Consider the following 114051-nt stretch of genomic DNA (forward strand, 5'->3'; position numbering starts at 1 on the left):
CGAGGACATGCCGCTCGGCTACAGCGCCGCGGGTGTCGTCGTCACCGCCGGCGCCGCCACCGACGGCATCCGACCCGGGATGCGGGTGGCCACCGCGTCGGTGGGGCACGCCGAGTACCAGGCGGTGCCGGGTCTGCTCGCGGTACCCGTACCGGAGTCGGTGTCCGACCAGGCGGCCGCCTTCGGCGCGGTGGCGGCGATCGCCATGCAGGGCCTGCGGCAGGCCGAGGTGGGCCTCGGGGGTTCGGTCGCGGTCGTCGGTCTCGGCCTGGTCGGGCAACTGACGGTACGACTGGCGCTCGCCTCGGGGCTGCACGTCATCGGCATCGACCTGCGCGACTGGACCGCGCAGTTGGCCGGCGAGTGCGGTGCGGTCGGCCTGGTCGAGGCGGGTGCGGCGACCACCGAGCAGATCATGGAGCTGACCCGTGGCCGAGGCGTCGACGCGGTCCTGATCACGGCGGCGACGACCTCGTCGGAGCCGGTCGCGCGCAGCACCGAGATCGCCCGCGACCGTGCCCGACTGGTCGTGGTCGGCGACGTCGGCCTGGACCTCGACCGTCGACGCTTCTACGAGCGGGAGCTGGATCTCCGGTTCGCGCGCAGCTACGGCCCCGGCCGCCACGATCGGTCCTACGAGGAGTGGGGCATCGACTATCCGATCGGGCACGTGCGCTGGACGGCGCGGCGCAACGTCGAGGCCTACCTCGACCTGGTGGCCAGCGGCCGGGTCGCGGTCGACGACCTGGTGACGCATGTCTACGAGGTGGAGCGCGCGACGGCGGCCTACGAGGTGCTGGCCTCCGACCCGCGCTCGCTCGCGGTGCAGCTCAGCTACTCGGCGCCCGCGCAGCCGTCCCGACAGACGATCACCATGCGGCCGCGCCGCACCTCGACGTCGCCACGGGGTGGCCTGATCGGCGCCGGCACCTACGCCAAGGCGACGTTCCTGCCCGCGCTCAAGGCGGCGGGCTGGGGAGACGACCTCGTCGCCATCACGTCGGCCAAGGGCCTGTCCGCGCGGCACGCGGCCGAGCGCAACGGCATCGCCGTGGTGGCGCCGACAGTCGAGGACCTCCTGGTCCGCGACGACATCGACGTGGTGTTCATCCTCAGCCGCCACGACTCGCACGCCCGCCTGGTGGCGCAGGCGCTCGACGCCGGCAAACACGTCTTCGTGGAGAAGCCGCTCGCGCTGACCCAGGACGAGCTCGACGAGGTTCGGGCCGCCTACGACCGCAACTCCGGTCACCTGTTCGTCGGGTTCAACCGTCGGCACGCGCCCATGGTCGTGCACGCCAAGCAGGCCCTGGCGGCCGGGTCCGGGCCGATAACCGTCGCCTACCGGGTCAACGCCGGGCAACTGCCCGCCGCCCACTGGTACCACGACCGACGCCAGGGTGGCCGGATCCGGGGCGAGGTGTGCCACTTCATGGACCTCGCGTCGTGGCTGGTGGGCGACCAGCCGCGGGTCGTGCACGCGTACGGCAGCGGTCGCGGCGAGCCGGGCCTGGAGGAGGACGTGAGTGTCCTGCTCGGATACCCGGACGGGTCCACGGCGACGATCACCTACTCCACCCGGGGGCACCGGCGTACGCCGAAGGAGCGCCTGGAGGTTCTCGGTCGCGGGCACACCGTGGTGATCGACGACTTTCGACGCCTGGAGATCGACGGCCGGGAGGTGAAGCGCGTACCCGGTGGCAAGGGACACCAGGAGCTGCTCGCCCACACCCGAGCAGTGATCGCCGGCAACGCGCCCGACGACCGGGAGCTGGACGCGTCCTTCGGCACGACGAGGGCCGCCCTGTCCGCGATCGCCGCCCTGGCGGGCATCCAGGAGGATCACCCGTCGCGGCTGCCCACCCAGGCCGACGTGGAGAGCGTGCGAGCCGGCGCCACCTCGTGACGCGCCGCGCCGCCTCGTGACGCGCCGCGCCGCCTCGTGACGCGCCGCGCCGCCTCGTGACGCGCCGCGCCGGCGTCCGCGCGCCGCGCCCGACGCCGGCGCTGCCGAGAAGGCCGAGAACGCCGGGAGCGCCGGTCAGCGGGGTGTGTCGTCGTCGACGAGCGGGGCGAGCAGCCGCCCGAGGGCGTGGGCCATCGCCGTACGTGACTGGTTCGCCCGGATCCAACTCCGGCCGGCCGCGCCCATCTTGGCCAGCTCGTCCGGGCTCGCCTGGGTGATCTGGGCGAGGCCGTGGGCGAGGTGACCCGGCGGGGTCACGTACCCCGAGTCCGCGCCCAGCACGAGGTCGCCGACGGTCCCCGGGCTGTTGGTGACGATCGGCAGCCCGGCGGCCATGTAGTCGAACACCTTGTTGGGGCTGACCCCGGCCCGGAACAGCTCGACGTCGGCGAGCACGTGCACGCCGACGTCCGCGGCGTGCAGGAGATCGGGGATCTCCGACTTCGGCACCGGGTCGAGGAAGCGGACGTTGGGCACGCCGAGGGCCCCGGCCTGCAGGCGTGACTTCTCCACCCCCGCGCCCACCAGCACGACGTCGATCTCGGGTACCGCCTCGGCGGCGGCCAGCAGCAGGTCGAGCCCGTTGGCCGGGCCGTGTGCGCCGGCGTAGACGGCGGTCCGGCGGGTGAACCGGTAACGCCGCCGCAACTCGGCACGGGGCCGGCTGGGTACGAAGTCCTCGGGGTCCGCCGCGTTGGGAATGAAGGCGATCTTCTCGGGCGCCACGCCCTTGCCCTCGATGGCGGCCCGTACGCCGGGCGCCATGATCACCACGCGGTCGGCGCGCTGGTACAGGAATCGTTCGAGGCGCTCCAACGCCCGGTACGCCACCGACGTCTCCGACAGCGTGCCCATCTCGACGAGCACGCGGGGCCACAGGTCCCGGACCTCCAGGACGAACGGCGTGCGCCGGAGTGTGGCCACGACACAGCCGGAGAGGCCGGCCAGGAGGTGTGGCGACGAGGCGTAGACCACGTCCGGTCGGGGCTGCCGCAGGCTGGCCACCGTTGCCGTCACCGCGTAGCTGGCCCAGTTGACCACCCGGCCCAGGCCGTTGCCCCGGTACGGCGTGACGGCGACCAGGTGGAAGCCCGGCTCCGCGCGTTGCCGTCGACCGGTGATCATGTTGCGGCGGCCCGCGATGATCACGTGCGTCCAGCCGGGCAGCCGGCTGAACAACTCGACGTGCCGGGTGCCGCCCGGATGGCCCGGCGGTACGGCGAAGTGGTTGAGGACGAGGACTCTGCGTGGGGTCATCGCGGTGCTCGCACGTGGTGGACGTCCCCTGATCCGAGGTGGGTGACGGTGAGGGAGGCGCCCGCGTCGCTCCAGGTCACCTGATAGCTGAAGCCGTCGAACGCGTCCGGCTCGGGTGGCGGCCCGGGGATCGCGCCGAGCCCCCACACCGTGGTGTCGGCCCGGCTCTCGGCCGTCAGCCACGTCGCCGGCTCCCAGCGCCCGTACGTCCGGCTGTGCCAGCCCGCGAAGGGCGCCGACCGTCCGCGGACCGCCTGGTGTCCGTCCAGCCCGACGAGGCCGAGCTTGGTCCCGCCGACGACGAGCGTGTCGGCGTCCACGACGACGTCGGGGTGCAGCGGCACGGTCAGCGACCAGGACCGGGCGGTCGCCGGCGGGTCGGCGAACTCGACGATCGCCACGTACTGCTCCGCCACCACGACCGCGCGGCCGACGCGCACCGGGTGGTCGCCGCGCGCGTACGCGTCGTGCCAACCGAAGACGATCGTGCGACCCGGCAGGACGAGTGGTGCGCCCAGGTGGCCACGGCCGGTGTTGAGCCAGCGGAACGCCCGGTGCGGGACGAGCTGGTCCTGTCCGTCCGGACGGCGTACCGGGTGGGCGGCGGAGGTGCGCAACCCGTTGCGGACCTCCAGCGGGCCGTTGTAGGTGCCCGTGCCGGGGTCGGCGATCAGCCACCTGTCGTCGTGCGTGATCCAGACCGAGGTCAGGTCGGCGTGGCCGTGCGAGGGGCCGCCGTCCACCTTGAACCACACGCGCCACGGCCCCCGGTCGACACGTGCGATGCCCCCGGAGGTCGTCGCCGCCGACCGGGGGCGCATCGTCGCGGCGAACGTCTCCGAGGTGGCCCCCGGGTCGGGCGGGGGCGCGTACCACGCCAACTCGTCGAAGTCGGCGTACCACCGCGCGGGCAGCCGTTCGCCGCACAGCGCGAGCCCGAGCGCGGCGGAGCCGGCCACGTCGAGCGGGTCACCGGAGGACGCGAGCACCCGTCCCTCGTCCCAGTCGCCGTACTGCGGGACGTCCCCGTCGAACACCCCGAGCCGGGCCAGGTGCAGGCTCGCGGCGTGCAGGTCACGGCGGACGCGCGGCGGCGCGCCGCCGAGCAGCACCCGCACGATGAGCATTTCGAGGACGAACCTGTGGTACGACACCGAATCCTCGATCATCCGGCCGTCGGCGCCGAAGTGTCGGCGGTGCTGAGCCGCGAACATCCTCTCGCCGGTACGCGCCCACCAGCGGGCCCGCCGGGCCGTGGGGAACATCCGGGCGAGCAGCAGCAGCCCGAGCGCGTCGCCGAGCAGGTGGTTGTTGCGCATGCTGCTCAACGTGTAGGGCAGCTCGACCATCAGGTGCCGGGCGCTGGCCAGCAGCAGCCGCTCCATGGCGGTCGCTACGTCGCCGGGTAGTCGGTCGCCGACGAGCGCGAGGATCTGGTTCCAGGCGATGGCGCGCAGGGCGAGTTCGAGGCTGGAGTACCAGTTGACGCCCCGTTCCGGCGGGGACTGCGTACACCAGGCCCGCAGCAGCTCGTCGAGGCCGCCCTGCCACGGGCCGGTCGGGTCGAGGCGGGCCGCGCGGGCCAGGACGACCAGGTCGCGGTGGCGTGCCGCCTCCCAGGTGTGCTTCACGTCCGACAGCCGAGCCTCGGAGCGGATGTCGATGCGCCACCACGGGTCGTCGGCAGGCCACTGCCGCCCGGTCAGCGGGTCGGTGCCCCACGGTGCCGACACGCCCGTCGCGACCCGGGCGCCGAAGACCCGGAGCCCGTCGTTCAGCACGCGGTCGGCGTCGTCCAGGCACCGCTGCCGCGCTCCGTCGCCGATCGGCAGCACGCGTGTCAGCGGCACCGGCGCGGACGCGTGGTGCCGGTGCGCCTGCCCGCGGAACAGGACGGCGTGGAATCCGCTGCGCTTGGACGCCTCGTACGCCGCGCGCAGCGGCGCCGACAGGCCCAGCGCGCGCATGTCCACGGCGATCGCGCGGAGATCGGGTTTCACCTTCGACTTCCCCCTGGGAAATGGCGATTCCGTCGTTTCGTCCCGACCAGGACCGTGGGTGTAGGAAGCTGCAAGCGCATCGAATCGGGCATTTAGGACGCGCTCGGTGGTGCGCGAGCCGCGTGGGCGCGCGCCGGTCGGGGCGGGTCGTCGGTCTGACGTCTGTCCAACGCCGCCGGTGCCGCTTCAGTGACGACACGGCCGGTGCTGACATCACCGGTGACGACATGGCCGGTGGCGACATCACCGGTGACGACACGGCCGGTGGCGACATCACCGGTGACGACATGGCCACTCGCGACACGGCGGGTGCCACCGCGGGGACGAGGAGGAGTGGTCGTGACAGCGCAAACCCGGGTGCCGCTCGGATTCCGCTCGCCGATGCCGCCCCCGGCCGGTGTCGGTGCCGGACCCGGCTTCCGAGGCGCGGCCGGTCGCGGGGTTGGTGCCGTGGCCGGCGCCGGACCGGGCGGCTGGCGGACGATGATGACGACTCTCGCCGTCGCGCTGCTGTGTGTCGCGGCTTTCCAGGCGTCCACGGCGAACGCCTGGCTGGCGGTCCTGCAGGCCTCCGCCGGGGCGATCCTGCTCCGTTGCCGCCTTCCGCGCCCTCGGCTGCCCGATGTGCTGGCGGTCGCGGTCGCGGCGTGGGCGCAGCTCACCGTCCTCTGGTCCAGCGACGTCGCGCAGACGCGGAGCGTGGCCTTCGCGTACACCTCGGCCGCTCTTCTGTTCGTCGCGGTCCGCCACGTCGCCACCACGCCGTGGCACCTGCTCGCGGTCGGGGGTTCGTACATCGTGGGGTGTGCCATCGCCGCGTGGCGCCTGATCATCGAGGCGCGCGGGGTCGGCGGATCGACCGGCGCGATGGACATGGCGGTGCGCTTCGGCATCGAGGGCACCAACATCAACTTCACGGCCTACTCCAGCGTCACCGCGTTCGTCCTGGTGTTGGGCCTGTTGAAGATCCGCGGTCAACGGCGGCTCGTCACCATTGCTCTGACCACCGCGTTGCCGGTGCTGGCGTCCGGGATCTTCCTGAACCGGACCAAGGGCGCCCTGGTCGCCCTGCTGCTCGTGGTGGCGTACGCGCTGCTCAGCGAACTCAACCCCCGGGTGACCTGGGTGGCCGCGGTCGCCGTGGTGCCGACGCTGCTGGTGACGGTGCCGCTCGGTCTGGGGCAGAGCGTGTTGGTGTGGACCGACGACGTCATCGGCTCGGCGGCGACCGGCGACGTGCTGAGCCGTATCGAGCTGTGGCGGTACGCGTCCTCGTACTGGTGGGACTCCCTCTGGGTGGGCGGCGGCGCGGGAACCTTCGAGCTGTGGAACCCGTTGGGCATCCGAGCGCACAACGCCGTGCTCGCCGTCGCCGTGGACCTGGGGCTTGTGGGCTTGGTGGGCGTGGCCGTCCTGTTCGGGGCGGTGCTCGCCCGGCGGGCGGCGCGGTGCCCGGTCGGGCTCCGGGTCGCCGGGCTCTTCCTGGTGGGCGGCTTTCCGCTCTGGCTGACCGGGGTGTGGGAGTTCGAGCGGGGGTCGTGGCTGGCCCTCGCCCTGCTGTCGATGCTGCCGGTCCACGCCTCCGGCCGGCAGAAGGCGGACGACCCGGGACGACGCGCGACCGGCCCGCCCGGTCCGGTCCGGGCTCGCGCCACCGCACCCCCGGCCCGGCCGACAGCCCTGGACTGGGGCGCGCCCATCACCCGGTGACTACCCGGTCGTTGGCTCGTTCAGTGACTACTGACAGCCAACCGATTGGCCCGCAGCGTGGCGGAGCGCCGTCCGCGCCGACGGAGCGTGCCGTGCCGCGCCCTTCGTACCGCGGGTCGGCGGGTGCTCAACAGTGTGGAGGGCCGGCGAGTGCCATCTCGGAATCCCGTCCGGGTCGACTCGCGGCCACCCAGGGTCGGCCGTTGCGCCGGGAGTGGTCCTCGGTGACCGCCGTCGACAGAGTCAGTGACGGCCGACACCGCTCGCCGGTCGGCGGCTGGCAGCTCCCGGCCGCCGCACCGCGACCCGAGCAGCGCGTACGCCCGCCGATGGCCCGCCCGGCACCTGCCGGGCACACGGTCACCTGGCTGCCGTTGGCGCTGGCGCTGGCGTGGATGCTCGGCACGTTCGGCGTGTTCTGGACGACGAGACTTGCCCACGACGTCAGGAACCCCTACCAGCTCTCCGCCTTCGTGCTCGTGGCGACGGCGCTGTTCGCCGGGGGGTACGTGGCGCAGATGGCCCGACGTCCGCCCACGGTAGCCGCAGCGACACACTCCGTCGGCCGCGTCCGGCTGGTGCGTCAACTGGTCCTGGCCAGTGCGGTCTACTACGTCGTCGTGAGCCTGACGCGGCTGACCCAGTTCGGCGCCACCGGCCCCAGCAGCGTGTGGGCGAACATCCAGGCCCCCGCCACCGGCTACGTGAACAAGTTCGACGTCTATCAGCAGGGGGTCGGCAGCACGAGCCCGTGGATGACCGCGCTGTTTCCCCTCGGCGTCCTCAGCGTGGCCCTCGTACCGTTGCTCGTGGTGCACTGGCGCGCTCTGCCCGGCTGGCTGCGCCTCGCCGGCGTGGCCGCGACGTCGACGCACATCGCGTTCTACCTGTTCATCGGCACGATGAAGGGGCTCGGCGACGTCGTCATCATGCTCGCGGCCGGGATGTTGATCGCGTGGGCGTCGGTCCGGCACCGGCCGCGGACCTACTCGCGCCGGCGTCGGGCGCTCCTGCTCGTCGTCGGGGCGTTCGTGCTCCTGGCCACCTACATGATCCACAATCACGCGACGCGGGCGGCCGAGTTCGGCACCACAGGCGACGTGGTCCACGTGAACCCCTCGGTGGAACGTGTCCTGGGTAAAACGATGGCCGAGGGCATCGCCGCGATGATCGGCTATCCGACGCACGGCTACCTCGGGTTGTCCTACAACCTCCAGGTGCCCTTCGAGTGGTCCCGTGGTCTCGGCAGCGCGCCGTCCGCAGCGATCTTCGCCGAGCAGACCCTCGACGTGGACCTCAGCGAACATCCCAGCTTCCCCGACCGAACGGAGAACGAGACGGGATGGCCGGCGCGCATGTACTGGGCCACCATCTATCCCTGGCTCGCCTCGGACCTCACCTTCCCCGGCGCGGCGCTGTTCATGGGGTTGGTCGGGTGGCTCTTCGCCGGCTCGTGGCGCGCGGCGGCGTCGTCCCGTCGGGTGGTCCCGTCGTTGATCTTCGCGCAGCTGTGCATTCTCATCATCTACGTGCCGGCGAACAACCAGCTCGGGATGGCACCGGAGTCCATCGTCGGGATGGCCACGCTCCTGGCCCTGCACGTCATGCAGTCGCTCTTCGGCGAACGTCAGCCCCACTGCCGGAAGAACCTGCCGAGCGGCTCCGCGTACGCCCGGTAGTCGAACGATTCGAGCGCCTGGCTGCGCGCGGCCTGGCGCATGTCGCTGCGCTGCGCGGGGCTGAGCCCCGCCGCAGCGCGGAACGCCGCGGTGACCTCGGCGACCGAGTGGTCCCGGCAGACCAGGCCCTCACGGTGGGGGCGCAGGTATCTGCCCAGGTCGCTGGTGAGGTTGGCGATCACCGGCGTGCCGCTGGCGAGACTCTCGCAGAACTTCGTCGAGAAGCCCGCGTCCGCCGCCCGCTCCGGTCTGCGGACGAGGACTGTGAAATCCGCGCCCTGGAGGGCGGTCGACACCTCGGCCTGCGGTAGCCGACCCAGGCACCGCACACCGTCCGGCAGCGGCCGACCGCCGAAGAGGCGGCCCACCTCGTCCCGCGTCGGGCCGTAGACGCGTAGCTCGACACTCGCGCCGTCGCGCTGGACGTTGCCCACCGCCTCGATGACGGTGCCCAGGAGATCCTTCTTGTTCCCGTGCGGATTGCCCGCGTAGGCGAGCGTGAGCGGAGGTGAGTCGCCCGCGGTCTGCCGGGCCTCCGGCGTCAGGCTCTTGACGTCGAGAGTGGGCGGCACCCGCAGGATGGGTCGACCGCTGCCACGGTAGTGGTCTTCCAGGTAGGAGCTGATCACGATGATGCCGTCGCACCGCGGGTAGTAGTGGCGCAGGGCCAACTTCATGCTGACGTGCAGGGGGCCGAGGTAGCCGCCGCGGACGTGGCGGCCGTTGAACCAGTCGACGACGTCGACGATCAGCGGCACCCGGTGCCGGCGACACCAACGCTGGAGGTGGAACATGTACTGGGCCTGACCACCGTGCACCAGCACGTGGGACGGCTTGGTGGGCTGGGCGTCGAGCCACCGGGCCGTCCGCTGACCCCAACGCACCAGCGTCTGCACCGAACTGCCCAGCGGCCCCGCCTCCGGCGACGGCCGCTCCGCGAGACCGAGGTGGGAGACCGAGCCCGGTCCGTCGACGCCCGGCAGCGCCGTGCTGCTGGGCGGCTCCGGACCACCGCTGGCGACCACCACGTCGTAGCCGGCGGCGGCCAACGACGCCACCAGGCCGTAGACCCGTCGGGACCCCGCCTCACCCCACGGGAACAGGAACGGACCCACACAGGCGACCCATCCGGTACGTCTCATCGCAGCACCTCGACTCGCTCCTAGGTCAGTTGGCGGCCGGCGGCCCCGGCCGTGGAGGATCCGGTGCGCGCCGCCGAGCCCAGCGTGGCGGCGAACCGCGCGGCCACGTTCTCCTTGGCGTGCTCCCGCCGTGCGAAGGCGGTCCCGTTGCGGGCGAGCCGCTCCCGCAGGGCCGCGTCCCGGCAGAGGTCGGTCAGGCCCCGGACCAGCGCCGCGGTGTCGTCGGTGCCGACGATCACGCCCGCGTCGGCCTCCTGGATGTGGTGCATCGACGCCACCTCGGCCGGCCCGTAGCCGAGGATCGGACGGCCCGAGGCGAGGTACTGGGGGATCTTCGTCGAGACCGAGTAGCGGGTGTAGCGGCGGATCTCCTCGTCGAAGGACTCGATGTGGACGAGGACGTCCGCGCCGTGCAGCGCGGCGGGCACCTCGTCGCTGTTCAGCGACGGCCCGAGCCGCACCCGCGCCAGGGGGGCGAAGTGGCCCGCGTACCGGGTGAGGTCCGGCTCCGGTGCGTGGATGGTCAGCCGGACGGGCAGACCGGCCGCGGCCAGGCCGTCCAGCGCGGCGCCGATGTCGCGCAGCGACTCCCAGCGGTTGAGGTGCAGGGCGCCGACGTAGACCAGCTCGGTCGTCTCCCGCTGCTCCGCCTCGCCGCGGGGCGGGGCGAAGAAGGTCTCGTCGACGCAGTTGGCGAACGGGCTGAACGGGACGCCGTATCGCCGGGCGTACTCCTGGGCCATCGGCTGACTGATGACCATGCCCAGCGGGGCCAGGCGGATGAGCCTCGCGATCGTCTCCTGGACGGAGCGGTCGGCCCGCCCGAACAGCTCACCGTTGTCGTACAGGGTCGCCGGCCAGTCGTCGGTGAAGTGCGGCACGACCGGGACGCCACAGGTACGCGCGGCGAGCGCGGTGATCCTCGTCAGCCGCACGCTGCCGAGCATCGAGTAGACGACGTCCGGCCGGAAACCGCGCATCCACTCGATCAGCGTCGGGGGGACGCGGATCGGGCTGAGATCGGCCGTCGCGCGCAGTTGTGCGTAGATCTTGGCCATGGTGGGACGGCTCTCCGCCGCGGCGTGTACGGCGGCGATCGGCCGGCTCTGTTGCAGGGGCGTGCGACCGTTCCAGCCCGACATCCGCATGGCGTAGTACTGGATCGGCAGGTAGTGGTCTCGCGGCGGGAAGTGGAAGAAGTTCTCGCACACCTCGGTGGTCGGCGGAATGTTTCCGGTGTGCACCTGGGCGAGGCGGTCCTTGGGCCAGCCGGAGAAGAGGTTCGACAGGGTCATGGCGGTGCCGCTGACCCGGCTGAAGGGCGTGTGGCTCACCACCAGCACCCGCGGGAATTCCTCGTCCAACACCATCGGTGCGTCCACCTCTCTCATGTGGTCCGTATTCTCAGCGCCCGCCGGTAGCCGACGATGGCCGCCGGGACAACAGTCACGGTGTAGACGACAACGGCGACGTAGGGCGCCGCGGCCACTCCCCACCAGTGCACTCCGAGCAGTTTTCCGACGATCGACAGTGGTAGGTACAGCAGATAGCCGCACAACTGGGGGCGGACGACGCCGGCCGCGTTCTGCACCATGAACCGGGGCGAGATCGCGGCCAGCACGATCCACCAGCAGGCGAGGCCCAGCAGGAGTGACCGGTTTCCGATCGAGATCGGCAGCCAGGCGGCCAGGAGTTGCTCGCCGAACAGCACCAGGATCGTCGACGGCCCGACGGCGATGAGCGTCGACACGATCGTCATCCGGCGCACGGTTCGGCGGATCCAGTCGAGGTCGCCACGCGCCAGGGCCTCACCGTGCATCGGCCACAAGGGTTGGTTGACAAGTGTCACGAGCGCGCCGAGCTGGTTGAACAGTCGGGCCGGCACCGCGTACGCGGTGACGCTGGCGAGACCCAGCACGTGTGCGATGAGCAGTGGGTCGGCGTTGTCCGCCAGGACCATGATCAGCGTGACCAGGAAGAAGAGGCCGCCCAGGCCGAACAGCTCCCGGACCCCCCGGCCGTCGACGTATCTCGGCCGGGGCCTCAGCTGCGGCAGGCGCCAGCCGAACGTCCACACCGTGTTGACGATGTTGACGAGCAACGGGCCGATCGCGATGCTGGCGATCACCGCGATCGGGGGCAGCTTCGCGTACACCGCGCCGAGCGCGAGTGGGAGGGAGAGCGCGCTCGCCGTCGCCTGCCAGACATTGCTGGCCGCCACCTGCTGATACGCGTACTGGACGCGGGCGATGAGCGACAGCGGGATGTTGAGCAGGAACGCGGTCAGGCACACCAGGGCGACGAGGTGGGCGTCACGCGCCGCCGCCCCGGTCGCGTTGAAGAGCAGCGGCCACGGGATGAACCCACCGAACAGCCAGAGCAGGCCACACGTCGGCAGCGCCACCCCGCAGACCGCCGCGTAGGCGCTGGAGACGTACCGCCGGGCCGCGTCCGAGTCGCCGTCGACCCGACACGGCGCGAGCCTCGTCATGAGCCCGAGACCGACGCCCAGGTCCGCGAAGGCCACCATCCCGGTGACGGCCAGCACCGCGGCCCACAGCCCGTACAGGTCGGTGCCCAGGTAGGACAGGGTCACGGGGAGGAGGACGAGTGGCACGAGAGCGCTTACCACCCGGCTCAGCGCGGCGGTGGCGATCCAGGACAGCAGTCGACGACCGCGTTTCGGGCCCGGGGGAGCGGGGGGCGCCGGCGCGGGTGGCGCGACGGTCTGCACCGCGTGCCGCGGCCTGGGCGATGCGGCGTGCAGCGGCTGGTACCGCTGAGACCTGCCGTCCCGGGTCCGCATCTCTCGGTCCTGTCGGTCTGCGGCGAACGCCGGAGGGAGGCGGCTGCCGCGACGCGGCCTCGCGTTGGGGTTCCTCACGGTCATAACTGCCGGTGCGGGGATTTGGGTGCGGCTCCCGGCCACCGTCCGCGCCCGCCGGTCACCGGGACTGCAGGGGTACGCCCACCGGGCCGCCCACCGTCGGGTCGATCGGTTGGGCGCAGAGCAGCGCCAGGTGCTCGGCGATCTTCGCCGCGTCGTCGTACGGGTCGAGCCCGCTCACCTCCATCGGGTCGAGACCCGGCACGGCCACGTGGGACACCAGCGGGTGGAACGGCCGGGTGTCGACCTCGCCGGCGCCGAACAGATCCTCGTGCAGCTTCTCGCCGGGACGCAGGCCGGTGTAGACGATCGGTACCTGGCTGGACGCCTGCTCGGCCATCTGCCGGGCCAGGTCGGCGATGCGGACCGGCTCACCCATGTCCAGCACCAGCGCCTCCCCGTCCCGGCCGATCTCGGCGGCCTGGAGCACCAGGTGGACCGCCTCCTGGACGGTCATCAGGTAGCGGGTGACGTCCGGGTGGGTGACGGTCAGCGGCTTGGCGTCCTCGATCTGTCGCTGGAAGGCCGTCACCACCGAACCGCGACTGCTGAGCACGTTGCCGAACCGGACGCTGAGGAAGGTCCCCGGGAACCGGGACGCGGCGTGCGCGGTCAGTCGCTCGGTGATCCGCTTGGAGTACCCCAGCACGCTGATCGGGTCGGCCGCCTTGTCGGTGGAGATGTTGACGAACTTGGCCACGTCCTGGCAGGCGTCCAGCACCGACAGGGTGCCCCACACGTTCGTCTTGACCGCCTCGCCGGGGTACCGCTGCAACAGGGTCAGGTGCTTGAGCGCCGCCGCGTGCAGGATGATCTCCGGACGGCGATCCCGGATGATCCGGCGGAGACCCTCGTCGTCGCGCAGGTCGGCGAGGATCAGCTCGGGGCTGTCCAGCAGGGCTCGGCCGGCGAGCGACATCTGCAGGCCGTGCAGGGCCGACTCGTCGCGGTCCAGCATCATCAGCTCACCCGGGTCGGCCTTCATCACCTGCCGGCAGAGCTCCGAGCCGATCGATCCGCCGGCGCCGGTGACCAGGACCCGCCGCCCGGTCAGGCTGTTCGTGTTCAGCGGGAGGTCACCGATCACCTGGCGGCGGCCGAGCAGATCGCCGATCTGCACGTCCCGGACGTCGGTGACGGTGATCCGGTGGTCGACCAGGTCCCGCACGGGGGGCAGCACCTTGAACACCGCTCCCGCGGTGAGCGTGGCCTCGCGGATCTGGCGGATCAGCGCCGCGTCGGCGTTGGCCACCGAGAAGATGACCGCCTTCGCGCCGGTGCGGCGGACCGCGGCGTCGACGTCGTCCCGCCCGCCGAGCACCCGTACCCGCCGGATGCGCAGGTCGCGTTTGTCGGGATCGTCGTCGAGGGCGCCCACCGGCAGGTACCGGCCGCGCGGGTCGCCGACCATCGCCCGCAGCAGCTCCTGCCCGGCGTCGCCCATCCCGAACAGCAGCACGGGTGTCGACGACCGCACGTCGGGGCGCATGGAGAGGTCCCGGCGGTGCCGGTACGCGAACCGGGCGCCGAGCATCAGCAACAGGGCGAGGGCGCCGCCGACCAGCGGGGTGCTCGCCGGTACCGGCCGTTCACCGGAGGACAGCAGGCCGAGCAGCACGATGGCCGCCGTCGAGATGGCGGTGCCGGCGACGCCCTGGACCTCCTGCAGGCTGCCCAGCGGGTGTCGTCCGGAGTAGAGCCGGCGGACCGCCGCCACGCCCACGTGCACGACCGCGGCGAGCAGGCCGATCGCCGCGGCCCGGCCCAGTTGGCCCGCCGGGAGGTCGAACTCGAACCGGGCCCAGACGGCCGCGGCGAAGCCGCTGACCCAGGCGGTGGTGTCGGTGGCGAGGAAGCCCGCGGTGCGGCGGCGGGCCCGGGCCCGCCGTGTCGAGCGGTCCGCGTGCTCCGTGTGCTCGGTCTCCTGCGACATGTGCTGGCTCCCTGACCCGTCTGCGACCGCTTCCGCCGCGTACGGCAGAAGGGACTTAACGCCCTTTGTCCTTGTTACAGGCAGTCTCGTGCTTTTAGGTGGTTTCTGGGGGATTGGCGCACGATCACCTCCCGCGCCACCCGCTCGTCACACCGGGCCGGCTCCCGTCCGGCGGCTCAGGAACTCCTCGATCGCGCCGGACACCCGGGCGATCTGCGGCTCGGTGAGGGCGCTTCCGCTGGGCAGCGTGAGCCCGTCGGTGAACAGGCGCTCCGCCGCGCCGGTGAGCAGGCTCTCCGCGCCGTCGTGCATGGGCTGCAGGTGCATGGGCTTCCACACCGGCCGGGTCTCGATGTCGCGCTCGGCCAGGTGGTCCGCCAGGTCGTCCGCCCGCCAGCCGCACCGCTCCGGCTCGACGGTGAGGACGGTGAGCCAACAGTTGGACTCGCCGTCCTCCGCGCCGAGCAGCCGGACGCCCGGCACCGGGGCGAAGAGCTTGGCGTAGTGGTCGCGCAGGTGTCGGCGGCGGGCGATCATCGCGTCCAGCCGCAGCAACTGGGCCCGGCCCAGCGCCGCGAGCAGGTTGCTGAGCCGGTAGTTGTATCCCGTCTCGCGGTGCTCGTAGTGCCGCGCGGGTTCGCGGGCCTGGGTCGCGAGGTGGCGGGCCCGGGTGAGGAGCGCGGCGTCGTCGGACACCAGCATCCCGCCGCCGGAGGTGGTCATGATCTTGTTGCCGTTGAAGGAGAGCACGCCGACTCGCCCGAAGGAGCCGGCGGCCTGTCCGCCGTGGCGGGCGCCGAGGGCCTCCGCGGCGTCCTCCACCACCGGGACGTCGGCGTCGGCACAGACCGGGATCAGTGCTCGGTAGTCGGCGCAGCTGCCGAACATGTCGACGGGAACGACCGCGCCGACCCGCTCGCCGCGCGCGCGCAGCCGTCGCAGCGCCTCGTCGACGAGGGCGACGTCCACGTTGCCGGTGCGGGGATCACAGTCGACGAAGACCGGCCGCGCCCCGATGTAGCGGGCCGCGTTCGCGGTGGCGACGAAGGTGAGCGTGGGCACGATGACCACGTCGCCGGGGCCGACGCCGACACCGAGCAGGGCGAGGTGCAGAGCCGCCGTCCCCGAGTTGACGGCCACGGCGCCCTCGGTGCCGACCCGGGCGGCGACGTCCCGCTCGAACGCCTCCAGGTCCGGGCCGACAGGCGCGACCCAGCCCGAGCGCAGGGCGGCGATCAGGTACGACTCCTCGAGTGGCCCGATGTCGGGTGGCGACAGGTACACCGTGTCGCTCATCGGGCACCGCCGGTCGAGGGACCACCAGGCATCGGCACGATCTGACCTCCAACGGCGTCGGGGACAACGCCGGGTGAGTGGCCCATCGGGGCAGAAATCGGATGACGACCCTGATTGGTGACACTCAACCCGCATTCCCCCGATCAACCCCAAAACCCGCAGTCGGACACGGCCAGCTCGGCTGCCTTCTGCGACCCCGTGGTCGGCGACGCGAGCCGCGAGCGTCGCAACGGCCGGTCGGGCGAGGGGAAGACTGGCCGGTCGGGCGAGGGGAGGGGTGGCCCCTTCGGCGGGGGGTTGTGCCGCCGCTCAGGTCGCCGAGTGGGCGCGCTCGACGTCAGTGGGTCGACGGCCGCGAGGTGGCCGATCGGGTCGGCTGCGCCGGCAGTGCGGGCCCGGGGCGTCGAAGGTGGCCGACGATGGCCGCGCAGAACACCGCCTCGATGTCGCACTCCTCGTCGACGTGCTGCCACGTCTCGCCCGCCCGGACGTGGTAGCCGGTCGATCTCTCCGCGGTGACGGTGCCGAAGTGCAGGCACTGGAACTCGATCAGGTGGAAGCGGTCGCCGCTGTGGCCGATGTCCAGCGACGCGAGCGGGGTGCCGAGGACGTCGCAGACCTGCTCGGCGTAGTCCAGCAGCGCGTCGCGGTCGACGCCCGCCATGTCCTGGAAGTCGAAGTCGCCGCTGCCGCTGGCCCGGAAGTCGCCGGGCCGGTTACGGCGGTAGAGGGTGTAGTAGCGCGCGCCCATCTTCAGCACCTTGAAGTCGCCGGTCAGTCCCGGAATCAGCGCCTGCACCAGGAACTTCTGTCGGTGCAGCGAGCGCGGGTGGTGGGCGCGGCGAAGCAGCCGTCTGCCGTGCTCGCGAACGGACTCCGCGTGGTCGTGGGTGCGGCTGAGGGTGCGGGCGGCGCGCAGCAGTTCCGTTCGGTTGGCGGCGCGGGCCACGAACTGGGAGCCGGCGCCGTAGGCGGACTTGAGCACCTTCGGCCATGGCCCGTCCAGGGTCGCCTCGGCGAGTTCCTCGTAGGTGCCGAAGGAGCGGGTGTCCAGGCGCCGGGCGTCCGCGGGGAAGAGGTGGGTGCGCAGCGCCTCCATCATCACCTTGTTGTGGTGCGCGCGCAGGTAGCGGTAGCCCGGAAGGACCTGGGCGCCGCGGGTCTCCAACGCCAGCACCAGGTCCTCGATCCAACTCTTGTAGGACAGCCCGCGATCCTCCGAGGAGGTGTAGAGCACCGGGACACCGCGCAGATCGTCGCTCAGGTCCAGGTCCGCGAGGCGGATGACCTCCGGCGCGAGGCCGGCGCCGGCGAGGTACGCGGTGATCCGGTCGACGTCCATCGTGCACAGCCCGTGCTGGGTGCGGGCGGTGGAGTAGAACGTGCCGCGGTAGTCGGTCAGGATCAGGATTCTGGTCATCTCGGACTCTCTGCGCCTACGCAGCTTTCGAGCGTTACGCACCTATTGTGGAGGTTGATGAGGCTACCATCGGCCCCGGTACCGACCTGGACAAACGGCGGAGATGCGGGGGCGACATGCGTGTGGTGCCCGAGCGGGTGGGGGTCTGATGCGCGTCCGCCGCGACCAACCTGGAACGCTGCTCGGCCCGGTGATCGGGGCACTCGACCGTCTCCTGTGCACGGGGGCGCGGGCCCGTCGGGCGATCCGGGGTCTTGCGCTCGCCGGCCGGTTCGCGGCCCGTGGAGACAACTTCACGTTCGACCCGGACGGTGTGTACACCTGCGAGTCGATCGAGGTCGGCGACAACGTGGACCTCGGATACCGGCCGATCCTGGTGGCGGCCCGGAGTCGGATCCGCATCGGTGACAACGTGATGTTCGGCCCCGAGGTGACGATCCGGGGTGGCAACCACCGCATCGAGCAGGTCGGCGTACCGATGATCGCGGTCGAGAAGGAGGCCGGCGACGACAGCCACGACCGGGGCGTGACCATCGGCGACGACGTGTGGGTGGGCACCCGGGCGGTGATCCTGCACGGGGTGACCATCGGCCGGGGCGCCGTGATCGGCGCCGGCGCGGTGGTCACGCGGTCGGTGCCGCCGTACGCGGTGACCGCCGGCAACCCGGCCCGGGTGATCCGGCTGCGGTGGCCGGTGGAGACCATCCAGGCCCACGAGCGGCAGCTCTACCCGGTCGACCGTCGGCTGACCGCCGCCGAGATGGCCGGCCTCGCCGAGCTGCCGGCGCCCGAGCCGCGTCCGACGCCCGTGACGAAGTCGCTGACCACAGGCGTCCAGCCGCGATAGTCGAAACAGTGGGCCCGCTCCCGGGCCGCGCGGCTCATCGTCCGCCAGGCCGCGTCGTCGAGACGCAGCGCCCGCTCGATGCCGCGCCGGACATCCTCGGCTGCCGAGCCGTCGAGCAGGATGCCCTCGCGACCGTCCACGAGGTAGCGCCGCAGATCGCTCGTGAGGTTGAGCAGCACCGGGCAGCCGGCGGCGAGACTCTCCGGCACCTTGGAGGGGAAGCCCGCCTGCGCGTACCCGGCCGACGGGCGGACCAGCACGGAGAAGTGCGCCCGGCGCAACTCGGCGAGCACTGCCTCGCGCGGCACCCGGCCGAGGAAGCTCACCTGGTCGTCGAGGTCGGCCGACCAGGCCTCTCCCAGGTCGGAGAGCCTGCCGGCCTGCTCCCGGCTGATCCCGGCGATCACCAGGCGTACCCGGGACCGCTCGGCGGGCGCGAGGAGGCGGATGCCCTCCAGCACCACGGCCAACTGGTCCTTCGCGCCGGCCGACCCGGCGTAGAGCAGTCGGAGCCCGTCGCCGAGCGAGGCCGGTGCGGGGTCGGCGTAGTCGGCGGGGTCGACCTGGGGCGGCACCACGAGGGTCGGCCGGCCCAGGCGCACGAAGTGCCGCTCCAGCAGCTCGGAGATGACGATGAGCTGGTCGGCGAGTCGTCCGGCCCAGAAGGACGCCCAGCGGTGCCGGAGGAAGTACGGCGTCCGCCAGCCTCGGGGAAACTGTGCCCGGTCGTGCTGCTCCAGCACGTCCACCGTCACCGGGCACCGCACCGCCACTCGCAGCACCGCCCAGGTCGTGAGGTCCCACAGCCCGAGCGGCAGGTGGACGCCCGCCAGCTCGCCCGGACGGACGCCCGCGCGGCGCAGCGCGGCCAGCACCCGCAGCGGGCGGGCGCGTCTGTGCGACCAGCGGCCCAGCACCCCGCCGCCGAGGCGGCGTCGGGGCAGCGTGATCAGGCGGACGTCGGGGGGCAGGTCCACCGCGCTCGGTGGGCGCGACCCGTCGTCCGGCCAGTCGTTGACCACGAGTGTCACTCCGCCCGGCGGGGTGGCCGACCGGGCCAGGTGCAGAAGCCGGTTGGACATCGCGTCACCGTGCGGAAACCGGTACGCGGCCAGCGCCAACACCGCTGGCCCCGCGCTGGGCCGTAGGGCGGGGATCAGGTCCGTGCCGGTGGTGGGCTCGCCCACGGTCTACCCCTCCGGAAGCTTAGGTGTTTTATGCCATTATGACTGCTTAGTCTAGGTGGCCGTCGAAATGGGGAGACATGCAGCGTGCAGCCGTGCGCGACACCGGGCGTCGCCAGGCGTCGGCCGGAGTCCCGTCGTGAGCCGACCGGTGGTGGTGCAGCACTCGGCGGGCGCTCCCGGCGCCAACGGCCCGCTGACCGCCGTGCGGCGGGTGCTCGCCTCGCCCCTGGCCGACACCTACGAGTTCGTCCGGATGCACCAGCACGCCGGCAACGGCAGTCTGAACGTGCCGCTGCTGCGGGAGTGGGTGCGGCTGCTGCGACGGGTCCGCCCGGATCTGGTGCACGTCCGGGGCTTGCAGAACGAGGGCTTGCACGGCGTCCTCGCCGCCCGCCTCGCCGGCTGCCCGCGGGTCCTGGTCACCGTGCACGGCACCGTACGGGACCTGCGTCAGCCGGGTCGCCCCTGGCGGCGACGACTGCTCGTGCACGGGGCCGAGCCCGTGACGCTGCGGCTGGCCACCCACGTCGGCACCGTCTGCGCGTACGCCGCCGGCCGGGACTTCCTGGGCGGCCTGGGCGCGAAGTTCGTCGGGGTGATCCCCAACGGCGTTCCGCTGCCGGCCCGTCCGCGCGCCGCCCGGGACCGGGTCCGCGCCGAGCTGGGCCTGCGCCCCGACGACGTGGCGATGATCGCGGTGTCCCGGCTGACCTGGGAGAAGGGGTACGACGTCCTCGCCGACGCGCTGCGCCGGCTGCCGCCGTCGGCCACCCGCCGGGTGGTGCTGGTCGCCGGCGACGGGCCCGACCGGGACGGGATCGCCGCCGCGCTGGCCGACGCCGGTCAGGTCGAGGTGCGCCTGCTCGGCAACCGTCTCGACGTCCCCGACCTGCTCGCCGCGGCGGATCTCTTCGTCTTCCCGACCCGGCACGAGAACCTCTCCAACGCGCTGCTGGAGGCGATGGCGTACGGGCTGCCGGTGGTCGCCTCGGCGGTGGGCGGCAACGTCGAGGTGCTGCGCTCCGGCGGCGGCCGGCTGGTGCCGGCCGGTGATCCGGATGCCCTGGCCGCGGCCCTGACGCCGCTGCTGGACGACCCCTCCGAGCGGCGTCACCTGGGGGAGTTGGGTCGCAAGGTGGTGGCCGAGGACTACAGCCTCGACGTCATGCTCGGTCGCCTCGACCGGGTCTACCGGCAGATCCTCGGGGAGTGACGGTGGCGCAGCGACGCGGTCCGCGAGTCACCCTGCTGGGCTTCACGGTGCCGGACGACCTGCTCGCCGAGATCATCGCCCGGGACACCATCATGCCCACCCAGACGCACACCTTCGCGTGGGGCCTGGTGCGGAGCCTGCGGGCCGCCGACTGTCCGGTGCACCTGCTCTCCGCGGCGCCGGTGTCCACCTGGCCGGGCAACAGGCAGGTCCGCTTCCGTGCGGGGCGGTTCCGACAGGACGACGTGGACGGGCAGCTGCTGGCGTTCGTGAACCTGCTCGGCCTCAAGCACCTCACCCGGTTCGTGTCCGCCTGGCGTACCGGCGGTCGGGCGCTGCGCCAGCGGGACGCCGAGGTGCTGCTGGTGCACGGCGTGCACTCGCCGTTCCTCTGGTTCGGTGTGCTGCGGGCCCGCCGCCGCGGCGTCCACGTGGTGCCGGTGCTCACCGACCCGCCGGGTGTCGCGCTGCCCACCGACGGTCGGCTGGTCCGGCTGCTGCGCGGGCTCGACGTCGCGCTGGTCCGGGCCGCCCTCGCCCGCTGCTCGGGGGTGATCGCGCTGACCGCCGCGCTCGCCGAGGACTTCGCGCCCGGCCGGCCCCGGTTGGTGCTGGAGGGCATCTGTTCCGCCGACCCGCCGGAGCTACCGGTGGTGCCGCCGCCGGGTCCGCCCGGTCCGACCAGGGACATCGTGTACGCGGGGGGCCTGAGCCGGGCCTACGGCGTCGACCGGCTGGTCGAGGCGTTCCGCGGTCTGCCCGGTGACGACCTGCGGCTGTGCGTGTACGGCCGGGGTGAGCTGGCGGGTTGGCTGCGCGACCAGGCCGCCCTGGACCGGCGCATCGTGCCTCCGGCGCTGCTGCCCCGGGCGGAGTTGCTGCCCCGGCTGGCCCGAGCGGCCGTGCTGGTGAACCCGCGCCCGGTGGAGCAGGACTTCGTCCGCTGGTCCTTCCCGTCGAAGATCATCGAGTACCTCGCGGCCGGGGTGCCGGTGGTGAGCACCCGGCTGCCCGGCATTCCCGGGGACTACGCGCCGTGGCTGTCCTTCGCCGAGCCGGACACCGCCGACGGGCTGCGTACCGCCGTGGGTGGGGTGTTGGCCCTGCCCACGGACGAGGCCCGGGCGCTGGGCGCCGGCGGGGCCCGCTTCGTGCGGGAGACGCGCAACCCGGCCGCACAGGGTCGCCGCGTGCGCGACTTTCTCGCCGGCCTGGTCGGGCTGCCCGACGAGCGCGCCCCTCAACCCCGGCCGCGCGCCGCGGCCTTGCTGAGCAGGTCCTCGATCTGGTCGACGCCGACCCGCAACGACATCCGGTCCAGGTAGAGCTGACGACCCCGCCGGCCCATCGCCGTCCGCTGCTCGGGCGGCACCTGGGCCGCTGCCGTGAACTGGTCGGCCAACGCCCGCCAGTCGTCCGGCGGGCAGACCAGGCCCGCCTCGCCCGCGCTGACCAACCGGGCGGCGTCGCCGTCGGCCGACATCAGCACCGGGGCGCCGCAGGCCAGCGCGGCCTGCAACTTCGAGGGCACCGTCCCACGCAGCCAGGGCAGGTCGCGCAGCATGACCAACTGGTAGTCGGCGGCGGCGTACAGCTCGGCCATCTCGGCGGCCGGGCGGCGACCGACGAACCGCACGTTGTCCGCGCCCAGCTCGTCGGCGAGCCGACGGGCCTGTTCCGCGCCCAGCCCGGTGCCGACGAAGACCAGGTCCACCGCGTCCGGCGCCGCCGCGGCCGCGCGGATGGCGACGTCGACGCCCTGCAACACACCCAGGTTGCCGGCGAACATCACCGTCACCCGCCCCCGGTGCCCGATCGTCGCCCGCGCCGCGTCGGTGCCGGGCACCGGCCGGAACAGCGCCTCGTCGGTCCAGTTGAACACCGTCCGCACCGCGTCCGGGTCGACACCCCGCTCGATCACCTGTTCCGCCATCGCGGGCGCGATCACCGCGATGCCGGCGCAGGCGCGGTAGATCCGGCGCATCGTGCCGACCAGGACCCGCTCCATGGCCCGCCCGGCCAGCCCCGGTGGGGCCATCCCGGACGCCGTCACCGACTCCGGCCACAGGTCCTGCACGTGCAGCACCGTCGGGACGCCACGCAGCAGCCGCAGCAGACCGGCGGCGGCGTACGCGGTGGGTGGCGGGTGGTAGACGTAGAGCGCGTCGACGCCGCGCAGGTGACGCGGGGCCGCCAGGGTGCTGGTGGTGGCGAAGGAGAGATAGCTCGCCGCCCGGCGCAGGCCGGAACGGTCGTGACTCGGGTACGAGGGCACCCGGCGAACGGTCACCCCGCGATCGGTGGCCCGGTGGTTCCAGCGCTGCCGCCAGCCCGGGTAGGTCCGCCCCAGCGGCAGGCTCGGAAAGGTGGTCAGCACCCGCACCTCGTGGCCGCGTCGGGCCAGCTCCGTGGCCAGTTGACCAGGCACGAAGGCGCTCTCCGGCGGGTACCACTGACTGATCAGTCCGATTCGCATGTGCCCGGCACTCCCGTCGACGTCAACTCGTCCCACCTGGGCAGACAACTGGCGGAGGGGAATGAAGGACACGCGTGGCGGCGTCCGATTCGCGTGACTTGTACGAACAGCGCTCGTTGTCACACACGTGGCCGCGGGACGACCGCTGCCCCTGCCGGGCGGGCATCGCACCGCCGGTCGCCCGGGGCCGAACCGAACGGGGAGACGCGTTGAAGGTAGTCGTGACAGGTGGCGCCGGGTTCATCGGCGCCAACCTGGTACGGGCGCTCGACAAGACACCCCAGGTGACCGACGTCGTGGTCGTCGACGACCTCTCCACCGGCCTTTTGGACAACCTGCACGACCAACCCGTCCGGCTGCACCGGGGCACCGTGCTCGACCCGGACCTGCTGGACGAGACGTTCACCGGCGCGACCACGGTGGTGCACCTGGGCGCCCTCGGCTCCGTGCCGCGCTCCATCGACCGGCCGCTGCCCAGCCACCACGCCAACGCCACCGGGACGTTGATGGTGCTGGAGGCCGCTCGCCGGCACCACGTGCCGCAGGTGATCCTCGCGTCCTCGTCGTCGGTCTACGGCGCGAACCCGGTGCTGCCCCGCCAGGAGGAGCTGCGCCCGATCCCGGTCTCCCCGTACGCGGTCTCCAAGTTGGCCGCCGAGGCGTACGCGGTCGCCTACGCCGCCTGCTACGACATGGGCGTGCTGCCGTTCCGCTTCTTCAACGTCTACGGCCCCCGGCAGGCCGCGCACCACGCGTACGCCGCGGTGCTGCCCCGCTTCGTCACCGCCGCGCTGGCCGGCGAGCCGCTCCGCGTGCACGGCGACGGGCGGCAGGCCCGCGACTTCACGTTCGTCGGCAGTGTCACCTCGGTGATCGTCGACGCCATCGTCCGTCGGGTGTCCACCACCGACGTGGTGAACCTGGCCTTCGGCGCGCGGATCTCCCTACTCGACCTGATCGCCGAGCTGGAGGACGTCATGGGCCGGCCGCTGCCGGTCGTGCACGAGGCGCCGCGCCCGGGCGACGTGCGGGACTCGCAGGCCGACTGCACCCGCCTGCGGGAGCTGTTCCCCGGGGTGCGGCCGGTGCCGCTGCGCGTCGGCCTGGAGCGCACGGTGTCCTGGATGGCGGGTCACGCGCTCGCGAGTCAGTAGGGCCGTCGATGACGTCCGGGGTCGTCGAGCGGACCCGGCGCGCCCGTCGACCGGGCGCGCACCGTCGCCACCCCGACCGGGGCCGCCGGCTCCTCTCCGGGGTCGCGACGGCGCTGCTCAGCCGGGCGGTGGGGCTCGTCGTGCCGATCGTCCTCGTGCCGGTGACGCTGCCCTACTTCGGCAACGACCTGTACGGCCTGTGGATGGCGGTGGCCGCGCTCGCCGGCATGGCGGCCTTCGCCGACCTGGGGCTGGGCAGCGGGCTGATGACGAAGCTCGCCCCCTGCTACGCGCACGGCGACACCGCGCGGGCCCGTCGCTACATCTCCAGCGCGTACCTGACCCTGTCGGGGCTCGCGCTCACCCTCACCGCACTGCTCTGGATCTTCGCCGGAGCCGTGCCCTGGTCGGCGTTGTTCAACGTGACGGGTCAGGTCAGCCCGGAGCAGACCCGGATGATCTCGTTGATCTGTCTCACCGCGTTCGCGCTCAACGTCCCCCTCAGCCTGATCACCCGCGTCCAGTACGCCTACCAGCAGGTCGGCCGGAGCAACGTCTGGCAGACCGCGGGCAGTCTGGCCGCGCTCGGCGCGGTGCTCGGCGTGGTCTGGGCCGACTGGTCACCGATCCTGGTGGTCGCCCTGTCGGTGGCCGCGCCGCTGCTCGTCAACCTGCTCAACACGCTCTGGTTCTTCGGCCGTCAGGAGCCGCGGATCCGGCCCACGCCGAGGGCCGTACAGGCCCGCGCCGCCCGGGAGCTGACCCGGCTCAGTGGGCTGTTCTTCGTGCTGACCGTGGTCATCTCGTTCGCCACGAACGCCGACACGCTGATCATCGCGCACGCGCTCGGCCTGTCCGCCGTCGCCGGATACGTGGTGCCCGCGAAGCTGCTGTCCCAACTCGGCCAGCTCGTCGTCCTGGTCAACGTGCCACTGTGGCCGGCCAACGGCGAGGCGTTGGCCCAGGGCCAGGTGGACTGGGTCCGCCGTACCACCCGCCGGATGACCGTGTTGTCGGTGCTCGCCGCCGGCCTGCCGGCCGCCGTGGTCGTCGCCTTCGGTGAGTGGCTCTTCGCGGCCTGGCTGCCGGTGCCGATGGGCGGCGACAGGTGGCTGCTGGCCGGGCTGGGCGTCTGGTGGCTGCTGCAGTCGGCGCTCTCGCCACGGTTCATGGTGCAGAACGCCGGCGGCGTCCTCGTCCCGCAGTTGCTCGGCTGGGGCGCGTTCCTGGTGCTGTCGGTGCTCGGCAAGTGGTACGCGGCCGACCGGATCGCCGTCGCCGCCGTGCCCTGGGTCGGCGCCGCCGGTTACGCGCTGACCGTCGTGCCGGCGGCGCTGTACGGATATCGCCGGACGCTGCGTCTGCACCGCGGCCCGGCCGTCGAGGGAGAAGTGGTGTCCGAACGTGCGCGCTGACGAGTATCCCCGCGTGCTGGTGGTGAGCGCGGCCGTGTTCGACCGCTCCACCGGCACCGGCATCACCCTGTCGAACCTGTTCACCGGCTGGCCGTCCGAGCGGCTCGCCCAGCTCTACGCCGAGGACCGCGCCCCGGGCCCGGACGCCGTCGGCACGTTCGCCCGGTTCGCGCCGCGCAACGCCCCGGTGGAGTACCACCTGTTCCGGCAGTGGGAACGCGTCCGCGGGCCGGTGCGGGCCGTGGTGCGCGGCGCGGCCGGTTCGCCAGGTGTGCCCGGTTCGGCAGGTGCGCCCGGTGCGACCGGCCCGGCGCGCGATCCCGGGCCCGGCCCGGTGCGTGCCCGGCTGCGCACCCAGCTCCGTGCCTTCGTCGACCTCAGCCCGGTCCGCGTGCCCGAAGACGTCCGCCGGTGGCTGCGGGAGCAGCGGCCGGACGTCATCTACACCACGCTCGGCAGCATCCGGATGATGCGCCTCGCCGTCGCCGCCGCGCAGGAGTGCCGGGTGCCCCTGGTGCCGCACTTCATGGACGACTGGCCGACCACGCTCTACGCCGGCGGTCAGGTGCTGGGGCTGCCCCGGCTCGCCGTCCGTGCCGGCTTCCGGGACGTCCTGCGGCACGCCTCCTACGGCATGGGGATCAGCCCGGCGATGGCGCGGGAGTTCGAACGCCGCTACCGGTTGCCGTTCGCCGCCTTCGGCAACTGCGTGGACGCCGCCGACTTCGCCGACCCCGACCGGCCCGCGCCGGACCGCCCGGCGGGCGCTCCGGTCGAGCTGGTCTACGTGGGCGGGTTGCACCTGGACCGGTGGCGCTCGCTGCGCCGCGTCGGCGAGGCCGTCGTTCGGTTGGCGGCCCAGGGGACGCCCGCCCGGCTGACCGTGCACGCCCCGGCGACCGACCTCGCGCGGTACGCCGGCGCGTTCACCGGGCTGCCCGCGGTGCGCCTGGGTCGATCCTTGGCCAGCGCCGAGGTCGCCGGTGCGCTGCGCCGTGCCGACGTGTTGGTGCACGTCGAGTCGTTCGCCGCCGAGCACCGCCGCTACACCCGCTACTCGCTGTCCACCAAGATCCCGCAGTACCTGGCGTCCGGCCGTCCGATCCTCGGGTTCGGCCCGGCCGAACTGGCCTCGATGGCGCACCTGGCGGCGGCCGACGCCGGCGCGGTGGTCGGCGACGACGACCCGGCGGCGCTGGTGGGCGCGCTCACCCCGCTCTGCGCCGACGCCGGGCTACGGGCTCGGCTCGGCTCTCGCGGGCTGGCGTACGCGGTGCGGCACCACCGCGCCGACCAGGTGGCGGCCCGCTTCGCCGAGGTGCTGCGGGAGGCGGCGACCCGTCCGACGAACCGGCCACCGGCGCCCCGGGCCGGGGCGCTCGCGGACGCGGACGCCGACTGACGCGCGTCAGCGGTAGCGGCTGGCCTGGACCGTGCCGCTGGCGCTGGCTCCGGGCGGCGCGATCGGCCCCGGGCGCTGGCGCCGGGCGCGGGCGTGCCGGGGCGCTGCCGGCGGACCCCAGATCCCCGGCAGGACGGTGACCAGCGCCAGCACCAGCCAGAAGGCGAGCGACGTCTCCCACTGGCCGGTCAGCCAGATCGGCAGCATGACGCCTGTGAACGCGCAGGCCAGCAGCAGCCCGGCTCGGCCGGTACGGGCCGTGCCGACGAGCGCCGCGGCCATCGCGCCGAAGTAGAGCAGCACGCCGACCAGCCCCAGGTCGTTGCCGACGGTGAGCAGCAGGTTGTGCGGCCCGATCTCGTACGGGTTGGTGCTGATGAAGACCCCCGCGCCGGATCCGTTGAGCGGTGACTCCGACCAGGTCGACAGCGCGTAGGGCCAGATCGACAGTCGCCCGGAGATGTCGCCGGTGGGGCGTCCGTACAGGTTGTCGAGCCAGAGCAGCTCGGCCCGGGGTGCCAGCCCGAACGGCACCAGGACGACAAGCGCGGCGGCGAGCCCGGCGACGGTGACCCCGGTCAGTCGGGGCGCCACGCGGGCGGCCAGCGCGCCGCCGAGACCTGCCACGATGCCGATCGCCGCGCCGCGCGAGCCGGTGAGCAGCACGCCGTACCCGAGCAGCACGGCCAGGGCCAGCGGCGCGAGGCGCAGCACCGGCCGGTGCGCGCCGGCCGCCGCGAGCACCAGGGCCAGCACCACCCCGGCCGCCAGGGTGTACGCCGTGCCGTTCACCTCCCTGCCGTCGATGCCGTAGCGCTCGGCGAAGAGCAGCACCTGTCCCTGGGCGCGGGCGCCGGTGGCCACCTCGACGGCGACCACCGCGCAGCCGAGCAGGAAGGTCCAGCCGACCAGCAGCACGTCCCGGCGGCCCCGGACGACGTGTCGGCAGGCCACGAAGAGCAGGCTGACCGAGGCGTAGCGGTAGGCGGCGGGCCCGGTGATGTCGGCGTGGCTGGTCCAGAGCAGGCTGGCGACCGCCCAGCCGGCGGTGAGCAGCGCGACGGTGTCGACCGCCCGTAGCCGGGGCAACCGGCCGGTCAGCACGACGGCCAGCACGGCGAGGATCGCCACGTAGTTGAACGACCACCACGGTGGGCGGGCCACCAGGTAGGCGGCGACACAGAGGACCAGCACGGCGGGCAGGCTGCCGGTGGGCGCGACGGACGAGGAGCCGGGCGGCGCCGCGGGTCGCCGTCCGGGTGGGGCCAACGGGGCGGGCACCAGCCGTGCGCCAGCGGTGTGGTGGTGTCGCAGGGCGTGGGTCGGGTGGTGTCGCGGTGGCGCGTCGGCCAGCGTGTGCGCCTCGCGCCCGTCTGGACAGGCTCGGCGAGGCACGGAACCGTTCTACCAGGTGCAGAGGTACGAAGTGGCCAAATCACTGCATACGCCGACATGTTTTCCGAGTGCCCTATAGCTCGTTTGGCCCGTTTGCCGCCCAAACACGTATCTGCTGCTGGGGCCTCTCGTTGACCCGGGTGCCGCATCCGGCGGGCTTCCGCCTGACCGCCGGAGACCGGCGCCCGCGCCACAGCGCGCAGCGCTGTGCCGCGCCGGGTCGACGGGTGAAACCCGCCCGTCGGGTGACGAACGGGAGAACCAATGAGCGTGAAGACCGCGGGCCGCCGGGTGCTGATCACCGGTGGGACCGGATCCTTCGGACAGACCATGGCCCGACGACTGCTCGACCGGGACGTCGCCGAGGTGCGGATCCTCAGCCGGGACGAGGCCAAGCAGGACGCCATGCGGCGGTCCATCGGGGACGGGCGGGTGCGCTACCACGTCGGCGACGTCCGGGACATCGACACGGTGCTGCGGGCCACCCGGGGCGTCGACTTCGTCTTCCACGCGGCGGCGCTCAAGCAGGTGCCGTCCTGCGAGTTCTTCCCCCTGGAGGCGGTACGCACCAACATCCTCGGCAGCGGCAACGTGGTCGAGGCCGCGGCCCACAACGGCGTCAGCTCGGTCGTCGTGCTCAGCACCGACAAGGCCGTCTACCCGGTCAACGCGATGGGCATGAGCAAGGCGCTGATGGAGAAGGTCGCCCAGGCGTACGCCCGCAACAACCCGAACAGCGCCACCACCGTGTCCTGCGTCCGGTACGGCAACGTGATGTACTCGCGCGGCTCGGTGATCCCGCTCTTCATCGAGCAGATCAAGGCCGGCCGCGCGCCCACCGTCACCGACCCGGCCATGACCCGCTTCCTGATGTCGCTCGCCGACTCGGTCGACCTGGTCGAGCACGCCTTCCACCACGCCCGCCCCGGTGACGTGTTCATCCGCAAGGCCGCGGCCTGCACGATCAGCGACCTCGCCGAAGCCGTCTGCCAGCTGTTCGACGTGCCGTTCAAGCTGGACATCATCGGCGTACGACACAGCGAGAAGTCACACGAGACCCTCGCGAGCCGGGAGGAGCTGGCCCAGGCCGACGACTTCGGGGACTTCTACCGGGTGCCGCTGGACGCGCGGGACCTCAACTACGCGCTCTACGTCTCCGAGGGCGAGCTGGGCGAACGGCCCGGCGAGGACTTCAACTCGGCGAACGCCACCCGTCTCGGCGTACCCGATGTGGTGCGGCTGCTCAGGTCGCTGCCGGAGATTCGGGCGGAGCTGGCGCTGCGGGACCCGGTGCTGGCGTGCTGAGCCTCGCCGTCACCGGCGCGGGCGGTTTCCTCGGCTGGCACGTGCGGGTCCTGCTGCGCGCGCTCGGCTGGCCCGAACCTGTCGTGCTGACCCGTACCGATCTGGCCGACCCGGCGGTGGTCGCCCGCAGGATCGCCGGGGTGGACCGGGTGCTGCACCTGGCTGGGGTCAACCGGGGTGAGCCCGCCGACGTGGCCGCCGGCAACGTCCACCTCGCCGCCCAGCTCGCCAACGGCCTGCGGGCCTGCCCGGACCCGCCCGCCCAGGTGGTCTTCGCCAACTCGGTGCAGGCCGGCAACGGCACCCCCTACGGCGACGCCAAGGCCACCGCCGCCGGCATCCTCGCCGAGACCGGCGTGCCCCTGGACGACCTGCTGCTGCCCAACCTGTACGGCGAGCACGGCCGACCCTGGTACAACTCGGCCGTCGCCACCTTCTGCCGGGTCCTCGCCGAGGGCGGCCAGCCGGAGGTGCACGCCGACCGACAGCTGGACCTGGTGCACGTCACCGACGCCGCCGCCCGACTGGTCGGCGTCGCCGCGGGCGGCTCCTGGGACCCGGCGCTGCCGGCACTGCGGATCGGGGTCCGTGACCTCGCCGACCAACTCGCCTCGTACGCCGGCATCTACCGCACCGGCGAGATCCCGCCGCTGCGCGACAGGCACGACGTGCGGCTGTTCAACACCTACCGGTCACACTGCTTCCCGGCGCACTACCCGTTGGCCCTGCCCAGCCGCGCCGACGCCCGGGGGGCGCTCGTCGAGACGGTCAAGGCGCACGGGGGAGCGGGGCAGACGTTCTGCTCCACCACCCGGCCGGGGATCACCCGGGGCGAGCACTTCCACCTGGCCAAGGTGGAGCGGTTCGTGGTGCTGCGCGGCACCGCGGAGATCAGCCTGCGCCGCGTCGGCGACACCGACGTCGTCCGTTTTCCGGTGCGCGGTGACCAACCCGTGGTCGTCGACATGCCGACCATGTGGGCGCACAACATCACCAACACCGGCCCGGACGAGCTGCTCACCCTCTTCTGGACCAACGAGCTGTTCGACCCGGAACGGCCCGACACGTGGCCGGAGCCGGTCGGCGACGAACACCTGGTGCCGGTGGGCGCCCGGTGAGTGACGTGCGGAGGGAGAGCACATGACCAGGGTGATGACGGTTGTCGGCACCCGTCCCGAGATCATCCGACTGTCCCGGGTGCTCAGCCGGTTGGACGACACCGTCGACCACGTGCTCGTGCACACCGGGCAGAACTGGGACACGACCCTCTCCGACGTGTTCTTCAGCGAGCTGCGCCTGCGCGAACCGGACCGGTTCCTGCGCGTCGACACCACCTCGCTGGGCCGGGTGCTCGGCGGCGTCCTGGTCGGCATGGAGGCGGCGATCGCCGAGCTGCGGCCGGACGCGCTGCTCGTGCTCGGCGACACCAACAGCTGCATCGCGGCACTGATGGCCCGGCGGATGCGGGTGCCGGTCTACCACATGGAGGCCGGCAACCGGTGCTTCGACCTCAACGTGCCGGAGGAGACGAACCGGCGACTCGTCGACCACGTCGCCGACTTCAACCTGGTCTACACCGAACACGCCAGGCGTAACCTGCTCGCCGAGGGCCTGCACCCGCGCCGGATCCTGCACACCGGCTCACCGATGCGGGAGGTGCTGGAGCACTACCGGGCACCGATCGCCAGCTCGACGATCCATCGGCAGCTGGAGCTGGACGAAGGCGGGTACTTCCTGGTCAGCGCACACCGGGAGGAGAACGTGGACCGGCCCGACCGGCTGCGACGGCTGCTGGACTGCCTGGTCGCGGTCCGCGACCGCTGGGGCTACCCGGTGCTGGTCTCCACCCACCCGCGTACCCGCAAGCGGCTGGAGGCGCTCGCCCCGGACGCCACCGCGCTGGACGGCATCGCCTTCCACGACCCGTTCGGTCTGCTCGACTACGTCCACCTGCAGACGAAGGCGTTCTGCACCCTGTCCGACAGCGGGACGATAAGCGAGGAGGCCGCCATCCTCGGCTTCCCCGCGGTGACCCTGCGCGAGTCCATCGAACGCCCCGAGGCGCTCGACGCGGGCGGGATCATCATGACCGGTCTCGACCCGCGGGGAGTGGTCGAGGCGGTCGAGGTGACGGTGGCGCAGGTCGCCGCGGACGGCGTGCCCTGCCCGGCCGACTACCAGGTGCCGGACACCTCACGGCGGGTGGTCGACTTCATCCTCTCCACCGTGCGCCGACACCACGACTGGGCCGGCATCCGGCACTGAGCCGCCACCGTGGGCGGTCGGTGGTCCGGCGGGACCGGCCACCGGCCGCCGGCGGTGTGCTCAACGCCGCCGGCCCGCCACGTCCTCGACGATGTCCGCCACCTCGGCCGCCGCCCGCAGGTCGTCGAAGGACGTCAGGATGTGCCGGCGGGCCAACCGGCCGCACAGGCCGAGCCGGCCCGCGACCCAACCCTGGTACGCCGAGTCGAGCGCCGCCACCAGAGCCGCCGGATCACCGGGCGGGACGATCCAGCCGGAACGTTCGGTCACCGCCTCGGGCAGACCACCGGCCGCGCTGACGATGCTGGGCACACCCATCGCGCCAGCCTGGACCGCCGCGCCCGGCCCGTCGCCGAGTGACGGGGACACGCTGACGTCCGCGGCGGCGTAACAGGGCCGCACGTTTGCGACCGACTCCACCCAGGTGATCCCGGGGTCGCCGGCGACGCCGAAGCGTTCACCGAGCCGCCGCCGGTAGTCCTCACCGGCAGCCGTCCAGCCGCCACCGACGAGCAGCAGGTGCGCGTCCGGGTGCCGGCGACGGAACGTCCGCCAGGCGGCCAGTAGCACCTCGTGTCCCTTGACCCCCCGACCCGCGTGGATGAACCACCTCGGTGGGTAGACGTGCGCGACCATCACCGCCAGGAACGCGCCCTGGTCGATGCCCAACTCGGCGCGCAGCTTGGCCCGCTGGTCCGGGCCCGTGGCGTCCGGGCTGAACGCGTCGGTGTCCACCCCGTACACCGCGACCGGGCGACGCTGCGGCGGACACCCCAACTCGCCGTACCGGGCCGAGGCGTACCGGCAGCCGCAGATCAGCACGTCGTCAAGCCGCCACAGCAACCGCTCCACCGAGCGGACCAACCGGGATTCCAGGTACGCCGGGTTGGCCACCATGTGTACGCGGCGTACCGGCAGGCCCAGCGTGGCCAGTCGCACCGCGTACGCCGAGGCGATCAGGTGGTACTGCACCACGTCCGGGCGCAGCCGGCGTAACAGCGCGCGCAGCAGCAGGAGCCCGATGGGCGCGCGGCCCAGTGTGAAGTCGTACGGGGAGCTGAGCACGTCGACGCCGCGGCGCTCCAACTCGTCGGTGAGCCGGCCGGCCCCCTGCGGCAGCACGACTGTCACCTCGTGCCCCCGGTGCCGCAACTCCTCGACCTGCGGCAGCAGCCACATCCCGCCGGTGTTGGTCTTGACGAGCACCGCGATCCGGAGCTGGCGGACGCCGAGTGGCCGGTGCGCGCGGGGACCGACGCTCACCGGGCCGGAACTCCCTTGACCACCGCGCTGGCGGGTACGTCCCGGACCACGCAGGCGCCGGCGCCGACGGTGGCGCCCGCGCCGACCCGCAACCTCTGCAACACCACGGCACCGGCCCCGATCAGCACCCCGTCACCAAGCTGGCAGTCGCCGGAGACCGCCCCCAACGGGTTGACCGACACGTGGTCGCCAAGCGCGCAGTCGTGCGCCACCGCGCTGTTCTGGTTGAGGTGCACGTGCCGACCGAGCGTGACGTTCGTGGTGACCCGGGCGCCGGGAAACACGATCAGGCCTTCGCCGTAGACGGTGTCCGGGCCGACCGTGGCGTCCGGGTGCACGAGCACCGCCGCCGGCAGCCGGTACGCGGTGAGCCGCTGGTCCACCGATCGCCGGGCGGCCGGATCCCCGATGCCCAGCGCCAGGTGTGTGCCGGCGGGCTGCTCGCCCAGACGGGCGGTGCCGCCGAGGTAGGGCACCTCCAGCCGCCGCACCCGCTTCAGGTTGACCTCGCTGGGCCCGTCGTCGACGAAGCCGAGGACCCGCCACACCGGGCCGCCGGTGGCGGCGGCGTTGACGGCCCGGACGATGCCGAGCACCTCCCGGCCGTGCCCGCCGCAGCCGACGATGACGAGGTCCAGGCTCACCGGCGGCCCTCTACCGGCCCGCGACCGCCGGCGGTGGCCAGCTCGGCCGGGCCGAGGAACTCGTGTGCGGTGGCCGCACCGGCCGCGGTGATCCCCTCCCGGAGCAGGACGGTGCGTACCGTGCGCAGCAGGATCCGCAGGTCCAGGCCGAGCGAGCGGTGCCGCACGTAGCGCACGTCGAGGGCGAAGCGCTCATCCCAGCTCAGCGCGTTGCGCCCGTACACCTGTTGGAGACCTGTGATGCCGGGCCGCACGTCGTGCCGGCGGAGCTGCTCCGGGCTGTAGCGGCTCAGGTACGCGGGCAGCAGCGGACGCGGCCCGACCAGGCTCATCTCGCCGCGCAGCACGTTCCACAGTTGGGGCAACTCGTCGAGGCTTGTCGTCCGCAACCACCTGCCGAACGTGGTGAGTCGGGCGCCGTCGTTGGCGGGCGCCTCGTCCTCGCCGCCGACGGTCATCGAACGGAACTTGACCAGGTGGAACAGCCGGCCGTGCCGACCCGGGCGGGCCTGCCGGAACAGCACGGGCCGGCCCATGGTGACCAGGACCGCCAGCGCCACCACGGCGAGTACCGGGCTCGCCAGCAGCAGGCCGATGGCGGCCAGGGCCACGTCCAGCACTCGTTTGACGACGTCGTAGGGCCGGTTCATCGGTGTCCGTCCAGAAACTCGGTGATCGCGGCGAGCACGCGCTCGACCTGGTCGTCGGTGAGGGCGGAGCCGCTGGGCAGGGACAGGCTGGTGGCGAAGAGGTGGTCGGCGGCGCCGGTCTGGGCGACCTGGCGGTCGGCGTACACCGGTTGGCGGTGCATCGGTTTCCACATCGGGCGGCACTCCACGCCGTGGCCGGCCAGGTGCTCGGCGAGGTGGCCGGGCTGCCAGCCGGTCCGCTCCGGTTCGACCACGACGGAGGTCAGCCAACAGTTCGAGCCGGGGTCACCGGCGCCGAGGATCCGGGTGCCGGGCACGCCGCCGAAGAGCCCGGCGTACCTGTCGCGCAGGACCCGCCGCCGGGCGATCATGTCGTCCAGTCGGGTGAGCTGGGCACGGCCGAGCGCGGCAAGCAACGTGCTGAGCCGGTAGTTGTAGCCCACGTCGCGGTGCTCGTAGTGCGACACCGGCTCGCGGGCCTGGGTGGCCAGGTGCCGGGCTCGGGTGACGAGCGCGGGGTCGTCGGAGACGAGCATCCCGCCACCCGTGGTGGTCATCACCTTGTTGTGACTGAACGAGTAGATCCCGACCCGGCCGAACGTGCCGGCACACCGCCCCCGGTAGGTCGAACCGAGCGCCTGCGCCGCGTCCTCCACCACCGGGACGCCGACGGCCGCGCAGAGTGGCAACAGTCTGTCGTAGTCGGCGCACCGGCCGTTGATGTCCACGCTCAGCACGGCGGCGACCCGTCGGCCCTCGTCGACGAGACGACCCAGCAGGTCGGCGAGCAGGTCGACGTCGAGATTGCCGGTGGACGCGTCGCAGTCCACGAAGACCGGTTCGGCGCCGGTGTAGGTGACCGCGTTGGCGGTGGCGGCGAACGTGAGCGTGGGTACCACCACCACCGTCTCCGGCCCCGCGCCGACGGCGAGCAGCGCCAGGTGCAGGGCGGCGGTGCCGGAGGAGAGCCCCAGCGCGTGGCCGACGCCGACCCGTGCGGCGAGTTCCCGTTCGAACGCGCCCAGCTCCGGCCCGTCCGGGTCGAAGCGCCCGGCCCGGATGGCTCGCAGCAGGTAGGACTCCTCCACCTCACCCACGTCCGGCGGGGACAGGAAGACCGGGTCGGCCACGCCTGGGCCGCCGCTGCGCGCCACGGGCGGACGGTGGTGGATCAGATCCACGGGCGGCGCCTCCGATCGGACGATAGGGAAGACCACAGTGGTTGTATCAGCCGGTATGGCACCTCGCGAGTGTTTTGGCCGACAACGCCGCTATTCCACCCGATCGGTCCTCGCGTCCGGCTCGCCCCGGGCACGGCCCGGCAGAGTGCCGCCGGCCGCGCTGGCGAGATGTCCACACCAGGGAGAACGAGCGCCGCACCCGTGGGTGATTGGCTGGGCTGCTTACCCTCGCGGGGCGGCGGGCCCGCTCGTGGAACCCGTCCCGCCGTCCAGCAGCCGGGTGAGCAACGTCCGCAACGGGATCGACTCGCCGTCGCGGCCTCCCGCGCCGACGACCAACGGCGCCGCGCTGGGCTGCGGGTCGACGCCGAAAAGCCGGGCCCGCACGCCGCCGGGCACCGTCAACAGGTGGAACCGGCCGGCCACGTCCACCGCGCGGGTTTCGGCCCGGTCGACGTACCAGCCGGTCAGCCCTGTCCGGTAGCGTCCCCGCCCGTCGTAACCCCGGGCCACCAGCCGGGTGGTGGGCAGCCCTCGACGGGTCGCCTCGGCCACGAACCAGGCCACCAGCTCGGCCGCCTCCGCCTGCTCGGCGGCCCGTCGCCGCGCGTCCGCGTCGGCGTGTGCCCGCACCGCGTGCCGCTGCCGCTCCCGCCACTCGCGGCCGTCGCCCTCACCCACGAGCCGACGGTACGCGACCCGACTCAGTCGAGTACGGCCAGCAGGGTCTGCCGGGCGATCCCGGCCATCACCGGGTTGGTGTCGACGTAGTACGGCAGCGCGTTGATCGCCTGCTCCAGGGCCCAGCCGCGCCCCCGCTCCCAGGTGGCGTCGTCCACGCCCAACGCCCGCCGGTACGTCTCCCGCGACCCGGCGTCCAACAGGTTCCACGCCGGCATCAGATCCACCGCGGGGTCGCCGATCTTCACCGACTCCAGGTCGATGACCGCGGCCAGCCGGCCGTCGCGAACCAGCAGGTTGCCCGGCATCAGGTCGGCGTGGATCCACACGTCGGCCGGGTCGTCCCGGCGCGCGTCGCGGCACCTGTCCCACACCTCGGCGAGCGCGGCGGTGTCGGTGAGGTCGCCGCTGACGGCGAGGGCGGCCCGGACGTCGGCATCCCGCTCCACGAGCGGTCCGCCCCGACCGAACCCCGGCCAGGACCGTCCGCCGGTGTCGATGCCGCGCAGGGCGACCACGACAGCGGCCAGGTCACGGGCGAAGACGTCCGGGTCGCCGATCCGGTCGGGCTGGGCCGTCTCGCCGGGGATGAACCGGTACGCCGTCCACGACCCGGGGTACCCGTCGCCCGGCGCGCCGAGGGCGAGCGGTTCGGGCACCGCGACCGGCAGATGCGCGGCGAGCAGCACGGCGTGTTCCTGCTCCAGCCGCAGCGTGTCGTGCAGCAGGGGATCGGCGCAGGGCCGCAACGGAAACCGCAGCACGATCTCCGGGCCGAGCCGGAACAGGGTGTTCACGGTGCCGGCCGAACGGAGGGGGCGCACCGGCAACCCTCGCCAGCGCGGAAACTGTTCGGCCACCAACGCGGCAACCACGTCCGCGCTCACGTCCACCTGGTCGGCATGCATCCGCACCGCGAGATCATCACCCAGACCCCGCGGCTGGGCGACCCAATTTCCCGCCCGCCGCCTGCTGCCCGTGCGCCTGCTGCCCGTGCGCCTGCTGCCCGTGCGCCTGCTGCCCGTGCGCCTGCTGCCCGTGCGTCTGCTGCCCGTGCGTCTGCTGCCCGCGCGCCCGCCGCCTGCCTGCCGCCCGCCCCTGGCTGGCTCGGTCACGGATGCCGCGCTCAGACCCCGACCCTCGAATGCGCCCTGTCGAGCTGCCCCAGATCTGGGGCGTGCTCGCCTGGAATCGCCGACAACTCCAGATCTTGGACACTTTCCGTTAGCGCTGAATAGTTAGCGCTGAACGGAAAGTGTCCAAGATCTATACCGAAACCGGCGTCCTTACGGGCGCGCGGGTGGGTGGGTCAGTCGGCGGTCGTTCGAGGAGCGGGTGTCGGACACCAGCCGGGCCGAGGCGGGGAACGCTGCGGTCACCGCGCGCCCCGCCCCGCTGGTGGGGCAGGTCGACAGTGTCCGCCGGTGGCCCGACGAGTCGGTCACCTGGCGTCCCGCCCCGCCCCGCTGATGGGGCAGGTCGACAGCGTCCGCCGGTGGCCCGACGAGTCGGTCATCGCGCGTCTCGCCCCGCCCCGCGCCGAAACTGACCACCCCCGCCGAGCATCCCGGTCGCCTCCTCGCGCCAGATGGATCAGGCCAACCCGGCGCGGCGCAGGGCCTCCGCCATCGCGTCGTTGGCCGGCGCCGGTGCGCCCTGCCGCTGCTGCCCGCCCCGTGCGCCCTGTCCGCCGCGCCCGCTCTGTCCGCCGGACCCGCTCTGTCCGCCGGACCCGCCCTGTCCGCCGCGCCCGCCTTGTCCGCCGGATCCGCCCGACCTGCCCTGTCCGCCGGACCTGCCGCCACCGCCGGACCCACCCTGGCCGCCCCCGGCGCCGCCGCGACCGTCCGGCCCGCCGCGACCGTCCGGCCCGCCGCGTCCACCCTGCGGTCCGCGCTGCGCCGGGCCGCCGCGGCCCTCCTGACTCGTCCGGCCACCACCACCGGCGGCGGCCGGGTCGTCCTCCAGGCGCAGGGTCAGTGAGATCCGCTTACGGGGTACGTCCACGTCGAGCACCCGGACCTTGACCACGTCGCCGGACTTGACCACCTCGCGGGGGTCCTTCACGAAGGTCCGGGACATCGCGGAGACGTGTACCAACCCGTCCTGGTGCACCCCGACGTCGACGAACGCGCCGAACGCGGCCACGTTCGTGACCACACCCTCCAGCACCATGCCCGACGTCAGGTCGCTGATCTTCTCCACGCCCTCGACGAAGGTGGCGGTGCGGAACTCCGGGCGGGGATCCCGGCCCGGCTTCTCCAACTCGGCGAGGATGTCGGTGACGGTGGGCAGGCCGAACCTGTCGTCGACGAAGTCGGTCGCCCGCAGCCCGCGCAGGATCGCGCTCCTGCCGATCACGGAGCGCAGGTCCTGCCCGGTGCTGGAGAGGATCCGGCGCACCACCGGGTACGCCTCGGGGTGCACGCTGGAGGAGTCCAGCGGGTCGTCGCCGTCGGGGATGCGCAGGAAGCCGGCGCACTGCTCGAACGCCTTCGGCCCGAGCCGCGCCACCTTCTTCAGCTCGGTACGCGAGCGGAACGGCCCGTTGGCGTCCCGGTGCAGCACGATGTTCTCGGCCAGGCCGGCGCCGATTCCGGAGACCCGGGTCAGCAGCGGCGCGGAGGCGGTGTTGACGTCCACCCCGACCGCGTTGACGCAGTCCTCCACGACCGCGTCCAGCGACCGGGACAGCTTCACCTCGGACAGGTCGTGCTGGTACTGGCCGACGCCGATGGAGCGTGGGTCGATCTTGACCAGCTCGGCGAGCGGATCCTGGAGGCGGCGGGCGATGGACACCGCCCCGCGCAGCGACACGTCCATCCCCGGCAGCTCCTGCGAGGCGTACGCGGAGGCGGAGTAGACCGACGCGCCGGCCTCGGAGACCATCACCTTCGTCAGGTTGAGCTGCGGGTGCCGCTTGATCAGGTCGCCGGCCAGTTTGTCGGTCTCCCGCGAGGCGGTGCCGTTGCCGATCGCGATCAGCTCCACCCCGTGCGCCCCGGCCAGCCGGGCCAGGGTCTCGACCGACGCGTCCCACTGCCGACGCGGCTCGTGCGGATAGATGGTGTCGGTGGCGAGCACCTTGCCGGTGGCGTCCACCACGGCCACCTTCACACCGGTCCGCAGACCCGGGTCCAGGCCCATCGTCGGGCGGGTGCCGGCCGGAGCGGCGAGCAGCAGGTCCCGCAGGTTGGTGGCGAAGACGCGTACCGCCTCCTCCTCGGCCGCCTGCCACAGCCGCATCCGCAGGTCCGCGCCGAGGTGGATGAGGATCCGGGTCCGCCACGCCCAGCGGACCGTGTCGGTCAGCCAGCGGTCGGCGGGACGGCCCGCGTCGGACACCCCGAACCGGCCGGCGATGGCCGCCTCGTACCGGGTCGCGCCGGTCGGTACGGCGTCCGCCTCGCCCGCCTCCTCCGACTCCATGGTCAGGTCGAGCATGCCCTCCTTCTCGCCCCGGAACATGGCCAGGATGCGGTGCGAGGGCAGCTTCGGGTACGGCTCGGAGAAGTCGAAGTAGTCGGCGAACTTGGCGCCGGCTGCCTCCTGACCCTCGCGTACCCGGGACACCAGACGGCCCCGCGACCACATCTGCTCGCGCAGCGTGCCGATCAGGTCGGCGTCCTCGGCGAAGGTCTCGATCAGGATGGCGCGCGCGCCCTCCAGCGCGGCGGCGGCGTCCGCGACGCCCTTCTCCGCGTCGACGAAGCCGGCAGCGGTGGCCCGCGGGTCCTGGGTGGGGTCGGCCAGCAGCGACTCGGCCAGCGGCGCGAGCCCGGCCTCCCGGGCGATCTGCGCCCGGGTCCGCCGCTTCGGCTTGTACGGGAGGTAGATGTCCTCCAGCCGGGACTTCGAGTCGGCCGCCATGATCTGCGCTTCCAGCGCCTCGTCCAACTTGCCCTGACCGCGGATCGACTCCAGCACCGCCGCCCGCCGCTCGTCCAGCTCGCGCAGATAGCGCAGCCGCTCCTCCAGGGTGCGCAGCTGGGTGTCGTCGAGCAGGCCGGTGGCCTCCTTGCGGTAACGGGCGATGAACGGCACGGTGGCGCCGCCGTCGAGCAGCTCCACGGCCGCCCGCACCTGACGCTCGGCCACGCCGAGCTCGTCGGCGATCCGCTGATGAACAGACTGGGTCACGATCTCGATCCGCCTTCGGGAGTGGGTACGCCTGCATTCTGCCGGGCCGGTCGGGGCGCTGTCGCCGCGCCCGGCCGGGGCGGAGGATCGAACCGCCGCGCCCGGCCGGGGCGGAGGACCGAACCGCCGTGCCCGGCCGGGCGACCCCCGGACGGCCCCGCCGGGCCTGCGCTAGCGTTGCGATCATGGAAACACCTGCGGAGCCGCGCGCACGCCGACTCTTCGGCGGCAGCGCCCGCGCCCTCGGCGACCTCGCCGCGGACCCGTTCCGCGCCGACCGGGACCGGATCGTCGGCTCGCCGTTCTTCGCCCGCCTCGGCGGCGTCACCCAGGTCATCAGCCCGGTCGGTTCGGGCCTGCTGGTGCACAACCGGCTCACCCACAGCCTCAAGGTCGCCCAGGTCGGCCGGTCGATCGCCGAGCGGCTGATGACCGACGAGCGCTCCCGTGACCTGCTGGACAGGCTCGGCGGCTGCGACCCCAACGTGGTGGAGGCCGCCGCGCTCGCCCACGACCTCGGCCACCCGCCGTTCGGGCACCTGGGGGAGCGGGTGCTGGACCGGCTGGCCCGTCAGCGCCTCGACCTCGCCGACGGGTTCGAGGGCAACGCCCAGTCGTACCGGATCGTCACCAGCACCGAGATCCGGGGCGCCGCCACCACCGGGTTGGACCTGACCGCCGCGGTCCGCGCCGCGATGCTGAAGTACCCGTGGACCCGGCTGGACCACCCCGATCCGCACCCGCGCACGATGGTCCCGCCGCCGCGCGGAGCCACCCCGCCGCCGGACGACCCGGAGAGCGGCTCGTCGAAGTTCGGCGCGTACCGCACCGAACTGGACGACCTGCGGCAGGCACGGGAGCCGTTCGCCGGCCGCATCCCGGACTGGCAGCAGACCGTGGAGGCGTCCGTGATGGACACCGCCGACGACATCGCGTACGCCATCCACGACGTGGAGGACTTCTACCGGGTCGGCGTGCTCCAGCAGGGGTCGGTCTCCGCCGAGCTGATGGCCTGGCAGCGCGAGAGCGGACAACTCCGGGCGATCACCGACGCGGCGCTGGCCACCGCGGCGCGACGACCCGGTGCGGCGATCGAGCGGCTACGTCGGCAGTTGCACCGCAAGGACGCGTGGATCGCCGACGACGACGCCTTCGCCGCGGCCGTCGAGCACGTCCGCGAGGAACTTGTCGACGGGCTGCTGGCGATGCCGTTCGACGGCTCGATCGAGGCCGAGCAGTACGTGGCGCGGTTCTCCGCCCGCTGGTCCACCCGCTTCGTCGAGGCGATCACGGTCACCGACAAGCCGTCGGTGCGTTCCGGGCACGTGCTGCTGGGCTGCGCGCAGTGGCACGAGGTCCAGGTGCTCAAGTTCGTCCACCACCGCTTCGTGCTGGCCCGCCCGGATCTCGCCCTGCACCAGCGGGGCCAGGCCCGGCTGCTGGGCACCCTCGTCGAGGCGCTCTGGGAGTGGCTGCTCGACCCGGAGGAGGAGTCCCGGTTGCCCCGCCGGCTGCACGACCTGGTCGAGCTGGCCGAGGCGGAGCTGCACCCGCGTACCCCGGACCGGATCGGTCGGGCCCGGGGCCGGGCCATCGTGGATTTCGTCGCCCAGCTCACCGACGGTCAGGCGGTGGCCATGCTGGACGCGCTCTCCGGCCGGTCCGGCGCACTCTGGACCGACGCGTTCGTGCTCTGAGCGGCCGGCCCGCTCAGGCGACCGACTGCCACCAGCCGTCGACGGCGGGCGGCTCGTCGACCACCACCCGCTCGCCCGGGCGGGGCACGGCGAGCCGCACGTCGCGGGCCTTCGCCTCGGCCCACAGCCGGTCGACCGGCTCGGACCAGTCGTGCAGGGCCAGGTTGAACGTCGCCCAGTGCACCGGGACGAACAGGCCGCCGCGCAGGTCGAGGTGGGCGGTGACGGCCTCCTCGGGGAACATGTGGATCGTCGGCCAGGCACTGTCGTACGCGCCGATCTGCATGAGCGTCACGTCGAACGGGCCGTGCTCGGCGCCGATCTCCGCGTACCCGTCGAAGTAGCCGGAGTCGCCGGTGTAGAAGACCTTGCGGCGCGCCCCGGCCACCACCCAGGAACTCCAGAGCGTGCCGTCGCGGCGCAAGCCCCGACCGGAGAAGTGCTGGGCGGCGGTGGCGGTGATCTCCAGGCCGGCCACCTGGTGCGACTCGGACCAGTCCAGCTCGATGATCCGCTCGGCGGGCACGCCCCAGCGGTCCAGGTGGGCGCCCACGCCGAGCGGCACCAGGAACGGCGCGGACTGCCCGGCCAACAGCGCTCGCACGGTGGCCATGTCGAGGTGGTCGTAGTGGTCGTGCGAGATCAGGATGGCGTCCAGTGGAGGCAGCTCGTCGAGGCGTACCGGCGGCTCGTGCAGCCGGCGCGGGCCGACCAGGCCGGACGGCGAGCACCTGTCGCTCCAGACCGGGTCGAGCAGCACCCGCCGGCCCTCGATCTCGATCAGGGTCGAGGCGTGGCCGTACCAGACGATGGCGAGTTCGTCGGCGGTCTCCGGCGCGCTTGCGGACCCGGGCGGCACGGACGCGCTGGGGCGCAGCAGCGGCACGGGTGCGGTGGGACGCCGCTTCTGCTTGCCGAAGATCAGCTCGCGGAGCAGGTTGCGCCCCGGCTCGGTGACCATGGTGCGGGTGCCGGCCCGGTTGTGGAAGGTGCCCTCGCGGAACTGGGGCGAGCGGGCCGCCCGTTCGGCCCGGGCCCCGCTGAGCCGGCCACCGAGGGCCGCCGGCACATCCCGGGCGACCCAGGCCAGGCCGGCCAGCGCCGCAAGTCCCGCCGCTCCCCGCATCCGCCGACCGAGCGACCGTTCGACGTCCGTGCTCCGCGCTCGTGCCATTGCCGTCCCTCCGACGTGTCCGCCCTACACGGTAGTCACCCGCGCCGGAGTGTGCCTCGGCGGTCGCCACGCCGGGTCGGTCGCCAGCAGCAGCGACCGACCCCGCGATGGTGCTAGCCGCCGTTGCTGGGGCGGCGGGCGGTGATCCGGAACGCCTTGCCCACGCCCGCGATGCGGTCCACCGCGGCCAGGAACTTGGGGCCCATGGCGGCGCGGGCCTGCACCGCCGGGTGGGTCGCGCCGAAGTTGTCCGGGTCGGCCTGCCCGTCGGCGAAGAGCGCGTAGGTGAGCACCGCCACGCCGGAGCGGTCGAAGATCACGCCGGCCTCGTGCCGGGCGTCGGCGTACCAGCCGGCCTTGGTGGCGATCCGGGCCCGCTCGTCGGAGGACATGGTGCGCCGGATGCCGTCGGTGAACGCCACCGGGGAGCGCAGGATGCCCAGCAGGTACGTCGTCGAGGCGGGGGAGAGCAGCGTGCCGGCGACCAGCGCGCGCAGCAGGTCGTGCGTCTCCCGGGGGGTGCTGGTGCCGAGGAAGAACCGGTTCGGGTTGGCCACCGGCTGGACCTGGGTGTTCGGGAAGCCCTTGGCGACCAGGATGGAGTTGATCTCAGCGGCCGGAGCGACCAGGCCGCAGAGCCGCACCGCCGTGTCGTCCGAGACGGTCAGCAGGTTGGCCAGCACGTGCCCGATCGTCACCAGGCTCGGGTACGCGCCGTCCAGGCTGAAGATGCCGTCGCCGCCCGGCACGACGATCGCGGCGCTCACCTCGACCTGCTGGTCGAGCGTGAGCAGCCCCCGGTCGACCTTGTCGAGCACCGCCGTGGCGACCGCGATCTTGTTGACGCTGTACGCCTCGATCCGCCGGTCCGCGTCGGCCTGCACCGCGACCACCGGCGCACCGGCCGGGTCGGCGACGCTGACGTACGCCTGCCAGTTGCCACCGGCTTCGGTGCTGTGCCTGGTGAACACGGAGGCGACCCGCTGGGCGGCCCGGGCGGGCGTGGTCGGTGTGGTCTCGTTGGTGCTCGCCGGCGACGCGGCGCTCGCCGGCGACGCGGCGCCCAACACCGTCCCGGCGGTAGCCATCGTGCCCAGACCGAGTGCCGTTCTGCGATTCAGTCGCATGGTCGATCGTCTCCCCCATAGTGGAGCGCCAGAGCGCTTGCTGGCCCACCACCCTAGGCGAGTTGATCGACGCACGACGACTCCAAACTGTCGCAAACACTCCCGAACAGATCAGCCGAGCCGTCGGCGCAGCGCGGCCCCCACCGCGCTCGCCGGCCCCGCCAGGAGTTGCCGCAGGTCGGGCAGGTGACCGCCGCGTACGGCCTCGCCGGCCGGGTTCGGGGTGAAGACCGAGCCGTCGTGGGCGACGGTCGGCCGTCCACTGAGGCCCATCGCCCGCATCAGCGGTCCGACCAACACGTCGTAGACCCCCGGCAGTACGGTGAAGCCGGCCCGCAGCAGCACGTTGAGCCGGCCCACGGAGATCTCCCGGCGGGGCCGGTCCACACAGTCCACGATGGCGCGGGCCACCCGCTGCGGGCCGGCGACCGGCGGTGGGGGCCGGCCGATCCGGCCCAGATAGTTGGCCGCCTGCTGGTATACGGGCGTGTCCACGCTGCCCGGGTTGACCAGGCACAGCCGGACCTGCGGGCTGTCGCGCAACTCCTGCTGCACCGTCCGAACCAGACCCTGCAACCCCCACTTGCTCGCCACGTACGCGCTCATGTACGGCGCCGTGATGTGCCCGAGCACCGAGCCGGTGAGGATGACCGTGCCGGCCCCGGCGGCCCGGAAGTGCCGCAGCGCCACCCGGACCGAGCCGGCGGCGCTGAGCAGATCGGTCCGTACCACCTGGTCGAAGACCCGTTCGGGTAGCTCGTCGAAGCGCCCGTAGGCCATCACCGCGGCCGTGTGCACCCAGACGTCGATCCGGCCGAACCGGTCGAGCGCCGCGTCCGCCAGCGCCTCCAACGCGCCCGGCACGGTGACGTCGGTCGGCACGGTCAGCACGTCGACGTCGGCGCACTCCGCGCGTACCTCGGCACACTCCGCGCGTACCTCGGCCAGGGTGGTGGTCGCACGGGCGGCGAGGACGAGGCGGTCGCCGCGCTCGGCGAACGCCCGGGCTGTCGCCCGGCCGATTCCGCTGCTCGCGCCGACGACCACCACCACCCGACTCACGGTTCGAGCACGACCTTGATGCAGCCGTCCTCCTTCTTCTGGAACATCTCGTACGCCTGCGGGGCACGGGCCAGCGGCACCCGGTGGGTACGCAGGTCCTCGACGCCCAGCGGGTCGTCGTCACCGGCGAGCAGCGGCAGGATCTCGTCGGTCCACCGACGCACGTGACACTGCCCCATCCGCAGTTGGATGCCCCGATCGAACATCTCCATCAGCGGCATCGGGTCCGCCTCACCGCCGTACACGCCGGAGAGCGACACGGTGCCACCACGGCGCACCCCCTTGAGCGCCGCGTGCAGGACGGACAACCGGTCCATGCCCACCCGGTCGGTCATCGTCTGCGCCAGCTTGTCCGGCAGCAGCCCGACCGCGGCGTGGGCCAACTTGCCCCCCGGGGAACCGTGCGCCTCCATGCCGACGGCGTCGATCACCGCGTCCGGGCCGCGCCCGTCGACCAGGTCGATGAGCGCGCCCGGCACGTCGGACAGCTCACGGACGTCGAGCACCTCGATGCCGTGCCGACGGGCCAACTCCAGCCGCTCCGGCACCAGATCCAACCCGATCACCCGGCCGGCTCCGAGGTGGCGGCCGATCCGGGCGCAGAACTGCCCGACCGGGCCCAACCCGAAGACGGCAAGGGTGCCGCCGGGCGGGGTGTCCGCGTACTTCACGGCCTGCCACGCGGTGGGCAAAATGTCGGACAGGTAGAGGTACCGCTCGTCCGCCCCAGTCTCCGGGATCTTGATCGGCCCGAAGTGGGCCTGCGGGACACGCAGGTACTCGGCCTGCCCACCGGGCACCGAACCGTAGAGCGAGGTGTAACCGAACAACGCCGCACCCTTGCCCTCGCTGGTGACCTGGGTGGTCTCGCACTGGGCGTAGAGCTGGCGTTGGCACATCCAGCAACTCCCGCAGGAGATGTTGAACGGCACCACCACCCGGTCGCCCGGCTTGAGCCCGGTCACCCCCGACCCGACCTCCTGGACGATGCCCATCGGTTCGTGGCCCAGGACGTCACCGGGCTTGAGGTACGGCCCGAGCACCTCGTACAGGTGCAGGTCGGAACCACAGATCGCAGTCGACGTGATCTTCACGATCGCGTCGGTCGGCTCCTCGATCCGCGGATCCGGCACCTCCTCGACCCGTACGTCCCGCTTGCCCTGCCAGGTCAACGCCTTCATGACTGGTTACCTCCCCTTGGTCGCTGCCTGACTGCTACCCGGGAGAGAGGAGTTGAACCGGCCGCGCCCGAGGGGCAGGGTTCGAGGGGCGTTGGCGCTGGCGGTCCTGTTGGCCCTGGTGTCGGGTGTGCCGGTGGTCTTGGTGGTCGGTGGTCTTGGTGGTCGGTGGCCCGTGGTTGGTGGTTGGTGGTCGGTGGTTGCGGTCAGGGCTGGGGGCGACCGTGCCCGGCTCCGGGCGGTCAGGCTTGATCCCTCCGCCGGGCACGGTCGCCCCCAGCCCGTGGGTGGCCACTGCCCGTACCCGGCTCGCTCCCAACCCGGGCGCACCCGGCGCATCTCCCAGCGCGGATATGATCCACTCGGGTTCTTTGAAGTCGGGCCGTCAACGCGCCTCGGAAACCGCGACTTCAGTGAACGCGAGTCGATCAAGCGGCCTGGCCGGGCTGGAGCTACGAGCCGTCATGACGAATCGGCATATCGCCGCCGTGCGCTCTGTGAGCTGACCCGTGAGCTGACCTGCGACTCCGGCCGTGCCCCGGGTCTGTGCTCCGGGTTGGTGCCCCGGGTTGGTGGGGCGGGTTGGTGGGGCGGGTTGGTGGGCGGGTCCGTCGGTGGCTGTTGCTTGTGCGCTTCGGGGGCGGGTCAACGAGCCGCGCATCGAGCAGCGAAATGCTTGCCTTGAGGGTATTTGTCGCCTTGGGTTGCGGCTTATCCAGGCCGAGATCGACTTGATCCACTCGCGTTCCTTGAAGTCGCGGCATTCGAGGCCCGTTGACAGGCCGACGTCCTGAAATCCGAGTGGATCATGCGATGTAGAGGGGCGAGCGGGACACATCGGAGCCCAGCAGGTGCGGTGGGGCGAGGCGCGACTGGGTGAGTCCGGTCCGAGTCCGGTCCGAGTCGGTCCGAGGCGGTCCGAGGCGGGACACATCGGAGCAGACAGGCGCGATGAAGCGAAGCGTGACGGGGGTGAGGCGGTCGGTGTCGGGGCGAGGCACGTCGGGGCGAGGCATGACGAGGCGAGGTGTGGCGGGGGCGAGGTGTGGCGGGGCGAGGTGTGGCGGGGCTAGGTGTGGCGGGGGCGAGGTGTGGCGGGGCTAGGTGTGGCGGGGGCGAGGTGGGCTGTCTTTGACGGCGGGGTGTGGCGGGGCGGGGTGTGCCGAACGAGGCGGGCAGGGGCGTTGGGCGAGAGGCGCGGCGGGGTGAGGGCGCGGTGGAGTGGCGTGGGTAGGGGCCGGCAACGGGCGTACCGGGCGGGACAGGTCCGCCCGGTCCGGGCTCGTGGCAGCGTCGGTAGGCCGCTGTCGGCGTACCCGAGCAGGAGCGCAACCGGCGGACGGGCCGTGACCAACGTCAGGGCTGGGGCGACCGTCCCCGGCGGAGGGATCAAGCCTGACCGCCCGGAGCCGGGGACGGTCGCCCCAGCCCCACCCGCAACCAAGCCCAAAGCCCGAAGCCCGAAGCAGGACAAACGCCAGACCGCCGTACCCCCTTGCGAAGGGTACGGCGGTCCAGGTGGTCGGCGCCTCAGGAGCCGGGGGTGTTGCCGGCCCCCTTGGCGGTGGCCGCGAGGTAGTCGCGGTTGAGGCGGCCGATGGTGTTCAGCGGGATGCCCTTCGGGCAGGCCGGGGTGCATTCGCCGGCGTTTGTGCAGCCGCCGAAGCCGGCCTCGTCGTGCGCGTCGACCATGCCGATGACCCGGGTGTAGCGCTCGGGCTGGCCCTGCGGCAGCAGCGAGAGTTGGGTGAGCTTGGCGGCGGTGAAGAGCATGCCGGAGCCGTTGGGGCAGGCTGCCACGCACGCGCCGCAGCCGATGCAGGCCGCCGACTCGAAGGCGGCGTCGGCGTTGGCCTTGGCGACCGGGGTGGAGTGGGCCTCGGGCGCGCTGCCGGTCGGCGCGGTGATGTAACCACCGGCGGCGATGATCTTGTCGAAGGCGCCCCGGTTGACCACCAGGTCCTTGATGACCGGGAAGGCGCTGGCCCGCCACGGCTCGATGTCGATCGTCTCGCCGTCGGTGAACTGCCGCATGTGCAGTTGGCAGGCGGTGGTGCCGCGCTGGGGCCCGTGCGCGTCGCCGTTGATCATCAGGCCGCACATGCCGCAGATGCCCTCGCGGCAGTCGTGGTCGAAGGCGACCGGGTCCTCGCCGGCGAGGATGAGCCGCTCGTTGAGTACGTCGAGCATCTCCAGGAAGGACATGTCCGGGGACACGTCGTCGACCGGGTAGGTCACCATCCGACCCTTGTCCTCAGGGCCCTTCTGGCGCCAGATGCGCAGGGTCAGGTTCACTTGTAGCTCCGCTGCGTGGGGTGGACGTATTCGAACTTCAGGTCTTCCTTGTGCAGCACCGAGGGCTCACCGGTGGCGGTGAACTCCCAGGCCGCCACGTACGCGAACCGGTCGTCGTCGCGCTGCGCCTCACCGTCGGAGGTCTGGTGCTCGGCCCGGAAGTGGCCGCCGCAGGACTCCTCGCGGTGCAGGGCGTCGATGCACATCAGCTCGGCCAGCTCGAAGAAGTCGGCGACGCGGCCGGCCTTCTCCAGCGACTGGTTCAGCTCCTCGCCGCTGCCGGACACCTTGACCCGCTGCCAGAACTGCTCGCGCAGGGCGCGGATCTCGTCGATCGCCTTGCGCAGCCCGGCCTCGCTGCGTTCCATGCCGCAGTGTTCCCACATGATCTGGCCCAGTTCCCGGTGGAACGAGTCCACGGTCCGGTCGCCGTCGACCGCGAGCAGCCGCTGGACGCGGTCCTCGACGTCGGTGCGCGCCTCGACGGCCGCCGGGTGGCTGGCGTCGACCTTCTCCAGCGGGCCGGAGGCCAGGTAGTTGGCGATGGTGGTGGGGAGTACGAAGTAGCCGTCGGCGAGGCCCTGCATCAGCGCCGAGGCGCCGAGGCGGTTGGCGCCGTGGTCGGAGAAGTTCGCCTCGCCGATCACGAACAGGCCGGGGATGTTCGACTGGAGGTCGTAGTCGACCCACAGGCCGCCCATCGTGTAGTGCACGGCGGGGTAGATCCGCATCGGCACCTCGTACGGGTCCTCGCCGGTGATCCGCTCGTACATCTCGAAGAGGTTGCCGTACTTGGCCTCGATGGCCTTGCGACCGAGCCGGCCGATGGCGTCGGCGAAGTCGAGGTAGACGCCGAGCTTCGTCGGGCCGACGCCCCGACCCTCGTCGCACACGTTCTTCGCGGCGCGGGAGGCGATGTCGCGGGGGACCAGGTTGCCGAAGGAGGGGTAGATCCGCTCCAGGTAGTAGTCCCGCTCGTCCTCGGGAATGTCCTTCGGGCTGCGGTCGTCGCCCTTGGTCTTCGGCACCCAGACCCGGCCGTCGTTGCGCAGCGACTCGCTCATCAGGGTCAGCTTCGACTGGTGGTCGCCGGAGACGGGGATGCAGGTCGGGTGGATCTGCGTGTAGCAGGGGTTGGCGAAGTACGCGCCCTTGCGGTGGGCCCGCCAGGTGGCGGTGACGTTGCAGCCCTTGGCGTTCGTGGAGAGGTAGAAGACGTTGCCGTAGCCGCCGGAGGCGAGCACGACGGCGTCGGCCATCTCGGTGCTGATCTCGCCGGTGACCAGGTCCCGGACGACGATGCCGCGGGCCTTGCCGTCGACGAGGACCAGCTCCAGCATCTCGTGCCGGGCGTTCATCTCGACGTTGCCGAGGCCGATCTGCCGTTCGAGGGCCTGGTACGCGCCGAGCAGCAGTTGCTGGCCCGTCTGGCCCCGGGCGTAGAAGGTGCGCTGCACCTGGGCGCCGCCGAAGGAGCGGGTGTCCAGCAGACCGCCGTACTCGCGGGCGAACGGCACGCCCTGGGCGACGCACTGGTCGATGATGTTGACGGACACCTCGGCGAGCCGGTGCACGTTCGACTCGCGGGAGCGGAAGTCGCCACCCTTGACGGTGTCGTAGAACAGCCGGTGGACGGAGTCGCCGTCGTTGCGGTAGTTCTTCGCCGCGTTGATGCCGCCCTGGGCCGCGATGGAGTGCGCCCGGCGCGGGCTGTCCTGGTAGCAGTAGGACTTGACGTGGTAGCCCTGCTCGGCCAGGGTCGCGGCGGCGGAGCCGCCGGCCAGGCCGGTGCCGACCACGATCACCGTCATCTTGCGGCGGTTGGCGGGGTTGACCAGCTTGGCCTCGAAGCGTCGGGTCTCCCAACGCTTCTCGACCGGGCCGGCGGGAGCCCTGGTGTCGGCGATCGGGTCGCCCTCGGTGAAGAGTTCCATGTCAGGACACCAATCCGGTGAGTACGGCGAACGGGACCACCAGGTATCCGGCGCACAGCAGCACGGCGAAGACGAGCGCGGCGGTACGCGCCCGACGCTCGCCGCGCGGCGTCTGCTGGCCGAGGCTGCGGAACGCGCTGAACGCGCCGTGGCGCAGGTGGAAGCCCACCGCGAGGATGGCGAGCGTGTAGAAGAGCGTGACGTACCAGCGCTCCGGTGCGAAGTCGGCGACGACGTTGCCGTACGGCTTGCTGGCGTCGCCGACCGGGTTCAGGGTGCCGGTGGTCAGGTCCAGCAGGTGGTAGATCACGAAGAGCAGGATGATCACGCCGCCCCACCGCATGGTGCGGGCCGCGTAGCTGCCGTTGACCTTCTTGCGGTGGGCGTACTTGACCGGGCGGGCCGCGCGGGCGCGCCGGGCCAGCACGGTGGCCGCCACGATGTGGGCGACGACCGCCACCACCAGCACGGTACGGAGGATCCACAGGAACCAGACGCCGGGCAGCAGCGGCTTGCCGATGTCGCGCAGCCAGTGCGCGTAGTGGTCGAACGAGGTCTCCCCCGTGAACACCTTCAGGTTCCCGAACATGTGCGCGATGAGGAACAGCGCCAGCAGGATGCCCGTCACCGCCATGACGGCCTTCAGGCCGACGTTCGAGCGGATGGGCGACCGAGTTCTCGTGATTACCACAGGACCGACGCTAGGAGCACTTCGATCAGTCGTCCAATGCATCAAACTCGTAGTGTTGATAGCCGTAGGCTATGTAGATGCAGCTCCATCAGCTCAGGTACTTCGTCGCGGTGGCCGAAGTACGACATTTCACCCAAGCCGCCGACATCGTGGGCATCACTCAGCCGTCTCTCAGTAAGCAAATTCACGCTCTGGAGGCCGACCTCGGGGCACCCCTGTTCGAACGGGTAAGGGGCAACATCGCGCTCACCGCGGCGGGTGAGGTGCTGCTGCCGTTGGCCACCCGGATCCTCGCCGACGTGGAGACCGCGACCCGGGAGGTGCAGGAGCTGGTCGGGCTGCGCCGGGGCCGGGTCCGGCTCGGGGCCACCCCGAGCCTGGCCACCTCGCTCGCCCCGCCGGTGCTGCGCCGGTTCCGCGACGCCCACCCCACCATCGACCTGCGCGTCGAGGAGGGCGGCTCCCAGGACCTCGTCCGCGACCTGCTGCGCGGCGACCTCGACCTGGCGCTGATCATCATGCCGGCCCAGGGCGCCGATCCGGGACTGCGCGTCGACCCGATCCTGCGCGAGAGCCTGGTGGTGGCCTCGGTGGGCGAGGTGGCGACCGCGTCGACGACCGGGGAGCTGCGCATCACCGACCTGCGCGACCAGCCGATGGTGATGTTCCGGGAGGGGTACGACCTGCGCGACGCCACCATCCAGGCGTGCCGCGACGCGGGCTTCGAACCGACGTTCGCGGTGGACGGCGGCGAGATGGACGCGGTGCTGAGTTTCGTCGAGGCGGGGCTCGGCATCGCGCTCGTACCCGGCATCGTGCTGGCTCGCCGGCCGGGCGTGCGGATCACCCCCCTCGCCCCGCCCGGCGTGCGGCGGACCATCGCGGTGGCCCGTCGGCGCGACGTCGTGCCGACCCACGCCGGCCGGGAACTGCGGCGGATCCTGCTCGACTACATCCAGGCGGCGATCGACGGTGACGACCTTCCGCCGGGGGTGGATCCGCTCTGATCGGGTCCGGTAATCGACCCACTGGGTTAATTCATGCTTAAGGCGCAGATTTCACCGTCCGTGTCGGTGCGTGTCACCTAAGGTGGTTTCTTGCGGGCAAAAGCCCCATTCGTCTCAGCATGACGCGCCGACGCCGTTTCTCGCCGGCAGGGAGGCATCCATGAGGATCCTGGTTACCGGCGGTGCTGGCTTCATCGGGTCACATTTCGCGCGCAGTCTGCTCGGCGGGCGGTACACCGGGTTCGAGCACTGCGACGTGACCGTGATCGACAAGCTGACGTACGCCAGTGACCGGGCCAACCTGCCGGCCGCGCACCCCCGCCTGACGTTCGTCCGCGGGGACATCTGCGACCGGCAGTTGCTCGCCGACGTGGTGCCGGGGCACGACGCCGTGGTGCACTTCGCCGCCGAGTCCCACGTCGACCGGTCCATCGACGACCCGGCGCCGTTCTTCGAGACGAACGTGATGGGCTCGCACCACCTGCTGGCCGCGTGTGTCAGCGGTGGCGTCGGGCGGGTCGTGCACGTCTCCACCGACGAGGTGTACGGGTCGATCAGCACGGGCTCCTGGAACGAGAACTGTGTGCTCGAGCCCAACTCCCCGTACGCGGCGTCGAAGGCCGCCAGCGACTGTGTGGTCCGGTCCTACTGGCGCACGTACGACGTGGACGTGTCGATCACCCGCTGCGCCAACAACTACGGCCCGTACCAGCATGTGGAGAAGGTCATCCCGCGCTTCGTCACCAGTCTGCTCACCGGTCAGGACATCACCCTGCACGGCGACGGCAGCGCGGTGCGCGAGTGGCTGCACGTGGACGACCACTGCCGGGCCATCGCCCTGGTGCTGGCCAAGGGTCGGGCCGGCGAGGTCTACAACATCGGTGGTGACCTCGAACTCACCAACCGCGCCCTCGCCGAGCGGATCCTGCGGCTGGCCGGCGCCGGCTGGGAGCGGGTCCGGCACGTGCCCGACCGCAAGGTGCAGGACCAGCGTTACTCGCTGGACTATCGCAAGATCACCGACGAGCTCGGCTTCGCGCCGCAGATCCGGTTCGAGGACGGGCTGAGCGAGGTCTTCCACTGGTACCGGGAGAACCGGGCCTGGTGGTCGCCGGCCGCCGCGCCGGCCCGCGGCACGGCGCTGACCAGCGCGGTCCGGACCGTGGCAGGCCCGCGGGGGCTCTCCGTGCACGCGCGCTGACCGTGGCGGGCCGCTGGTGTCAGCGGCCCTCGGCGTCGTCCATCGCCCGGTAGATCCGCTGTTCCGAGACGGGGTACGGGGTGCCCAGCGCCTGGGCGAAGACGTTCACCCGCAACTCCTCGATCATCCAGCGGATCTGCCGCACGGCGGTCGCCTGTCGGCGTGCCGGTGGCAGCGCGGCGAGCAGGTCGTCGTACTCCTTCTGCACCACCGCGACGCGGTCCTGCTGCTGGCGGTCCCGCTGCGGATTGCCGCCGAGACGTTCCAACCGACGCTCGATGGCGCTGAGATAGCGCAGCAGGTCGGGCAGTCGGGCGTACCCGGCCTCGGTGATGAAACCGGCGTGCACCAGACCGGCGAGCTGTTTGCGGATGTCGGCGAGCGCGGCCACCACGGCGAGGTTGCGGGTGGCGCCGAGTCGCTGTTCGACGGCGTACGCGGCGGCGAGCACCCGGCGGACCCGGTCCATCACCTCGACCACCGTGTCGACCAGGTCGGCCCGGACCTTCTCGCGCAGCGCCGCGAAGCCCTCGGCGTCCCAGGCCGGCCCGCCCGCGTCGCCGATCAGCCGGTCGATCGCCGCGCCGGCCGCGTCCTCGATCAGCTCCTGCACGCCGCCGTGCGGGTTGCGACTCAGCGCCAGCTTCGCCTCGTTGCTGAGCCGCCCCTGCAGGAACCGGGCGGGCGACGGCACGGTGAGTCGCAACAGCCGACGGGTGCCGGCCCAGTGCGCCGCCTCCGCCTCGGCGGGGGAGTCGAACACCTTCACCCCGACGGTGGCGCCCTCGTCGACGAGCGCCGGGTACGCGGTGACCGCGTAACCGGCACGGACCTGCTCGATGGTCCGGGGCAGGGTGCCGATGCTCCACTCGCGCAGCCCGGTACGGGCCACCTCCGGCGCGGCGGCCGCCACCACCTGGCGTACCTCCTGGCGGAGTTGGCGTTGCAGGGCCGGCAGGTCCTTGCCCTCGGCGACCGGCTTGTCGTCGTCGCCCAGGACCCGGAAGGTCACCCGGAGGTGGGCGGGGAGCTTGTCCGGCTCCCAGGCGTCGCGGGGCACGGTGACCCCGGTCATCCGGCGCAGCTCACGGGTGAGCGCGTCCAGCAGCGACGCGTCGCCGGGGGTGATCGCCGCCAGCGCGGCGCGGGCGTAGTCCGGCACCGGCACGAAGTTGCGGCGGATCGCCTTGGGCAGCGAGCGGATCAGCGCGATCACCGTCTCCTCGCGCAGCCCCGGCACCTGCCAGTCGAAACTCTCCGCCGGCACCTGGTTGAGCAGCGGCAGCGGAATGTCCACGGTGACGCCGTCGGTCGGCGTGCCCGGCTCGAACCGGTACGTCAGTGGCAGGCGCACCCCGTCGGCCTGCCACTCGTCCGGGTAGTCGTCCTCGTCGACCCCCGGCCGACCGTCGTTGACAAGCACGTCGCGGGTGAAGGTGAGCAGGTCGGGCTGCTCCCGGCGGGTCTTCTTCCACCAGCTGTCGAAGTGCCGCCCGGAGGACACGTCGGCGGGGATCCGCTGGTCGTAGAAGCCGAAGATGGTCTCGTCGTCGACCAGGATGTCCCGGCGTCGCGCCCGGCTCTCCAACTCCTCGATCTCGGCGAGCAGCCGCTTGTTGTCCGCCCAGAACTGGTGGTGGGTCTGCCAGTCGCCCTCGACGAGGGCGTGCCTGATGAACAGCTCCCGGCTCAACACCGGGTCGATCCGACCGAAGTTGACCTTGCGGGAGGTGACGAGCGGGACGCCGTACAGGGTGACCTTCTCGTAGGCCATCACGGCGGCCTGCTTCTTCTCCCAGTGCGGCTCGCTGTAGCTGCGCTTGACCAGGTGCTGTGCGAGGGGCTCGACCCACTCCGGCTCGACCCGGCCGGCGATGCGGCCCCAGAGTCGGGAGGTCTCCACCAACTCGGCGGCCATCACCCAACGCGGCGGCTTCTTGAACAGCGCCGAGCCGGGGAAGACGGCGAACTTCGCCCCCCGGGCGCCCAGGTACTCGTGTTTCTGGGCGTCCTTCAGGCCGATGTGCGACAGCAGGCCGGGCAGCAGTGACTGGTGCACCTTCTGGGTGTCGAACTCCTCCGGCAGGTCCGCGCCGCCGCGCCGGCTCTCCCCCCGGCCGGCGTCCGCGCCGTCGGCGGTGTCGCGCGCCGGTCGCCCACCGCGCCGGTCGCCGTCGGCCGGGGTACGCAGCACCTGCCGCAACTGGCCGACGATGTCCTGCCACTCGCGGATCCGCAGGTAGTTCAGGTACTCCGCCTTGCACATCCGGCGGAACGCGCTGGAGGACAGCTCCCGCTGCTGCTCCCGCAGGTAGCGCCACAGGTTGAGGTAGGCGACGAAGTCCGACTCCTTGTCGGCGAACCGGGCGTGCGCCTGGTCGGCCTGGGCCTGCTTCTCCGCCGGCCGCTCGCGCGGGTCCTGGATGGAGAGCGCGGCGGCGATCACCAACACCTCGGTGGCGCAGCCGTTGCGTTCGCCCTCCACCACCATCCGGGCCAGCCGCGGGTCGACGGGCAACTGGGCCAGCCGCCGGCCCAACGTGGTGAGCCGCTTCGCCGGGTCGGCCTCGGTCGGGTCCAGCGCGCCCAGCTCGTGCAGCAGGTTGACGCCGTCGGTGATGTTGCGCTTGTCCGGTGGGTCGATGAACGGGAACGCGGCCAGGTCGCCGAGCCCGATCGCGGTCATCTGGAGGATGACCGACGCCAGGTTGGTACGCAGGATCTCCGGGTCGGTGAACTCGGGCCGGGAGAGGAAGTCCTGCTCGTCGTAGAGGCGGATGCAGATGCCGTCCGAGGTACGCCCACAGCGGCCCTTGCGCTGGTTGGCCGACGCCTGGGAGACCGGCTCGATCGGCAGCCGCTGCACCTTGAGCCGGCTGGAGTAGCGGGAGATCCGGGCGGTGCCCGGGTCCACCACGTACTTGATGCCGGGCACGGTCAGCGAGGTCTCCGCGACGTTCGTGGCGAGCACCACCCGCCGCGAGGTGTGCGCGGCGAAGACGCGGTGCTGCTCGGCGCTGGAGAGCCGGGCGTACAGCGGCAGGATCTCGGTGCCGAGCAGCGAGCGCTTGGTCTGCACCAGTTTGGCGAGCGCGTCGGCGGTGTCCCGGATCTCGCGTTCGCCGCTGAGGAAGACCAGGATGTCGCCGGGACCCTCGGCGGCCAGCTCCTCGACGGCGTCGCCGATCGCCTGGATCTGGTCGCGGACGGTCTCCTCGTCGCCGTCGCCGTCCTCCTCGCCCTCGGCGAGTTCGAGCAGCGGCCGGTAGCGCACCTCCACCGGGTAGGTGCGGCCGGAGACCTCGACCACCGGCGCGGGCACGCCCTCCGGCTCGTCGGCCGTGGGCGGCCCGGCGAAGTGCCGGGCGAACCGGTCGGTCTCGATGGTCGCCGAGGTGATGATCACCTTGAGGTCGGGTCGGCGGGGCAGCAGCTCCCGCAGGTACCCGAGGATGAAGTCGATGTTGAGGCTGCGCTCGTGCGCCTCGTCGATGATCAACGTGTCGTACTGGCGCAGCATCCGGTCGGTCTGCAACTCGGCCAGCAGGATGCCGTCGGTCATCAGCTTGACCAGGCTGCGCTCGCTCACCTGATCGCTGAAGCGCACCTTGTAGCCGACCACGTCACCCAGCTCGGTGCCCAGCTCGTCGGCGATCCGGTCGGCCACCGTCCGGGCCGCCAACCGCCGGGGCTGGGTGTGCCCGATCAGGCCGTGCACCCCGCGCCCCAACTCCAGGCAGATCTTGGGCAGCTGGGTGGTCTTGCCGGAGCCGGTCTCGCCCGCCACGATCACCACCTGGTGGTCGCGGATGGCGGCGGCGATGTCGTCCTTGCGCTCACTGACCGGCAACCCCGCCGGGTACGTGATCACCGGCACCGCCGCTCGGCGGGTGGCGAGCCGCTGCTCGGCCCGGACCAGGTCGGCGGTGATCTCGGCCAGTGCCGCCTCCCGGCGCTGCGGGTCGCGCAGCTTGCGGGCACCGTCGAGGCGCCGCTGGAGCCGGCGCTGGTCGCGGAACATCAGAGGGATCAGGCGGCGGTGCAGCTCGCGGACCGGGTCGGTCGCGACGGAGGCGGTTGGATTCTGCATGTCGTGCCCAAGGATAGGCAGCCTCGCGGCGTAGCGCCCCTGGGTTACCGGGTGGCCGGCTCTCCGACCGGCTACCGACCGCCCGCCCGGCTGGCACCTCCGGTCCCTTCGCGGCCACGAGCGGGCCCTAGAGTTGGCGGCCGACGTCGAGCGCTGGGGGAGCCGGATGGAGATGCGCGACACCGACCGCGCGTTGGTGCAGGCCGCAACGGCTGTCGCCAAGCTGCGCTGCCGCAGCCCGCACCACACGGTCGCGTCGGCGGCCCGGACCGTGGACGGGCGGGTCTTCACGGGCGTGAACGTCCGGCACGACAGCGGGGACACCTGCGCCGAACTGGTCGTGATCGGCGCCGCCGCCACCCAGGGCGTCACCGAGTTGGAGACGATCGTCACGGTCGCCGACCGTGGACGCGAGGTCGTCGAGCCCTGCGACAGGTGCGGGCAGGTGCTCGGCGCCTACTTCCCGTCGCTGCGGGTGATCATCGGCACGGTGGACGACCTGCGGGTGGCCCCGGTCGAGGATCTGCTCGGCTGACCACCGAGGGCCCGCGCCCGACCACCGAGGGCATGCTCGGCTGGTCTCAGTCGCCCGCGGCCGCCTCCAGCATCGACCGAGGCATCGGCACGCTCTCGAACCGCACGTTGCCCTCCGGCACCATCCAACTCGTCACCCGTGCGACGAGCAGGCCGGCGCGGACGGCCGGATCGTCGGCGTAGAGCCCGCGCACCTCCTCCGCGGAGATCGAGAACACGACGAAGCCCCGCAGTTGGCCGTCGTCGGCGTCCAGCAGCGGCCCGGCCGCCAGCACCAGCCCCTGCTCCACGAACCCCGCCTGATGCTCCAGGTGGGCGCGGTGCACCCGGTCGCGCGCCTCCGGTGGCAGGTCCGGCGGATCCGACGGTCGGACCAGGAGGACGACCGTGTGCTGGTCGAATCGCATGGTGACAGCCTATGGCCCGATCGCAGCGGAACGTCCCTCTTATGGGTGTCATCGGCGTTCTGTCGCACTTGTTCCCGTCCGCGAAACTCATTCTCTTATCGAGGATCGGACGCGAATGGGAGGTGTGGCATGGTCACCAGACGAGGACTGCTCGCCGCCGGTGCCGCCGGTGGTGCCGCGGTGCTGGTCCCGGCGGGATCCACGGCCGCGGGCCACGCGCTCGCCGGGGCGGCGCCGCTGCACGCCGCGGACATCCCCAAGTACGTGGCGCCGTTGCGGATTCCACCGGCCATGCCGGCGGTGGAGACCGGTCCCGAGCGGGACACGTACGTCATCGCGGTGCGGCAGTTCCGCCAGCAGATCCTGCCGGCGTCCTGGCCGCGGACGACCGTGTGGGGCTACGGCTCCCCGGCCCATCCCGGCAGCTTCGGCTACCCGGCGCCCAGCATCGTGGCCTGGGTGGACCATCCGGTACGGGTGACCTGGATCAACCAGCTCGTCGACGGCCGGGGTGACTTCCTGCCGCACCTGCTGCCGGTCGACCCCACCCTGCACTGGGCCAACCCGGCGGGCGGAACCGCGGAACGGGACCAGCACGGGCACCGCGACGGCGACCCGAGGGGATACCGCGGGCCGGTGCCCCAGGTGGTGCATCTGCACGGTGGACACAGCCCGCAGGAGAGCGACGGGCACGCCGAGGCGTGGTACCTGCCGGTGGCCCGCGACCTGCCGTCCGACTTCGCCGTCTGCGGCAGCGCGTACGACGAGTTCCGGTCCCGCTTCACCGAGCGTTCCGGTCTGCGCTGGGGGGCGGGCGCCGCCACCTTCGAGTACGCCAACGATCAGGCGCCCGCCACCCTCTGGTACCACGACCACACGTTGGGGGTCACCGCCCAGAACGTCTACGCCGGACCGGCCGGGTTCTACCTGCTCGGCGGTGCCGGCGACCTGCCGGACGGGGTGCTGCCCGGCCCCGGCCCGGCCCACGACGACCCGCCGGACGCCCGCTACCGCGACATTCCGCTGATGATCCAGGACCGGAGCTTCACCGCCGACGGCGACCTGCTCTATCCGGGCGGGCACTCGTCACCCGGTGTCGGCTCCACGATCGTGGTCAACGGCCGCACCTGGCCCAGCCTCACGGTGCAGCGCCAGCGTTACCGGTTCCGCCTGCTCAACGGCTGCAACAGCCGTTTTCTGCTGCTGAGCGTGGCCGCCCACGCCAGGGCGCGACCGGCCCGCCCGGTGCTGCCGGTCTGGCAGATCGGCAGCGACGGCGGGTTCCTGCCCGAGCCGGTGCCGCACGAACGGGTGGCCCTCGGCCCCGCCCAGCGGGTCGACGCGATCATCGACTTCAGCGACGTGCCCGTCGGCACCGAGCTGTACCTCGTCAACGAGGGGCCCGACTGGGCGTACCGCGGGGGCCGGCCCGGTGTGGACTTCCCGCCGGCCGACCCGCGGACCACCGGGCAGGTGCTGCGCTTCGTGGTCACCGCCGCGACCGGCGCGGACCCGAGCGTGCCGCCGGAGCAGCTTCGGCTGCCGTCGCGCCCCCGGCTGCCGGCGGCCGAGCGGGTCCGGCGGCTGTCACTCAACGAGCGGATGTCCGGCCCGTCGGGGTCGATGACGATGCTGCTCGGCACCCTCGACGAGCGTGGTCGGGGCCGGCCGATGCGCTGGAGCGACCCGGCGACCGAGCAGCCCACCCTGGGTGCCACCGAGGTGTGGGAGGTCCGCAACTTCACCCGGCTCGTCCATCCGGTCCACCTGCACCAGGCCCAGTTCGAGCTGCTCGGCCGAGGGCATTCGGGCCGGGTGCGGCCGGCGCCGGAGGAGCGGGGACGGATGGACACCGTGCTCGCTTACCCCTGGGAGGTGACCCGGATCAAGGCGCGCTTCGACCTGCCGGGCCGCTACGCCTGGCACTGCCACCTGCTGGAACACGAGGACAACGAGATGATGCGACCGCTGAACGTGCTGCCGGGCGGTGGCGCGGAGACCGGGGACGGTGGCACGGCAGGCGTGCCGGAGACGTCCGCGTCGGCATCGACCGACGCTGGTTAGGTCGCTTTCCGCAGGTCGGCTAAGGTTAGGCGAACCTAAGCCCGATCGTGCAGGGAGATTCGTGACCGCGCTCGCCAGCCGGCCGACCCAGGTCCGCGGCCGGTCCCGCACCCGCCGCCGGCTGGTCGTCACCGTCGGGGCCGCCCTGGTGTTGCTGCTCGCCGTGCTGGCCAGCCTCGCGCTCGGCAGCCGACACCTCGACGTCGACCAGGTCTGGCATGCCCTCGTCGCACCGGACGGCGGCGACGCCAGCACCATCGTTCGCGAGCTGCGCATGCCCCGTACCGCGCTCGGCCTCGCCGTCGGCCTCGCGCTCGCCGTGGCCGGTGTGCTGTTCCAGGCGCTCACCCGCAACCCCCTCGCCGAGCCGCGCATCCTCGGCATCAGCGCGGGCGCGTCGTTCGGCGTGGTGCTCGCCATCTCCGTCTTCGGTGTCGGCACGCTCGCCGGGTACGTCTGGTTCGGCATCGCCGGAGCGCTGATCGCCGGGCTGCTGGTCTTCGCCATCGCCACCCGGGCCCGCGAGGGCGCCAGCCCGGTCACCCTCGCGCTTGTCGGCGCGGCGCTCGACGCCAGCCTGGCCTCCGGGGTGTACGCGCTGCTCAGCATCGACGCCCGCACCTTCGAGGAGTACCGGTTCTGGGTCGTCGGCGGGCTCGCCGGCCGCGACCTGTCGGTCACCGCGCAGGTGCTGCCCTTCGTCCTCGCCGGTCTGCTGCTGGCCGCCCTGGTGGCCCGAGGCCTGGACGCGTTGGCCCTCGGCGACGACGTGGCCCGCGGCCTCGGCCACCGCATCGGCCTGGTCCGACTCGGCGGTGGCCTCGCCGCGGTGCTGCTGACCGGCGCGGCGGTAGCCGCGGCCGGACCTGTCGCCTTCGTCGGGCTGGCCGTGCCGCACCTGGCCCGTGCCCTGGTCGGCGCGGACCACCGCTGGACCCTCGCCGTCTCCGCCCTGCTCGGCCCGGCGCTGCTGCTCGGCGCCGACGTCGTCGGCCGGCTCGTCGCCCCACCCGGCGAGATACCCGCCGGAATCGTCACCGCGCTGATCGGAGCGCCGCTGCTGGCGGTCCTGGTCCGCCGCGCCCGGGTGGTGACCGCGTGACCACCGCACACCGTCCCGCCGACCCGGCCGGTCCCGCCGACCGGGCTGGCTCGACCGGCTCGGCTGGCTTGACCGGCTCGGCTGGCTCGACCGGCTCGGCTGGCCTGTCGGCCTCGGTGGCTGCCGCCTCGTCTGGCGCCGGCCACGCCTCGCTGCCCGGACGGTCGCTGCTGCGGATCGGCCCGGTCAGCCTGCTGGTCCGCCGCCGCGCGGTGCTGGTGGCCGCCGTGCTGACCGTGCTGCTCCTGCTGGCCGTCGTGCTCAGCCTCTCGCTCGGCACCCCGTACGTCGCCCCGGCCGACGTGCTGCGCGCCCTCTCCGGAGCCGGCACCCCGTACGACCTCGTGGTATTTGATCTTCGGCTGCCGCGGGTCGTGCTGGCGGCCGTGGCCGGCGCCGCCTTCGGCGTGGCCGGCACCCTGATCCAGAGCGTGGCCCGCAACCCGCTCGCCAGCCCGGACGTCATCGGCATCACCCAGGGCGCCGGCCTGGCCGCCACGGTTGCCCTGACCAGCGGAATGGCCGCCGTGCTCGTGGCACCCACCGCGCTCGTGGGCGGGTTGCTCGCGGCGGTGCTGCTGTTCGCCCTGGGCGCCCGGCACGGGCTGGCCGCGCAGCGGTTCGTCCTCGCCGGCGTGGCGGTGGCGTTCGCCTTCCGGGCCCTGACCGAGGTGGTCATGCTCACCGCCGACCCGATCGACGGGCTGCGCGCGCAGATCTGGCTGATCGGCACCCTCGCCGGCAAGGGCTGGACCGAGGCCGCCTGGATCGCGGGCACCCTGCTGGTGCTGCTGCCGGTGCTGGCCTGGGCCGGTTGGGCGCTGAACAGCACCGCCCTGGACGACGACACCGCCCGGGGCGTCGGGCTGCGCCCGGTGGCGCGCCGGATCGGCCTGGCCGGCACCGGCGTGGTCGTCGCCGCGATGGTCACCGCCCAGGTCGGCGCCGTCGACTTCGTCGCGCTTGTCGCCCCCCAGGTGGCCCGGCGGCTGGTACGCGCCGAACGGCCACCGCTCGTCTGCGCGGCGCTGCTGGGCGCGCTGCTGCTGGTGCTGGCGGACCTGGCCGGTCGGCGGCTGTTCGCGCCCACGCAACTGCCCGCCGGGGTGCTGACCGCGGCGATCGGTGGCCCGTACCTCATCTTCCTGCTGCTGCGCGGACGGCGGCGGTCGTCGTGACGCCCCCAAGGAGTCGTGTGATGCTCTCCACCCGCGACCTGGTCGCCGGCTACGACGAGCGGACCGTGCTCGACGGCCTCGACCTGGACCTGCCCACCGACGCGTTCACCGTGATCGTCGGGCCGAACGCGTGCGGCAAGTCCACCCTGCTGCGCACGATGGCCCGGCTGCTCAACCCGCGCCGGGGCACGGTGCTGCTGGACGGCACCGCGATCCGCGACCTGCCCACCCGGGAGGTCGCCCGCCGGCTCGGCGTCCTGCCGCAGAGCCCGCTGGTGCCCGAGGGCGTCACCGTGGCGGACCTGGTCGGCCGCGGCCGGCAGCCCTACCAGCGCTGGTGGCGGCAGTGGTCGTCGGAGGACGGCGCGGCGGTGGACGAGGCGATGGCCCTGGCCGACGTGACCGACCTGGCGGACCGGCCGGTGGACAGCCTCTCCGGCGGTCAGCGGCAGCGGGTGTGGATCGCCATGACGCTCGCCCAGGACACCGACGCCCTGCTGCTGGACGAGCCGACCACATTCCTCGACCTGGCCCACCAGGTGGAGGTGCTGGACCTCCTGCACCGGCTGCGCGTCGAGCGGGGTCGCACAGTGGTCGCCGTGCTGCACGACCTGAACCAGGCCGCCCGGTACGCCGACCACCTGGTCGCGATGCGCGACGGCGCAGTGGTCGCCGCCGGACCGCCCCGGGAGATCCTCACCGCCGACCTGGTCCGCGACGTCTTCGGGCTGGCCTGCGTGGTCGTGCCCTGCCCGGTGACCGGCGCGCCGCTCGTGGTGCCCGCCCACACCGGGGGCAACTCCCCGATCCGGTCGTCCACCGACCCGATCCGGTCGTCCACCGACGCGCCCGCCGCGGCGGGGACGTCTCGCGGCCCGGTCGCCGGACCGCGTCAGCCGTCCCGTGCCGTGCCGCGCACCACGCCCGTCGACGCGGACGACCCCGATTCGTCGAAAGCGTCAGTACCGGACGCCTGACCCGCCACCACCGGCGACGCGGCCACCCCGCTCGTCGGCTCGTACCCCTCGAAAGGACTCTGATGCGTCGTCTCGTCGCCGCTCTCACCGTGGCCGTCGCCCTCGGCGTCGGTCTCACCGCCTGTGGTGAGAGCGACCCGGTCGCCGGCTCCACCACCGGGGAGACCCGGGAGATCACCCACGCCATGGGCACCACAAAGGTCCCGGCGGACCCCAAGCGCGTCGTCGTGCTCGACACCGACAAGATCGACACGGCGCTCTCGCTGGGCGTCACGCCCGTCGGCGCGGCCACCGCAGGTGAGGCCAAGAGCTGGCCGACCTACTTCGGCGCGGACAAACTCGCCACCATCAAGACGGTCGGGGTGCTCGCCGAGCCCGACCTGGAGGCGATCAACGCACTCAAGCCCGACCTCATCCTCGGCAGCAAGTTCCGCCAGGAGAAGTTCTACGACGAACTGTCCGCCATCGCGCCGACCGTGTTCACCGACAAGGTGGGCATCACCTGGAAGGACAACTTCCTCCTCGACGGCAAGGCGCTCGGACGCGAGCAGCAGGCCAAGGACCTGCTCGGCGCGTACGAGAAGCGGGCCAAGGAGTTCGGCGCGACCCTCGGCGACGCCGCCGCGCGCAAGGTGTCGATCGTGCGCTTCCTCCCGGGCAACATCCGGGTGTACGGCCCCGACTCCTTCTCCGGCATCGTCCTCGGCGACACCGGACTGGGGCGCCCCGAGCGGCAGCTGCTCGCCAACAAGGAGGACAAGCGCTTCGACCTGGTCAGCCCCGAGCGGGTCAACGAGGTTGACGGTGACGTCATCTTCGTGACCGCGTACGGCGACAAGGCCGCCGCCGAGCAGGCCAAGGTGGCCGGCGGCACGCTCTGGAAGGGTCTGGGCGCGGTCAAGGCCGGCAAGGCGTACTCCGTCTCCGACGAGGTCTGGATGACCGGCATCGGCGTCGGCGCCGCCAACAAGATCCTCGACGACCTCGCCAAGTACCTCCCCGCCGCCTAACACGCCGCACGCCCGTGCCCGCGTCCCGTCCCCAAGATCCGCGCAAGTTCGGTGAAACTGCTGCCTCATGAGCCATTCGGGCAGCAGGATCCCTGATGTTGTGCGGATCTTGGGGCGTCTGGGTCAGCGAGGTTGAGATCGGGACGTCAGGGCTTGGCGAAGTTCGGTCAGGAAGCCGTCGAAGTCCTCCCGAAATCGTTTAGCGGTAACGTGCAGAACGATCCAGTCCGCACCGAGCAGGCGGTTGAGGCGGCGCCGGTCTCGGTGGAACTGCTCGGGATCGTCATGCCACACCCCGTCGTACTCGACGGCGACCTTGAGCTGCGGCCACGCCAGATCGAGACGGGCCACGAACCTCCCGTCGCGCTCGACTACGAACTGCGTCACGGGCGCCGGCACGCCGGCGAGCACTATCCGCACGCGGAGCCGAGACTCTGGAAACGACTCCGCGCCCGCGTCGGCCAGCTCAGCCATACGGACCATCCGTTTCCAACCCCGTTTGCCGATCCATCCTTGGGAGTCCGCGCGCAGCCGAGGGAGCGCCACCAGCCGTTGGCCGGCGAGACGATCCACGATGGCCACCGCATCCTCCGTCGGCAGCCACTGGGCCAGGTCCCAACACGTGCGCATCGGTGTAGTCAGCGGGATGCCATGACGTACCGCCACGTCAGTCGCGGCGATCGCCCCGGTGTGCACGACGAGCCCCGAGACCGGACCGAACCTCTGGCCGGCAGGCACCAGCACGTCGATGGGCTCGTGGTCGGCGATCGACGCTGCGCCATAGAGCGTCGCGGCACTGCGACCCGCGATCGCTACACCCGGCGGCAGAACCCACCGCGCCGCGGCGGCACAACGCGTGCGGTGGGTTACCGCCAGCCGGGCATCGGCGTAGACATCCCGGAACAGCGGGCGCCATGCCGTACTGCGCAGCTCCGTCCGGGTCAGCAGGCCTTGAGCAACGACGCGGGAGCCGCGAAAGATGCGTCCCTGCAGACTCGCCGGCCGTCGAGGGGAAACAGGCATGACGACACCTTGACCGGTGTTCGCGTTCGCCGGCAGCCCCTGTGGATAACTCGGTGCGAGGGCGTGCAGACCAAGATCCGCGCAACTTCGCCGTTCTTGCTGCCTCCGGGCAATCCGAAGCAGCAGCATCCCCGAAGTTGCGCGGATCTTGGGTGGGGGCGTGGAGTGGAGGGGGGGAGGGGAGGAGTTAGGCGGCGGTGGACCAGATCGCGCGGAAGGCGGCGGCTTCGCCGGACAGCCAGCGTTCGATCTGGTCGGGCTTGGCGTCGCTGGGCATGCGGTGGGCCTGGCCACGGCGGACGTCGACCAGGACCGGCTCGGCGTGCGGGAGCACCGCGTCCATGTGTCGGGCCATCAGGTGCAGGGTGGCGAGCACCGATTCCTCGCTCGGTGGGGTCTCGTCGAAGTGCAGGCGGACCGCTTCGGCGCGACCGTCGGCGTGGCGTACCCCGAAGTGGGGGTTGATCTTGACGGGCAGGTCGCCCAGCATGGCCAGGGCGTCGCGGGTCTGGGCGAGATCGACGGCGGCCGGCTCGCCGAGGGAGTGCAGCCAGGCCGTGGCGCCGGGGACGAGCGCCTGGTAGAGCGGGCGCCAGCGTGGCTTGACCACGTCGTCCACCCCGGTCAGGTGCGTGCCGCCGGTGTGGAAGGCGATGTCGGCCTTGAGCGCCTTGACGAACTGGCCGTGCGGGTTGAAGCCGGACCGACTGGCGCGCTGCTTGCGCAGCCCACCCACGAAGGTCGCCTTGGTGGGGCCGGTGCGGTCGACGTAGCGGGTGAAGCCGAGCAGCGTGGCGTACGGGGTGAGGGGCGTGGAGGCGGGAGCGGTCACGGGCGTCCTCCCTAGTCGTAATCCTGCAGGTCAGGAACTCGATTAGTACATACATTCTAATCGACGGGTCTGACATCGCCCAGCGAAAACGGGGGTGCGGAAAACACGACAAAGGGGGCCGCCCGGCGTGCGGACGACCCCCTGTCGAGACGGCTGCTAGAGCTGGCCGACGTCCGTGATCCGGACGACCGCGGCGCCGACCTCGTCGGAGGCCACGAGGTCGATCTCGGCGCTGATGCCCCAGTCGTGGTCGCCGTTGGGGTCGTCGAAGCTCTGCCGGACGGTCCACCGCTCCCGGCCCTGCTCGATCATGAGCAGTGCCGGGCCCCGGGCGTCCGGTCCGACGCCGATCGAGTCGTACTCCTCGAAGTACGGCGCCAGCGCGTCGGCCCACGCGTCGTAGTCCCAGCCGTCGCCGGCGTCCAACTCGGCGAGCAGGTCCCAGCGGCGCAGCGCGGCCAGCTCCACGCGGCGGAACAGCGCGTTGCGCACCAGCACCCGGAACGCCCGCGCGTTGCGGGTCACCGCGGGCGGCCGGTCGGTGAGCGCGGCGTGCGCCTGGGCCACCTCGGCCACGTCGGACGGGTTGCGCAGCCGCTCCCACTCGTCGATGAGGCTGGAGTCGACCTGGCGGACCAGCTCGCCCAGCCACTCGATGAGGTCGATCAGCTCCTCGGTCTTGGCGTCCTCGGGCACGGTCTGGCGCAGCGTCTTGTACGCGTCGGCCAGGTAGCGCAGGACGAGGCCCTCCGAGCGGGTCAGGCCGTAGAACTGCACGTACTCGGTGAAGGTCATCGCCCGCTCGAACATGTCGCGGACGACGGCCTTGGGGGAGAGCTGGTGGTCGGCGACCCACGGGTGGCCCTGCCGGTACATCTCGTACGCGGCCTCCAGCAGCTCGGCGAGGGGCTTCGGGTGAGTCACCTCGTCGAGCAGCTCGAGGCGGGCCTCGTACTCGATGCCCTCGGCCTTCATCGCGGCGACCGCCTCGCCGCGCGCCTTGAACTGCTGCGCGGACAGGATCTGCCGGGGGTCGTCGAGGATCGACTCGATCACGCTCAGCACGTCGAGCGCGTACGACGGGGACTCGGCGTCGAGCAGCTCGATGGTGGCCAGCGCGAGGGGGGAGAGCGGCTGGTTGAGCGCGAAGTCGAGCTGGAGGTCGACGGTGAGTCGGATCCGCCGGCCGGTCTCGTCCGGCTCGGGCAGCTCCTCCACGACCCCACCGGCGCGCAACGCCCGGTAGATGGCGATCGCCCGGCGGATGTGCCGGCGCTGGGCGGCGGGCTCCTCGTGGTTGTCGGTGAGCAGGTGCCGCATCGCGCCGAACGCGTCCCCGGGCCGGCCGATGACGTTGAGCAGCATCGAGTGACTGACCTGGAAGCTGGAGGTCAGCGGCTCCGGCTCGGCGTCGACGAGCCGGTCGAAGGTCGGCTGGCCCCAACCGATCGAGCCCTCCGGCGGCTTCTTGCGGACCACCTTGCGCCGCTTCTTCGGGTCGTCGCCGGCCTTCGCGAGGGCCTTCTCGTTGTCGATGACGTGCTCGGGGGCCTGCACCACGACCCGGCCGATGGTGTCGTACCCGGCCCGACCGGCCCGCCCGGCGATCTGGTGGAACTCCCGGTTCTTGAGCAGCCGGGTACGGACCCCGTCGTACTTGGACAGGCCGGTGAACAGCACGGTGCGGATCGGCACGTTGATGCCGACGCCGAGGGTGTCGGTGCCGCAGATGACCTTGAGCAGGCCAGCCTGGGCGAGGGTCTCCACCAGGCGGCGGTACTTGGGCAGCATGCCGGCGTGGTGCACGCCGATGCCGTGCCGGACCAACCGGGACAACGTCTTGCCGAAGCCGGACGTGAACCGGAAGGCACCGATGGCCTCGGCGATCATGTCCTTCTCGGCCCGGGAACAGACGTTGACGCTCATCAGCGCCTGCGCGCGTTCCAGCGCGGCGGCCTGGGTGAAGTGCACGACGTACACCGGGGCCTGCTTGGTCTCCAGCAGCTCTTCCAGTGTCTCGTGCAGCGGCGTCATGGCGTACGAGAAGATCAGCGGGACCGGCCGCTCCGCCGTGCGCACGACGGCGGTCGGCCGCCCGGTACGGCGGGTCAGGTCGTCGACGAACCGGGTGGTGTCCCCGAGCGTCGCGGACATCAGGATGAACTGGGCCTGCGGCAGCTCGATGATCGGCACCTGCCAGGCCCAACCCCGGTCGGGCTCGGCGTAGAAGTGGAACTCATCCATGATCACCTGGCCGACGTCGGCCTTCGCGCCCTCGCGCAGCGCCAGGTTGGCCAGGATCTCCGCCGTGCAACAGATGATCGGGGCGTCGGCGTTGACGCTGGCGTCGCCGGTGAGCATGCCCACGTTCTCGGCGCCGAAGACCTCGCAGAGGGCGAAGAACTTCTCCGACACCAACGCCTTGATCGGCGCGGTGTAGAAGGTCGTCCGGCTGTCGGCGAGGGCCGCGAAGTGCGCGGCGATCGCCACCAGGCTCTTTCCCGAGCCGGTGGGCGTGTTCATGATCAGGTTGGCGCCGGAGACGATCTCGATGACCGCCTCCTCCTGGTGGGGATAGAGGTCGAGGCCGCGCTCCTTCGCCCAGCCGGCGAACGCGTCGAAGAGGGTGTCGGGGTCGGCGCTTGTCGGCAGCGCGGCGGTGAGCGTCATATCCCGTCCATGGTGCCTGGATCATGCCCCGCTCCGCCAACCCGGCGTCCACCGGACCCCCGTCCGGGCGTCCCGGACGCCCTGCCGCGCTCGGGCGTCGCGCCGCCGCGTCCGGGCGTCGCGCCGGTCCGCTCGGGCGTCGCGCCGGTCCGTTCGGGCGTCGCGCCGGTCACCGTCGGCGGTAGAGCAGGTCGGCGACCGGTCGGCCGGCCGTGATCGCCCGCCGCTCGAACTTCGTCACCGGCCGGTGCGCCGGACGCGGCGCGAAGCCGCCGTACGCGTCCACCAACTCCGGGTCCGCGTCGAGGGTCTCCCGCATCGCCTCCGCGTACTCGGCCCAGTCGGTGGCGCAGTGCAGCGTGCCACCGGGCCGCAGCCGGGACCGCAGCAACGCCACCTGCGCCGGCTGGATGATCCGCCGCTTGTGGTGGCGGGCCTTCGGCCACGGATCCGGAAAGAAGACGTGTACGGCGTCCAACACATCCGTGGGCAGGCCGCTGACCAGGGACAACGCATCACCCTGAGCCACCCGTACGTTGTGCAGGCCAAGCCGGTCGGCCAGGTCGAGCAGGTTGGCGATTCCCGGCGTGTGCACCTCGACCGCCAGATAATCTCGATCCGGGTCGGCGGCAGCCATCGCGGCGGTGCTGTCGCCCATGCCCGAACCGATCTCCAGCACCACCGGGGCCCGGCGACCGAACAGGTCGGCCAGGTCGACGGGCACGACCGGTCCGTCCGGAACATCCAGGCCGTACGCGGGCCAGAGCCGGCCCAGCGCATCTGTCTGCCGGTCGCTCATCCGGCCCCGGCGGGGATGGAACGTCCGAATCGTCCGGCTCACGGGCGGGACGACGGGGTCATGTTCGGTGGCGGTCACAGCCAACCGAGCCTACGCGACGCCGCCAGCGAATCGGATGTGATGTGCGACCGGAAATGAGAGGATCCAACTGGTACGGCAGGTCGGGTGCTCCGCTGCCCGACCCGGCCGCGCGGCGTCGAGAGGGGGCATCGTGACAGTGACCCGCGGCGGCGTGACCCTGTCGGTGCTGACCGTCCTCGCCGGCCCCCTGCTGACCGCCACGCCGGTCTTCGCTGCTGTCCCGGTGGCCGCTGCGCCGGTGTTCGCGGCTGTCCCGGTGGCCGCTGCGCCGGTGTTCGCTGCTGTCCCGGTGGCTGCTGTCCCGGTGGCTGCTGCGCCGGTGGCTGCTGTCCCGGTGGCTGCTGCGCCGGTGGCTGCTGTCCCGGTGTTTGCCGCGCCTCAGCCTGGACCGTCGAACGGCCAGCCGCAACCTGACCCGCCGGTGGACATCTTCGTCGAGGTGAGCCCGAGCACCGTGCAGCCCGGCTACCTGGTCGGCATCCGGGCGAGCTGCGGGGACAACTCGGTCGGCGCGACGGTGGTCTCCGACGCGTTCGGCGCGGTCGGCGTGCAGCCGCAGCACGGGCTGCTCACCGCCGCGCCGATGGTGCGGGACCGTACCCGACCCGGCAACTACCGGGTCAAGTTGGAATGCCGCAACGGCGAGACGGCCTCGACCATGCTCCAGGTGGTGAAGAAGGTCCCGACCTATCCGAGTCGCGGCCCGGCCACCGGCTTCGGTGGCGGTGCCGGTGGCGTGACCGGCAAACTGCTGCTGCCCGTTGGCGCGGCGTTGACGGTCTCCGGCCTGATCCTCGCCGTGCTGGCGCTACGCCGGCCACGCGCCGCCCGTGGCATCGGACTCCACTGACCGCCATGGAGATCTTCCGCCCCACGCCGCCGCCGGCCGGCTCCCGCCCGCCGGCCGCCTTCGGTTTCCTGCCGCCCGCTGGTGGTCGTGCACCCGCTGGTGGTCGTGCACCCGCTGGTGGTCGTGCACCCGCTGGTGGTCGTCCACCCGCTGGTGGTCGTTCGCCCGGGGCGGGGCGTCCGCCCGAAAATGGCCGCCCGCCCGAGGACGACAGCCTGTCGGCGGACGACAGGTGGCCCGAGGACGACAGCTTGCCGGCCGACGACGGCTGGCCGGAGGAGCGCCCGCCGGCTTCGGGTCGCCCGCCGGCTTCGGGTCGCCCGCCGGCTTCGGGTCGCCCGGCGGTGGCTGCTCGCCCGGCGACCGCCGTGACGCCGCGGCGCAGTCGTCCGCCCGGCCGCAGCCCCTGGTCGGTGCCGCTGGCCGTGGTGCTGGTGCTGGTGGGGGTCTTCGCCACCGGGGCAGGGCTGGGCCGCTCGGTCGGCCCGTTCGACCTGGCCCCGGCCGGTGGTGACCGGCCAGCACGCAGCGAGTCGGCCGGATTGTCGGCCAGTCGCCCGGTACGCCTCACCGTCCCGGCGATCAAGGTGGCCGCGCCCGTGGCGCCCGTCGGGCAGGCGCGGGACGGCTCGATCGCCGTACCGCCGCTGGAGCGGCACAACGAAACCGGCTGGTACGACCGCGGCCCCACGCCCGGCGAGCCCGGTCCGGCGGTGATCGTCGGGCACGTGGACACCAAGAGCGGCCCGTCGGTCTTCTACGAACTGGGCAAACTCAAGCCGGGCGACCTCATCGAGGTGGCTCGCGCGGACCGGTCGACGGTGACCTTCAAGGTCGACACCGTGGAGCACTTCCCGAAGGACCGGCTGCCCGCCGAACGCATCTACGGTAACGACGGCCCCGCCGGGCTGCGACTGATCACCTGCGGCGGCCAGTTCATCGGCGGTCGCACCGGTTACGCCGACAACGTGATCGCCTTCGCCACCATCCAGTCCTCCCGCAAGCCCTGAGCGGAGCCCGCCGGGACCCCAGCCCGCCAGCCCGGCCAGCCCGCCTACCCGGCCGGGCCAGCCAGCCAGCCTGTCTGCCTGCCTGGCTCGGTGGCTCCTGCTTGATCGACTCGGGGTCCTTGAAGTCGGGGTGTCGGGCCTACCGGGACGGCCCGGTTTCGTTGAAGCCGAGTGGATCAACCCGCCGACGCTCGCAGGTGGGCCCGGCGTCAGCTGAGGAAGGCGAGGAGTTGGCGGGTGGTCTCGTCGGGGGCTTCCTCGGGGATGAAGTGCCCGACTCCGACCGGCTGGCCGCGTACGTCGTCGGCCCACTCCCGCCAGATGGCGAGCGGGTCGTCGTAGAGCTTGGCGACCTGTCCGCGTTGACTCCAGAGAAACAGCACCGGGCAGGTGATCTTCCGGTTGCCGCGGTCCGCCTCGTCCTGCTGGTAGTCGAGCGTCGCGGCGGCGCGGAACTCCTCGCAGATCGCGTGCACCCTGGCGGGGTCGCTGAACTGCCTGACGTACGCCGCGCGCACCTCGGGTGGGAAGGCGTCCTTCACCTCGGGCCAGGTGTCGAGCATGAAGTCGACAAGCACGGCGGGTGCCGCGTCGATGAACCGCTCGGGCACCGGGGCCGGCGCGGCCAGGAAGGACCAGACCCAGTAGGAGAGGCTGAACGCCCGGTCGGCGCGGTTGTAGACGTCGCCGACCGGCACGACGTCCAGGACGGCCAGCCGGGTGACGGCGTCCGGTGCGTCCAGCGCGAGACGGTACGCGCAGCGGGCCCCGCGATCGTGGCCGACGAGGCGGAACTGCTCGTGACCCAGACTCCGCATCACTTCGATCTGGTCGCGGGCGATGGCGCGCATGCCGTACGGCTCGTGGTCGGGCGTGCTCGGCGGTGTGCCGCTGTCGCCCCAACCTCGCAGGTCGGTGGCGACGACTGTGAAGTGCTCGGCGAGACGTGGCGCGACCTGATGCCACATGAGGTGTGTCTCGGGAATGCCGTGCAGGAGCAGCACCGGTGGCCCGGTGCCGCCCCGGCGGCCGTGGATCGTCGCGCCGGACGTGGCGATGTCGAACTCTTCGAACCCGTCGAACATGGGCAGGACCCCCGCGCCTCGGGATGCGCCCTGAGCCAACGGCGTGGGAGGGCGGGCAGGGCAACTGGTGGCCGGCTACCGCTCGGGCCGCCTCGACGCTATCAACGGAGACGTCCGGCCCGGTGCGATTCGGCCATGGTGCGGCGCTCTCGGCATGCAGGGGAGTGGCCTGCTCGACGGTTGAGCTGCGGGACGGCTGATGCTCAAGATCGTGCTCGAACCAGGATGTAGTGGCATCGCGCCGCCGGGAGGGGACTGGATCCAGGATCGAGCACGATCATGGCGTGGGCCGCCTGCGTGCCGAGAGGCCGGCGGGGAGGTGGCTAGGGCTGGGGGACGTGGAGGGCCACCTCGAACTCCAGCAGGCTCGCCCCGCTGGAGACGGGCGGTCGGGGCTTCTCGCCGGGAGCGGCAGCGTGGGCGGCTCGCGACGGGCCGGCGGCCCACGCCTGGTACGCCTCCTCGTTCTCCCACCTCGTGTAGACGAAGTAGCGGGTCTCGCCGGCCACCGGTCGGAGCAACTCGAAGCCGAGGAAGCCGGGGGAGTTTTCCACCGCGCCGGCCCGGGCGGCGAACCGCTTCTCCAACTCCGCGCCAGCACCGGGCGGGACCTCGATTGCGTTGATCTTCACGACTGCCATCTGTCCACCCTAGCCACTCAGAACGCCCCGACAGCCACTCAGAACCCCTCGACCGCGGGCACCAGCTCCGCGTCGACCACGATCGGGGCGTGGTCGGAGGGGCCCTTGCCCTTGCGGGCCTCCCGGTCCACGTAGGCCGAGCCGACCGCGCGAGCGAACGGCGCGGACGCGTACACCAGGTCGATTCTCATGCCCTTGTTCTGGTGGAACATCCCGGCCCGGTAGTCCCAGTAGGTGAAGGGGTGTGGCCCCTTCATCGGGGTCGGGACCACGTCGACGAGGCCCAGGTCGCGCAGTGCCGCGAGGGCCGCCCGCTCCGCCGGGGTGACGTGGGTGGAGTGGGTGAAGACCGCCGGGTCCCAGACGTCGGCGTCGGTCGGGGCGACGTTGAAGTCGCCGCAGACGGCCAGCGGGAGCCCACCGGCAAGCTCGGTCTCCACCGCGTCGCGTAGCGCCGCGAACCAGGCCAGCTTGTACGCGTAGTGCGGGTCGTCGGGCGTCCGGCCGTTGGGTACGTACACCGACCAGACCCGGACCCCGTCGCAGGTGGCGGAGATGGCGCGGGCCTCCGGGTCGGGAAAGCCGGGCTCACCGGCGAACCCGACCCGGACGTCGTCCAGCCCGACCCGGGACAGGATGGCGACCCCGTTCCACCGGCCGTCGCTGTGGCTGGCCACGGTGTAGCCCAGCTCGCCCACCTCGGTCACCGGGAAGGCGCCGTCCGGGCACTTGGTCTCCTGCAGGCAGACGACGTCCGGCCCGGTGTCGGCCAGCCACTCCAGCAGCCGGGGGAGGCGGGCCTTCACCGAGTTGACGTTCCAGGTCGCCAGGCGCATGCCCCCAGCCTGCCGCATCCGCCCCCGGCGCGCCGGGTCAGCTGCCCGGGGTGTCGCCGGGACGGGTCTGTTCGGCCAGGAACCGTTCCAGTTCCGCGCCGAGTTCGTCGGCCGTGGGCAGCGGCCCGGCGTCCGGGGCGAGCAGGCTCTTCTCGCCCCGACCACGGGCGAACGCGTCGTACTGCTCCTCCAGGGCCTGGACCAGGGCGGCGGCGTCCTCGGTCTGGGCGACCTGGCGGTCGATCTCCACCCGGACCACCTCGGCGGCCGAGCGGAGCCCGTCGCCGGGCAGCAGCAGCCCGGTGCTGCGCGACACGGAGGTGAGCAGCACCTCGGCGGCGGCCGGGTATTCGGTCTGCGCCACGTAGTGCGGCACGTGGGCGGCGAAGCCCAACGCGTCGCGGCCCTGCTCGCCGAGGCGGAACTCCAGCAGGTGGCCGACGCTGCCGGGCACCTGGACGCGTTGCAGCCAGGGCTCGTATCCGGCGATCAGCTCGGGGCGGGTGGCGTGCGCCGTCACACCTGTCGGCCGGGTGTGCGGCACCGCCATCGGGATCGAGTTGAGCCCCACGGTGAGCCGGACGTCCAGGCGGGCGGCCAGCCCGGCCACGGCGGCGACGAACCGCTCCCACTGCAGGTCCGGCTCGGGGCCGGTGAGCAACAGGAACGGGGTTTCGTCGTCGTCGTGCAGCAGGTGCAGCTCCAGCTTGGGCGCGTCGACGCTCTCCCAGTGGTCCTCGACGAAGGTCATCACCGGTCGTCGCGACCGGTAGTCGAAGAGCTGGTCGACGTCGAAGGTGGCGATCGGTCGACCCTCGAGCGAGGTGAGCAGCTGCTCGCGCGCCAGCCGGCTGGCGTTGCCGGCGTCCACGAACCCGGTGAGGGCCTGGATCAGGACCGGTTGCCCGAGGTCGGGCAGATCGTCGGTGAGCTGGTAGAGCTCGTGTGGGTCGAGCACCGGTGCGGACCTCCCTGAAATGTGCCTGCGGGGTGCCGTCGCGATGGAGAGCACCCGTTCGGGCAACGTACCCGCCATCCTGGTGCATTCCTGCGCCGGGCGATCCGTCGCCCGGGGGATGGGCGTGACCGGACTATTCGCCTGATTACGCCGCCGGTCGGCCGATCGGCGGAGGGTTGGTTCGGCCCAACGGCCCAGTTTGTCGATCATGTCAGGCCCCAGGGTCGGATGTCGGGGCCTGTCACCGGCCGTGTCGGCCTGGGTGCGCCGCCGGGTTCATCCGGTACGCGAGGAATGTTCCCCGGGCGGGTCGACCCGCCCGGGTCGTCCACCAGTACGGCACCGATCTGTGGCAATCACCACGTGATCACCGTGCGTGATCGGGGTTTCTCTCTGCCTAGCCTCGGTTGATGCGTGACGACGGCACCCTCGACGACCCGTACGCCCCGAGCAGCGATACTGCCGATACGGAGGATGGCACCTCAGCCGAACGGACAACCGCCGCGAGTCGACTCCGGGCGTACGTCCGGGACCTGACCGGTCGACGCCGGGCCCAGGTGGCGCTGGCCACCGGTGTGGTCTGCTGCCTCGGCCTGACCGTCGTGGCCCAGGTCTGCGACGAGAAGCCCGGCGCGGCGACCCGATCCGGCTCGCCCGCCACCTCGGAGCTGGCGCAGCGCGCCGAGCAGCAGGGTGCCGCCTCCCGTGGTCTCGACCGCACCGCCGCTGCCCCGGCGCCGTCCGCCACGGCGACCCCCGCCGACCCGGACACCGCGGCACCCGCCCGCAAGGCCGCCCCGGCCCGCCCGACCAAACCGGCGCCGGTCGCCGGGCTGGACGAGGACCAGATGGAGAACGCCGAGGCGATCGTGCGCGCCGGCCGCAAGATGGGGGTGCCCCGCCGGGGTCTGGTGATCGCGGTCGCCACCGCCATGCAGGAGAGCAACCTCTACAACGTGGCCAGCGGTGTGCTGCCCGAGTCGCAGAACCACCCGCACCAGGGCGTCGGCTGGGATCACGACTCGGTCGGGTTGTTCCAGCAGCGTTCCAGCAGCGGCTGGGGCCCGGTGGACCGGCTGATGGACCCCGAGTTCGCCACCCGGCAGTTCCTCTCCGCGCTGGAGCAGGTGCCGGGCTGGCAGGGGATGCGACTCACCGACGCGGCCCAGGCGGTGCAGGTCTCCGCGTACCCCGAGTACTACCAGCAGCACGAGTGGCGGGCCACCCGGGTCGTCGACGCCATCGTGCCGGCGGGGCGGTAGTCTTCCGCCCACTGTGGATGGTCAGGGTTGAGGCTGTCGCATCCCGGGTACATGTGTTGCGGGTTCGGGGTACACATGAACCAGAGGGATCATCGACAGGAGGACGCCATGTCACTGATGCAGCGGATCACCACGTTCCTGAGATCGCCGAAGGGGCAGCAGCTGGTCGAGCGAGGTCGTCGGGAGATGGCCAAGCCTGACAACCAGCAGAAGCTCAAGGGTCTGGCGGCCCGGTTCTCCAACCGCCGCCGCTGACCGCTCCATCGGCCGCCCTGTCCGCCATTCCCATTCCAGGGGAGACCCGGTGACCGACACCCCGCCCGTCGACGGCCAGCCCGCCGCCCCTACTCCCCAGCCGTCCGTCGATCTGCCCGCCGGGTCGGCGGCTGCCCCCGAGGGCCCGCCGGCCCGTCTCTGGGACCGGATGCGCGACGACCCCCAGTACGCCCCGGAGCACCTCGCCCTGGAGGCGGTGCGCCGGCTCGGACCGGAAGCCGAGCAGTGGGCCGACCGGACCCGAGCCGAGCAGCCCGGCATCTCGTCCGACGCCCTGGCCGACCAGGCGGCCCGCAGGTTCGTCAACCTGGCCCGGCTGTCCGGTGCGGTCTCCGGCGCCGCCGGGCTACCCGGCGCCGTGATCGACGTGGGCGTACTGGCCTGGACCCAGGCGCGGATGGTGTTGCACATCGCCGCCGCGTACGACGTCGATCCGCTGCACAGCGACCGGGCCACCGACCTGTTGGTGCTGCAGCGCGTGCACAAGGTCGCCGAGAGCGCACGACTGGCGCTCGGTGTGGCCGCCGGCCGGGAACGCGCCGACGCGCTCTTCGGTCTGGGTGGTCAGCGCCCGCTCGGTCGGGTGATGCTGCAACTCGGCGTCCGGTTGGCCCAGATGGCCGGCGTCCGGGCCGCCAAGCGGCTCGTCGCCAAGGTCATCCCGGGCGCGGCCATCGTGCTCGGCACCTGGGCCAACTCGTCGGCCACGAAGGACCTCGCGCAGCGCTCGCGGGCGCTCTACCGCCCCCGCGGCACCGCTCTCCCGGGCCCCCGCCAACCCTGACGATCGCCCTCCGGGACGGTCAACCGGCCATCCCGGAGGGTCGCCAGGTCGCCTCGGCGAGCCGGCCCTGGCCGCTGGCGTTGGGGTGGAACCAGTCCAGCGGGTTGAGCAGGTCCAGGGTGAACCGGACCTTGTGCGCCGCGCCGCCGTCGTGGCGACAGCGTGAGCCGTACGCCCGACAGGCCGCGACCAGCTCGGCGTTGTAGGCGTCGATCCGATCCCGGACGGCGGCCCGGCGGGCCCGGTCGGCGGGCGCTGTCGAGGTGGGCTCGGCCAGCAGCGCCGGGCAGATGCCCCGCCGCCACGCGCGGACCGCCCGTGGCTCGTCGTGCCCGACCTCCCAGAGCCGGTACAGGTCGGGGATGCTCACCACCAGCACCCGGGCCTTCGGCCGGCCGGTCCGCAGCACCTTCAGCCCCCGGTCCACGTCGGCCCGGAACTGCGCCACCGGCGTCATCGCGTCCACCCCGCCCCGGCAGATGTCGTTGGCGCCGATGAGCACCGTGACGTAGTCGGGTCGGTCGCGTACCGCTGCCGTGGCCTGACCCTCCAGAGCGTCCGCCCGGGCGCCGGCCTTGGCGTGGTTGTACGTCCGGTCGCGGATCGCCGAATTCTGGTCGAGCAGCCGCCGGTAGTGGCTCTCCACCCGCAGCCCGTCGCCGGTGGACCAGGAGTTGCGCTCGCAGGAGGTGAGCACCAGGCAGGAGGCGAAGCCGGTGGTGATCGAGTCACCGAGGGCGGCGATGCCACCCGGCCCGGTCGACGGCGTGCCGCTGCGGGTGGGGCGGGGCGACGCGGACGTGCCGCCCTCGCAGGCCAACGCGACAAGTGCGACGAGACAGGCCAGCGCGGCGACCCACCGTCGAGGCATGACGTCCCCCGTTCCCGCAGCACAGAGCGACAGCGCGGTAACTCTATGCGTAGGAGGTGGTTCAGCGGGAAGTTGCTGTCGGGTATGCGGCAGAGTGTCGGCGGCCGGGCCGGTGAGGTGTTCTAATCCCGCCGCGGTGCCGGCTGGCCGTGCAGCCACCCGTGCAGGGCCCGGGTGATCCGGGGCAGCACCAGATAGGTCATCAGCGGGGTCAGGCAGAGCGTCATCAGCAGCACCCGCGCCGCCAACGGCACGGCGGCGAGGAAGTGACTCGTCAGCAGGGTGGCGCTGAGGCTCAGCGGGAAGAACGCCAACCAGATGGTCACCGCCTGCTTCCACCTCGGCGGCGACGCCGGCCCGACCGGTCCGACCGGCTCGACCGGGTCGACCGAGTGCTCCAACGGCGGGTCGAACCAGCCCTCGATCCCGGTACGTCGCTCGACCCGGGTGTGCTCGACGATGCCCTGGGCCGAGCTGAGCCACCAGTGCCGCTGCGGCGACTCCTCCCACCGGCGCAGCGTCTCGGCGTCGGCGAAGCGGTAGAGCATGTGCCACTCCGGCGAACCGGGGCCGCTCTGCACCCAGCCGGCGCCGAGGAAACCCGGGAACGCCTCGGCCAGCGCGGTGCCGGCCCGCATCCAGGCCACCATCTCGCTGGTCCGGGTCGGGTCGACGCGGCGGGCGATGGCGACGGTCACCGGCACGGCGAGGGTCATTGACATGCGCCCATCGTGCGGGTCGCGTGGCCCTCGGCGCGATCGGATGTGCCGGAGCACACCGGCGCACCGGCGGGTGCGAGCGCGTCGTACCGGTTAACCCGGCCGATCGGGGGTAGGTCCCTGGTCATGACGAGATCGCAGCCCCGGCGTGCCCGTGGCACGGTCGGCCACGCGAACAGCGCGTTGAACCTCCGGCTCACCTTCGCCGGCTTCGGGCTGGTGACGATGGTGATCTTCGCGGTGCTGGCGTTCTGGGCCGGTATCGCCTGGCTCGGCGTCCTCTGCGCGATCTTCGCCGTGGTCGCCGTGATCGACCTGGTCGTGATCCAGCGCCGCCGCGCCGCCCGTCACCGCGAGGAGCCGGGCGTACGACACTCGTTGTTCGAGTGACAGGAGGACGAGATGCCCCACATCGCCACCACCAACCCCGCCACCGGACAGGTGCTCAAGACCTACGAGGCGATGTCCACCGAGCAACTCGACGGTGCCATCGAGCGCACCGACCTCGCGTACCGGCAGCTCCGGACGACCACCGTCGATCAGCGCGCCCGGTGGATGAACGCCGCCGCCGACCTGCTGGACGCCGAGCGCGACGAGATCGCCCGGATCATGACCACGGAGATGGGCAAGACGTACGCCTCGGCGCAGGCCGAGGTGACCAAGTGCGCCACGGCCGCCCGCTTCTACGCCGACAAGGCCCCGGGGTTCCTCGCCGACGAGTCGGCCGACGCCGACGCCGTGAAGGCGACCAGGGCGTTCATCCGCTACCAGCCGATCGGTGTGGTGCTCGCGGTGATGCCGTGGAACTTCCCCCTCTGGCAGGTGATGCGCTTCGCCGCGCCGGCGCTGATGGCCGGCAACACCGGCCTGCTCAAGCACGCCTCGAACGTGCCGCAGACCGCGCTGCTGCTGGAGGACGTGTTCCGCCGGGCCGGCTTCCCCGAGGGAGCCTTCACCACGGTGCTGGTCGGCTCGGACGCGGTCGAGGTGATCCTGGCCGACCCCCGGGTCCGCGCCGCCACGCTCACCGGCAGTGAGCCGGCCGGCCGGTCCATCGCCCAGATCGCCGGGCGGGAGCTGAAGAAGACGGTCCTCGAACTCGGCGGCAGCGACCCGTTCGTGGTGATGCCCTCGGCCGACGTGGACCGGGCCGCCGAGGTGGCCACCACCGCCCGCTGTCAGAACAACGGCCAGTCCTGCATCGCCGCGAAGCGGTTCATCGTGCACACCGACGTGTTCGACGCCTTCGCCGAGAAGTTCGCCGCGAACATGGCCGCGCTGCGGGTCGGCGACCCGATGGACTCGAACACCGACGTGGGGCCGCTGGCCAGCGAACGTGGCCGCGACGAGGTGCACGCCCAGGTCCGCGACGCGGTCGACAACGGCGCGACGGTGCTCTGCGGTGGCGAGATGCCGACCGGCGACGGCTGGTTCTACCCGCCGACGGTGGTCACCGACCTCACCCCGAAGATGCGGATGTGGTCCGAGGAGGTCTTCGGCCCGGTCGCCGGTCTGTTCCGGGTGTCGTCGTACTCCGAGGCGATCGAGGTCGCCAACGGCACCAGCTTCGGCCTCGGCTCCAACGCCTGGACCCGGGACCCGGCCGAGCAGGAGCGCTTCGCCACCGACCTGGACGCGGGCAACGTCTTCGTCAACGGCATGACCACCTCCTATCCGGAGTTGCCGTTCGGCGGCGTGAAGAACTCCGGCTACGGGCGCGAGCTGTCGGCGCTGGGCATGCGCGAGTTCTGCAACACCAAGACGGTCTGGGTGGGCGAGGGCGCCGCCTCGGCCGGAGCCGGCGCGCACGCCGAGTAGGTAGCGGCGCGGCACGCATCAGCGGGGGCGGGCGTGGGTAGGAAGTGCGCCCATGACGCTGTTCGGATTCCACGCCTCGCATGAGCAGATCGGTCCGCGCACCCTGTTGGAGGCGGTGAAACACGCCGAGCGGGCCGGCTTCGACGCCGCCATGTGCTCCGACCACTTCTCCCCGTGGAGCGCACGGCAGGGCGAGTCCGGCTTCGCCTGGTCCTGGCTGGGCTCGGCGTTGCAGGCCACCGGCCTGCCGTTCGGCGTCGTGAACGCGCCCGGCCAGCGGTACCACCCGGCGATCATCGCGCAGGCGATCGGCACCCTCGGCGCGATGTACCCGGGCCGGTTCTGGGCGGCGCTGGGCACCGGTGAGGCCAGCAACGAGCACATCACCGGCGACCCCTGGCCGCGCAAGGACGTCCGCGCCGCGCGCCTGCGGGAGTGCGTGGACGTCATCCGGGCGCTGCTGGCCGGCGAGGAGGTCAGCCACGACGGCCTGGTCCGGGTGGACCGGGCACGGCTGTGGACCCGTCCCGAGGAGCCGCCCGCGCTCGTCGGCGCCGCCGTCAGCGTGGCCACCGCCCGCTGGTGCGCCGAGTGGGCGGACGGTCTGATCACCGTGAACGCCCCCGTGGCACACCTGCGCGAGATGATCGACGCGTACCGGGACGCTGGCGGGCGCGGCCCCCTGCACCTGCAGGTGCACGTCTCCTGGGCGCCGGAGCAGGAGCAGGCCGAGGCCCTCGCGTACGACCAGTGGCGCAGCAACGTCTTCGCCCCGCCGGTCTGCTGGGACCTGGAGACGGTCGAGCACTTCGACGTGGTCTCCGCCGACGTGCCGGCGCGGCGGGTCGCCGAGGTGGTGAACGTCTCGGCCGATCTGGGCCGGCACGTCGGCTGGCTGGAGGAGTACGCGCAGCTCGGCTTCGACCAGATCGCGCTGCACCACGTCGGGCAGGAACAGCGTGGCTTCATCGACGCGTTCGGCGCCGAGGTGCTGCCGAAGCTGCGGCCGACCGGCTGATCGAGGCCTGGCTGATCGAGGCCTGGCTGATCGAGGCCCGAATCCGTCGACCCCTAGGCTCGTACCCCATGGAAAGCCTGTTTCCGGTCGTCGTCTTCCTGGCGATCGCCACCTTCGGTGCTGCGCTGGCCCGCCGGCTCGGCCTGCTCGCGCCGATCGTGCTCGTCGTGCTCGGTCTGGCGCTCTCCTTCGTGCCGGGCGTCCCGCACGTCGAACTCGACCCGGAGCTGGTGCTTGTCGGCATCCTGCCGCCGCTGCTGTACGTCGCCGCGCTGGAAACCTCGGTGCCGGCGTTCAAGAACAACATTCGGCCGATCCTGTTGCTCGCGGTCGGCCTGGTGCTGTTCACCGCGTTCGTGGTCGGGTTCGTGCTGCACCTGCTGCTGCCGCAGGTGCCGTTCGCGATCTGCCTGGCGCTCGGCGCGGTGGTCGCCCCGCCGGACGCGGTGGCCGCCACCGCTGTCGCGCGCCGGGTCGGGCTGCCCCGCCGGGTGGTCACCATCCTGGAGGGGGAGAGCCTGGTCAACGACGCCACCGCGCTGGTCCTGCTGCGGGTCGCCACCATGGCCACCGCCGGCTCGGCGGTCGGCGCCGCCGACGTCACCGTGGAGGTGCTGCGGGCCACCGGCGGCGGCATCCTGATCGGCGCGCTCGGCGCGGTGGTCTTCGGCTTCCTGCACCGGCGGATCACCGACCCGGTGCTGGACAACGCGTTGTCGTTGATCATTCCGTTCGCGGTGGTGTTCGCCGCCGAGGCGGTGCACTCCTCCGGTGTGGTCGCGGTGGTCGTCACCGGTCTGGTGCTCGGCCACAAACTGCCGCAGCTGCTGTCGGCGGCGTCCCGCCTGCAGATCGGCGCGTTCTGGCGGCTCGTTCGTTTCCTGCTGGAGGGGCTGGTGTTCCTGCTGGTCGGGCTCCAACTGCGGGAGGTGCTGCGGGACCTCGACGAGCCGGCCGGCTTCCTCATCCTGGTCACCTTCGTGGTGCTCGCCACCGTCTTCCTGACCCGGTTCATCTGGCTCTTCCCGGCCACCTACCTGGCCCGGTTGGTTCCCCGGGTCCGCCGCCGCGACGCCAGGCCGTCACCGAAGTTTCCGATCGTCATCGGCTGGGCCGGCATGCGGGGCGTGGTGACGCTTGCCGCCGCGTTGGCCCTGCCGCTGACCCTGGCCGAAGACGAGCCGTACCCCCGGGCCCTGTTCATCTGGCTGGCCTTCGCGGTGATCGTGGTCACCCTGGTCGGGCAGGGCGCCACCCTGCCGGTGGTCGCCCGGCGGTTGAAGCTGCCCCAGGACGACCCGGTGCAGGACGCGTTGTCGGCTGCCGGGGTGCAGCAACAGGCCAGCCGGGCCGCCCAGGACCGCCTCGACGCGCTTGCCGACAGCGCCCCCGAGGCGGTGGTGGACCGGTTGCGCCGCGCGCTTGAGGATCGCAACAACCTGGCCTGGGAACGACTGGGTGGCACCGAGCGGGAAACGCCGTCGCAGGCGTACGGTCGGCTACGACAGAAGATGATCGACGCCGAGCGGGATGTCTTCCGGGCCGCCCGGGACGCCGGTCGGATCCCCGAGGAGGTGTTGGTGCGGGCCTATCGTGACCTGGACCTGGAAGAGTCGTTGCTGCGGGAGGTCGAGAAGTGAGCTGTCAGCATCTGGCCGAGACGGATACGGTCGAGCCGCGCACCACCGAGGAGTGCCCCGACTGCGTCGCCATCGGCAACGCCGACTGGGTGCACCTGCGGGCCTGCCTGAGCTGCGGGCACGTCGGTTGCTGCGACTCGTCGCCGTACCAGCACGCGACGAAGCACTTCGAGTCCAGCAGCCACCCGGTGATCCGGTCGGTGCAGCCGGGCGAGACCTGGCGCTGGTGCTACGTCGACGAGGAGATCGGCTGATCGTTGGCCAGGGATGCCTCGGCGCGGTTCGCCAGGGCCCACCGGGTCAGCGGTGGCATGGCCAGTCCGGTGCCGGCGAGGAGCCCGGCCAGGGCCAGCCAGCCGATCGGGCCACCGCCGAGGATCAGCCAGGTCAGCAGCGCCGGTCCCGCCGCGCGGGCCAGGCCGGCGAGCAGTGTGTCGACCCCCTGGTAGGCGCCGATGGCGTCCGGGGCGGCGAGGTCGTAGGCCAGTGCCGCCCCGGCCCCGGCGTGCCACAGGTCGCCGAGCGTGTAGATCGCTGTCGCGCACAGCAGCAGGCCGATCGCCAGCGCGCCGGAGACGAAGCCGGTCGCGGCCCACAGCAGCATCCCGGCCGCGAGCACCAGCCCGGCCCGGCGCATCGTCGCCGCCGCCGGCAGCGCGTCCCGGGCGCCGCCGCTCAGCCGTACCGCGAGCACCACTGTCAGCAGCGTGTTGACCAGCAGCATGACGGAGACCAGCACCGGCGGGGCGTCGGTGCGGGTCACCACCCACAGCGGCAGCAGCAGTGTCAGCGCCACCCAGTGCAGGGAGAGCACGGCTGACGCCCCGGCGACCGCGAGGAAGCGTCCATCGCGCAGGGCACGACCGGGGCCGGGCCGGCGCAGCCGCCGGACCGGCGGATAACCCGGCAGTCGCATGATCAGCGCCGCCGACACCAGATAGGTCGCGGCATTGCCGACCACGAGCAGTCGGTACGCCCACCCGGTGTCCGCCACCAGCGCGAACCCGGCCAGCGCCGCGCCGAGCGCCACACCCAGGTTGGCCACCGCGCGCAGGGTCGCGAAGGCGTGCACCCGCCCCTCCGGCCCGCCGACCGCGGCGACGAGCGCCGCACGCACCGCCAGATTGCCGGAGATCAGCAGCGCGTCCACTGTGGCCACCAGCAGGAAGACCGGGAACGAGCCGACCAGCAGGTACGCCACGGCGACGGCGGCCTGCGCCAACTGGAGGACCGCCCGCAGGTTTCGCGGATCACGCCGGTCGGCCAACCCGCCGAGCGGCACGCTGGCGGTGAGCCCCACCAGGCCGGCGAGCGTGAGCCCCAGCCCGACCCGCGTCGGGCTCAGCCCGACGACCCGAGTGAGATAGAGCGCCGAACCGGTCACCCACAGCCCGGTCCCGACGGTGTTGGCGAGCGTGGCCAGCGACAGGGTACGCAGCCGACCCGGCGGCGGCAGCGGCGACAGAGACCGCCAGTTGCCGCGAAACGCCGCCCGGGTGCCCATCCACCGACCGTAGGGCCGACGTACGCGTCACCGATGCCCCGAGTGCTGCGGCGCCCGTCACAACTGACCGTGCCCGCCTGGCGGTGCTCGCGGGGGGTGAGCGATAGACCCCAGCGAACGCACGCATCCGTTAGGTGTGGTCCCTTCAGGCTGGCAGGGGGACTGCAACCCATTCCGGATGGTCGTCCCATCGAATCCATATCTCGTTCGGCTTCGGTGCTCCGTAGGCGGGGATCAGAAGAAGCTCCATGGAGGCCAGCGGTGGCACCGTGTCGGCCCGAGTGTCGCCCCTCACCGCGCACCTAATCCGGGACTCGTCGATTTCTACGTTGCGTGCTGTCTCAGAGCCAAGGTTTCTTAGCAAGTAACGATTTTTTGGTTTGAACTCGACCCACCAGGCGACGTAGCCCGGGTTGGGGGAGGTCAGTGCCTCGCGCGTAGCGTCCGTGTCGACGGGGAGATGGGACTTTGCCGCTTGTTCTTTGGCTGCCTCGAACGCGGATTCGGCTAGTTCTACCTGGCGTTCGGCAGCAGCGGCCTGTCTAACCGCAGCCTGGGCTGAGATCTCGGAAGCCGAAGCTGAGGTCTTGGCGTGCTTCAAGGCTCTCCACGCAACGCCGCCTGCCCCTACTGACACGACGAGAGCAGCCCAGGCTGGCGCGTCCCCCCACTCCACGGTCACGGAATCAAGTATGGGGGAAGGGTCCAGGCGACGCGTGGCGCACCCGCACGGCATCGGCACGGCCGTCCACTCGGAGCGGTCTTCCGACCTGAGCCATAGCTCGGACATCGTGTCGTCCCCAGCCATAGACGCAGCCCAGAACCTTACCTTCTGGTCAGGCTCGAAAGCACTTTGCTCATGGTCTAGCTCAACAAACTTGGTGTGCGGGAGGTGCAAGTCCACTTCCTCGGAGCCCGTGTACCGCCGGGCCGCTTTCGCCTCTCTGAGGCGATTTGAGAGCCATTCGCGTTGGCCTAGCGTCGCATCGGTCAGGTACTCTTGCCGAGTCCCGCCGCCGGTTGCAACCAGCGGCGGGGTACAGGGCTGACTTCTGCATATTTGCTAATGCTAAAAAAGCAGCAGGAAGCCCTGGGGTAGGAGTCGCCGACTGGCTCCTTCCTACCTACCTACCTACCTAATCTTGTTCCTCAGTTTTCCGAGATAGTTGAAGCGAAACATCGGGTGCCTCCCTAGGCGCTCAATCAGAACTGAGATTCTGCTCAGTCGGTGCAGGAACTCAGCTTCACCAGTCGCGTACTGGTCGAGCTGAGCCCTGCCTGGCCTCACTCGACCCTTCCAGAGTGAGGAGAGACGGGCAGTGTGGCAGTCGATCGTTGAGCAGGTGTTGGCCGCCGGACCCTGGGCGCTCGTAGCCCTCGCGGGGGTCCTCGTAATCGGAAAAGTCCTGGTGGCGCATATCGCCATCCCTGGGACAGAATCCAAAGACCGCGCAGTGATCCTCAGGGCAATAGCGGAGATGTTTCGCTGGTGGCGGCGCAGGTAGCTGTCGGACGTTGCGATCGCCGGGTGCGGTGACCATCAGTGACCGCACCCGGCACCCTCGCTCACGCGTTGAACTTGCCAGCCTTGATTCCTTGGACGAAGTCAACCCATTGCCCCGCGCTGAACGCTAGCGCCGGTCCCGGCCGGTCCTTGGAGTCCCGCACCTGCGCGGTGTGGTCCGTGTACCGAGCCTCGACGCACGCCCCGTTGCCGCCGCTGCGGGTGCTGGTGCGCCAGTGGTTATCGAGCGCCTTCATGGCGTCTCCTTGTCACGAAGTTTCTTGATCAATGTGGTTGACGCCGTAGGTGACAGTGCGGCTGCCCGTAGGTTGCTGAACACCCGTGCACACCTCTCGACGTCCTCGCCCTCAGCGTAGAGGTCACCGGTCAGTCCCTCGATGTAGACCACTCCGGGCCCTTCCGCAAAGCCAAGAATATGGAAGCTGGACACCATCGACGCGTAAGCGCCCTCGCGAAACGGGATGACCTGGACGGTGACGTTCCAGCGCTTCTGGGCTTCGAGCAAGGTCGTGAGCTGTTCGGCCATGACCTCCGGTCCACCGATCTGGCGGTGTAGTACCGCCTCGTCGATGACCGCAACGAGCTTCAATTGGCCATCGGTCAGCAGCTTCTGTCGTTCCGTCCGTGCGGCGACTCGCTGGGCCACACCATCCGGGGTCGGTTGCGAGGCGTCGGCGCTGATGATCGCTCGGGCGTACTCGGCGGTCTGGAGTAGGCCGGGTACCACAAGCGTCTCGAAGTTGAGGATCTCGGACGCTGCGGATTCCAGGCCGATGTACTGGCGGTAGGAGTTCGGCAGGTCGCCGTACTTGGCCCACCAGCCGCGCTGCTTGCCGCTGCGGGCCATGGACAACAACGTCTCTCGCAGTTCGGCATCGGCGACGCCGTACAGGTCGAGCAACGCGTTGAGTGCTGGACCCTTCAAGCCGACGCGACCCTGCTCGATCCGGCGCAAGGTGCTCGGTGAAACTTCGATCAACGCGGCGGCTTGCTCGACAGTGACGCCTGCCTCCTCGCGTGCTCGCTTGAGCTGTGCGCCGAGTTGGAATCGCAGGAACGTCGGGCTCTCCATGAGCGCCATGATGCCTCGCCTCTCTCGCGTTCGTGCGACCACACGCCGTGCGCCATTCGCAACCGTAGGTCATTGACCCCGCATATCTGCGCGCGCAAAATGGTGGCGTGAGAAACGTCACGCAAATGCGAGGGAGCGAACATGTCCGGGCGCGTGTCCTACGGCGACTACCTTGCGGCAGTGGCGATGACCCTGGCTCGCAGGCACAGGCCGGTGTGGTCGTGGATCAAGTGGCGGAACGTCTGCAAGTGCGGGAACGAGCTGCCGTGCCGGACGAGACACAAGATCCCGATCAACCGGGGCCACTGGCCGGGTGAGAGCCAGTGACCACGCACGCGCCGGTCCTCCCGCTGTGGCTGTGCGAGGGATGCGACCGGCCCTGGCCCTGTGCCACGCGCCGCGCGGAGCTGCTGGCCGAACGCGAGCGGGTGCCGCTGGCGTACTACCTGAGCCTGTGCCTGATCTCTGCCGCACAGGACATGGGCTGGGCTCCGGTCGATGTGCTCCGACGCAGGTTCATCGGTTGGCTGTCGTGAAGGCGGGAGACGTCGTGTTCGTCGGCCCGGACTGCTCGGTGCAGTTCACCGGAGACCGGGCGCTGTTGATGCGGGTGATGTCTATCGGCGAGGACGACCCCTACAACGGGTGGGTGTGGATCGCGGGGTACGTGCTCGACGCACGGGGGATGGCCACGGCCAAGCGTGAGCTGTACGTGATCGAGTCCGGGCTGCGTTCCGCCCCGGCACCCGCGGCGATCGGAAAACCGGGGCGCAAGGAGCGCGTCAGTCGGCGCGTACGGGCCTAACAGCGTGTTTGAGAAGTCTTTAGGTTGAGGACGTGGGGCTCGAAGGCATCCTTGTCGGGCCTCAACCCACCCGCTCGTCGCCCAGCAGGTCAGTCGCCTGTTCCAGGGTGGCCGCGAATTCGTCTGGCGGGATTCTGGCGACGAAGACCTTGCCCACGTCTTCGGGGAAGGGGTGGTCGGCTCGCCGGAACGCGAAGACGATCACCAGGTGATCGTCGAGGTAGGCGTAGCACGATACGTTGTCGACGATCTCGCTCCACTGCAGAAACCAGTACCGCTCACGGAAGTCTGTCTCGTCGGCCTCAAACTGCCGGAAGATCTCCTCCGGTGACCGTTCGCGAGAGGGGCGGGGTCGAATCGCGCGCTGGCGTACCTCCGCTGCCGCAGTCTGCATGGAATGGCAGAGGGACGGTACGTAGGCCACGTTGTCATGGGTCGTCAGTTTCTTGCCTGCCGCCCACAGGTCGACGACGCGCAGGTTGGGAGACAGGATCTCGCCGACCTCGACGGCGAAGGTGTCCCGAGTGCCGAATCTCCCTGTCATCAGCCCAGCAGGCTAGCAGCCGGCCGGTGACGCGGCTGCTGACGGCGTGATGCCGAAGGGATCACGCCGTGATCTCGTCGAGGGCCCAAGCCTCGTTGACGCCGTGCCGCCGTCGGCCTTCGCCGTGGGGCTCGCACGGCCCTTCGACCTCGCTGGTCAGGTGCGGTGGAGCTTCCCCGTCACCGGATACCGGCGGAGGTCACGTTCGCCGGTGGTACTCGTTGCGGCGGGGGATCTGGTCGGGGTCGAGCCAGGCGGGCGGGATGAATTCGGGGTGACCGTCGCCGCCGAGCCGGACGGCCCAGTCGCCGCGGTGGACGTGCCGGTGGTGGTGGCCGCAGAGCAGCACCGAGTTGGCCAGGCTGGTGTCACCTCCGTCGGCCCAGTGCCGGATGTGGTGGGCGTCGCACCAGCGTGGCGGGCGGTCGCAGCCGGGGAAGGCGCAGCCGCGGTCGCGCAGGACCAGGGCGCGTCGGAGCGGCCCGGTGACGAGGCGGCGTTGTCGACCCACGTCCAGTGCCTGACCGGCACTGCCGAGGACAGCGGGCAGGATCGCCGCGTCGCAGGCGAGACGGCGGACCGTCTCCGGAGTGAGCCGGAGGCCGGTGTCCAGGGCTCCCACGTCGAGCTGCCGGCCCAGCGCGTCGAAGCTGGTGGTGACCACGAGTTGGGCGGGGTCCCCGCCGTGCTCGGGCAACTCGCCGGTGCGCAGGGTGAGACGACAGAGGTCGGCGAGCGCGTCGTGGCGGCGTTGGCCCGGGCTGCGCGAATCGTCCGGGCCTGATGGTGCCGTCAACGGGTCGATCGCCGCGCGGAGCAGGCCGGCGGTCTCGGCGTCCAGGGTGCCGCTCAACCGCAGGCGGCCATCCGACAGCTCGGACAGGGTGACATGACGATCACGGGCGGATCGGCGGGCCTCCGCCTCCAGAGCCGCCCGGGCGGCAGCTTCGGCGACCTCCGGGGCGACGTGGTCGAGGATGCGGGTGCCGAGCTTGCGCAGCAGGGTCGGCTCGAACTGCCCGGCCCACTCGACCAGCACACCGACCGCCCTGTCGGCGGCCTCGGCGCCGGCGGCGGCGTGCACGGTGTCGACCGTCGCGGCGATGACCCGGGCCTGCTCCACACTGATGGCCCCGCTGGCCAGGGCTGCCCGCACCCCCGGTGCTCCGGTGTCCAGCGCGCCGGCGAGGTCGACAAGTCGGCGGGCGGCGGGGACCGTGAGCCGTAGCCGGTCGCGCAGCCAGACCGCCGTCGAGGACGCGCCCTGCGCCACCGCCGTGCCCCGGCCGTCCAGCTCACGCAGCAGGGTCAGTTGGACGGCCGCCAGACGGCGCTCAAGCCGGTGCGCCGCGTCGAGAGCCGCGACGAGGTCGGGCTCGGTGAGAGCCCAGGCCGGGGCGTCGGCGCAGGCGGCGACCGCCGCCTCCGCCTGCGCCAACTCCTCCAACATGGACCGAGAATAGAACAGGTGTACGACAACTTCGGCGACCTGCGCGGGGCGGCTATTCGTGCTTGCCGACCTTGAGCGCGTTCCGCGCCCACGTCAGCATCTCGCACCCGTCGTCCTGGCACTGCGCGCAGCGGCTCGACGGCTTGCGATGCTGGTTGATCACCCGTTTCGCGGTCCAGATCACCAGTGCTGGCGTCACGGGCCCGTCGTCCATGGGCACGGCTCCACCTCCGAAGACAGGTAGGTATCGACCGCACGGCGCGAGACGCAGACCCGGACGCACGATGAGATGGCCCGAGCCCCGGCGGGGTCCGGGCCGCCGCCGCCAACCACGTCGACGATGGAGGCGGGCGTCAGGGCCCGCCGCCGGAGTCGCTGGCGATGCCACTGTTGCAGGCCAGGTTGTCGTTGCCGCCGTAGCCCTTGCCGCGCGTGGTGTCCCGGCGCTGGCGGTGCTGTTGGTGCCCGCTCTGCCGGATGGCCTGGCGGGCTCGGCGCATCGTCTCGTCGGCGCCGGCCGGGGCGCGGCGCCTGCGCCGCCCGACGGCCAGCAGCGCCGCCACCAGGAGCCCGGCGAGCAGCAGGGCGGCCACCGCGACCAGGATCCACACTCGTCCATCCATGCTCGCGATGGTAGGTATGCGGATCCAGCCGAGCTGGTGGCCGCCCGAGGGAGGGCGGCCACCAGCCGGGCGTGCTCAGGACAGCGAGCAGGGCTTGCCGTTGACGGTGACCAGGCCCGGGTTCGGGTTGGCGCCGCCGGAGGTGGTGGCGTTGAAGCCGAACGTCACAGTGGCGCCGGGATTGATCCTGGCGTTGTGCGACTCGTTCTTGGCGGTGACCGTCGCACCCGACTGGGTGACCTTCGCCAGCCACGCCTCGCGTACCCGCTGGCCGCCGGTGAACGCGAAGCGCACGTTCCAGCCGTTGACGGCCGTGGCGCCGGTGTTGCGGATGGTCAGCTGGGCGGTGAAGCCGGTGCCGCCCTGCCAGGTGCCGTAGTTGCTGTAGCCCACCGAGCAGGTGACGGCCGGCACCGCGCCGGCGTCACCCTGGTCGGCCAGGAACGAGGAGATCCAGGTCAGCGCCGAGTTCCAGTTGATCGCCACCTCGTTCGTCGAGTACGAGTTGATGTCGTCGACGTAGCAGAACTGGGGCTTGCAGCCGGCGAGCAGTTTGGCCACGAACGGGTCCTGTAGGGCGGCGTTCGCGCCACCGGCGAGGGAGCCGGCGGGCGGTCGGGGCAGGTTCGGGTCGAGCTGGTGGCCGAAGATCCGGCTGTGCTGGTTCTGTGCGGCGTGCTCGCCCCACCCGGTGACGTAGGAGATGTTCAGGGCGTTGCGGCCGAAGATGTAGTCCATCGCCTGCACGGCGCCGTCGCGGTACTTGGCATCGCGGGTCAGGTCGAAGGCGGTGGCCAGGACGATGGCGTTGTTGATGATGCTGCTGTTGCCGCCCCAGAAGTAGCTCTCGGCGTCACCGGGCATCGGCAGCCCGTACGCCTGCCGGCGCAGCTCGGCGAGGTACGCGTCGGCCGCGGTCGTGACCGAGGCGCGGACCCGGGTGAGGTCTGCGGTGGGCAGCCCGTTCGGCACGGTGGCCAGGTCGAGGCGTCCCAGCGCGGCCACGCTCTGCCAGCCGAAGCCGCGCGGTTCGAACACGTTTCCGGTGTGGTGCGGCGACGCGGTCAGGTCGGTCAGGTAGTTCTGCGCGCCGGTGCTGAGGTACAGCTCGGCCGCCGCCCAGTAGAACTCGTCGGTGACGTTGCTGTCGTCGTACGCGCCGCCGCCGGTGCCGTCGGTCGGGCTGGCGTACACCGCGGGGTGGGCCTTGGCCGCGGCGTAGGCCGTGGTCGCGGCGGTGCCGCAGCGGGCCGCGAACGCCGCGTCGTAGGGGGCGAAGAGCCGCGCGCACTGGGCGGCGGTGGCGGCCAGGTTGAGGGTGGCCGCGGTCGACGGCGGGTGCAGCTCACGCGGCTGCGGGTCGTCCTGCGGTGCGAGCGGCAGCCCGGTCCAGTTCTGGTCGTGGATCTTGTGGTGGACCATGCCAGCGAGGGGCTTGCCGGCCGGTACCTGCATGCTCAGCAGGAACTCCAGCTCCCAGCGGGCCTCGTCGAGGATGTCCGGCACGCCGTTGTCGCGTTCGGGCACCCGCAGCGTGCTGTCGGCGAGCTCGGCGCCACCGTCGGCGGTCGCCGCGGTCTTGGTGCGCTCAAAGGTGTTCAACAGTTGGTAGGTGGCGATGCCGCCGTTGACCACGTACTTGCCGTGGTCACCGGCGTCGTACCAGCCGCCGCGCACGTCCAGCGAGTAGTCGCAGACGCCCGGCTGGCAGGGCACGTTCGTGTCGCCCTTGTTGGGCGCCACGTCGAGGTGCCCGGCGGGGCGGGCGTACTCGTCGCCGATCAGGTCCCCGTCGATGGCGATGCCGCTGCGCTGGGCGTAGAAGAACTGCAGCGAGTCGGAGCGCAGTTGGTCGTAGAGGGCGCCGGAGATGTCGAACGGGTGACTGGTCTCGCCGTCGACGGTGAGCGTCAGTCCGCTGCCGGGGGTGCGGTAGCTGGAGAAGTCGACGGACTGCACGTTCTGCCCGGAGGCGGCGTCGACACCGCGTGCGGTGGTGGTGCCACTGGCCACGACGGCGCCGGCTGCGCTGCGCAGCTGCCAGGGCAGCGGGTCGGTGGCCTCGGTGACGACAGTGGCGTTCTTCGGGCCGCCGGGCAGGTAGCCGACCTGGTTGACGCGCACCCGCGGACCGGTGTCCGGCACGTACGGCGCGGGCGGTTCGCCGCCGCGCAGCGAGACGTCGTCGAGGCAGATGGTCTGCGTCTGGGCGGAGCCGCCGACCTGGAAGATCAGTTGGGCGCCGGGGTTGGTCTCCGGGACGGTGAAGGTCTGCTCGACCCGCTGGGCGGTGCCGGTGGCGGTGGCGTCCACGGCCGCGTACGTGGTGTACGGGGCGCTGCCGAGTTGCAGCACGGCCTTGACGGCGGCGCCGGGGGTGGCGGAGACGTCGAAGCCGAGGGTGTATTCGGCGCCCGCGATCAGGGGCACCCCGTCCTGGCCGATGCCGGCGTCCCAGGGGTTGGCCAGCCCGCCCGCCACTGTGGTGCAGAGCCGGCCGTCGGTGACCGCGAGTGGGCCGGTGCCGAAGGAGAACCAGGGGCTCACCCCCTCGCTGAAGTCGCCGTTGTCGATCTGCTCGGGGGCATCCGGTGGTGGCTCGGCGTAAGCCGCGCCGGCGCCCGCTCCGGTGAGGGCCAGGGTGGTCGCCGCGGCCAACAGGAGGCGGCGTCGGGATCTCGTCACGGGGAGTCCTTCCGGACGGGTGGGGGACGGTGGTGATGGTGGAAACCTGGGAGCGCTCCCAGGTATCGGCTCGATGTTTCCAGCGGCGACACCCCGTGTCAATTGATCTGACTGGATGGGTTCTGGCGCGCGACGAGGGCGACCACCGCGTCCGGCGCGGCCCGGGGCGCCGGCGCGCGGACGTGAGATTGGCCGCGCCACGCGCCGTCGTCCTGATCTCCTAGAGACAACTGCGCCCTTCGCCTGGCAGGCTGCCTCCCATGACCCTGAAGCTGCGTTCGGTGGGAACGAGCGACCGTGGGCTGATCCGCAGCGGAAACCAGGACGCCCTGCACGCCGGCAACTGGCTCGTCGCCGTCGCCGACGGCATGGGCGGGATGGCCGCCGGCGACCTGGCCAGCGCCCTCACCGTCGGCGCGCTGGCCCCGCTGGACGTGGAGACCCCCGAGGACGCCCTGGTGGCCGCACTCGAAGGTGGCATCGCGTTGGCCACCTCCCGGATCCGGCAGGCGGTCGTCGAGGATCCCGAGCGCCAGGGGATGGGCACCACACTCACCGCCCTGCTCTTCGCCCGGACCGGCAGCTGCCTGGCCCTCGCGCACGTCGGCGACTCCCGGGCCTACCTGTTCCGCGAGGGCGTGCTCAAGCAGGTCACCCGGGACGACACGTTCGTCCAGATGCTGGTGGACCAGGGAGTGATCACCGCGGACCAGGCGAGCAGCCATCCGCGCCGCGCCGTCGTCACCCAGGCCCTGCAGGGTGACGAGGTCAACCCGTCGTACTCCACGATGGTGCCCCGGGTTGGCGACCGCTGGCTGCTGTGCAGCGACGGCCTCTCCAACGTCGTCCGCCCGGACACCCTCACCGAGGTGCTCAGGGAATATCCCGATCGCGGCGCCTGCACGGGCAAGTTGATCGATCTGGCCCTGCACGCCGGCGCACCGGACAACGTGAGTGTCGTGGTGGCCGACGTCCTGGAGGAGTAGGGGCGCGGCTCAGCGTCGACGAGGCGCCGCGCGTCGGGTGGGTGTCGCCGTCCGCGGATCCTCCGGCCACGGGTGCCGGGGATAACGCCCGCGCAACTCGGCGCGCACCTGCGGGTAGCCGGTACGCCAGAACGACTCCAGGTCGGCGGTGACCGCCACCGGCCGGCCCGCGGGGGAGAGCAGGTGCAGCAGCACCGGGGTCCGCCCGGCTCCGACGCGGGGAGCCGCCGACCAGCCGAACGTCTCCTGCAGCTTCACGGCGAGCACCGGCGCGGCCGGATCGGTGTAGTCCACCCGCACCCGGGAACCACTCGGCACCTCGATCCGCTCCGGGGCCAGCTCGTCCAGGCGGGCGGCCTGTGCCCAGGGCAGCAGCCGGCGCAGCGCCGACGCCACGTCCACCCGCGCCAGGTCGGCCCGACGCCGGGCCGCCGCCAGCTCGGGACCCAACCAGGTCGCGGCGGCGTCGAGCAACGCCTCGTCGCCGACGTCCGGCCACGGGGCGCCCAGGTGGTGCCGGAGGAACCCGAGGCGCTCCCGCAGCGCCCGCGCCGCCGGCGTCCAGGTCAGCAGCCCCAGCCCCTCCTGACGGAGACCGGTCAGCACGGCCGCGGCCACCTCCGCCCGCTCCGGCCGGTCCAGCCGCCGCTGGAGCAGCTCGATCGCGCCCAGCCGGGTCACCTCCCGGGCCACCACGTCGCCGTCGGACCAGCCGATCTCGCGACTCGTGCGCAGCAGCGGGCCGGCCGCCTCCCGGGCCGTCGCCTCGTCCACCGGCGAGGCCCGCCGGATCCGGGCCGACGGCGCGCCGGGGGTGCGGTCCGCGACGGCCACCGCCAGCCAGTCGGACCCGGCCAGCCCCGACCCGGCCATCAGCTCCGCGGCGGTCCCGCCGGTCATCAGGTACGCCGATCCGCCCGGCCGCCGCACCCGGGCCAACCGCTCCGGGTACGCCAGACCGACGAGCAGCCCGGCGGCGAGATCGTCGCTCAGCCCGCCCGTGCCGCGGGCGGCGGTTGGGGCGCCGGAGGGCAACGCGGCGCGCAGCCGGCGTACCTCGGTGCGCCAGCGGGCGGTCGCACCCGCGTCGACGCCGGCGCGCAGCCGACGCCAGCCGGCGACCAGGTCGTCGCCGGGGCCGGCCACGCTCTCCTCGGCGAGCAGGGCGACCACCTCGGCCGCCCGGTCGGCGCCCACCCGCCAGGCGCCGTCGAGCAACGCCCGGGCCAGTCGTGGGTGCGCGCCGGCGGCGGCGATCGCCCGCCCGCGCGCGGTGATCCGTCCGTCGGCGTCGACCGCGCCCAGCGTGTGCAGAGTGTCCCGGGCGACCGTCAGCGCGGCAGCCGGCGGCGCGTCGGGAAGCGCCAGCCCGACGCCGTCCGGTCGGCCCCAGGCGGCCAGCTCCAGCGCGAAGCCGGTCAGGTCGGCGGTCGCGATCTCCGGCTCGGCGCGGGCGGGCAGCCGTTCGTGGGTCGCCGCGGACCAGCAGCGGTAGACGTACCCGGGGGCCTCCCGGCCGGCCCGACCGGCCCGCTGGGTGGCGGCGGCCCGGGAGACGGGCACGGTGACGAGCGCGCCCAACCCGCGGGCCAGGTCGATGCGGGGCACCCGGGACAGCCCGGCGTCCACCACCACCCGTACGCCCGGCACGGTCAGGCTGGTCTCGGCCAGCGCGGTGGACAGCACGACCCGGCGTCGATCGGCGGGGCGCAGGGCCGCGTCCTGCTCGGTGCCCCGTTGTCGACCGTGCAGCGGCAGCAGCGCGACGGTGTCCCGCAGGTCGGCGAGCCGGCCGCTGACCGCCGCTATCTCGCCGGCGCCGGGCAGGAAGACCAGCACGTCACCGGTACGTTCGCGCAGCGCCCGCCGGACGGTGGCGGCCACGTGGTCGAGCAGGGCCCGATCCACCGGCCCGGCCCCGGACGCGACGATCGGGCGCGCCGGCGGTGCCCAGATCCGCTCAACCGGGTGCAGCGCCGAGTCGGCCCGTACCACCGGGGCCGGGGCGGACCCGCCGAGCAGCGCGGCGAAGCGGTCGGTGTCCGGAGTCGCCGACATCGCCAGCAGCCACAGATCCGGCCGGAGGGCGGCCCGCGCCTCCACCGTGAAGGCCAGCGCCAGGTCGGCGTCGAGTTGCCGCTCGTGGCACTCGTCGAGCAGCACCGCGCCCGTGCCGGGCAGCTCCGGGTCGTGGTGCAGCCGGCGGACCAGCAGGCCGGTGGTGACCACCTCCACCCGGGTCGCGGCGCTGACCCGACGCTCGCCGCGCACCGCGTAGCCGACCCGGTCGCCGACCCGTTCACCCAGCAACTCGGCCATCCGTCGGGCGGCGGCGCGCGCGGCCACCCGACGGGGTTGCGCGATCACCACCCGACCGCTGACCCGGTCGGCCACGGCAAGCGGCGCGAGGGTGGTCTTGCCGGTGCCCGGCGGGGCGACCAGGACGCCGGCCCCGGCCGCGTCGAGCGCCGCGACAAGCGCCGGCAGCACCGGGCGTACCGGCAGGTCCAGGGTTACGTCGGAGAGCACGGCCCAGTCTTGCACCGGCGTGGGCGCCTCAGGGGCGGCGGACCTCGCCGACGCCGAGCACGAAGGCCCGCCAGGCCACCGGGTCGAAGGCGAGCGCGGGGCCGGAGCGGTCCTTGCTGTCCCGCACGGCGACCCGGCCATCGGCTGTCGCGACCTCCACGCAGTTGCCGTTGCCGCTGCTGCGCGAGCTGGTGCGCCAGTCCGCCCGGGTCAGGTCGTGCGCCGTCATCCGTGGTACCTCTCGTCTGGTCGGCGTGCCGCAGAAGCGGTCACGCAAAGTAACGAGAAGCCTGCTCCAAGCGGATCAACGACGCCGCCGGATCGAGCGCCAGGCGGCACAGCTCCTCGTGCAGAAGGCTATACCGCAGCACCTCGCCGACATCCTCCAACGCCAGTCCCATCGATAGGTTATCCAGGTAAACCACGGACGCGTCGGCGGTGTCGGCGAAGTTGAGGAGCACGTACGGGGTGCTCATCGCGGGATGCCCGCCGGCCACGAACGGAAGTACCTGAAGTATCACGTTGGGTAATTGCGCGACGCGACTCATGTGGGCCAGTTGCTCGGCCATCACCGCGGCGCCGCCCACCGGTCGCAGCAACACCGCCTCGTTGAGCACCACCGACAGGTGGACCGGATCCTCGCGGCGCAGCACCTCCTGCCGACGCAGTCGGGCGGCGACCTTGCGCTCCAGGCCGTCCTCGCCGGCGGTGCGCCGGTAGATCTCCCGGGCGTACGCCTCGGTCTGCAACAGTCCGGGCACCGACTCGGCCTCGTACGTGCGCAGCGCCGCGGCCTCCGCCTCCAACCCGACGTAGAACTCGAACCACTCGGGCAGGACGTCGCTGTAGCTCTGCCACCATCCGCGTTGCTGCGCCCCCCGGGCGATCTCGATGAGCGCCTCGGCGTCCGCGCCGGTCACCTGGTAGAGCGCGAGGGCCGCCCGGACGTCGCGGGGCTTGATGCCGATCAGCGCGTTCTCGATGCGGGAGAGGTTGCTCTTCGACATGTCGAGCTGGCGGGCGGCCACATCGAGGGTCATGCCCGCGCGTTCCCGGAGTTGGCGAAGCTCCCTGGCGATGCGTCGACGGCGCACGGTGGGGCTGGCGGCGGGTCGGCCGGTGGGGGTGGCGGTCACCGTCCGAGTCTGCCACGCCAAGATCCGCAGGTCGCGCCAGCACGGAGTGCAACTTTCAAATCTGGGAGTTGCGTTGCAGTAGCGGTCGGTGCATCCTTTCCCGGTCGCGATCACTGTGGACACACCTGTGCGGGAGGGCCGTTGCTCATCGCCGACGAGTTCTTTCTGGTCGCCCACAACGACAGCCGGGGCAAGGCCAAACTGCACGCGACGGCGACCGGGCTCGGACTGGCCGGCGGGCTGCTCGGCGAGCTGCTCATCTACGGACACATCCACATCGAGGCCGGACGGGTCACCGTCATCGACCGGCGTCCACCGGCCGACGCGCTCGCGCACACCGTGCTCGACCAGCTCATCGGCGAGTCCCAGCACCAGGAACTGCGCACCTGGCTCAGTTTCCTGGCGCAGAGCGCGACGACCTCGGTGGGGGAGCGGCTGGCCCGCGCCGGGGTGCTGCGCCGCCAGGAGAGCCGCCGGCTGCTGCGCACCTCGGTCAGTTACCTGCCGATCGACCTGAACGCGGTGGCCTGGCCGGCCACCCGGCTGCGGGCTCTGCTGGACCGGCCGGACCCGCCGAGCGTGCCGGACGCCCTGCTGCTCGGCCTCGTCGTGGCCGCGGGGCTGACCCGCGAGGTGCTGTGGAGCGCGGGCCCCCGCGCGCACCACCGGCTGAACGTCCTCATCCCCGCGCTGCCGGCCCCGCTGAAGGAACTCGTCGGGCACACCGAAGCCGCCGTCGGCGCCGCCGTGCTGCGCGGCATCCCCTGATTCCCCGGTAACCCCCTACCCCTCCCCTCGACGACCGGAGTAGTCGTATGCCCCCGACATCGACAGTCGACAGACCCAGCAACGTCTCCGAAGCCCTGGCCCGAGGCCGTCTCGGCATCCCCTCGGTGATCTTCTTCGTGCTCTCCGCCGCCGCGCCGCTGACCGTGGTGGCAGGCGTCGTCACCACCGGCTACGGCGTGGTCGGGGTGACCGGCATCCCGCTGGCCTTCCTGCTTGTCGCCGCGGTGCTCGCCCTGTTCTCGGTGGGTTACGTGGCGATGTCGCGGCGGGTGGAGAACGCCGGGGCCTTCTACGCCTACATCTCCCGTGGACTGGGCCGGCCTGCCGGCGTCGGCGCCGCCTGGGTCGCGCTCATCGCGTACAACGCGCTCCAGGTCGGGCTGTACGGCACCATCGGTGTGGCGGCCGAGCCGGTGCTGGACCGGATCTTCGGCGGGCACCCGCACTGGGCCGTCGTGGCCCTGGTGGCGTGGGCGTTGGTCGGTCTGCTCGGTCTGCTCCGGGTGGACATCAACGGTCTGGTCCTGGCCGCGCTGCTGGTCGCCGAGGTCGTCGTGATCCTCGTCTTCGACCTGGGGCAGCTCGGCAACCCGGCCGGCGGTGAGGTCAGCTTCGCCACGTTCTCGCCGGACAACCTTTTCGTGCCGGGCGTCGGAGCGGTGCTGGTGCTCGCCATCCTCGGTTTCGTCGGCTTCGAGTCGGCGGTGGTCTTCAGCGAGGAGAGCAAGGACCCGAAGCGGACGGTGCCACTCGCCACCTACCTGTCGGTGGTGATCATCGCCGGGCTGTACGCGCTGTCGGCGTGGACCATGACCGTCGCCGTCGGGCCGGACCAGATCGTCGCCGCGGCCAACGAGCAGAGCGTCACGCTGATCTTCAACCTGGCCGGCGCACACCTCGGCGACACCGCCGTCACCATCGGGCAGGTGCTCTTCCTGACCTCGGTGCTCGCCGCGATGATCTCGTTTCACAACACCACGGCCCGCTACACGTTCGCGCTCGGTCGGGAGCGGGTGCTGCCGGCGGTGTTCGGGCAGACCTCGACCCGCAGCGGGGCGCCGCGCGCGGCCTCGCTGGCGCAGAGCGTCCTCGGCCTCGTGGTCATCCTGCTCTACGCGATCAACGGCTGGGACCCGGTGGTCAAGCTGTTCTTCTGGGGCGGCACCACAGGCGGGTTCGGCGTCCTGCTGTTGATCGCCACCACCTCGGTGGCGGTGATCGGCTACTTCGCCCGCTCCGGCGGCGACGAGAACCTCTGGCGGCGAGCCATCGCTCCCGGCCTGGCCACCATCGCGCTCTTCGTGATCATCTGGTTGGCCGTGTCGAACTTCGCCAACCTGCTCGGTGTCGCGCCGGACTCCACCCTGCGCTGGGCGTTGCCCGCCGTATACCCGGTGGCGGCGCTGCTGGGCATCGGCTGGGCGCTGGTGCTGCGTGACAACCGTCCGGACACGTACGCCCGGATCGGCCTCGGCGCGGCGAGCGCCGCCGTCAAGCCGGAGACGCCGGCCCAGGTGGAGGTGACCCGGTGAGCGTGACCATCGAGCAGCTCGGACCCGAGGAGACCACCCTGGTGGCCAACCGGATCGCCGAGGCGTTCGTCGCCCTGCGGGTGACGTCCTGGCTGGTGCCCGACCCGAGCAAGCGGGAGGCCGTGCTGGCCGGAGACTTCGAGATTCTGGTCGGCCACGCGATGCGGCACGGCATGGTCCACGCCACCGCGGACCGGGCCTCGGTCGCGGTCTGGTTTCGGTCGGTGGGTGAGCCGGCTCCGCCGCCGGTGGACTACGACGCCCGACTGGCCGCCGCGTGCGGCGAGTGGACCGACCGGTTCCAGCACCTCGACGAGCTGTTCGCGGCGAACCACCCGCACCCGGACCACCACCACCTGGCCTTCCTGGCGACGCAACCGGGCCGGCAGGGTCAGGGGCTGGGCAGCGCGTTGATGCGACACCACCACGCCTGGCTGGACGCCAACGGGATGCCCGCGTACGTCGAGGCGAGCAGCCCGCGCAGCCGGGACCTGTACGCGAAGCACGGCTATCTGGCCGGCGAGCCGTTCCGGGTGCCCGACGGCACCCCGTTCTGGCCGATGTGGCGGCAGCCGGCCGACCGCTGACCCGGCGCGGGCCGGCGGTGGTCGGGGAGCCTTCCCCGCACGGCACGTGAGCGGGACGAACGGGGGTACGACGGTGGGCCGGGTCTGTCGACCCGGCCCACCGTCGTGATCTGGCTCAGTACGTGCGTGATCTGGCTCAGTACGTGCCGTCGAGCTGGCCGCGCAGCTTGGTCAGCGCCCGGGTCAGCAGCCGCGAGACGTGCATCTGCGAGACACCGATCTGGTCGGCGATCTGCGACTGGGTCAGGTTGCCGTAGAAGCGCAGCGTGAGGATCTTCTGCTCGCGCTCGTCGAGGGTGGCCAGCGCCGGGCCGAGGGCGACCCGCAGCTCCGCCAGCTCGAACTCGCCGTCCTCGCCGCCGAGCATGTCGCCCAGCTCGGTGGCGCGCTCGCCGTCGCCGGTCGGGGTGGACAGCGACACCGCGTTGTAGGCGCGGGCGCCTTCCAGGCCCTCCAGCACCTCTTCCTCGGTGAGCTTGAGGTGGGCGGCGATGTCGGCGACCGTCGGCGAACGGCCGAGGGTCTGCAGGAGCGAGCTGTTGGCGTCGGAGATGGCCAGCCGCAGCTCCTGGAGCCGGCGGGGCACCCGGATGTCCCAGGTGCGGTCGCGGAAGTGCCGCTTGAGCTCGCCGATGATGGTGGGGATCGCGTACCCGGCGAAGTCGACACCGCGGGACGGGTCGAACTTGTCGATGGCCTTGATCAGGCCGACCGCGGCGGTCTGGGCCAGGTCGTCGGTCGGCTCGCCACGGCCGCTGTAACGGTGGGCCAGGTGGTTGGCCAGCGGCAGCCAGGCCTCGATGGCCCGGTCCCGCAGCGCGGCACGCGACGGGTGGTTGGTGGGCAGCGCCGCCATGGCGTTGAGCAGGTCGGCGGCGCTGTCGGTGAGTGCGCGCGGGTCGAGCTTGGTGGCCTTGGCAGTGGTGCTCGGCTGCTCGGTGATCGTTGGCGCGGTCATGGGTGGTCCTCCCTGCACCTTGTCCGCGGACAAAAAGGTGTGACTCTTTGGTTTAGCTTTCAATGGGCCGTTCGGGACTCACCTTAGCCTGATCGTCTCCCCGAAATCTAGCCGAAAGGCTGATGTACTTAAGGCGTGTCTCACTACAAAAGGTGCAAATAGGGCAAAGGTTGGGAGGGATGTGATCACACTTACCCAGAGTGGGACGCCGCGCAGCACGTCCGGCCCGTCCGGTTCGCGGCTCCCGCCTCGACCCCGTGGTCAACAGGGAATCCGACAGCTGGGCGGAAGTGTCGACTATCCGTCGTTGTCCCGCCGGTGGGACCGGCCGTAGCGTCGCGTGTACACACCCGGTTCGGAGGCACCGTGCTCGATCCAGCCGCTCCCCAGCTCGTCGTGAACAGTCGCACGCTCTACTTCAGCTGGGTGCCGGCGGACCCGGACGCCGTCGCCGCACTGGTCCCGCCGGGCCTGTTCCCGCGCCCCGACCACCAGGTGTTCCTCAACCAGTACGTGGTCGAGGACGAGACGCAGACCTCCGGCTTCGGGGCGTACTCGCTCACCTACCTCGGCGTCTCGCTCCTCGGCGTCGACGCGCCCGGCGGGCTCAACCCGGGCGGCTGGTGGACCACCTACGTGGCCTCCAGCGGCCTGGTCCGTGAGTACGCCGCCGCGCGCGGCGCCCCGGTGTTGACCGGCCGGACCCGGATCGGGGTGACCGGCGAGGCACTGCTCTCCGAGACGGAGATCGACGGGGCGACGTTGATCCGGGCACGGTGCCGGGTGGGGGAGACCGGTCACGCGATCAGCAGCGGGCACCACCGCTACTTCACCCGCCGCGACGGCCAGCTCCTCAGCTCGGTCTACCCGTTCGTCGCCGAACCGGTCGCCCCGTTCGAGATCGAGTCGGTGGAGTTCCTCGAGCCGGGCAACCCGTTGTACGCGCTCCGCCCGGCCAACCCGCTGACCATCGGCTTCGGCTACTACTCGCCGCGCTCCTCGTTCGCCTACCCCGGTGGGCTGAGCGTGCATCCGGTCGCCGCCGCGGCGGAGCCGATCCGGTCACCTCACCAGGTGCCGGCCAGCCTCGCCCGCAGCGGCCTGCCGTCCGGGTCGTAGACCAACCGGTACACCGGCAGTGCCCAGGCGCGGGTGTACCACGGCAGCCGCTCGGGGCGGTGCGGGCGCAGCCGTCCGGGCGGTCGCTCACCCACCTGGCCGTCGTCGTACCACTGTTGCAGCGCGTCGGCGGCGGCCGTGACGGCCGCGACGGCGTCCGCCGGGTCGAGCAGGTCGGCGTCGTCGGCGCCCTCCGGATCCCGGTCGAGGTGCTCGCGCCAGAGGCGTAGCCGCAGGTCCCGGGCGAAGGTCCGCGCGCCGTCGCCCTGGCCCGCCGGGTCGGCGGGCGCCCGCTGGTCGCGGGTGTCGTCGAGCACCGCGCAGGACAACTCGCTGTCGTGCGTCCAGGAGCGGCGGTTGAAGTTGTCGCTGCCGACGCTGGCCCAGACGTCGTCGACCACGCACACCTTCGCGTGCACGTAGACCGGGTTGCCGGTGTGGTTCTCCACGTCGAACACGTGCACCCGGTCCGGTGCGGCCCGTTCGCACAGCGACAGCGCCTGCTCGCGGCCGACCATGTTCGGCGGCAGCGCGAACCTGCCGTCCACGTCCGGGTGTCGGGGCACCACGGCGATCAGGTGCAACTCCGGATTGTCCCGCAGCGCGTGCGCGAACAGGTCCGCCACCTCGGCCGACCACAGGTACTGGTCCTCCAGGTAGATGAGTCGGCGGGCGCGGCGTACCGCCTTCGTGTAACCCCGGGCCACGGTCCGCTCGCCGTCGGGTGCGAACGAGTAACGCGGACGCACGGCGGGGTAGGTGCGCAGCACCTGGATCTGGTGCGGACCGCACTCGGGCGGGTCGGCGGGTTGCTCGGGCAGCGGGTCCGGCCGCAGGTCCGCGCCGCGCAGCCGGTCCCGCAGGTAGGCCATCGGGTTCTCCGAGTCCAGCGGCATCGGGTCGGTCCAGCGTTCCCGGAACAGCGTGTCCAACGCGCCGATCACCGGGCCGCGCACCACGAGCTGCACGTCGTGCCAGGGTGGGTTGGGCCCGTACCGGGGCGACATCTGCACCGGCTGCGGATCACCGTGGTGAGCGGCGTCGTCGCGCCTGCTGTGGCACAGGTCGATCCCGCCGGCGAACGCGACGTCCCGTTCGGGTGCGCCCGGGTGCCGCAGCACCACGAGCTTCTGGTGGTGCGAGCCGCCGCGGCGGACCCGCTGGTCGAGCAGCACCTCGCCGCCGGCCGCGGAGATCGTCTCGCTGAGGTCGCGATTTTCCGCCTCGCTGTAGGCGAGCACGTCGAGGTGCGAGCGCCAGATCAGTCCCTTGACCACCACGCCGCGCTGGGCGGCCTGGGCGAAGAGCTGGGCTACCGTCGGGCCGTCGGGCCGCATCCGCTGGTCCGGGTCACCGCGCCAGTCGGTGAAGAACAGGTGGTCGCCGGACCCCAGCGCCTCCACCTCGTCGACCAGCCGGTCGAAGTACGCGGCACCGTGAATCAACGGCTCAGCGAGGTTTCCCCTGGTTGAGACGGGTAACCCAGACACCGGGTTGGCGCGTTCCTGCGCGGTGAGGAACCAGTCCTGCGACGGCAACGTCCAGCCCCCCTGGAGGTCGGCAACGTCCTCACGGTAGGACTCCGGACGTGGGTCCGCACGCCAGCCCGGCACACCGGTGACCTGGCCAACGCCATCGCGGCGACGCGACAACAGCCGAGGAGACCACATCATGCCCCGCGACACGACGAATCCCGTGACCGAGTACCGCGAGCCGGCGGTGGAGAGCGAACGGGGTGCGCTGGTAGCGGTGTTGGTGATGGTGATTCTTGGTGTGGCTGGGATTTTCGCGGTCTCCTGAGGCGGCGCCGGCGCGCCCGTGGTGAACCGGGGGCGCCGGCGCCGACCTCAGTGCCGAGGCGGCGTCAGGGCCGCGCGCCCTGGCCGCCGGTGTGCGGCAACCGCTCGGTGGGGATCACGCCGAGCCGACCGGCCTTGAAGTCCTCGAACGCCTGGAGCAGCTCGTCTCGGGTGTTCATCACGAACGGGCCGTACTGCGCCACCGGCTCCCGGATCGGCTTGCCACCCATGATGTAGAGGTCCAGCGCCGGGGTGTTGCTGTCCTGCGTGGTGTCGGCGGCGAACCGCAGCGCGTCACCCGGGCCGTGCACCGCGAGCTGGCCGGTACGCACCGGCCGCCGGTCGGTGCCGACCGTGCCACGGCCGCCCAGGACGTACACCAGAGCGTTGAAGTCGGGCTGCCAGGGCAGGTCGACCTGCGCCCCCGGCTGCACCGTGACGTGGGTGATGGTGATCGGCGTGAAGGTCGACCCCGGGCCGCGGTGCCCGGCGATCTCACCGGCGATGACCCGGATCAGCGCGCCGCCGTCGGGCGTGGTGAGCAGCGCCGACTCGCCGCCCCGGATGTCCTGGTAGCGGGGCGGGTTCATCTTGGCCGAGCGGGGCAGGTTGACCCAGAGCTGGGTGCCGTGGAAGAGCCCACCGCTGACCACCAGGTGCTCCGGCGGCGCCTCGATGTGAAGCAGACCACTGCCCGCTGTCATCCACTGGGTGTCGCCGTCGGTGATGGTGCCGCCGCCACCCTGCGAGTCCTGGTGGTCGAAGATGCCGTCGATGATGTACGTGACGGTCTCGAAGCCGCGGTGCGGGTGCCACGGGGTGCCCTTCGGCTCGCCCGGCGCGTAGTCGACCTCGCCCATCTGGTCGAGGTGGATGAACGGGTCCAGGTCGGTGGTCGACACCCCGGCGAAGGCGCGACGGACCGGGAAGCCCTCACCCTCGAAGCCGGTGGGCGCGGTGGTCACCGTGCGGACCCTGCGGAAGGTGGTGCTGTCGCCGAGCTGGGGCAGGCGCGGCAGGACGACGACGTTGTCGACGGTGATCGCGGGCATCGGAGGGCTCCTTAACGGGTGACGTGGGTGGACGAGGCGGCTCGGGCCGCTCGCAGGCGGCGGCCGAGCCGGTCGAAGACCCGGGTGAGGCAGGCGACCTCGGCGTCGTCGAGGTCGTCCATGAGGTGGGCCCGGACCGACGCCAGGTGGTGCGGCGCGGCGTCGGAGAGGGCGAGCAGCCCGGCGGCGGTGAGCACCGCCTCGCTGCCGCGTCGGTCGTCCGGGCAGGGCTCCTTGCTGACCAGGCCACGGCGCTGCATGGAGGAGATCTGGTAGGTCAGTCGGCTGGGCGAGAAGATGAGCCCGTTGGCCAACTCGCCCATCCGCAGCCGCTGCCCCGGTGCCTCGGAGAGCAGGACCAGCACGTGGTAGTCGGCGAAGCTGAGCGCGCTGTCGGCGCGCAGGTCCTCTTCCAACTGGGTGAAGAGAAGCTGGCTGGCCTCGATGTAGGCGCGCCAGGCGACCTCTCGGGTGCGGTCCAGGCTCTCGGTCATGACCACGACGATAGCACTACTTCAAAATTTAACTACCGCTGCGAAGCGTTGCCCGCGTCACGTCTCTGCCGTCGACTGGACGCTTCGTGCAACTTTGAAAGAGTTGGCCGGTAAACCAGCGGCGCGATGGTGGCGCAGTGTGCCAGACTGCCGCCTCGTGAAACACGTGGAGCTCACCGTCGCCGACCTGTTGTTGCGCCCCTGGCGAGACGAGGACGCTCCGGCGGTGCGCGACGCCCTGCGCGATCCGGCCATCGCCCAGTGGAACCCGCAGGGTGGCGGCCCGGTCGACGACGAGGTCGCGCTGCGCTGGGTCCGCCGCCGGGCCGACTGGTCCGCCGGTGACCACGTCTCCCTGGCGGTGACCTCGGCGGCCGACGGGAAACCGCTGGGCTCGGTCTCGCTGCACAGCATCCATGACGGCGGCGCCTCCGTCGGTTACTGGACGGTGCCGGCGGCGCGCGGGCGGCAGGTGGCGGTGCGGGCCGTCGTTCGGCTCACCGACTGGGCGTTCACCGACCTGCGGCTGCACCGCGTGGAGTTGTGTCACGCGGTGGCCAACCCGGCGTCCTGCCGCGTCGCCGAGCGGGCCGGCTACCTCGCCGAGGGGACGCTGCGCGAGTCGTACCGCTACGGCGACGGCCGCCGCTACGACGAGCACCTGCACGCCCGGCTGGCCACCGACCGTTAGCCGGGGGCCGACCGGGCTCGAAACACGCGCCGGTCGCCCCCAACCGTCACTCGGTGACCTTGCGGAGGAACGTCGCGAGGGCGGTCTGGACGCGCTCGATCCGCTCCGGCAGGGGCAGAGGCTCGGGCGCGGGAGGCCCGGCGTGCTTCTTTCCGCGCAGATACAGCGAGCAGGCCAGGTCCGAGCACAGGTACGTGCCCACGGAATCGCCCTGCCGCCCGCTCGGCCCGGCCTTGGGGGCGGTCATCAGCGTGACGCCACCGCCGAGGTGCGTGGTCAGGCAGAACGAGCACATGCTGTGCCGCACGCGCCCCGTCTGGTGCTTCGCGGCCCGCAGCACCACCCCGGCCAACTTGCCGTCGGTCTCGGCGACCAGGTAGGCCCGCTGCGGCGCGGCGGGGTCCCGCCAGCCGAGGAAGTCGAGGTCGTCCCAGGGCCGCAAGTCAAGATCATTGGGTACGGTCAGCCGCTTCGCCTCGCCCCGGCTGCAATTCACGAAGGACGCGCGGATGACGGATTCGGTCAGCTGCAACATAGGGAGTAGCCTAGCTCTCCTAGGCAAACAATTATTACGGCTAGGCGGGGAGTGTGCGGCATGGCACGTGCGGGGGTGACCGTCGAGCGCATCGCGCTGGCCGGGGCCGAGCTGGCCGACGAGGTGGGCGTGGAGAACGTCACAGTCGCCGCGCTCGCGCGCCACTTCGGGGTGAAGGACGCGAGCCTCTACTTCCACCTCAGGAACGCGCAGGACCTGCGGGTCCGGATCGCCCTGCTGGCCCTGACGGAGCTGGCCGACCGGGTGGGCGCCGCGCTCGCCGGCCGCGCCGGCAACGACGCGCTCGTGGCGTTCGCCAACGCCTACCGGGACTACGCGCGGCAGCACCCGGGTCGGTACGCCGCCATGCAGATCGACCTCGACCCGGAGACCGCCGCGGCGAGCGCGGGCGTCCGACACGCCGAGATGACCCGGGCGATCCTGCGCGGCTACCGGCTCTCCGAGCCCGACCAGACCGACGCCGTCCGCATGATGCACAGCACGTTCCACGGGTTCGTCAGCCTGGAGAAGACCGGCGGCTTCCGCCACACCCCACGGGCGACGGACGACTCCTGGTCGCGCACCCTGGACGCCCTCGACGCGGTCCTCAGCAACTGGCCGTCACGCTGAGCTGCCCACCGCGACGGCCTAGGCTCGGATACGTGGATCAACTGGAACTTGCCGACTGGCGGGAGCGGGTGGCCCGGCTGTACCTGTCCGACGTCGACCTGACCGGGTTCCGTGCGGGCCGCGACGAACTCTTCGCCACCCACCCGCAGAGCCCGATCCCGGCGGCCGATCGCGCGGACTTCTCCGGGGTGCGCTACTTCCCGCCCAATCCCGAGGCGGTGGTCGAGGCGCCCCTGCGGGCGGCCAGCGGGGAGCTGCGGATCGACACCGGCGGTCCGGACGGGGTGGTCGCGTACCGGCGGGTGGCGATTGCCGACACGCCCTGGGGACCGCTGACGCTCTGGTGGATCGAGGCGTACGGGGGCGGGCTGTTCGTGCCGCTGCGCGACGGCACCTGCGGGCGGGAGACCTACGGGGGAGGCCGCTACCTCACCGACACGGTGAAAGGCACCTTCGGTCGAGGTGTCGAGCTGCTGCCCGGCGACCGGGTCCGGTTGGACGCCAACTACCTCTACAACCCGAGCTGCGCGTACGACGACCGCTGGGCGTGCCCCCTCGCACCGCCGGAGAACCGGGTCGACGTCGAGATCCGCGCCGGCGAGTTGACGTACCACGATTGAGTGTCCTTGACCTCAAGTCCACTTCAACGCCTACGGTCGGTCGACGTCCCCGGTCCAGGAGGAGGAGCGTTCGATGACGGTCAGCTGGGCGTACATCTACGAGCATCCGGGCAGCGACCCCGTCGACGACCGGGTCGTGCTCGACCGCGGCGGTCAACGCACCTATCTCGTGCCCGTGCCGGACCCGTCGACGGCCCCGGCCGTGGCGGTGGACCTCGTGGCCGAGGGGGTCGCGCTCATCGAACTGTGCGGAGGCTTCGCGCTGACGGCGGCGGCACGGGTGGCCGAGGCCGTCGGCGGACGGGTCCCCGTCGGCCACGTAACGTTCGCGGTGGACTCGGTGCGCGGTGCGACACGGTACGGCGAACGGCTCGAAGCTGACCAGGCCCCGCCACGGCACGACTGAACGGCCGCCCGCCCCGGGTGCTGCCGGGACGGACGGCCGTTCGATCGTTGCTGAGCGGGCCTCGTCGCTGAGCGGGCCTCGTCGCTGAGCGGGCCTTCTTGCTCAGCGGGCCTCGTCGCTCAGCGGGCGTTGGCCGGCGAGCCGGGCACCCGCATCCGACCCATCAGCTGTCGGGCCTGGTCGGCGAGCTGCGCGTCGACGGTCACCGCGTACTGGCCGGCGCGTAGCGAGCTGGCCGAGGTGAAGTCCCGCTGCCCGCCCGTCATCGCGTGCGCGACCGCGCCGAACACGGCACCCCAGATCGCGCCGATGACCAGCCCGACCAGGATCACCGCCAGCCAGTTGCCGACGGTGAAGATGCCGAACAGCAGACCGATGAAGAGCCCGAACCAGGCCCCGGTGCCGGCGCCGAGCAGCCCGGCGCGACCGGTGGTCATCCGCCCGAGCACCGTCTCCACGAGTGTGAGGTTGGTGCCGACGATGGCGGTGTGCTCCACCGGGAAACGATTGTCGGCCAGATAGTCGACGACCCGCTGTGCGGCCGGATAGTCCGGGTACGAGCCGATCGTCACGGTCGGCGGGCCGGTCTCCGGCCCGTGGCCGTCACCGCCCGGTGTCGCCAGGCGGCCGGCCGGTCCGGTTGGAAGCAGGTCGCCATCCTGTGTGCCGGGCCGCCACGCGGCGGTCGGCCCCGAAGCTGACGTCATGAGCATCCTCCCTCGTCAGCTCTCCGGGTTCCCGTCCACGTCGACAGGTAACACCGGCCGGCGCGCGCGGGCCATCCCCGGCGGGGGGAATGGGCGCGGGTGGCCCGGGTAGGCAGTCAGGTGGAGAGCGGACAGATCAGTGACTACGGTTTCCTCGCCGACGGACGCAGCGCGGCGCTCGTGGACTCCTCGGGCTCGGTGAACTGGTGGTGTCCGGGGCGGTTCGACGCCCCGTCGGTGTTCGGGCGGCTGCTCGACGACGGTGCCGGACACTGGTCGATCCGGCCCGAGGGCGACTACACAACCGAACGCGACTACCTCGAGGACACCCTGGTGCTGCGGACCGTCTTCCGCACCGCGCAGGGGGAGGTCGCCCTCACCGACGCGCTCGCCTTCGAGCCGGGGTCCCGCGGTCACGACATCGGCCTGCACTCGCCACAGGTGTTGGTCCGCTCGGTGGAGGGGCTGTCCGGTGCGGTGCCGATGCGCGTGCACTACCGGCCGCGCTTCGAGTACGGCCGCACCATCGCGTACCTGATCGAGCGGGAGGACATGCTGGAGGCGATCGCCGGAGCCGCCCGGCTCACCCTGCGCGGCAGCGTGCGGTTGACCTCCGGCGAGGGCGAGGCCGCCGCGACGTTCACCGTCCGCGCCGGCACCAGGCACAACTTCTCCCTCGGGTACGCCCCGACCTACGACGCCCCGCTGCCGGAGGTCCCGGACGCCGACCAGACCATCGCCGACACCGTCGCCGGCTGGCGGTCCTGGACGGCGTCGCACGCCTACGACGGGCTCTACGCCGAACAGGTGGGGCGCAGCCGGCTCGTCGTGCAGGGCATGACGTACCGACCGAGCGGCGCCGTGGTGGCCTCGGTGACGACGTCGCTGCCGGAAAAACTCGGCGGGGACCGCAACTACGACTACCGCTACGTCTGGGTACGCGACCTCAGCCTCACCCTGCGGGCACTGTGGCGAACGACGTGCATCGACGAGGTGCAGCGGCAGTTCGCCTGGTTGGGACGGGCGATGGGTCGGGTCGACAACAAGCCGGTGCCCATCATGTACGGGGTGCTGGGGGAGCGGGATCTCACCGAGCACCGCCTGGAACAACTCGGCGGTTACCGCGACAGCCCGCCGGTGGTGATCGGCAACGACGCCTGGCAGCAGCGGCAGACCGACATCTTCGGCGAGACGCTCGATGCCGCCTGGTTGATGCGCGACAAGCTGGAGCCGATGGACCAGGAGGTGCGCCACGTCCTCCGGTTGCTCGCCGACCAGGCCGCGCACGACTGGGAGTTGCCCGACGCGGGGATGTGGGAGGAACGCGGCGTCGAACACCACCACGTGTCCTCGAAGGTGCAGTGCTGGGTCGCCCTGGATCGGGCGGTCCGCTTCGGTGACCAGCTCGGCGAGCCGCAGGACGTGGCGCGCTGGGCGGCCGTCCGCGACGAGGTGCGCGCGCAGGTGCTCGAGCGGGGGTGGAGCGAGCGGCTCCAGTCGTACACCGGAAGTTTCGAATCCGAGGAGCTGGACGCGTCGGTGCTGGTGATGCCCCTGGTGGGGTTCCTGCGGGCCGACGATCCGCGGATGCGCTCGACGGTCCGTGTCGTGGAGCAGCGGCTGTCGCACGACGGCCTGCTGCGGCGCTGGGACGGCGACCCGGCGGCGTTCGTCATCTGCTCGTTCTGGTTGGTGTGTTGCCTGGCGCTGGCCGGTGAGCGGGACCGGGCCCACGAGTTGTTCCAGGCGCTGGCTGCCCGGGTCAACGACCTCGGCCTCTTCGCCGAGCAGATCGACCCGCTGACCGGGGAGCAGCTCGGCAACTTCCCCCAGGCGTTCTCGCACATCGGCCTGATCAACGCCGCAGGCGTGCTGACCGACGTCGAGCGTGATCCGACGCTGCGGCACTGCGGGATGCCCCCGGCGTACTTCTCCCCGGTCCGGTAGTGGCGGGGGGGCGCCCGCGCGGGGCGGCCCCCCGCCGGGGAGAATGGCGGGATGCGGCTGGTGCTCACGGCGGACACCCACCTACCGAAGCGGGCCCGGGACCTGCCCGGCCCGCTCTGGGCGGCGATCGAGGCCGCGGACGTGGTGGTGCACGCCGGTGACTGGGTGGACGAGGCGCTGCTCGACGCGATGACCGCGCGGTCGCGCCGACTCGTCGGGGTGTACGGCAACAACGACGGCCCGGCGCTGCGCGCCCGGCTGCCGGAGGTGGCCCGGGTGGAACTCGACGGCCTGCGGGTCGCCGTGGTGCACGAGACCGGGCCACGCACCGGTCGGGAGAAGCGGTGCGCGGCCCGTTTTCCCGACGTCGACCTGCTGGTCTTCGGGCACTCGCACATCCCGTGGGACACCGAAGCGCCTGGTGGGTTACGCCTGCTCAACCCCGGCTCGCCCACCGACCGCCGCTCCCAACCCCACGCGACCTACCTGACCGCCGAGATCGACGCGGGCGGCCTGACCGAGGTCACGCTGCACCGCCTACCCCGCGCCTGACCGGCGGGGCGGGGCTACTGCCCCCGGCCGGTCTCGGCCTGCAGCTCGTCGATGCGCTTGGACGCCTCGGCCTTGGTCAGGTTGTCCGGGAGATCGGCATGGGCCTCCCGGGCCAGGGTGCTCAAGTAGGACTCCTGGGCCGCGGTGGGCGGTTCGTCGCCGGTGACCCACTCGTCCGGGTCCTTGATCGCGGCACTCTGGTCGGCCGGCTCGTTGCTCGGGTTCGTCATCGTCGTCATCCTCTCTTCGAACAGGTGTGCCAGTACCCCTGATCTCCACTGTTCATTCCTGCCCGCTCGCCGCCACCTACGATCATCGGATGAAGGTGGACCGGTCGACGGTGGTGGTGGTCGGGGCGGGCATCG

100 protein-coding genes and 2 pseudogenes (2 of these 102 only partly in view) are annotated in these 114051 nt (G+C 72.1%); 46 read left to right on the forward strand and 56 right to left on the reverse strand.

Annotated features, from left to right (window positions below; genetic code table 11):
• Positions 1-1906, forward strand: partial view of a bi-domain-containing oxidoreductase gene (locus ACPXBU_RS09800; protein WP_425757803.1) — the 3' portion only. The gene continues 263 nt to the left of window position 1, outside the view; the window shows 1906 of its 2169 coding nt (coding positions 264-2169); its start codon lies off the left edge, out of view; the stop codon is at positions 1904-1906.
• A gap of 135 nt (positions 1907-2041) precedes the next feature.
• On the opposite strand, the gene ACPXBU_RS09805 is transcribed toward ACPXBU_RS09800, so the two are convergent.
• Positions 2042-3223, reverse strand: coding sequence for a glycosyltransferase family 4 protein (locus ACPXBU_RS09805; RefSeq protein ID WP_425757804.1), 1182 nt, complete (start codon positions 3221-3223; stop codon positions 2042-2044).
• Positions 3220-5223: a heparinase II/III domain-containing protein gene (locus tag ACPXBU_RS09810; RefSeq protein ID WP_425757805.1), complete on the reverse strand. Its 2004-nt coding sequence runs from the start codon at positions 5221-5223 to the stop codon at positions 3220-3222. The genes ACPXBU_RS09805 and ACPXBU_RS09810 overlap by 4 nt, the downstream gene beginning before the upstream one ends.
• Positions 5224-5562: 339 nt before the next feature.
• Between ACPXBU_RS09810 and ACPXBU_RS09815 the strand changes: the two genes are divergently transcribed.
• Both ACPXBU_RS09815 and ACPXBU_RS09820 read left to right on the forward strand, forming a co-directional pair.
• Positions 5563-6933 (forward strand): O-antigen ligase family protein, encoded by a 1371-nt coding sequence (locus ACPXBU_RS09815; protein WP_425757806.1) that lies wholly within the window; start codon positions 5563-5565, stop codon positions 6931-6933.
• 224 nt (positions 6934-7157) lie between these two features.
• Positions 7158-8612, forward strand: a complete 1455-nt coding sequence (locus tag ACPXBU_RS09820) for a hypothetical protein (RefSeq protein WP_425757807.1) — start codon at positions 7158-7160, stop codon at positions 8610-8612.
• On the opposite strand, the gene ACPXBU_RS09825 is transcribed toward ACPXBU_RS09820, so the two are convergent.
• The 6 genes from ACPXBU_RS09825 to ACPXBU_RS09850 all read right to left on the reverse strand — a co-directional run bounded on the left by ACPXBU_RS09825 (position 8561) and on the right by ACPXBU_RS09850 (position 17290).
• A complete protein-coding gene (locus ACPXBU_RS09825; protein ID WP_425757808.1) occupies positions 8561-9754 on the reverse strand; it encodes a glycosyltransferase family protein in 1194 nt (397 codons plus the stop codon). The two genes, ACPXBU_RS09820 and ACPXBU_RS09825, sit on opposite strands and share 52 nt — an antisense overlap.
• Positions 9755-9774: 20 nt before the next feature.
• Complete coding sequence (locus ACPXBU_RS09830; protein WP_425757809.1) at positions 9775-11145, reverse strand: glycosyltransferase family protein; 1371 nt, start codon at positions 11143-11145, stop codon at positions 9775-9777.
• The gene (locus ACPXBU_RS09835; RefSeq protein ID WP_425757810.1) at positions 11142-12560 is read right to left on the reverse strand and encodes a lipopolysaccharide biosynthesis protein; all 1419 of its coding nucleotides are present in this window, start codon (positions 12558-12560) and stop codon (positions 11142-11144) included. The genes ACPXBU_RS09830 and ACPXBU_RS09835 overlap by 4 nt, the downstream gene beginning before the upstream one ends.
• 139 nt (positions 12561-12699) lie before the next feature.
• Positions 12700-14574 (reverse strand): polysaccharide biosynthesis protein, encoded by a 1875-nt coding sequence (locus tag ACPXBU_RS09840; protein WP_425757811.1) that lies wholly within the window; start codon positions 14572-14574, stop codon positions 12700-12702.
• A gap of 147 nt (positions 14575-14721) precedes the next feature.
• Complete coding sequence (locus ACPXBU_RS09845; RefSeq protein WP_425757812.1) at positions 14722-15870, reverse strand: DegT/DnrJ/EryC1/StrS family aminotransferase; 1149 nt, start codon at positions 15868-15870, stop codon at positions 14722-14724.
• Between the two features lie 337 nt (positions 15871-16207).
• Positions 16208-17290, reverse strand: coding sequence for a hypothetical protein (locus ACPXBU_RS09850; protein WP_425757813.1), 1083 nt, complete (start codon positions 17288-17290; stop codon positions 16208-16210).
• 148 nt (positions 17291-17438) lie between these two features.
• Here ACPXBU_RS09850 and ACPXBU_RS09855 point away from each other — a divergent pair, with 148 nt between their 5' ends.
• Positions 17439-18137: an acyltransferase gene (locus tag ACPXBU_RS09855; protein ID WP_425757814.1), complete on the forward strand. Its 699-nt coding sequence runs from the start codon at positions 17439-17441 to the stop codon at positions 18135-18137.
• A gap of 20 nt (positions 18138-18157) precedes the next feature.
• On the opposite strand, the pseudogene ACPXBU_RS09860 reads toward ACPXBU_RS09855, so the two are convergent.
• A pseudogene (locus ACPXBU_RS09860) lies at positions 18158-19219 on the reverse strand (glycosyltransferase); the annotation flags it as partial.
• A 241-nt stretch (positions 19220-19460) separates the two neighbouring features.
• Between ACPXBU_RS09860 and ACPXBU_RS09865 the strand changes: the two are divergent.
• Positions 19461-20537, forward strand: a complete 1077-nt coding sequence (locus ACPXBU_RS09865; protein WP_425757815.1) for a glycosyltransferase — start codon at positions 19461-19463, stop codon at positions 20535-20537.
• A gap of 2 nt (positions 20538-20539) precedes the next feature.
• Entirely contained in the window at positions 20540-21862 is a 1323-nt protein-coding gene (locus ACPXBU_RS09870; protein WP_425757816.1) for a glycosyltransferase, read from the forward strand.
• On the opposite strand, the gene ACPXBU_RS09875 is transcribed toward ACPXBU_RS09870, so the two are convergent.
• On the reverse strand, positions 21778-23013 hold the full coding sequence (locus ACPXBU_RS09875) for a glycosyltransferase family 4 protein (protein ID WP_425757817.1): 1236 nt from the start codon (positions 23011-23013) through the stop codon (positions 21778-21780). The two genes, ACPXBU_RS09870 and ACPXBU_RS09875, sit on opposite strands and share 85 nt — an antisense overlap.
• Positions 23014-23222: 209 nt before the next feature.
• Between ACPXBU_RS09875 and ACPXBU_RS09880 the strand changes: the two genes are divergently transcribed.
• The 3 genes from ACPXBU_RS09880 to ACPXBU_RS09890 are packed head-to-tail and all read left to right on the forward strand — an operon-like array spanning position 23223 to position 26984.
• The gene (locus ACPXBU_RS09880; RefSeq protein ID WP_425757818.1) at positions 23223-24167 is read left to right on the forward strand and encodes an NAD-dependent epimerase/dehydratase family protein; all 945 of its coding nucleotides are present in this window, start codon (positions 23223-23225) and stop codon (positions 24165-24167) included.
• Between the two features lie 8 nt (positions 24168-24175).
• Entirely contained in the window at positions 24176-25582 is a 1407-nt protein-coding gene (locus ACPXBU_RS09885) for a lipopolysaccharide biosynthesis protein (RefSeq protein WP_425757819.1), read from the forward strand.
• Positions 25572-26984 carry a glycosyl transferase family 1 gene (locus ACPXBU_RS09890; protein ID WP_425757820.1) on the forward strand — a complete coding sequence of 471 codons (1413 nt, stop codon included), beginning with the start codon at positions 25572-25574 and terminating at the stop codon, positions 26982-26984. The genes ACPXBU_RS09885 and ACPXBU_RS09890 overlap by 11 nt, the downstream gene beginning before the upstream one ends.
• Before the next feature lie 6 nt (positions 26985-26990).
• Here the strand turns inward: ACPXBU_RS09890 and ACPXBU_RS09895 are convergent, their stop codons facing one another.
• Entirely contained in the window at positions 26991-28379 is a 1389-nt protein-coding gene (locus ACPXBU_RS09895) for an O-antigen ligase family protein (RefSeq protein WP_425757821.1), read from the reverse strand.
• Between the two features lie 264 nt (positions 28380-28643).
• Here ACPXBU_RS09895 and ACPXBU_RS09900 point away from each other — a divergent pair, with 264 nt between their 5' ends.
• The 3 genes from ACPXBU_RS09900 to wecB are packed head-to-tail and all read left to right on the forward strand — an operon-like array spanning position 28644 to position 31949.
• Positions 28644-29684, forward strand: coding sequence for a polysaccharide biosynthesis protein (locus tag ACPXBU_RS09900; protein WP_393367488.1), 1041 nt, complete (start codon positions 28644-28646; stop codon positions 29682-29684).
• On the forward strand, positions 29678-30802 hold the full coding sequence (locus tag ACPXBU_RS09905; RefSeq protein WP_393367490.1) for an NAD-dependent epimerase/dehydratase family protein: 1125 nt from the start codon (positions 29678-29680) through the stop codon (positions 30800-30802). The genes ACPXBU_RS09900 and ACPXBU_RS09905 overlap by 7 nt, the downstream gene beginning before the upstream one ends.
• Before the next feature lie 22 nt (positions 30803-30824).
• A complete protein-coding gene (gene wecB / locus ACPXBU_RS09910) occupies positions 30825-31949 on the forward strand; it encodes a non-hydrolyzing UDP-N-acetylglucosamine 2-epimerase (RefSeq protein ID WP_425757822.1) in 1125 nt (374 codons plus the stop codon).
• A gap of 60 nt (positions 31950-32009) precedes the next feature.
• On the opposite strand, the gene ACPXBU_RS09915 is transcribed toward wecB, so the two are convergent.
• The 7 genes from ACPXBU_RS09915 to ACPXBU_RS09945 all read right to left on the reverse strand — a co-directional run bounded on the left by ACPXBU_RS09915 (position 32010) and on the right by ACPXBU_RS09945 (position 40508).
• Complete coding sequence (locus tag ACPXBU_RS09915) at positions 32010-33212, reverse strand: glycosyltransferase family 4 protein (protein WP_425757823.1); 1203 nt, start codon at positions 33210-33212, stop codon at positions 32010-32012.
• Positions 33209-33856 (reverse strand): NeuD/PglB/VioB family sugar acetyltransferase, encoded by a 648-nt coding sequence (locus tag ACPXBU_RS09920; RefSeq protein ID WP_425757824.1) that lies wholly within the window; start codon positions 33854-33856, stop codon positions 33209-33211. Before ACPXBU_RS09920 ends, ACPXBU_RS09915 begins: the two co-directional genes overlap by 4 nt.
• Entirely contained in the window at positions 33853-34506 is a 654-nt protein-coding gene (locus ACPXBU_RS09925) for a sugar transferase (RefSeq protein WP_425757825.1), read from the reverse strand. The genes ACPXBU_RS09920 and ACPXBU_RS09925 overlap by 4 nt, the downstream gene beginning before the upstream one ends.
• Positions 34503-35660, reverse strand: coding sequence for a DegT/DnrJ/EryC1/StrS family aminotransferase (locus ACPXBU_RS09930; RefSeq protein WP_425757826.1), 1158 nt, complete (start codon positions 35658-35660; stop codon positions 34503-34505). Before ACPXBU_RS09930 ends, ACPXBU_RS09925 begins: the two co-directional genes overlap by 4 nt.
• A gap of 249 nt (positions 35661-35909) precedes the next feature.
• Positions 35910-36368 carry a hypothetical protein gene (locus ACPXBU_RS09935; RefSeq protein WP_393367500.1) on the reverse strand — a complete coding sequence of 153 codons (459 nt, stop codon included), beginning with the start codon at positions 36366-36368 and terminating at the stop codon, positions 35910-35912.
• A 23-nt stretch (positions 36369-36391) separates the two neighbouring features.
• The gene (locus ACPXBU_RS09940) at positions 36392-37276 is read right to left on the reverse strand and encodes an aminoglycoside phosphotransferase family protein (protein WP_425758005.1); all 885 of its coding nucleotides are present in this window, start codon (positions 37274-37276) and stop codon (positions 36392-36394) included.
• 685 nt (positions 37277-37961) lie between these two features.
• On the reverse strand, positions 37962-40508 hold the full coding sequence (locus tag ACPXBU_RS09945; protein WP_425757827.1) for a Tex family protein: 2547 nt from the start codon (positions 40506-40508) through the stop codon (positions 37962-37964).
• 185 nt (positions 40509-40693) lie between these two features.
• On the opposite strand from ACPXBU_RS09945, the gene ACPXBU_RS09950 reads away from it, so the two are divergent.
• Positions 40694-42205, forward strand: a complete 1512-nt coding sequence (locus ACPXBU_RS09950) for a deoxyguanosinetriphosphate triphosphohydrolase family protein (RefSeq protein ID WP_393367504.1) — start codon at positions 40694-40696, stop codon at positions 42203-42205.
• 13 nt (positions 42206-42218) lie between these two features.
• Here the strand turns inward: ACPXBU_RS09950 and ACPXBU_RS09955 are convergent, their stop codons facing one another.
• The 7 genes from ACPXBU_RS09955 to ACPXBU_RS09985 all read right to left on the reverse strand — a co-directional run bounded on the left by ACPXBU_RS09955 (position 42219) and on the right by ACPXBU_RS09985 (position 51708).
• A complete protein-coding gene (locus ACPXBU_RS09955) occupies positions 42219-43379 on the reverse strand; it encodes an MBL fold metallo-hydrolase (protein WP_393367505.1) in 1161 nt (386 codons plus the stop codon).
• Between the two features lie 113 nt (positions 43380-43492).
• On the reverse strand, positions 43493-44506 hold the full coding sequence (locus ACPXBU_RS09960; protein WP_425757828.1) for a serine hydrolase: 1014 nt from the start codon (positions 44504-44506) through the stop codon (positions 43493-43495).
• A 111-nt stretch (positions 44507-44617) separates the two neighbouring features.
• The gene (locus ACPXBU_RS09965) at positions 44618-45568 is read right to left on the reverse strand and encodes an SDR family NAD(P)-dependent oxidoreductase (RefSeq protein ID WP_425757829.1); all 951 of its coding nucleotides are present in this window, start codon (positions 45566-45568) and stop codon (positions 44618-44620) included.
• Positions 45565-46749, reverse strand: a complete 1185-nt coding sequence (locus tag ACPXBU_RS09970) for a zinc-dependent alcohol dehydrogenase (RefSeq protein WP_425757830.1) — start codon at positions 46747-46749, stop codon at positions 45565-45567. The genes ACPXBU_RS09965 and ACPXBU_RS09970 overlap by 4 nt, the downstream gene beginning before the upstream one ends.
• A gap of 1527 nt (positions 46750-48276) precedes the next feature.
• The gene (locus ACPXBU_RS09975) at positions 48277-49041 is read right to left on the reverse strand and encodes a succinate dehydrogenase/fumarate reductase iron-sulfur subunit (RefSeq protein ID WP_357245649.1); all 765 of its coding nucleotides are present in this window, start codon (positions 49039-49041) and stop codon (positions 48277-48279) included.
• A complete protein-coding gene (locus ACPXBU_RS09980) occupies positions 49038-50975 on the reverse strand; it encodes a fumarate reductase/succinate dehydrogenase flavoprotein subunit (protein ID WP_425757831.1) in 1938 nt (645 codons plus the stop codon). Before ACPXBU_RS09980 ends, ACPXBU_RS09975 begins: the two co-directional genes overlap by 4 nt.
• A gap of 1 nt (position 50976) precedes the next feature.
• Positions 50977-51708 (reverse strand): succinate dehydrogenase cytochrome b subunit, encoded by a 732-nt coding sequence (locus ACPXBU_RS09985; RefSeq protein ID WP_393367515.1) that lies wholly within the window; start codon positions 51706-51708, stop codon positions 50977-50979.
• Between the two features lie 35 nt (positions 51709-51743).
• On the opposite strand from ACPXBU_RS09985, the gene ACPXBU_RS09990 reads away from it, so the two are divergent.
• Both ACPXBU_RS09990 and rfbB read left to right on the forward strand, forming a co-directional pair.
• Positions 51744-52673 carry a LysR family transcriptional regulator gene (locus tag ACPXBU_RS09990; protein WP_393367516.1) on the forward strand — a complete coding sequence of 310 codons (930 nt, stop codon included), beginning with the start codon at positions 51744-51746 and terminating at the stop codon, positions 52671-52673.
• A 160-nt stretch (positions 52674-52833) separates the two neighbouring features.
• Complete coding sequence (rfbB, locus tag ACPXBU_RS09995; RefSeq protein WP_393367518.1) at positions 52834-53874, forward strand: dTDP-glucose 4,6-dehydratase; 1041 nt, start codon at positions 52834-52836, stop codon at positions 53872-53874.
• A 19-nt stretch (positions 53875-53893) separates the two neighbouring features.
• Here the strand turns inward: rfbB and hrpA are convergent, their stop codons facing one another.
• Positions 53894-57964, reverse strand: coding sequence for an ATP-dependent RNA helicase HrpA (gene hrpA / locus ACPXBU_RS10000; protein WP_393367520.1), 4071 nt, complete (start codon positions 57962-57964; stop codon positions 53894-53896).
• Between the two features lie 166 nt (positions 57965-58130).
• Here hrpA and ACPXBU_RS10005 point away from each other — a divergent pair, with 166 nt between their 5' ends.
• On the forward strand, positions 58131-58499 hold the full coding sequence (locus ACPXBU_RS10005; protein ID WP_425757832.1) for a cytidine deaminase family protein: 369 nt from the start codon (positions 58131-58133) through the stop codon (positions 58497-58499).
• A gap of 46 nt (positions 58500-58545) precedes the next feature.
• Here the strand turns inward: ACPXBU_RS10005 and ACPXBU_RS10010 are convergent, their stop codons facing one another.
• A complete protein-coding gene (locus tag ACPXBU_RS10010; RefSeq protein ID WP_425757833.1) occupies positions 58546-58905 on the reverse strand; it encodes a YciI family protein in 360 nt (119 codons plus the stop codon).
• 129 nt (positions 58906-59034) lie between these two features.
• Between ACPXBU_RS10010 and ACPXBU_RS10015 the strand changes: the two genes are divergently transcribed.
• From ACPXBU_RS10015 to ACPXBU_RS10035, 5 genes and pseudogenes are all read left to right on the forward strand, one after another.
• Complete coding sequence (locus tag ACPXBU_RS10015; RefSeq protein ID WP_425757834.1) at positions 59035-60969, forward strand: multicopper oxidase family protein; 1935 nt, start codon at positions 59035-59037, stop codon at positions 60967-60969.
• Between the two features lie 61 nt (positions 60970-61030).
• Positions 61031-62071: a FecCD family ABC transporter permease gene (locus ACPXBU_RS10020; RefSeq protein ID WP_425757835.1), complete on the forward strand. Its 1041-nt coding sequence runs from the start codon at positions 61031-61033 to the stop codon at positions 62069-62071.
• A complete protein-coding gene (locus ACPXBU_RS10025; protein WP_425757836.1) occupies positions 62068-63249 on the forward strand; it encodes a FecCD family ABC transporter permease in 1182 nt (393 codons plus the stop codon). The genes ACPXBU_RS10020 and ACPXBU_RS10025 overlap by 4 nt, the downstream gene beginning before the upstream one ends.
• Before the next feature lie 20 nt (positions 63250-63269).
• Positions 63270-64040, forward strand: a pseudogene (locus ACPXBU_RS10030) (ABC transporter ATP-binding protein); the annotation flags it as partial.
• A gap of 248 nt (positions 64041-64288) precedes the next feature.
• A complete protein-coding gene (locus ACPXBU_RS10035) occupies positions 64289-65236 on the forward strand; it encodes an ABC transporter substrate-binding protein (protein ID WP_393367533.1) in 948 nt (315 codons plus the stop codon).
• Positions 65237-65359: 123 nt separating this feature from the next.
• Here ACPXBU_RS10035 and ACPXBU_RS10040 read toward each other — a convergent pair whose 3' ends face one another.
• The 4 genes from ACPXBU_RS10040 to trmB form a co-directional block, all read right to left on the reverse strand.
• Positions 65360-66259 carry a hypothetical protein gene (locus tag ACPXBU_RS10040; protein WP_425757837.1) on the reverse strand — a complete coding sequence of 300 codons (900 nt, stop codon included), beginning with the start codon at positions 66257-66259 and terminating at the stop codon, positions 65360-65362.
• Between the two features lie 187 nt (positions 66260-66446).
• Entirely contained in the window at positions 66447-67091 is a 645-nt protein-coding gene (locus ACPXBU_RS10045) for a hypothetical protein (RefSeq protein WP_425757838.1), read from the reverse strand.
• Between the two features lie 156 nt (positions 67092-67247).
• Positions 67248-69761 carry a DEAD/DEAH box helicase gene (locus tag ACPXBU_RS10050; RefSeq protein ID WP_393367538.1) on the reverse strand — a complete coding sequence of 838 codons (2514 nt, stop codon included), beginning with the start codon at positions 69759-69761 and terminating at the stop codon, positions 67248-67250.
• A 169-nt stretch (positions 69762-69930) separates the two neighbouring features.
• The gene (gene trmB / locus ACPXBU_RS10055) at positions 69931-70560 is read right to left on the reverse strand and encodes a tRNA (guanosine(46)-N7)-methyltransferase TrmB (protein ID WP_425758006.1); all 630 of its coding nucleotides are present in this window, start codon (positions 70558-70560) and stop codon (positions 69931-69933) included.
• Between the two features lie 208 nt (positions 70561-70768).
• On the opposite strand from trmB, the gene ACPXBU_RS10060 reads away from it, so the two are divergent.
• Both ACPXBU_RS10060 and ACPXBU_RS10065 read left to right on the forward strand, forming a co-directional pair.
• Entirely contained in the window at positions 70769-71491 is a 723-nt protein-coding gene (locus ACPXBU_RS10060; RefSeq protein ID WP_425758007.1) for a hypothetical protein, read from the forward strand.
• A gap of 344 nt (positions 71492-71835) precedes the next feature.
• Positions 71836-72501, forward strand: a complete 666-nt coding sequence (locus tag ACPXBU_RS10065; RefSeq protein WP_425757839.1) for a class F sortase — start codon at positions 71836-71838, stop codon at positions 72499-72501.
• A 209-nt stretch (positions 72502-72710) separates the two neighbouring features.
• Here ACPXBU_RS10065 and ACPXBU_RS10070 read toward each other — a convergent pair whose 3' ends face one another.
• The 4 genes from ACPXBU_RS10070 to ACPXBU_RS10085 form a co-directional block, all read right to left on the reverse strand.
• Complete coding sequence (locus ACPXBU_RS10070) at positions 72711-73586, reverse strand: alpha/beta fold hydrolase (protein ID WP_425757840.1); 876 nt, start codon at positions 73584-73586, stop codon at positions 72711-72713.
• A 323-nt stretch (positions 73587-73909) separates the two neighbouring features.
• Positions 73910-74227 (reverse strand): antibiotic biosynthesis monooxygenase family protein, encoded by a 318-nt coding sequence (locus ACPXBU_RS10075; protein WP_425757841.1) that lies wholly within the window; start codon positions 74225-74227, stop codon positions 73910-73912.
• Positions 74228-74265: 38 nt separating this feature from the next.
• Positions 74266-75063: an exodeoxyribonuclease III gene (locus ACPXBU_RS10080; protein ID WP_425757842.1), complete on the reverse strand. Its 798-nt coding sequence runs from the start codon at positions 75061-75063 to the stop codon at positions 74266-74268.
• Positions 75064-75100: 37 nt separating this feature from the next.
• A complete protein-coding gene (locus ACPXBU_RS10085; protein ID WP_355423646.1) occupies positions 75101-76021 on the reverse strand; it encodes a proteasome assembly chaperone family protein in 921 nt (306 codons plus the stop codon).
• Between the two features lie 410 nt (positions 76022-76431).
• On the opposite strand from ACPXBU_RS10085, the gene ACPXBU_RS10090 reads away from it, so the two are divergent.
• The 3 genes from ACPXBU_RS10090 to ACPXBU_RS10100 all read left to right on the forward strand — a co-directional run bounded on the left by ACPXBU_RS10090 (position 76432) and on the right by ACPXBU_RS10100 (position 78343).
• Entirely contained in the window at positions 76432-77283 is an 852-nt protein-coding gene (locus tag ACPXBU_RS10090) for a peptidase M23 (protein WP_425757843.1), read from the forward strand.
• A gap of 108 nt (positions 77284-77391) precedes the next feature.
• Positions 77392-77538 carry a hypothetical protein gene (locus ACPXBU_RS10095; RefSeq protein ID WP_393367546.1) on the forward strand — a complete coding sequence of 49 codons (147 nt, stop codon included), beginning with the start codon at positions 77392-77394 and terminating at the stop codon, positions 77536-77538.
• A gap of 49 nt (positions 77539-77587) precedes the next feature.
• A complete protein-coding gene (locus ACPXBU_RS10100) occupies positions 77588-78343 on the forward strand; it encodes an EcsC family protein (RefSeq protein WP_393367547.1) in 756 nt (251 codons plus the stop codon).
• 19 nt (positions 78344-78362) lie between these two features.
• On the opposite strand, the gene ACPXBU_RS10105 is transcribed toward ACPXBU_RS10100, so the two are convergent.
• A complete protein-coding gene (locus tag ACPXBU_RS10105; protein WP_393367549.1) occupies positions 78363-79214 on the reverse strand; it encodes a GDSL-type esterase/lipase family protein in 852 nt (283 codons plus the stop codon).
• Between the two features lie 122 nt (positions 79215-79336).
• Positions 79337-79936 carry an antibiotic biosynthesis monooxygenase gene (locus ACPXBU_RS10110; protein ID WP_393367551.1) on the reverse strand — a complete coding sequence of 200 codons (600 nt, stop codon included), beginning with the start codon at positions 79934-79936 and terminating at the stop codon, positions 79337-79339.
• A 123-nt stretch (positions 79937-80059) separates the two neighbouring features.
• Here ACPXBU_RS10110 and ACPXBU_RS10115 point away from each other — a divergent pair, with 123 nt between their 5' ends.
• The 5 genes from ACPXBU_RS10115 (at position 80060) to ACPXBU_RS10135 (ending at position 84663) form a co-directional block, all read left to right on the forward strand.
• The gene (locus tag ACPXBU_RS10115; RefSeq protein WP_393367553.1) at positions 80060-80323 is read left to right on the forward strand and encodes a DUF6343 family protein; all 264 of its coding nucleotides are present in this window, start codon (positions 80060-80062) and stop codon (positions 80321-80323) included.
• Positions 80324-80335: 12 nt separating this feature from the next.
• Complete coding sequence (locus ACPXBU_RS10120; protein WP_425757844.1) at positions 80336-81751, forward strand: NADP-dependent succinic semialdehyde dehydrogenase; 1416 nt, start codon at positions 80336-80338, stop codon at positions 81749-81751.
• Positions 81752-81803: 52 nt separating this feature from the next.
• A complete protein-coding gene (locus ACPXBU_RS10125; protein WP_425757845.1) occupies positions 81804-82769 on the forward strand; it encodes a TIGR03885 family FMN-dependent LLM class oxidoreductase in 966 nt (321 codons plus the stop codon).
• Positions 82770-82837: 68 nt separating this feature from the next.
• On the forward strand, positions 82838-84409 hold the full coding sequence (locus tag ACPXBU_RS10130; RefSeq protein WP_425757846.1) for a Na+/H+ antiporter: 1572 nt from the start codon (positions 82838-82840) through the stop codon (positions 84407-84409).
• Positions 84406-84663, forward strand: coding sequence for a UBP-type zinc finger domain-containing protein (locus ACPXBU_RS10135; protein ID WP_393367559.1), 258 nt, complete (start codon positions 84406-84408; stop codon positions 84661-84663). The genes ACPXBU_RS10130 and ACPXBU_RS10135 overlap by 4 nt, the downstream gene beginning before the upstream one ends.
• On the opposite strand, the gene ACPXBU_RS10140 is transcribed toward ACPXBU_RS10135, so the two are convergent.
• From ACPXBU_RS10140 to ACPXBU_RS10155, 4 genes are all read right to left on the reverse strand, one after another.
• Complete coding sequence (locus tag ACPXBU_RS10140; RefSeq protein WP_425757847.1) at positions 84639-85913, reverse strand: MFS transporter; 1275 nt, start codon at positions 85911-85913, stop codon at positions 84639-84641. The two genes, ACPXBU_RS10135 and ACPXBU_RS10140, sit on opposite strands and share 25 nt — an antisense overlap.
• 145 nt (positions 85914-86058) lie before the next feature.
• Positions 86059-86595, reverse strand: coding sequence for a hypothetical protein (locus ACPXBU_RS10145; RefSeq protein ID WP_425757848.1), 537 nt, complete (start codon positions 86593-86595; stop codon positions 86059-86061).
• Between the two features lie 884 nt (positions 86596-87479).
• Positions 87480-87674: a DUF397 domain-containing protein gene (locus ACPXBU_RS10150; RefSeq protein ID WP_425757849.1), complete on the reverse strand. Its 195-nt coding sequence runs from the start codon at positions 87672-87674 to the stop codon at positions 87480-87482.
• On the reverse strand, positions 87671-88510 hold the full coding sequence (locus ACPXBU_RS10155; RefSeq protein WP_425757850.1) for a helix-turn-helix domain-containing protein: 840 nt from the start codon (positions 88508-88510) through the stop codon (positions 87671-87673). The genes ACPXBU_RS10150 and ACPXBU_RS10155 overlap by 4 nt, the downstream gene beginning before the upstream one ends.
• A 323-nt stretch (positions 88511-88833) precedes the next feature.
• Between ACPXBU_RS10155 and ACPXBU_RS10160 the strand changes: the two genes are divergently transcribed.
• Positions 88834-89046 (forward strand): hypothetical protein, encoded by a 213-nt coding sequence (locus ACPXBU_RS10160; RefSeq protein WP_425757851.1) that lies wholly within the window; start codon positions 88834-88836, stop codon positions 89044-89046.
• Positions 89034-89315: a hypothetical protein gene (locus ACPXBU_RS10165; protein WP_425757852.1), complete on the forward strand. Its 282-nt coding sequence runs from the start codon at positions 89034-89036 to the stop codon at positions 89313-89315. The genes ACPXBU_RS10160 and ACPXBU_RS10165 overlap by 13 nt, the downstream gene beginning before the upstream one ends.
• Before the next feature lie 61 nt (positions 89316-89376).
• Here the strand turns inward: ACPXBU_RS10165 and ACPXBU_RS10170 are convergent, their stop codons facing one another.
• The 5 genes from ACPXBU_RS10170 to ACPXBU_RS10190 all read right to left on the reverse strand — a co-directional run bounded on the left by ACPXBU_RS10170 (position 89377) and on the right by ACPXBU_RS10190 (position 94617).
• Complete coding sequence (locus tag ACPXBU_RS10170; protein WP_425757853.1) at positions 89377-89859, reverse strand: hypothetical protein; 483 nt, start codon at positions 89857-89859, stop codon at positions 89377-89379.
• A 199-nt stretch (positions 89860-90058) separates the two neighbouring features.
• The gene (locus tag ACPXBU_RS10175; protein WP_425757854.1) at positions 90059-91309 is read right to left on the reverse strand and encodes a DUF222 domain-containing protein; all 1251 of its coding nucleotides are present in this window, start codon (positions 91307-91309) and stop codon (positions 90059-90061) included.
• A gap of 52 nt (positions 91310-91361) precedes the next feature.
• The gene (locus tag ACPXBU_RS10180; protein ID WP_425757855.1) at positions 91362-91529 is read right to left on the reverse strand and encodes a hypothetical protein; all 168 of its coding nucleotides are present in this window, start codon (positions 91527-91529) and stop codon (positions 91362-91364) included.
• A gap of 133 nt (positions 91530-91662) precedes the next feature.
• Positions 91663-91932, reverse strand: a complete 270-nt coding sequence (locus ACPXBU_RS10185; protein ID WP_425757856.1) for a hypothetical protein — start codon at positions 91930-91932, stop codon at positions 91663-91665.
• Between the two features lie 75 nt (positions 91933-92007).
• Positions 92008-94617, reverse strand: a complete 2610-nt coding sequence (locus tag ACPXBU_RS10190) for a glycoside hydrolase family 9 protein (RefSeq protein WP_425757857.1) — start codon at positions 94615-94617, stop codon at positions 92008-92010.
• Positions 94618-94877: 260 nt separating this feature from the next.
• On the opposite strand from ACPXBU_RS10190, the gene ACPXBU_RS10195 reads away from it, so the two are divergent.
• Positions 94878-95603: a PP2C family protein-serine/threonine phosphatase gene (locus tag ACPXBU_RS10195; protein WP_425757858.1), complete on the forward strand. Its 726-nt coding sequence runs from the start codon at positions 94878-94880 to the stop codon at positions 95601-95603.
• Between the two features lie 9 nt (positions 95604-95612).
• Here ACPXBU_RS10195 and hrpB read toward each other — a convergent pair whose 3' ends face one another.
• From hrpB to ACPXBU_RS10210, 3 genes are read right to left on the reverse strand one after another with little or no spacing between them, the layout of a single operon-like run.
• Positions 95613-98132 (reverse strand): ATP-dependent helicase HrpB, encoded by a 2520-nt coding sequence (gene hrpB / locus ACPXBU_RS10200; protein WP_425757859.1) that lies wholly within the window; start codon positions 98130-98132, stop codon positions 95613-95615.
• 28 nt (positions 98133-98160) lie between these two features.
• Complete coding sequence (locus ACPXBU_RS10205; protein ID WP_425757860.1) at positions 98161-98361, reverse strand: DUF397 domain-containing protein; 201 nt, start codon at positions 98359-98361, stop codon at positions 98161-98163.
• 40 nt (positions 98362-98401) lie between these two features.
• The gene (locus ACPXBU_RS10210; protein WP_393367968.1) at positions 98402-99226 is read right to left on the reverse strand and encodes a helix-turn-helix domain-containing protein; all 825 of its coding nucleotides are present in this window, start codon (positions 99224-99226) and stop codon (positions 98402-98404) included.
• 183 nt (positions 99227-99409) lie between these two features.
• On the opposite strand from ACPXBU_RS10210, the gene ACPXBU_RS10215 reads away from it, so the two are divergent.
• Genes ACPXBU_RS10215 through ACPXBU_RS10225 form a run of 3 tightly spaced genes read left to right on the forward strand, consistent with a single transcriptional unit; the run spans position 99410 to position 102176 of the window.
• Complete coding sequence (locus ACPXBU_RS10215; protein ID WP_393367579.1) at positions 99410-100036, forward strand: GOLPH3/VPS74 family protein; 627 nt, start codon at positions 99410-99412, stop codon at positions 100034-100036.
• A gap of 47 nt (positions 100037-100083) precedes the next feature.
• The gene (locus tag ACPXBU_RS10220) at positions 100084-101589 is read left to right on the forward strand and encodes an APC family permease (RefSeq protein WP_393367581.1); all 1506 of its coding nucleotides are present in this window, start codon (positions 100084-100086) and stop codon (positions 101587-101589) included.
• Positions 101586-102176: a GNAT family N-acetyltransferase gene (locus ACPXBU_RS10225; RefSeq protein ID WP_393367583.1), complete on the forward strand. Its 591-nt coding sequence runs from the start codon at positions 101586-101588 to the stop codon at positions 102174-102176. The genes ACPXBU_RS10220 and ACPXBU_RS10225 overlap by 4 nt, the downstream gene beginning before the upstream one ends.
• Before the next feature lie 136 nt (positions 102177-102312).
• Here the strand turns inward: ACPXBU_RS10225 and ACPXBU_RS10230 are convergent, their stop codons facing one another.
• Positions 102313-103134 carry a SigB/SigF/SigG family RNA polymerase sigma factor gene (locus tag ACPXBU_RS10230; protein ID WP_393367585.1) on the reverse strand — a complete coding sequence of 274 codons (822 nt, stop codon included), beginning with the start codon at positions 103132-103134 and terminating at the stop codon, positions 102313-102315.
• Positions 103135-103500: 366 nt separating this feature from the next.
• Between ACPXBU_RS10230 and ACPXBU_RS10235 the strand changes: the two genes are divergently transcribed.
• Positions 103501-104253 carry a hypothetical protein gene (locus tag ACPXBU_RS10235; RefSeq protein WP_425757861.1) on the forward strand — a complete coding sequence of 251 codons (753 nt, stop codon included), beginning with the start codon at positions 103501-103503 and terminating at the stop codon, positions 104251-104253.
• On the opposite strand, the gene ACPXBU_RS10240 is transcribed toward ACPXBU_RS10235, so the two are convergent.
• On the reverse strand, positions 104202-105791 hold the full coding sequence (locus ACPXBU_RS10240; RefSeq protein WP_425758008.1) for a phospholipase D family protein: 1590 nt from the start codon (positions 105789-105791) through the stop codon (positions 104202-104204). The two genes, ACPXBU_RS10235 and ACPXBU_RS10240, sit on opposite strands and share 52 nt — an antisense overlap.
• Positions 105792-105924: 133 nt before the next feature.
• Between ACPXBU_RS10240 and ACPXBU_RS10245 the strand changes: the two genes are divergently transcribed.
• Entirely contained in the window at positions 105925-106053 is a 129-nt protein-coding gene (locus tag ACPXBU_RS10245) for a hypothetical protein (protein WP_255508778.1), read from the forward strand.
• A gap of 64 nt (positions 106054-106117) precedes the next feature.
• Here ACPXBU_RS10245 and ACPXBU_RS10250 read toward each other — a convergent pair whose 3' ends face one another.
• The gene (locus ACPXBU_RS10250) at positions 106118-107104 is read right to left on the reverse strand and encodes a pirin family protein (RefSeq protein WP_425757862.1); all 987 of its coding nucleotides are present in this window, start codon (positions 107102-107104) and stop codon (positions 106118-106120) included.
• 11 nt (positions 107105-107115) lie between these two features.
• Positions 107116-107598 carry a MarR family winged helix-turn-helix transcriptional regulator gene (locus ACPXBU_RS10255; protein WP_393367589.1) on the reverse strand — a complete coding sequence of 161 codons (483 nt, stop codon included), beginning with the start codon at positions 107596-107598 and terminating at the stop codon, positions 107116-107118.
• Positions 107599-107755: 157 nt separating this feature from the next.
• On the opposite strand from ACPXBU_RS10255, the gene ACPXBU_RS10260 reads away from it, so the two are divergent.
• Positions 107756-108289, forward strand: coding sequence for a GNAT family N-acetyltransferase (locus tag ACPXBU_RS10260; protein WP_425757863.1), 534 nt, complete (start codon positions 107756-107758; stop codon positions 108287-108289).
• A 46-nt stretch (positions 108290-108335) separates the two neighbouring features.
• On the opposite strand, the gene ACPXBU_RS10265 is transcribed toward ACPXBU_RS10260, so the two are convergent.
• Positions 108336-108824 (reverse strand): FBP domain-containing protein, encoded by a 489-nt coding sequence (locus ACPXBU_RS10265; RefSeq protein ID WP_425757864.1) that lies wholly within the window; start codon positions 108822-108824, stop codon positions 108336-108338.
• Positions 108825-108884: 60 nt separating this feature from the next.
• Here ACPXBU_RS10265 and ACPXBU_RS10270 point away from each other — a divergent pair, with 60 nt between their 5' ends.
• The 3 genes from ACPXBU_RS10270 (at position 108885) to ACPXBU_RS10280 (ending at position 110480) form a co-directional block, all read left to right on the forward strand.
• Complete coding sequence (locus tag ACPXBU_RS10270) at positions 108885-109454, forward strand: TetR/AcrR family transcriptional regulator (RefSeq protein WP_425757865.1); 570 nt, start codon at positions 108885-108887, stop codon at positions 109452-109454.
• Positions 109455-109486: 32 nt separating this feature from the next.
• The gene (locus tag ACPXBU_RS10275) at positions 109487-110074 is read left to right on the forward strand and encodes a DUF1684 domain-containing protein (RefSeq protein ID WP_425757866.1); all 588 of its coding nucleotides are present in this window, start codon (positions 109487-109489) and stop codon (positions 110072-110074) included.
• 73 nt (positions 110075-110147) lie between these two features.
• On the forward strand, positions 110148-110480 hold the full coding sequence (locus ACPXBU_RS10280) for a DUF6506 family protein (protein ID WP_425757867.1): 333 nt from the start codon (positions 110148-110150) through the stop codon (positions 110478-110480).
• A gap of 119 nt (positions 110481-110599) precedes the next feature.
• Here the strand turns inward: ACPXBU_RS10280 and ACPXBU_RS10285 are convergent, their stop codons facing one another.
• Positions 110600-111187, reverse strand: coding sequence for a general stress protein (locus ACPXBU_RS10285; RefSeq protein ID WP_425757868.1), 588 nt, complete (start codon positions 111185-111187; stop codon positions 110600-110602).
• Positions 111188-111307: 120 nt separating this feature from the next.
• Here ACPXBU_RS10285 and ACPXBU_RS10290 point away from each other — a divergent pair, with 120 nt between their 5' ends.
• Both ACPXBU_RS10290 and ACPXBU_RS10295 read left to right on the forward strand, forming a co-directional pair.
• Positions 111308-113134, forward strand: coding sequence for a glycoside hydrolase family 15 protein (locus ACPXBU_RS10290; RefSeq protein ID WP_425757869.1), 1827 nt, complete (start codon positions 111308-111310; stop codon positions 113132-113134).
• Between the two features lie 51 nt (positions 113135-113185).
• Positions 113186-113686 (forward strand): metallophosphoesterase family protein, encoded by a 501-nt coding sequence (locus tag ACPXBU_RS10295; protein WP_393367607.1) that lies wholly within the window; start codon positions 113186-113188, stop codon positions 113684-113686.
• Positions 113687-113700: 14 nt separating this feature from the next.
• On the opposite strand, the gene ACPXBU_RS10300 is transcribed toward ACPXBU_RS10295, so the two are convergent.
• Complete coding sequence (locus ACPXBU_RS10300) at positions 113701-113916, reverse strand: DUF3072 domain-containing protein (protein ID WP_425757870.1); 216 nt, start codon at positions 113914-113916, stop codon at positions 113701-113703.
• Positions 113917-114026: 110 nt separating this feature from the next.
• Between ACPXBU_RS10300 and ACPXBU_RS10305 the strand changes: the two genes are divergently transcribed.
• Positions 114027-114051, forward strand: partial view of an NAD(P)/FAD-dependent oxidoreductase gene (locus ACPXBU_RS10305; RefSeq protein WP_425758009.1) — the beginning only. It continues 914 nt past the right edge of the window; 25 of the gene's 939 nt are visible here — the first part of the coding sequence; the start codon lies at positions 114027-114029; the stop codon falls past the right edge of the window.

Origin of the sequence: Micromonospora sp. DT231 (genome assembly GCF_049847025.1) — a bacterium.
In the GTDB taxonomy this organism is placed as follows: Bacteria; Actinomycetota; Actinomycetes; order Mycobacteriales; family Micromonosporaceae; genus Micromonospora.

Bases quoted from the DNA above. Each gene is read 5' to 3' on its own strand.
- ACPXBU_RS10080 (WP_425757842.1), bottom strand. From the start codon at position 75,063: ATGCGCCTGGCGACCTGGAACGTCAACTCGGTGAAGGCCCGCCTCCCC.
- trmB (WP_425758006.1), bottom strand. From the start codon at position 70,560: ATGAGCGACCGGCAGACAGATGCGCTGGGCCGGCTCTGGCCCGCGTAC.
- ACPXBU_RS10040 (WP_425757837.1), bottom strand. From the start codon at position 66,259: ATGCCTGTTTCCCCTCGACGGCCGGCGAGTCTGCAGGGACGCATCTTT.
- ACPXBU_RS09855 (WP_425757814.1), top strand. From the start codon at position 17,439: ATGCGCGTCCGCCGCGACCAACCTGGAACGCTGCTCGGCCCGGTGATC.
- ACPXBU_RS10155 (WP_425757850.1), bottom strand. From the start codon at position 88,510: ATGGAGAGCCCGACGTTCCTGCGATTCCAACTCGGCGCACAGCTCAAG.
- ACPXBU_RS09955 (WP_393367505.1), bottom strand. From the start codon at position 43,379: ATGGCACGAGCGCGGAGCACGGACGTCGAACGGTCGCTCGGTCGGCGG.
- ACPXBU_RS10005 (WP_425757832.1), top strand. From the start codon at position 58,131: ATGGAGATGCGCGACACCGACCGCGCGTTGGTGCAGGCCGCAACGGCT.
- ACPXBU_RS09990 (WP_393367516.1), top strand. From the start codon at position 51,744: ATGCAGCTCCATCAGCTCAGGTACTTCGTCGCGGTGGCCGAAGTACGA.
- ACPXBU_RS10115 (WP_393367553.1), top strand. From the start codon at position 80,060: ATGACGAGATCGCAGCCCCGGCGTGCCCGTGGCACGGTCGGCCACGCG.
- ACPXBU_RS10255 (WP_393367589.1), bottom strand. From the start codon at position 107,598: ATGACCGAGAGCCTGGACCGCACCCGAGAGGTCGCCTGGCGCGCCTAC.
- ACPXBU_RS10150 (WP_425757849.1), bottom strand. From the start codon at position 87,674: ATGAAGGCGCTCGATAACCACTGGCGCACCAGCACCCGCAGCGGCGGC.
- ACPXBU_RS10220 (WP_393367581.1), top strand. From the start codon at position 100,084: ATGCCCCCGACATCGACAGTCGACAGACCCAGCAACGTCTCCGAAGCC.
- ACPXBU_RS10230 (WP_393367585.1), bottom strand. From the start codon at position 103,134: ATGACCGCGCCAACGATCACCGAGCAGCCGAGCACCACTGCCAAGGCC.
- ACPXBU_RS09980 (WP_425757831.1), bottom strand. From the start codon at position 50,975: ATGGAACTCTTCACCGAGGGCGACCCGATCGCCGACACCAGGGCTCCC.
- ACPXBU_RS10205 (WP_425757860.1), bottom strand. From the start codon at position 98,361: ATGACGGCGCACGACCTGACCCGGGCGGACTGGCGCACCAGCTCGCGC.
- ACPXBU_RS09950 (WP_393367504.1), top strand. From the start codon at position 40,694: ATGGAAACACCTGCGGAGCCGCGCGCACGCCGACTCTTCGGCGGCAGC.
- ACPXBU_RS10175 (WP_425757854.1), bottom strand. From the start codon at position 91,309: ATGTTGGAGGAGTTGGCGCAGGCGGAGGCGGCGGTCGCCGCCTGCGCC.
- wecB (WP_425757822.1), top strand. From the start codon at position 30,825: ATGACCAGGGTGATGACGGTTGTCGGCACCCGTCCCGAGATCATCCGA.
- ACPXBU_RS10095 (WP_393367546.1), top strand. From the start codon at position 77,392: ATGTCACTGATGCAGCGGATCACCACGTTCCTGAGATCGCCGAAGGGG.
- ACPXBU_RS10195 (WP_425757858.1), top strand. From the start codon at position 94,878: ATGACCCTGAAGCTGCGTTCGGTGGGAACGAGCGACCGTGGGCTGATC.
- ACPXBU_RS09825 (WP_425757808.1), bottom strand. From the start codon at position 9,754: ATGAGACGTACCGGATGGGTCGCCTGTGTGGGTCCGTTCCTGTTCCCG.
- ACPXBU_RS10050 (WP_393367538.1), bottom strand. From the start codon at position 69,761: ATGACGCTCACCGCCGCGCTGCCGACAAGCGCCGACCCCGACACCCTC.
- ACPXBU_RS10110 (WP_393367551.1), bottom strand. From the start codon at position 79,936: ATGTCAATGACCCTCGCCGTGCCGGTGACCGTCGCCATCGCCCGCCGC.
- ACPXBU_RS09835 (WP_425757810.1), bottom strand. From the start codon at position 12,560: ATGCGGACCCGGGACGGCAGGTCTCAGCGGTACCAGCCGCTGCACGCC.
- ACPXBU_RS10090 (WP_425757843.1), top strand. From the start codon at position 76,432: ATGCGTGACGACGGCACCCTCGACGACCCGTACGCCCCGAGCAGCGAT.
- ACPXBU_RS09875 (WP_425757817.1), bottom strand. From the start codon at position 23,013: ATGCGAATCGGACTGATCAGTCAGTGGTACCCGCCGGAGAGCGCCTTC.
- ACPXBU_RS10280 (WP_425757867.1), top strand. From the start codon at position 110,148: ATGACGGTCAGCTGGGCGTACATCTACGAGCATCCGGGCAGCGACCCC.
- ACPXBU_RS10250 (WP_425757862.1), bottom strand. From the start codon at position 107,104: ATGCCCGCGATCACCGTCGACAACGTCGTCGTCCTGCCGCGCCTGCCC.
- ACPXBU_RS10010 (WP_425757833.1), bottom strand. From the start codon at position 58,905: ATGCGATTCGACCAGCACACGGTCGTCCTCCTGGTCCGACCGTCGGAT.
- hrpA (WP_393367520.1), bottom strand. From the start codon at position 57,964: ATGCAGAATCCAACCGCCTCCGTCGCGACCGACCCGGTCCGCGAGCTG.
- ACPXBU_RS10265 (WP_425757864.1), bottom strand. From the start codon at position 108,824: ATGTTGCAGCTGACCGAATCCGTCATCCGCGCGTCCTTCGTGAATTGC.
- ACPXBU_RS09885 (WP_425757819.1), top strand. From the start codon at position 24,176: ATGACGTCCGGGGTCGTCGAGCGGACCCGGCGCGCCCGTCGACCGGGC.
- ACPXBU_RS10130 (WP_425757846.1), top strand. From the start codon at position 82,838: ATGGAAAGCCTGTTTCCGGTCGTCGTCTTCCTGGCGATCGCCACCTTC.
- ACPXBU_RS09960 (WP_425757828.1), bottom strand. From the start codon at position 44,506: ATGCGACTGAATCGCAGAACGGCACTCGGTCTGGGCACGATGGCTACC.
- ACPXBU_RS10285 (WP_425757868.1), bottom strand. From the start codon at position 111,187: ATGACGTCAGCTTCGGGGCCGACCGCCGCGTGGCGGCCCGGCACACAG.
- ACPXBU_RS09985 (WP_393367515.1), bottom strand. From the start codon at position 51,708: ATGCATTGGACGACTGATCGAAGTGCTCCTAGCGTCGGTCCTGTGGTA.
- ACPXBU_RS10295 (WP_393367607.1), top strand. From the start codon at position 113,186: ATGCGGCTGGTGCTCACGGCGGACACCCACCTACCGAAGCGGGCCCGG.
- ACPXBU_RS09940 (WP_425758005.1), bottom strand. From the start codon at position 37,276: ATGCATGCCGACCAGGTGGACGTGAGCGCGGACGTGGTTGCCGCGTTG.
- ACPXBU_RS09830 (WP_425757809.1), bottom strand. From the start codon at position 11,145: ATGAGAGAGGTGGACGCACCGATGGTGTTGGACGAGGAATTCCCGCGG.
- ACPXBU_RS09900 (WP_393367488.1), top strand. From the start codon at position 28,644: ATGAGCGTGAAGACCGCGGGCCGCCGGGTGCTGATCACCGGTGGGACC.
- ACPXBU_RS10185 (WP_425757856.1), bottom strand. From the start codon at position 91,932: ATGGATGGACGAGTGTGGATCCTGGTCGCGGTGGCCGCCCTGCTGCTC.
- ACPXBU_RS10245 (WP_255508778.1), top strand. From the start codon at position 105,925: ATGCCCCGCGACACGACGAATCCCGTGACCGAGTACCGCGAGCCGGCG.
- ACPXBU_RS09925 (WP_425757825.1), bottom strand. From the start codon at position 34,506: ATGAACCGGCCCTACGACGTCGTCAAACGAGTGCTGGACGTGGCCCTG.
- ACPXBU_RS10015 (WP_425757834.1), top strand. From the start codon at position 59,035: ATGGTCACCAGACGAGGACTGCTCGCCGCCGGTGCCGCCGGTGGTGCC.
- ACPXBU_RS09840 (WP_425757811.1), bottom strand. From the start codon at position 14,574: ATGTCGCAGGAGACCGAGCACACGGAGCACGCGGACCGCTCGACACGG.
- rfbB (WP_393367518.1), top strand. From the start codon at position 52,834: ATGAGGATCCTGGTTACCGGCGGTGCTGGCTTCATCGGGTCACATTTC.
- ACPXBU_RS09970 (WP_425757830.1), bottom strand. From the start codon at position 46,749: ATGAAGGCGTTGACCTGGCAGGGCAAGCGGGACGTACGGGTCGAGGAG.
- ACPXBU_RS10105 (WP_393367549.1), bottom strand. From the start codon at position 79,214: ATGCCTCGACGGTGGGTCGCCGCGCTGGCCTGTCTCGTCGCACTTGTC.
- ACPXBU_RS09850 (WP_425757813.1), bottom strand. From the start codon at position 17,290: ATGACCAGAATCCTGATCCTGACCGACTACCGCGGCACGTTCTACTCC.
- ACPXBU_RS10120 (WP_425757844.1), top strand. From the start codon at position 80,336: ATGCCCCACATCGCCACCACCAACCCCGCCACCGGACAGGTGCTCAAG.
- ACPXBU_RS10075 (WP_425757841.1), bottom strand. From the start codon at position 74,227: ATGGCAGTCGTGAAGATCAACGCAATCGAGGTCCCGCCCGGTGCTGGC.
- ACPXBU_RS10070 (WP_425757840.1), bottom strand. From the start codon at position 73,586: ATGTTCGACGGGTTCGAAGAGTTCGACATCGCCACGTCCGGCGCGACG.
- ACPXBU_RS10300 (WP_425757870.1), bottom strand. From the start codon at position 113,916: ATGACGAACCCGAGCAACGAGCCGGCCGACCAGAGTGCCGCGATCAAG.
- ACPXBU_RS10270 (WP_425757865.1), top strand. From the start codon at position 108,885: ATGGCACGTGCGGGGGTGACCGTCGAGCGCATCGCGCTGGCCGGGGCC.
- ACPXBU_RS10035 (WP_393367533.1), top strand. From the start codon at position 64,289: ATGCGTCGTCTCGTCGCCGCTCTCACCGTGGCCGTCGCCCTCGGCGTC.
- ACPXBU_RS10140 (WP_425757847.1), bottom strand. From the start codon at position 85,913: ATGGGCACCCGGGCGGCGTTTCGCGGCAACTGGCGGTCTCTGTCGCCG.
- ACPXBU_RS09805 (WP_425757804.1), bottom strand. From the start codon at position 3,223: ATGACCCCACGCAGAGTCCTCGTCCTCAACCACTTCGCCGTACCGCCG.
- ACPXBU_RS10125 (WP_425757845.1), top strand. From the start codon at position 81,804: ATGACGCTGTTCGGATTCCACGCCTCGCATGAGCAGATCGGTCCGCGC.
- ACPXBU_RS10170 (WP_425757853.1), bottom strand. From the start codon at position 89,859: ATGACAGGGAGATTCGGCACTCGGGACACCTTCGCCGTCGAGGTCGGC.
- ACPXBU_RS09845 (WP_425757812.1), bottom strand. From the start codon at position 15,870: ATGAGCGACACGGTGTACCTGTCGCCACCCGACATCGGGCCACTCGAG.